Raw genomic sequence first — 115,343 nt, forward strand, 5'->3', positions numbered from 1 at the left:
TGGTTCCAATACGCTGTGCACGGCCACCGCCGTACTAGAGAGCGGCATTGTGCCTAAGCAAGAAGGTATTCAGCGCTTCAAACTAGAAGCGCCCGCGGGCCTGGTGCAAATTGAAGCGAAGGTGCATAACGGCGTTGTCGAATCGGTCACCTGCAGCGGGTTGCCCAGTTATATCGACACCTATCGCGCTACGATTCGCGTGCCGAGTATTGGCGATGTGACCTACTCAATCGCTTATAGCGGCGGCTTTTATGCGTTGGTGGATGCGACTGAGCTTGGCTTTAAGCTAGTGCGTGATGAGGAACGAGCACTTTCTGAGTGCGCTTATAAAATTGTTGAGGCAATTAAAGCGCAGCGTGGCTTCTCCCATTACACGCTGGGAGATGTGGGGCCATTGCCATTTTTGCACTTTATGGGCCCTGAGGAGAAGGTAGGGGAGGGGTATATACGCTCACGCTCCACCACGTATGTTCACCCTGGCGTTATCTGTCGCAGCACCACAGGCACCGGTACGTCGGCACGCTTAGCGCTAATGAACTATGAAGGGCGGCTGAACGTGGGGGATAAGCTAGAGACCGTTTCGTTGCGTGAGACGGGCTTTATCGGCACCTTCACGGGCACGCACCAAGAGGGCGATCATCACGTCGTCGAAAACACCATTACAGGTCGCAGCTATGTGCTGGCTCACTCTGATATCGTTATCAACTGTGACGACCCCATGGTGGGCTGTGGCGAGCTACATCATATATTGCGTGATCGTCATCAGCGTACAGAGTCTGAGACGTAGCCTTCTGCCTCTAGCCGTTCCCATACCGGGGCTTTTTCAGCCTCGGTCATAGCTCCCCAGCAGGCTATTTCATCTAATGTACGGCCGCAGCCTTCGCATACCGATGTTGACGATTCTATTTGGCAGATTTGTACGCAAGGCGAAATAGGCCGCACCTTAGCGGGTATATGGGCTTTAGTCATGATTGAAAGCTCTTTGGCATTAAGTATCGAGCGATGGCTTATGAGGCAGATACTTTGCCGCGCAGCGATTTGACTTTACCTTTGCGGGTTTTGTGGTCAACCCGACGGCGTTGTGAGCCTTTAGTGGGCTTAGTGGCACGGCGAATTTTTTGCGGTTTGGTGGCACTCCGTATCAGCTCTCTTAAACGTGCCAGTGCATCTTCTTTATTTAGCTCAAGCTTGCGATGGCTCTGGGCTTTAATAATCACCACGCCTTCTTTGCTAATGCGCTGGTCGGACAACGCCATTAACCTTTCTTTGTAGAGTGGTGGCAGCGTGGAGCTCAGAATGTCGAAGCGCAAGTGTACGGCTGAAGCGACCTTGTTGACGTTCTGGCCGCCAGCGCCTTGGGCACGAATCTGGCTAATACCAATCTCCCAATCAGCTAGGGTAACGTCGCTAGAAATGGTGAGCATTCATGTCCTCTGTGTTACTCATGAACCTATAAGGCTAGCACAATTGGCACAGAGGCGGGGCTTATTGGCTGAATGATACTAACCGACTCTAGCCAGCTAAATTATTGACTGACTGCCCATTGATATATGCCAGTAGGTTGCTAAACGCATCGCCAAAGTAGAGCTCATAGCTGTCTTTTTCGACGTAGCCTAGGTGCGGTGTGGCGACTAAGTTGGGCAATTCGAGCAGGGAGCTTGTGACGACAGGCTCCGTATCGAAGACGTCAACCGCGGCCTGGCCTGGGCGTCCGGCGCGCAGCGCCTGTTCAAGCGCCTGTGGTGCCAGTAGCTGAGAACGGCTGGTGTTCACCAGTAGGGACGTTGGCTTCATTTGGGCGAGTAATTCAGCGGTGACGATACCCCGAGTGTCATCGTTTAAACGAAGGTGAAGACTTAATACATCGGCGCGCTGGAAGAAATCCGCCTGGCTTTTGGCAACGTCAAGGCCAGCCTCAATAGCACGCTGGCGGGTGCTTTCTCGCCCCCATACCAGTACTTCCATGTCAAACGCCTGACCGTAGCGTGCGACTAAACTGCCAATTTTCCCATAGCCAAAAATACCTAGCGTGCGTCCCTTGAGGCCCGTGCCTAGCGTACGCTGCCAGCGGCCTGCTTTTAGGTTTTCAACCTCTGCGGGAATATTGCGCATCGCGGCTAGCACAAGTCCCCAGGTTAATTCCGCCGCGGCGTTAGGCGAGCCGGTGCCCGCCATCACGGTCACACCGTGGCGACGGCAGGCCGCCATATCAACATGCGCCGCGCCACCGCCCGTTTGGCTAATCACTTTGAGGTTGGGCAGGCGCTCAAGTAGGGCCGCCGTGATGGGCGTGCGTTCGCGAATAAGCACGAGTGCCTCTGCGGCCTTCAATCGCGTGCTTAGCGCATCCAGGTCGGTAAGGGTGTCATGATAAATCGCCACATCATGGTCTTCTAACTGCTTGAAGGCGTCTAAGCTGCGTACACAGTCCTGATAATCGTCTGGAATGACAATGTTCATTGCGAGAGCTCCTTGCTTGGCAGAGGGGCGCGGGCGTCATCAGTACTATTTTTATCAGTACTGTTTTTATCAGTACTATTTAATCGGTATTGCCACCCAAAAAGCCCGATAATCAGTGCAATGCCTGCTATATCGGTCATCACTTGACCATTAATCAGCATCAGTGCAGCGGTGAGTAATAATCCACGCTCGAGCCAACTGCATGGGCGTAAAAAGAAGCCAATCGTTGATGCCGCAAGCGCCACTATACCGATAATGCCAGAACCCACGGCAAGGGCAATCTCAAGCACGGTTCCATCGCCTAAAAGAGGTGGATGGTAGATAAACATAAAGGGAATTAAGAAGCCGCCGAGCGATATTTTGGTCGCCGTCAGGGCCGTTTTAAACCAGTGTGAACCCGCGATAGCGCCGCCAATATAGGCCGCTAGCGCAACGGGCGGTGTCACGCCGGAAAGGATTGCAAAGTAGAGAATGAATAGATGCGATGAAAGGCTGGGCAAGCCAGCCTCAATAAACGCAGCCGCTACAACAGACGCAGCCAGCATGTAGGCTGCCACGGTAGGGAGCCCCATGCCGAGAATGATCGCCACTACCATTGCCAACAGTAGTGTGATTAATACATCGCCGCCGCTGACGACGAGAATCACAGATGAGACTTTAAGCCCTAGGCCGGTAAGGCTGATGACGGATGCAATAATCGCAACGCTACCGATGATAACGGCGATCATTGCAGCGGTCATCGCACCCGCTTCTAAGGCAGCGGGAATCGACTTCAAGCGATCCGTAAAGCTGCCGGGGCTGCGCCAGGAGAATAGGTAAATTAGTAGTGCTGTGAAATAAGCGGCGACGGCGGCAGTCGTGGGGGTATAGCGCAGCACCAGCATGGCGATGAGTACAATGATCGGCAGCAGCAGTGTTTCAATGTTGAACAGTCCCTCGCGTAATGTAGGGCGCTGGTCTTTGGGTATAGGGTTTAGCCCAAGGCGCTTAGCTTCGAAGTGAACGCTCATCCAGATGGCTAGATAGAAAAGTAGGGCGGGGATAAGGGCAGCACCGATGATTTCTAGGTAGCTCACCGAAATAACATCAGCCATGACGAAGGCCGCGGCACCCATGATAGGGGGTAATATTTGTCCGCCGGTGGATGCAGAGGCCTCTGTGGCTGCTGCGAAGCGTGGGCTATAACCGCTTTTTTTCATCAGGGGGATGGTGAATACGCCGGTAGTCGCTACGTTGGCAGCGGTGCTGCCGCTGATACTACCAAATAGGGCACTGCATAGAGTGGCCGCTTTAGCGGGGCCTCCGGCCATGCCGCCAGTCAGCGAATTAGATAAACGCATAAATGTATCGCCACCGCCAGTGGTTACCAGCAGCGCGCCAAACATAATAAATACCACGATCACCGTTGAGGAAGTGCGCATCAAACTGCCGTAAATCCCGGTTGGGCTCATGTAAAAAGTGGCCACTAAGTCGGCCCAACCAAACCCTCCATGCCCCCATACACCGGGTAGGTAGTTGCCAAAATAGGCATAGGAAAGCGCAATAAGTACCAGGATTGGAAACGCAAGGCCGATGGCACGACGGCAGGCCTCAAGCAAAAGTAAAATGGCCAGAACCCCGAACACCAAATCATAGGTGGTCGGCATGAGGTAACCCAGCTCATAGATAATCCGATCAAACTGCATGATGTAGTAACCGCTAACCGCGATTGCCAGTATCACAGGGATGACATCAAACCAAGGCAGGCGGTGATTGTCTTTCGCACGGCAGGAGTAGCCCAAAAAGATTAGCGGCAGAGCGAACAAGAGGTGTATAGCATTTTGGGTATTAACGGCCCCCGTTATGGCGGCATAAAGGTGAAAAACTGCCATCGCCACTGCCATTGATCGCATCACCAAAAACCAGACACCCGTAAGCTGGCGCTTGCCCGAGTCTTCTGAGTACTTCTCAACGATCTTATTGCTTCCAGGGGTATCCATCGGATGACTCCCACGCTCACGTGTCTTTTAGCAACCACTGCAGGCGTGTATAAATATGAGGATGTTTAAACATCCGCAGGCTATTAATCGCCTGCGGGTGCCAGCAGAAATTAGCGTGCTTCGGGAGGAATAACGTCTTCTGGGATTTCAAGGCCCAGCTCTTGGTAATAGCGCAGCGCACCCGCATGGACCGGGAAGGTGGCATTATCAATGACGTCTTGCGGGGTCATTCCCTTGGCAGGAGCAAAAGAAGCCGCTACCTGTTCGTGGTTGTCCCAATAAGCTTTGGTGATGTTATAAACAATATCATCATCAAGAGAGCTATTGGCCGATACGCCCATATAGATTCCCAAGGATGTTGCCTCATCCATGCCGCGGTAGGTGTCTGCAGGGATAATTGATGGCGATAAGAAAGGAAGCTCGGTTGTGACAGTTTCAAGCTGCTCTTCTGACAGCGAAAGCAGCTGTAAGGGGCGCGAGGAGTGAACTTCTGTAAAAGCCGGTATGGGGGGAATGCCGTTATAACTAAAACCGACCAAGCGACCATCAATGACCCCTTCGGCTGCATCATCAATACGCATGCGCTGAAAGTCAGGCTCTACGCCTAAAATATCAAACACTAGCTCAGTGATGTACTCGCCGCCGCCGCCAATACTGCTGGGATTGAAGCGCTTGCCCGCGAGCTCTTCGAAACTCTTGATGTCGGCGTCTTGACGAACGGCCCAGTGCATTGTGGAGGGAGCAATCCAGTATACAAGGCGTACGTTTTCGTTGGGTGTGCTTTCGAACCGACCAATACCGTTGTACTGCTCGTAGCCTACCAAGGCTTCGGTGAAGGCAAGATCAAGCTCATTGCGCCCTAAGCGAATAGCATTTTCTCGCGTGCCGCCGGTTTCGCGCACGGTAATTTCATAAGGCGTGTTAGCACTGATAACCCGTGCGCCCTCTGAAATACCAAAGAACCAGCCAGTGCCAGTAGGAACCGCGCCCATATTTAAGGCATCTTGTGCTTGAGCAAGAGGGCTAGAAAGCGTGCCTAAGGCCAATATAGATGCAGGAAGGAGTAAGCGTGCTTTCAGCGTGAAAGGAATCATTGTTATTACCTCAAGCATTGAGATGCTTTTATTGTCTTGGAGTGTTCGATTCGGTGATGGCGCGTTAGCGTTCTGAGCTTCAGTCGCTTAGCTTAAGCGCTAAGTGCCACTTTTTAATTGTGCTTGCGAGACAGCCGGCCTTTATTATACATAACCATCCCAAGACTATAATTACCTTTTATCAGTGCGCTTGGATATTGGTGATTGATGAGCCTGCTTTCGTAAAGCGAGAAGGCTGGCGCTGTATGAGTGCTAAATGCCTGGCAGCATCGCATTGTTCTGTCTCTTTTATGCTTGATTTGATGGTTGTGAAAATTTAGCAGATTCAACAAGATGGTCGATAAATAGCCTGGCGGCCATGGATGTTCGTTCTATATTGTTGACATAGATACACAGTGGGCGTTTTGCCCAGTCATCTCGAATAGGCAGTACACGCACCTGTAGCCCGCCAACATATTGGCGAATAGCACCTCGGGGAACTACGCCAATACCTAACCCTGCCTGAACCATCAAACATAGCGCGTCGTAACTGGTAACCTGAATACGTAACCGTAATGGCCTATTAGCTAAACTGGCCGCTTTCAACAGCTGCAAATTGATGGCGCTTGATGAGTGCAGACCTACATAGGCATGCTCAAGGCTATCGCGAAAATCGATGACGTCGCGATCGGCAAGTGGGTGATTTAACGGCGTGACAAGCACTAGCTCATCCGTATGGTAAGGCAACTCTGCTAAGTCATAGCCATGAGGCAGCTTTGCGCATATGCCAATATCGGCGCCATTTGCCATAATTTCACGGGTAATAACCGGGCTAACTTTCTCTTCGAGCTGCACACCGATATCGGGATGCTTTTCAAAAAATGCCTGCGTCTCGCCAGGTAAGTACTGAGTGATGGCGGACATATTGGCAAAAATGCGAATAATACCCCGTTCACCGCTAGTGTAATCGCGCATCTGAAGCTCTAAGTCTTCAAGGTTATGCAGCACGCCTCGCGATAAATGCAGTAGTGCATTTCCCGCGGGCGTTAACTCTACGCCACGGTTGTTGCGGTGTAGTAGCGGCGTGCTGAAATGTGTCTCTAGTTCGCTTAGGCGTTTGCTTACCGCAGATGTCGCAATGAACTCTGCATCAGCAGCACCCGTAATAGTGCCCGTCTCTGCTACCCGGACAAACAGTCGCAAGGACATTGGGTCGAGTTTCATTTTGAGCTCCTACTTTTTGATATGGCTGCCAATGACCGTGAGCGATGCCGGGATTACTGTATGCAACGAGGCTCGATTTTTGACCAGCGTAGGCCTATATTGGCTTTCGGCTTATTAAATTACACACAAGATGATGAGAACTGCTGGGCAGCAGCTATTTTAGCGACTGAAGAGTGAGCCACAAATGAGCGACTACTTGCTAGATGAATCCCCATTAAGTCCAGGTGTTATATACCGCTTGCTGTCTGGCACTGTTTGCCCACGCCCTATTGCCTGGGTCGCGACTCAAGATAAACACGGCAATGCCAATTTGGCACCGTTTTCCTTTTTTAACGTAGCCAGCGTCAATCCACCTGTGCTGGCATTTTCACCTTTGTTAGACGGTAGTGGCGAACTTAAAGACACGGTTCGCAATTTAAACGACGTCGCGGAATGTGTCGTGCACGTGGGCAGTGAGGCGCTAGTCGAAGCACTCAACGTCACCAGTGCAAGCGTGCCACCAGACGAGGATGAGTTTGCGCTGGCCGGATTAGAAAAAGCTAGTATGCCCGGTGTGAGCGTGCCCCGGATTGCCAACGCCCCGGTTGCTTTTGGCTGCAAGCTGTTCGATATGATTCGATTTGGCGACCAGCCCTTAGCAGGCACCTTAGTGCTTGCCCAGGTGGTCTCGATTCATATTGATGATGCACTGTGGGACGGCCGTCATGTTGATATGGAGCAACTCAAGCCCGTGGGCCGATTAGCCGGCAGCGATTATCTTCGTATCAGCGATCGCTTTGCTATTGAGCGTCCTGCTTAGAAAAGACTTTCTATTGCTATTGGTTAAGTAACGGTAGCTGAAGAAGTTGCCCTGTAATAATGGATTGCCGTCGATATTCCTACACGGCATCAGGTACCCATCGCCACCTTAGACGCTGAACAAATTATAGCGTGTGAAGGTGGCCACCGGCTCAGCCCCAGTACAGTAAAAGCGTCAGTTAAGACGAGCTTTTAATTCATCCAAAAAGGCTTGGATTCGCGCAGCGTTGGTACCTACATCGCTGGCACCTATACGCGATGCCGAGCGCATATCTACCTGCACAGCGTTCTCGCGTTCCGTTAAGCGAATGACAACGTCATCCTCAAAACCAAACCAAGGTGTCGTTGCCGTGGCCTCTATGTGATCGTCGCTAATCCTGGCGATTCGCCAGCCAGCTTCTTCTGCCTCTGCTTGTGCCGCAGCCAGCACTGCCTGAGGCGTTGCTTTCAAAAGGAGAGGCTTGATCGCCGGATAAGCTGCTTGCTGTTGCCGAGCGGTTGCTTCGCCGGGATAAGCGAGTGCATTAGGCGCTGCTTGGCGAGCGCTTGCTAGTGCTTCAAAAGCAGGCGGATTTTGCATATCGGTGGTGATATCGTGAATGGCGGGTAGAGACTGGGCACGCTGCCAGTGCTGCCAAGGCACATAAAGTAGCGCTGCCGCACTAAAAATAACGAGTGTTGCTATCACGGCTGGCGTGGAGCGGCGTTTGATCGCGCTAACGAGAAGTGCCACAAGGCTTAATGCAACCGCCGCCCCAGCGGCATAAACGCCGTTGCGTAGTAAGATAAACGCCTCACTTAACGAGATATGTTCACCGCGGTATGCTGGGCCTGATCCGGCCATCATCATGGCTGCTACGACGAGCAGTACAATGCTTAACCCTGCTAGCACACCTGGCCAGCGGCTACGGTTGGGGTGAGAGGTTTTTTGGCGTGTTGTCACGTTTTCTCCTTATCACATCGTCTTCAGCTATTGTTAACGCAACTGCGCCATCAATGAGATTTTTATGACCGCTATAAAAACAGCGCTGCGCGAATTGCTCGTGAGCGCACCGCGTGAGGCACTGCCTATGACCTATCAGCAGGTCGCTTCAGCACTATCGCTAACACCGCCTCGCACCATTGGCCAGGTTACTCAGTCACTTGAGCAGCTAATGCGTGAAGACGCTACGCAAGATAAGCCGTTCATGGCCGCATTAGTGGTTAGCCGGCGAGGCGAGGGGTTGCCTGCAGCAGGCTTTTTTGAGCTAGCTGTTGCACTCGGGCGCTTTCCTGCTGATCGTGCGCTGCATGAGGTGGCGTATCACGCTGAGTTTCAGCGAGCGGCCAGCGAACGCAGCCAGCATCAATCTTGACGCTGCCTGGGTCTCTGGCGCAGTGGCTCTAACAGCTCACTAAGGCCATTATGGTCAATTTCCTGCATCAACTGTAGCAGTTGGCCGATCTCACCTGAAGGAAATCCCTCCCGAGCAAACCAGTTTAGGTAAGGGCCAGGTAGGTCGGCAATGAGCCATCCCGCGTGCTTTCCAAAAGGCATGGTGCGTGTCACTAGCTTTTCCAGGTCTTCTGGTTTCATACGCTGAATTCCATCCGTTTTCATTTAAGTGATGCCATATGTTTCTGATGTGGCATATTTTTGTTAGACTTTCGTCGACAAATGATACCTATCTCGATAAAGGGCGACTATCTTTTCGGCACGTTCTTTATGTACCGCCAGGGGCATGACATGCAAAAACGTTTTAACCTTTTACTCTGCTCGCCGCTTTTAGCGCTAGCGGCTATGCCCATTTCAGCCGATGAGCCTGTTGACGTCGTGTTGATTGGTGGCGGTATTATGAGCGCCACGCTCGGCACCTATCTACAAGAGTTAGAGCCTGAGTGGGATATCCAGCTTTTTGAGCGCCTTGATCAAGTGGGTCAAGAAAGCTCAAATGCTTGGAATAACGCCGGCAGCGGCCACTCCGCCTTTATGGAACTGAATTATACGCCGGGCGATGGCGATCACGTCGAAATTGAGCGTGCGATCAACGTAACCGAGCAGTTCGAGCTTTCTCGTCAATTCTGGGCGCATCAGGTAGACCAGGATGTTTTGAGTGATCCGACCGCTTTCATCAACACCGTTCCGCATCATGCACTTGTTTGGGGTGAAGATGATGTGGCGTTCCTACGCGAGCGTCATGCCAGCATGGTGCAAAATCCGCTTTATGCTGATATGGAATACTCTGAAGATCGTGACGAGATCGCTGGGTGGATGCCCCTCGTGATGGCAGGCCGTGATGACAACACTCCCGTTGCGGCAACGCGAATGCAGATGGGTACAGAAGTTAATTACGGCGCCCAAACAGAGCAGATGATTGAATCGCTGAGCGACAACGAGCATTTCACTTTGTCGTTGAACAGTGAAGTCCGTGGGCTTGAGCGCAATGACGACGATTCATGGCATGTAACAGTTAAAAACTTAGAAAGTGGCGATGAAACCAGCGTTGATGCTCGATTTGTCTTCATTGGTGCCGGTGGCGCCGCGCTGCCGCTTCTCCAAGCATCGGGTATCCCTGAAGCGAGTGCTTATGCAGGCTTCCCGGTAGGTGGTCAATTCCTTTACACCACGAATCCTGACGTTGTCGCTCAACATCAAATTAAAGTGTACGGAAAGGCCGGTGAGGGCTCGCCGCCCATGTCAGTGCCGCATTTAGACTACCGTAATCTTAACGGTGAACCGGCGTTGTTCTTTGGCCCGTTTGCGACGTTCTCAAGCAAGTTCCTCAAAGAGGGCTCCTGGACGGACCTGTTTGGCTCAATGACGTTCAACAATACTTGGCCAATGATGGAAGTCGGCCTGGATAACTTTAACTTGGTGCGCTACTTGGTTGGCCAGGTGCTGATGTCTGATGGCGACCGTATGGAAGCCTTGCAGGCCTTTTATCCAGAAGCCAACCCAGATGATTGGGAGCTGTGGACAGCGGGGCAGCGTGTCCAAATTATCAAGGATGATCCCGAAGACGGTGGCACCCTGCAGTTTGGTACAGAGGTTGTCATCTCTGCTGACGGCACCATGTCAGCCTTAATGGGAGCTTCGCCAGGCGCCTCGACGGCACCTTCTATTATGCTGAATTTGCTGGATACGGCCTTCCCAGCACAGATGGAAAGTAGCGAATGGCAAGATGCTCTGCGCCAGATTGTGCCTTCATACGGCCAGCATCTCGCAGAAAATCCTGACTTGTTGAGTGAGGTGCGTGCTTATACTGCGAGTACCCTAGAGCTGGACGAGCCAGCAAACTTGGCCGCTGCCAATGGCAGCGATGAAGCGTTGGAAGAAGAAGCAAACACCGACGCTGAGCCTCAACCCAACGGCGCCGGAGACGAGATTCAAGGTGACGTTGAAGAGGACGATGCTGAGATGAACGACGCACAGGACGCCGAGCAGCAAGACGTTACGACAGACGCGTAATGCGTGTGCTCTAACGCGTTTAACGTATAGATGCGCCAGCCCTTTTGGGCTGGCGTTTTTTTTAGGTTTTTTTAGCTTAGCCAATCACTGTTAAAGCGCTGTTTACGTCAGGCTTCAGCGCTAGAGAGAGGGCTGCTCGATGATGTGAGCGGTATCGTTAATTAAGTCGGCGAGCGCAGCCGCGGGCGGACTTAAATGCCCGCTAGCCCGGTGGATGAGCCCAATGTCGCGGTGAAACGTCCGCTCGGCTAAATCAATAGCCCGTACTTCTTTAGGCCAGCGTTTAAGTGCTCCCGACTGCGGGGCCAGCGCCACGCCCACCCCATTGGCCACTAATTGCACAATGGCATCTAACTCATCAACCTCGCATACCTCGCGGACATGGCAGTGGTTATCTCTTAAAAAGCGGTCCACCTGGCGGCCGCCAAAAGATGCGCGGTCATAGCGCACAAATGGGTGAGTAGCCAGCATCTGTTGCCAAGGCTCAATCGGTAGTCGGCGCGGGACTATTAAACGAAAAGGCTCATGGGCAAGCGGCGTCCAGCGTAAATCGCTATGCAGCGAAAATGGCGGGCGAATGATCACCGCCATATCTAGCTCACCGGCATCGACCTGGTTCATTAACGCCATGGAAAGACCGGGGACTACCCGAGTGCAGCATTCAGGAAATCGGCGATGAAAGTTCGCCAAAATGTCGGGTAAAAACGTACGCTGAATAGAGGCAATAGCGCCAATGTTCACGCGAGTGTTCAGCTCTTGACCGGAGGGCGAAACCCCTAAGGTGCCATAAAGCGCAAGCAGCGTGTGGGCCTGCTGCAACGTTTCTTGGCCGCGTTGAGTCAGTATCGCCACGCGGCCTTTGCGTTCGAATAAAGCCACGCCAAGGGCGCTTTCCAAGCGTTTCATCTGAGCGCTGATCGCGGCTTGCGTCAGGCCTATTTTATTACCTGCCGCTGCGAAGGTGCCTTCCTGGGCAACGGCAATCAACGTTTTGAGCTCACGAATCATTCATAAATACTTTTTGTGGGTTGGTTAAAAAACAATTGATTTTATTTTTGCATATCACGTCTTAGGATAATGACACCGTGGCCTTGCAAGACGCTAGCCATTTTACCTAACGTAAAAATTTAGGAGATGCTCATGAGCCTTTCACCTTTTCACCTGGCAATTCCCGTGTACGACGTAGCGCTTGCAAGAGCCTTTTATAATGACGTGTTTGGCTTGGAAGAAGGGCGCTCCAGCGAGCAGTGGGTCGACTTTAATTTCTTTGGCCACCAGCTGGTCATTCATGAGCAGCCCAAAACGGCGGGCCAAGAGAGCGCGCATACCAATCCCGTTGATGGCCACAACGTGCCAGTGCCGCACTTTGGTGTGATCTTAACGTGGAGCGAGTGGGAAACGCTGGCTGAGCGTTTAAAAGCACGCGATACACAGTTTGTAATCGAGCCTTACGTGCGCTTTAAGGGTGAAGTAGGCGAACAGGCCACCATGTTCCTACTCGACCCGTGCGGCAATGCGCTTGAGTTCAAAGCATTCAAAGATATGAGCCAGGTGTTCGCGAAGTAAGCTCCGAGCGGTATATCAACACTCTGTTCAGTTTTACGCCCGTAAGGCCTGCTCTTGGCGGCGATGCTGCAAGGGCGGTTCGCCAAAGTAGCGCTTATAATCACGGCTAAACTGAGAAACGCTGCGGTATCCAACGGCCGCAGCGGCTTGATTCACATTATGATTATCCTGCACGAGCAGTTGCTGCGCTTTGATCAAGCGAAGTCTTTTTAAGTACTGAGCGGGTGACGAGCGCGTCATCTGCTTGAAGTGCTGGTGAAACGTCGATGCGCTCATATTGGCCTGTTGGGCCAGCTGCTCCACGCTAAACTCACCGGCAACATTAGCATGCAGCTTCGAGAGCACCTGCACGATGCGTGAGTAATGGCCGTGCCCTAATACCAACGCCCTCAGTGCGGGTCCTTGCTCGCCCTTCAGTGCTTCAAACACTACATCGCGAATGCGGGCTTTGCCCATCGTGCTGCGCTCTACCTGTATTGGTAACGAGCGAGCTAAGCGAAGAACGGCATTTTGCATGCCCTCCGTCATGGCGACAGACGCCATTGGCAGCGGCGCCTGGGAATGATGACCAATATCGCCCATGGCAGTCACCATCTCGCTTAATAGTGCAGGATCAAGTCGAACGGATATGCCCAGCAAGGGAGATTGCGGTGAGCCGTAGGTTTCACATTCAAACGGCAGCGGCAGTGTTTGCACTAAGTAATGACCAGGATCGTAATGGATTTCTCGATCGCCCAGATAGCCCGTTTTACGTCCCTGCGCAATGATGATTAAGCTTGGCTCATAAAGCAGTGGCGTGCGCACTTGATGGCGGCTGAGGCAGAGTAACGACACGCCAGGAAGAGGTGTTGCGGCCATGCCATCGCCCTCAACGAGGGGCTGGATAACATCAGCCAGCGCATTGCCTGCCTTGGCGGTAGAGGGCATGATTACTTCTCTCTCTTTATGGTGGATTTTGTATAATAATAACGATTTCGGCGTTGTTTTTGTTATTTAATTACGCGCATGCGTAGGAATAGGCAAAAATGGCGTAGCTTTGTTTATCGCTATCCTCTCTGATTAGGCCAATAATAATGGCCGACTTTAAAGACCCTGTCTTGAAGGCCCGTTCTTGAAGGACAAGTTTTGACGATGAGGAATCCACCGATGAGCCAAGCGCTACCCCAAGTACTTTCCTATGCGGCGTTTGCTGCCGACAAGCCGCTAGCACCTTTCACTTTTGAACGTCGCCAGCCACGCTCAGACGATGTGTCGATTGAGATTCTTTACTGCGGCGTCTGCCACAGCGACCTGCACTCTGCGCGTAACGATTGGGGCATGAGTCAGTACCCCGTTGTTCCCGGCCACGAAATTGTCGGCCGTGTAACGTCCGTTGGCGACAGCGTCGTGCGCTTCAAAGCCGGCGATCTAGTCGGCGTAGGCTGCATGGTAGATTCATGCCGTACCTGTTCTGCCTGTAAAGATGGCGTAGAGCAGTACTGCCTGGAAGGCTTTACCATGACGTACGGCGGTGAAGATCGCCAAGACGGCACCATGACTCAGGGCGGCTATTCCGACGCTATCGTGGTAAGTGAGCACTTTGTACTGCAAATGCCTGATGGTATTGATCTGGCATCTGCGGCACCGATTCTATGTGCAGGCATCACTACCTATTCTCCGCTCAAGCACCACGGCGTAGGAAAGGGCCATAAAGTCGGCGTGATTGGCATGGGTGGCTTAGGCCATATGGGCGTTAAGCTGGCGAAAGCGCTGGGTGCTGAAGTGACGGTATTTACGCGCTCTGATGCAAAGGTTGAAGAAGCGAAGCGCAACGGTGCGGACCATGTCGTGGTTTCTAGCGATCAGGGGCAGATGGACGCCGTGGCTGAAAGCTTCGACTTCATGCTCGATACCATCCCGGTTCAGCACGATCTAAATCCTTACTTAACATCGCTGAAGTATGACGGCACGCACATTATCGTTGGTTTACTTGAGCCGATTGAGCCTGCTATTGAAGCGTTCAATCTGGTCTTTAAACGTCGCGTTGTGGCGGGTTCTTTGATTGGCGGTATCGCTGAAACTGAAGAGCTGCTAAAACTTTGCGCCGAGCAAGGCATTACCTGTGATATCGAAATGCTCGATATCCATAAGATTAATGAAGGCTTCGAGCGCATGGAAAAAGGCGATGTACGCTATCGTTTTGTGATCGACATGGCGACGCTGAAAAACAGCCCGGCTTAAATCACTTTCCACCTGCTCGCTAAGGGCAGGCGTAAACGACATGCCCCGAGTCCTTGAGAGGACTCGGGGCATTTTTTTAGTCAGCCTTATTCGGTGCGTTTCTTATCAGCGTGCTGCTCGGCGCGCGTTTCGTGCTGCAAATACACCCGCTAAGAGCATCACGCCGGCCAGCAGCCAAGCAGGCCAGCTTCCGGTACGCGTAAACGGCGTTAAGCCTTCCATAGCGTAGAACTCGCCCTTGAGTGTGGCTGTCTGAAACTGCGGAGCGCGTTCAACGATACGGCCAGTGGGATCGATAATCGCCGTAATGCCGTTGCTGGTCGCGCGAAGCACGTAGCGGCCATTTTCTAGCGCGCGTAGCCGTGCCATCTGCAGGTGCTGATTAGGGCCGATAGAGGCGCCAAACCAGGTGTCGTTGGAGACGGTTACGATGACGTCGCTACTTTGCGCGCGACGGGCTACTAGCCCTGGGTAAATGATTTCGTAGCAGATTGCGTTACCAATATAGGTTCCCGCTGCCTGCATGGGCGCTTGCTCCGTCGCTCCTTTGGTAAAGGATGACATGGGCAGGTCAAAAAAGTTAATCGCCCCGCGCAATAAGCTTTCCAGCGGCAAGTACTCACCGAAAGGCACTAAATGCTCTTTCTGATAGCGGCCTTCGACATTGCCAACGCCAATCACACCATTGAAGTAGCGTTCCTGCTCATCGCGTTGCACGACGCCGGTCAGCAGGGCAACGTTGGGCGGTAGGTTCGCTTGCACTCGTTCCAATACAGGTCGAGCCTGAGTTTCCGTCATCGGCAGGGCCGTTTCTGGCCAGATGATTAGGTCAACATCATCGGCAACGTCGCGGGTCAGCTGGCTATAGGTATTAGCCGCTACGCGCTGGCCTTCTGAGGTCCACTTTACAAGCTGGGGTAGATTGCCTTGCAGCAATGCTACCCGCGTTGGCTCGCTGGCTTGCGTGGTCCACAGCGTGGGAAGTGCTAAAGGAATTAACCAAATGGTGGCGAGTGGGGCAAGCGTCCACCACTGACGGCGCAGCAGTAGCTCCGCTGCGAGTGCGCCGCTGAGTGCAACCAACAGAGACAGTAAATAGACCCCGCCAACGGGCGCCCAGGAGGCTAGCGGCGAGTCAACGTAGCCAGAGCCCAGCAGTAGCCAAGGAAAGCCAGTAAACAGATAGGTGCGCAGTATCTCGCCCAGTACCCAGGCCCCAGCAAAGCTAATAAACGCGAGGCGAGCGGATGTAAATCGTCGGTAGAGCCAAAAAGTGCCGGCAAAAAATAGCGCCAGAACGGTAACAAACAGAGCAGTCAGAAATACTGCCAGTGGAACCCCGGTATAACCGTAGTCATGAATTGATACGTATACCCACGACGTACCGCTGGCGAACAGTGCAACGCCATATAGCCAACCTTTAAGGGCCGCTTGAGCAGGCGTTAGCGTGTGCAGCCCAGCGTATAGCAGTGCAATCGCAACAGGCCCTAGCCACCATAGTTCGAAAGGGGAGGCGGTTAGCGTAGTGAAGCCGCCTGCCACCAGCGCGGCAAGCAGCTGTAACAAAAACGCGGGGGGTAAGCCCATAGCGATGACCTATCGTCGGTAAAATTTGAGGGAGTGGATAGAGAGACAATGAAATGGCGTGGATTAGGCCTGCTTGTCTTCTTGATCGTCGTCTTCATCTTCATCACGACGGTGATCACGATACGCCTCAAGCAGGCGTATACGCCGAGTATCGGCGTTGAGAATGACAAACCGCCAGCCACCGAGGATGGTATGTTCGCCGCGCCGGGGCAGATGGCCGAACTGTTGCATGACCAGGCCGCCGACGGTATCAAATTCGTCATCGGAGAATTCAGTACCAAAGCGCTCGTTGAAGTCTTCGATGGGGGTCAGTGCGCGAATGGCGAAATGGTCATTTTCAATCTCGCGAATATCGTCTTCTTCATCGGTATCGTGCTCATCTTCGATATCGCCGACGATCTGCTCAAGAATATCTTCGATCGTAATGATGCCAGCAGTGCCGCCGTATTCGTCTACGACCACCGCCATATGGTTATGCGTATCCCGAAACTCTTTCAGCAAGCTGTTAAGACGCTTTGATTCTGGAATAAACATGGCAGGGCGCAAGATGTCGTCTAACTTGAAAGCGTCGCGCTGGGCCTGCGTCTGCGAAAGCAGCGGCAGTAAGTCTTTAACTAGCAGTATGCCCTTGATGTCATCCAAATTTTCGCCGATCACCGGGTAGCGTGAATGTCCGGTTTCTTGGATTAACGGCAAATAGCCGTCGCTTGCTTGATCTAGGGCTATTGCCGACACCTGCGAGCGCGGGATCAGCACTTCACGTACCTGCTGATCGCTAATATCAAGCGCGCCTTCAATGATCATGATGGCGTCTTGATCAAGCTTTAATTTGCCTGCGGTATGGCGTAAAAACGTCATCAGCTCATCTCGTGAGCTGGGTTCGTCATTGTCTCCGGAAAGGGCGCCAAAGAGTTTCTCGAGCCAGGATTTTTGACTAGGGGTGCTCGATCGGTCTTCGCTCATGCGTCAAATCTCTTGTTTGCGGACAGACAGTTGCAATGTCAGGTGGCTAATTTATCAATGAAGCTGTTGTATCAGCTGAGCAAGGATAGTACCAGATTCATTGCAGGGTGATTGGACACTCCAATAATTAGGGCAGCCGCTTGCTAACGCTCCGAGCGACTATCGTCATCGCCAGCACCGGTATCCGTCGCATAGGGGTCGGGAATATTCAGCTCAGCTAGTAGCTCACGCTCGAACTGCTCCATCTCCTCCGCTTCCTGGTCATCAATATGGTCATAGCCCATCAGGTGCAGGGTGCCATGCACAACCATGTGCGCGTAATGATGCTCCAAAAGTTTGCCTTGCTCGCTGGCTTCCTGCGCTACGACCGCGTGACAAATCACTAGGTCGCCTAGTAGGGGCAGCTCAATGCCTGGTGGGCTTTCAAAGGGAAACGACAGTACGTTAGTGGTTTTGTCTTTACCGCGATAGTCACGGTTAAGCGTCTGGCCTTCGAATTCATCCACAAAGCGAATAGTCAGCTCACGTCGCTGATCATCAGGGTGGTGCGCAAAAACGCAGCCCACCCATTGGGTGAGCTGTATCAGCGAAGGAAGCAGCGGTTCGTCGATAGCCGCCTGGCGATCAATCACTATCTCGCTTAGTGCGCCTTCGCTCATCGTGAGCGGTCCCATGAATCTTCTCGGGCATGTATACGCGCATCGCGTTCTTGCTGGCGTGCTTCTTGGCGAGCGCGCTCTTCGACTTCCTGCTGGGACTCAAACATATCGTAGGCTTCGATAATGCGTTGAACCAGCGGGTGGCGTACAACATCTTTGGCAGCAAAGTGAGTAACGCCGATACCCTGGGTGTCTTTTAACACGTCGAGTACTTGGATCAGACCGGAGCGCTGGCCTTTGGGCAGATCGACCTGGGTAACGTCGCCCGTTATCACCGCCGTGGAGCCAAAGCCAATCCGGGTTAGGAACATTTTCATCTGTTCCGGCGTGGTGTTCTGGCTCTCATCCAAAATAATATAGGAGTTATTGAGCGTGCGGCCGCGCATATAGGCCAGCGGTGCAATCTCAATCACCTGGCGCTCAATCAGCTTTGCGACCTGCTCAAAGCCGATCATTTCGTAGAGGGCATCGTAAAGCGGGCGCAGGTAAGGGTCGATTTTTTGAGCCAGATCGCCCGGTAGAAACCCTAGTTTTTCACCAGCTTCAACCGCTGGGCGTACCAGCAATATGCGTCGGACTTCTTGCTGGTTGAGTGCTTCGACCGCCGCGGCTACCGCTAAATATGTTTTACCCGTACCCGCGGGGCCGACGCCAAAATTAATGTCGTGCTCACGGATACTGCTAACGTAGCGCTGCTGATTAAGCCCGCGAGGTTTGATCATAGTGCGCGGTGTGCGCATGATCACTTCATCGCTACTGCCGGTGCTTTCCTCTTCGTCTTCCAGTGCTTCAAGCCCTGATTCCTGAAGGAAAAGATGCACGGTATCCGCGTCAAGATCATTGGCTGCTGTTTCGCGATAAAGATGTTCCAGCACGTTGGCCGCGGCCTTAATACGGTTGGCAGCGCCGGCCAGCTGAAACACATTGCCCCGGTTGCGCAGCGTCACGTCCAGGCGGCTTTCAATCAACTTCAAATGCTCGTCCTGCTGGCCGCAAAGGCTAGCAAGGCGCTGCGGATCATTGGGTTCAAGGCTTAAGGTGAGAATGCGATTGGCCTGAGGTGTTGGCTGGCTCAAGAGTGGGGAACCCCTCGTTAGTGTGTGTGGTGTTCAGCTTACTGCCCCGACCGGGATCGGGGCAATTACCTGTGTTAACGATTGTGCTAAGCAAACGCTCAATAGCGCTCGGGCGACGCTAGCTCACCGCGTAGCGAGTTGGGGAAGGCTTCAGTGATTTCAACATCAACAAAGTAGCCGATTAGCTCGGTAGGGTTGGCTGCCCGGAAGTTAACCACGCGGTTATTCTCGGTGCGTCCAGAAAGCTGGCCGGGGTCACGCGGCGAAAAACCATTCACCAGTACACGCTGGGTGGTTCCCATCATGCGGCGGCTGATCTGCGCCGTTTGCTGGAGGATCCGTTCTTGCAAGATGGCCAGGCGCTGCTTTTTAACACTCTCGGGTGTTTCATCGGGTAGGCCTGAGGCGGGCGTGCCTGGGCGTGCCGAATAAACAAAGCTAAACGAGTGATCGAAGCCGATTTGATGAATTAGATTCATCGTGGCTTCGAAATCTTCTTCGGTTTCGCCGGGAAAGCCAATAATGAAGTCAGAGGAGAAGCTAATATCCGGGCGGTTGGCGCGGATACGCTCCATCTTATCAATGTATTCCGCCGCCGTATGGCCACGCTTCATCGCCGTGAGAATACGGTCAGAGCCGGACTGAACCGGTAGGTGCAGGTGGCTCACAAGTTCAGGGATATCCGCGAAAGCATCGATGAGGCTTTCAGTGAATTCAACCGGATGTGAGGTCGTGAAGCGCACGCGGTCAATGCCGTCTACCGCCGCCACGCAGGCAATTAACTCGGCTAGGTCGATCTCATCGCCCAGCTGATTTTCACCGCGGTAGGCGTTAACGTTCTGCCCCAGCATATTGATTTCGCGCACGCCTTGATCGGACAGGTGTATGACTTCATCCATGACCGCTTCAAAGGGGCGAGAAACCTCCTCACCACGCGTGTACGGCACGACGCAGAAAGTGCAGTACTTTGAGCAGCCTTCCATAATCGATACAAACGCCGAGGCGCCATCAGAGCTTGGCTTAGGCAGGTGATCGAATTTTTCGATTTCTGGAAAGGTAACGTCGACTGCGGCAATTTGATTATTGCTACGAGCATCCAGCATTGAGGGTACGCGGTGCAGCGTTTGCGGCCCAAATACCATGTCTACATGCGGCGCACGTTTGCGAATCGCTTCGCCTTCCTGGCTTGCCACGCAGCCGCCAACGCCAATCACCAGGTCGGGATTCGCATCTTTGAGCTTTTTCCAGCGTCCCAACTGATGGAAAACCTTTTCCTGCGCTTTTTCGCGAATTGAGCAGGTGTTCAACAGAATAACATCCGCCTCGCGCTCATTGTCCGTGAGTTCGAGCTGGTGAGATTCACCGAGTAGATCCGCCATACGGGAGGAATCATACTCGTTCATTTGGCAGCCGTGCGTTTTGATGAAGAGCTTCTTCGCCATCGGTACCTGTCATCTATGAGTCGTCGGGGGACGAGGATGAATGGAAAGTGATCGTGCGGCCCATGTTTGTCATCACCAGGCCGCAATCTTTAATAGCGGCATTATACGGATACAAGAAAGCAGCGGCTAGCGTTCCTCAATAATCGATACTTGACCATCACATTTCTATGGGTATACTACGCACCGTGTTTGAGCAGTTCCTCGATAGCTCAGTTGGTAGAGCAAATGACTGTTAATCATTGGGTCACAGGTTCGAGTCCTGTTCGAGGAGCCAATATTTTGCGTAAAGTATTTGGCAAAAAAGTACTTGGCAAAATTTTTGAAAACGCTGTGTTAAACACGACAACTTATTATGTTCCTCGATAGCTCAGTTGGTAGAGCAAATGACTGTTAATCATTGGGTCACAGGTTCGAGTCCTGTTCGAGGAGCCAAGTTGTACTGCCTTATTTAACTATCGCTGACGGCTTACCGTTAAAGATAGCGCAAGATTCCTCGATAGCTCAGTTGGTAGAGCAAATGACTGTTAATCATTGGGTCACAGGTTCGAGTCCTGTTCGAGGAGCCATCTAGTACGCCTCGCATCATTTACGTCTTTGTAAGCTAGCAACCTTTCCGCTGTACTGTATTCTTACCCCTCATTAACTGCATCGCTATATCTTAGCCCGCTGCCGAATGGCACCAGGGTGTTTTATGCTGTTTAGCAAACGGGTATGTGACGATTGAGTGCTTTAAATAATGTTTTGATGTCGTCAATTTAGCCATTAAAAAACGCCGGCCCGTTGACGGTGCCGACGTTCGTTAGCCCTGATGAATTAGCGTTTAGCGGCTAATCTGCGGTTGTCTTGGAGCTTGGCGTAGTCAAGTAAGATTTCTGCAGATTCAAGCACATGAGCGCGATCGACGGACGTTTTTTCGTCTTCTTCGCCTTCGCTTTCAGCATCTGAGTCCTCTGTCGCACCTTCTGCGCTTTCTGCGCCGTCTACGCCTTCGCTGCGAGCATCCATCCACTCGTCTAGCTCATCAAGACCCAGTGCACGACGGCGCTGGTTTTCCAGAGAGAGTTGCTCGGCTTCTTGCGCTTCCATTTCGCGCTTACGCTGCTCGCGATTTAAGCTCACGCTGGTGTGCTGCTCGCGTAGTTGGCGGGCCAGCGTTGACTGGCGCTCCAGGTAGCGGAAATTCGGATTGTTCTGCGCCCGGGTGTCGTGCTGGGCAATGAGTTTTTCCAGCACGTTTTCTGGCTCACCATAGCGACGATACTGCACGTTTTGTACGGTATCCCACTCTAGCGCGTTATCTAGGCTGCTTTCGCCAATCCGCTCGGGATCAATCAAACTCGGAAAAATAATGTCCGGTTCAACGCCGCGATTTTGCGTGCTGTCGCCAGAAATGCGATAGAACTTGGCGCGCGTTAGCTTAATTTGCCCGTGGCTTAGATCATTAAGCGTTTGCACCGTCCCTTTACCAAACGTTGATGTACCCAGAATCAGGCCGCGGCCATAGTCCTGTATGGCGCCAGCAAAGATTTCAGACGCTGAAGCAGAGAGACGGTTGACGAGAACGCCTAGCGGGCCGTCGTAGTGAGTGCCGGCTTCAGTATCGCCATACAGCTGAATACGGCCTTGAGCATCACGTACTTGCACCGTTGGGCCGCGATCGATAAACAGGCCGATCAGCGAATTAGCCTCTTGCAGTGCACCGCCGCCGTTGTTGCGAAGATCCAGCACAATGCCTTCTATGCCTTCTTCTTTGAGGCGATCGATTTCTCGCGCTACGTCACGCGTAGTGCTGCGATATTCTTCTTCACCAGCTTGGAATGCGTCAAAATCAACGTAAAAGGTAGGTACGTTGATCACCCCAAGGCGATGGGGCTCACCGTCGCGTTCGACCTCAATCACTTCGCCGTGAGCGGCTTGATCTTCAAGGCTAACGGTGTCGCGAGTAATTTCAACGGTTTGTGAGCGCGTCATATCAACTGCCTGAGCCGGCACTACATCCAGGCGAACGACAGAGCCTTTAGGGCCGCGAATGAGATCAACGACGTTGTCCAGGCGCATACCGACGACGTTGACCATCTCACCGTCTTCTTGGCCAACAGCAATGATGCGATCTGCTGGCTCCAAGATGCCTGCGCGTTCTGCGGGACCGCCGGGCACCAGGCTTGCGACTTTGACGTATTCACCGTCAGATTGAAGCAGCGCGCCGATACCCTCCAGTGAAAGACTCATCTGAATATCGAATGACTCGCTTTGACGAGGAGAAAGATAGCCAGTGTGCGGCTCAATGCTGCCAGTGACTGCCGCCATGAGTACGCCGAAAACGTCTTCGGGTTCAGTCTGGTCTATGCGAGTGAGCTGACCTTCGTAGCGTTGACGCAGGTTGCTTTCAATCTGCTCGTTATCCTGATCGGTTAGTGCAAGCGTGAGGGCATCATTTTTGAGGCGTTTGCGCCACAGGTCGTCCAGCTCGCTTTGACGCGTAGCCCACGGAGCGTCTTCACGATCAATCTCTAGACGCTCATTGCTCTCAAAATTAAAGTCTAGCCCTTCATCAAGCTGTGCAAGCAGTGACTCCAAGCGCGAACGCTGCCGCTCACTGAATGCATCGTATAACGCGAAAGCCTCGTCCAAGTCGCCGTTGAAAATAGCGTCTGCCATGTCGGCTTCTAAGTGACGGTAGGGCTCAATATCACTACGTAACAGGTAAGCTCGCTGATTATCTAGAATGTCTAAATAGCGCTGGAAGACGTCTTCTGACCACGCTTCATCAAAGTTAATATCAGCATAGTGGCCATAGCGGAGTGAGTCCGCGATTTCCACAGCCGCCTGGCGTTGTTCGTCGGTCGGCTCAAGTTGCGCTAATGCTGCTGGGCTGGTAATAACCAGCATGACAGCTAGGGCGACCGAACGCGAAAGCGTTGCAAACAAGCTCATCAGTCAAGCTCTCCCGGATTTGTGTACACTCATTCTTCCCTAGACTCGCGTATGACCCATGAGTTGCGTAGGGCCGAGGGATATTGTAGCAGGTCGTTTGCACGATGAGACTCAATCATTACTGTTATGAGGATTTCCATGTCCGAGACTTTCAACGCTGATCGTTTAACGCGTCTATGCGATTTTCTGCGCCGATCGCCGACTCCATGGCATGCCGCAGGCAATATGGCGGCACGCTTGGAGCAAGCTGGGTTTCAGCGGCTGGAAGAGAAGGCAAATTGGCAGTTGACGCCGGGCGAGCGCTATTACGTCACCCGCAATGACTCGGCGATTATTGCTTTTCAGCTGCCAGTGTCTGAATTAACCAGCCTGCGCATGATCGGCGCACATACCGATAGCCCTGGGCTGCACTTAAAACCTAACGCGACACAGCGGTCTGCTGGCTGGCTACAGCTGGGCGTGCAGGTGTACGGCGGCGTGTTGTTAGCACCATGGTTTGACCGGGATTTGGGATTAGCGGGCAGGGTGCATGTACGTCATGCCGATGGGCGCTTAGAAAGCGTGCTGCTTAACGTTGATCAGCCGGTTGCTATGGTGCCGAGCCTAGCGATCCACCTTGATCGCGATGTGAACAGCGGACGCGCGTTGAATGCTCAAACGCAAATGGCGCCCGTGCTGATGCAGAGCGAGACGGCCACACTCAGCGAGCTGTTGGCGCAATGGGTAAGCGAGCAGCATGGCTTAAATGATATTGAGATCGTTGATTTTGAACTAAGTTTTTACGATGTACAGCCGCCGTCTTTGGTCGGCGTAAAGCAACAGCTGGTGGCAAGCGCACGCTTAGATAACCTGCTTTCTTGTTTTATTGGTTTGGAAGCGCTGTTGGCCTGCGATGGCGCTCAGGGCACGCTATTGGTCGCCAATGATCACGAAGAAGTTGGTAGCGCTAGCGCCTGCGGCGCCCAAGGCCCATTTTTAGCAGACGTGCTCAAGCGCATTAATGCTCAAGTGGGTGGCCGCGAGGGTGATAAAGGCAGTGAGGAATCGCTAATTCAGTTGATTCAGTCGTCTTACATGATTTCGTGTGATAACGCTCACGCACTGCATCCTAACTTCCGCGATAAGCACGATGAGCGTCACGGCCCTGCGATTAACGGTGGCCCGGTGATTAAGGTGAATGCTAGCCAGCGCTATGCCACCAATAGCGTGACAGGGGCGTTATTTAGAGATGTGTGCCGCGAGGCGGGCGTGCCGGTACAGTCGTTTGTAACGCGAGCGGATATGGGCTGTGGCAGCACGATTGGGCCAATTACCGCCACAGAGTTAGGTGTTCCCACCATTGACGTTGGCATCCCCCAATGGGCAATGCACTCCATCCGGGAAACGGCAGGTACTCACGACGTTGAGCACTTGACTCGCGCGCTGACGCTATTTCTAAATCGAGCGGTCTTGAGCTGACGTAGGTAGCCGAAGCAGGTAAGAACCTAAATAGATAATAGCAAAGCAAAAAGCCCGCTGATGTGATCAGCGGGCTTTTTTGTACTGCTTAAATGCGTTTGGTGGCTACGCCCTGATTTGAACAGGGGACCCCATCATTATGAGTGATGTGCTCTAACCAGCTGAGCTACGTAGCCTTTCAACGGGGGCGAATGATACCAGAGATATTTCGCTCGTCAACTGCTTCGTGCCAAGAATCATATCGGCAACCTGTCCAGCGTGGTCGATAGTGTTTTTTACTCACTCTTGTTTTGGCTCACTGCTCGAGTGTTTTTCTGGCGTTTCAGCAGTGTGTGAAATATGCGGGCGATCAAGGGCATTGCGCCAAGCGCGATGTAAGCCACGTTGAACATCGTCGAAGACCTGCTGAGAAATTAGCCGGTCTTGTACCATTTCTTCCATGCTCTCAGTACTTCGGCGGAGCGCAAAAAGTCGTAGCATGCGCTGTTCGAGACGATACGCATGGGGGCCAAACTGTGCTTCCGTTTGCTGGATCGCCTGGTCAACCGCGGTAATTCGGACGTCGAGTATCTCATCGAGCAAGGCGCACATGCGCTCACCGAAGAGTGGCGTTAGCCGCTGCGTATTGTAGTGGCGCAGCTCCTCAAGCGCGGCACGACGGCAAATCAGCAGCTCAAAACGGTTGGTCAGCAGCCACGACAGCGGCCAGCGTATGCGTAGGTGGCGGTTGAGCCAGATGCTTGGTTTTAGCCAGAGGCTGGTGGCCAGAATTTTACGTGCTTCTCGGTTGTATCCAATACGGCCGTCTGAGCGGACGGCATCAATAGTTCTGCCACTGTTATGCATCATGGCATCCAGGTTGTGAATGCTGGTGACGCCGCTGCCATAGCGAGGAATAAGGTCGCGTTCTCGAATTGCCAGCGTGACCAGGGCGATGGTCATTCGGTCACGCTCTGGAAGGGCTTGATCAAGATCTAGCGGTGCCGTTTCAATGGCCATGTCGCGGTGATAGCGCGCAATGACTTCCTCAGTGATTGACGGAGCAATATGAAGATTGTGCGCGGTGCGCTTGACAGCATTTTCGACATCCGTGGTCGATAGACGAATCGCTTGCTGCTGAAGAGCGCTGTCGTGGTGGCTTAACTTATTGAGCTTTAGGCAGCGAATAACGCCGCGCAGGCTGGCGCCGTTAACTAATAGGCTGAATAGCACGAAGCCGGTAGCCAAAATAGCCACGAAGTGGCGGATCTGTTCGGGGAGTGCCGTTTGCTCCGCTATGCCCAGGGCCAGCACGAGCGTCACCGCACCGCGTAATCCCCCCCAAGTAATGGCTAGCTTGTAGCTGGCACTGATAGGGGCAGAAAGTTTGAGCCGGCTGAGCAGTGGCAAAAAGCCGAATAAAGCCACTAGGCGGGCCAGTAGGGTCGCAACGATAACGACGGCGAGCATTGGTAGCCATGCAAGCGTAATGCCCTCCAGCATTTTCGGCACCTGCAGTGCGGCTAGCAGGAACACGGTGGCACCAGCGAGCGAGGCAATTTGCGCCCAAAGTAGCTGTAGATACGCCCAGTTGGCGGGTGAAGTGCGCGTTCGCCCTAGCCCGCTGAGCACTAGCCCCGTGGCCACCACCGCCACAACGCCCGATACCCCAATGCTTTCGCCAATAAGGTAGACGGGGTAGGGCAACGAAAGCGTTAGCGCCGTTTGTGCTTTGCCATCATTGCCAAAAAATGCCAGTACAGCAGCGCCAATTCTTCCGGCCGCGGCGCCAAACAGTAGGCCTCCACCGAAGTCGGCCGCGAGGGCCCAGGCGCCTGCTTGCCACGTCGCAGCGGCTGCATTGCCGGTGAGCGATGCCACCAGCACGCCAACGATAGCAATGGCGGCAGCATCATTAAGTAGGCTTTCTCCTTCAACTAAGCGTATCAGTCGTGCCGGGGCACCCACGCTGCGAAAAATCGCAATCACTGCCGATGGGTCGGTCGTCGCAATGACCGCTCCCAGCAACAGGCCGGTCGAGAGTGCCACGCCGCTCAATAGCCACACCGAGACGCCGACCATACCGGTGGCAATAAAAACAGCGACCACTGCCAGCAGCAAAATAGGTGCCGCATCCGGCATCATTTCGCGGACATCAACACTCAGTGCCGCTTGAAAAAGCAAGGGAGGCAGGAATATCCACAGGTAGATTTCGGCAGGTAGTGATGCGGTCAAAAGCGGGTCGAACTGATGGATCTCTGGCCACAGTGTTGACAGGGTGGCGTATGAGAAGCCGAGCGTCATGCCCACTAGCGCCAATAATGTCGCTTCAGGAAAGGCCGTGCGCGCAGAGAACCACTGCACAAACGCAATAATGGAGAGTAGTAAGCTACCCAGGATCAGTAAATTGAACAGTATTTCCATGGATAATACGTTCCAGCCAGATAAAGTCTGGGGCAAGTATCGATGGCTTGAGGCGATGCTTTCTTAAGCACATCGTTTATCAGGCGTGCCGCACGGCCCTGAGCGCATTGATGCGCCTAGGGCCTGCGGCGTCGTGACAATTAGACGTTGAAGCGGAAGTGAACTACGTCGCCATCTTTAACAATGTACTCTTTGCCTTCCAGACGCCATTTACCGGCATCTTTGGCGCCCTGCTCGCCGTTTAGCGAAACAAAGTCGTCGTACGCGACAACTTCGGCGCGGATAAAGCCTTTTTGGAAGTCGGTGTGAATCACGCCGGCGGCCTCAGGGGCGGTGGCGCCTTCTTTAACCGTCCATGCGCGGACTTCTTTTACGCCGGCGGTGAAGTAGGTTTGAAGGCCCAATAATGAGTAGCCTGCACGAATGACGCGATCCAGTCCTGGCTCTTCCATGCCCATTTCGCTTAAGAACATAGAGCGTTCTTCATCATCCAGCTCGGCGATTTCAGCTTCCAGCTGATTGCACACGGGTACCACGAGTGCGCCTTCCTCAGCGGCGATTTCATTAACAATGTCCAAATAGGGATTGTTCTCGAAGCCGTCTTCGTTGACGTTAGCGATGTACATGGTGGGTTTCAGCGTTAAGAAGCCAAAGCTCTTCACCTGGCGCTGTTCTTCTTCGCTCAAGCCAAAGCTGCGCAAAGGAAACCCTTCCGCTACGTGCGGCTGAATGCGGTCTAGGATTGCTTTAGTAGCAATTGCATCTTTGTCGCCGCCTTTCACCGAGCGAACGAGGCGCTGGCTGGCTTTTTCAACGGTATCGAGATCGGCAAGGGCGAGCTCGAGGTTAATCGTTTCGATATCGGCGCGTGGGTCGACGTGGTTGGCTACGTGAATGACGTTGTCATTATCGAAGCAACGCACAACATGAGCGATGGCTTGGGTTTCACGAATATTGGCCAGGAATTTATTGCCTAAACCTTCGCCCTTGGAGGCGCCCGCGACCAGGCCGGCAATGTCGACAAACTCCATCGTGGTCGGCAGTACTTTTTGCGGCTTGACGATCTCAGCAAGCTTGTCGAGACGCGGGTCCGGCATCGGAACGATACCCACGTTCGGCTCAATGGTGCAGAAGGGGAAGTTCTCTGCATCGATGCCTGACTTTGTCAGTGCATTAAACAGTGTGGACTTGCCGACGTTGGGCAGACCGACGATGCCGCAGTTGAAACCCATAAAATGTTCCTGAAAAGTGTTTGTGTAAATAAGGCGGTGAGGCGTGAAAGTAATCGCTATTCTACGAGATGCGCTAGCCGTCAGCCACCGACTTAACGATGGCCTTTCGAAAGCTTACTCTGGCTTAAGGCTATGTAACTTATTCATGGCTTTTGCCCAGTCGCCTGATAGTGCTAATGGCAGGGTGGCGATGCACTCATCTGTGGCGCGAACAATGGCTTCTTGTTCGGCCTTGCCGGGGCGCCCTAGAACATAATTGGTCACCTGGCGTGCTTCACCGGGATGGCCAATGCCAATCCGTACGCGATGAAACTGCTTCTGATCACCTAATGCGCTGATAATGTCGCGCAGCCCGTTATGTCCGCCGTGCCCACCACCGGTTTTATAGCGTGCCTGGCCGGGAGGCAGGTCGAGCTCATCATGAGCGACCAGTAAGTTTTCAGGCGTAAGCTTAAAAAACTGACACAGTGCTGCCACGGCGGCGCCACTGCGATTCATAAAGGTAGCGGGATTGAGTAGATGTAGCTCATGCTCGCCCATCCGCACTTTTGCATAGTGGCCGAAAAACTTTTTTTCCGGGCGCAGTTCACCGTGGGCAATTTGCGCAATGGCATCGACTAGCCAGAAGCCGGCGTTATGTCGCGTGGCTTCATATTCAGCACCTGGGTTGCCTAGCCCAATAATGGCCTTTACCTGGCTCATCTTCCCACCTCCAAAAAATTTCCAGAAGAAATTTTCGGCGTCGCGTAAGCGGCGGCCCGAAGGGCGGCTACCAGTGGTGGCTTGCCGCAAAAAAAATCAAGCGCCGAGGCGCTTGATTTTAACATCATGTCAGCATCACGAGGGCCATGCAGGCATGGCCCCAATAGAGTGCTTAACAGGGTACTTACTCGGCGCTGGAACCTGCTTCGCCTTCGCTTTCACCGGCTTCGTCTTCTTCTTCAGCACGCTCTTTTACTTTAGAGATGCTTAGTACGGCATTGTCGTGCTCTTCACCGTGAGACAGGTCAACAGAAGTGACGCCGGCCGGCATGGTGAGGTCTGACAAGTGTAGCGTCGTACCCAGCTCAACCGCTGCGATGTCGACTTCGATGAAGTCAGGCAGATCTTTCGGCAAGCAGCTGATCGCAATGTCGTTGGACAGTACGTGGAGTTCGCCGCCTTGATCTTTGATACCGACACATTTCTCTTCGCCCGTGACGTGCAGCGGCACGTTCATGGTGATTTCGTGAGTAGCATCAACGCGCAGGAAGTCAGCGTGGGTCAACAACGGCTTGAAAGGGTGGCGCTGCAGATCACGAACAACAACCTGCTCTTCTTTGCCGTCGATCATTAGCTTGATCACTGAAGAGAAGAAAGTCTCGTCTTCGATCGCTTTGTAGAAAGCTGTTTTTTCTACAGAGATAGACTGCGCGCCTTTCTCGCCACCGTATACAACGGCTGGCACTTGCTGGTTCGCACGACGCAGGCGGCGGCTCGCACCTTTCCCCAGGTCGTTACGAACGCTAGCTTTTAGGATGAAATCAGACATGGAATTGCCTCTTAGTTTAAGTAAGGAAGGCGCTGCCGACCGCGACCAGATGACAGCGTTTCCGTGGCCCCAAAAGGGGGCTATATCGTCAGACGATTAGTGGAACATCGCGCTGACGGATTCTTCGTTGCTGACGCGACGAATCGCTTCTGCGATCAGGCCGGCAACGCTCAACTGGCGAATTTTTCCGCTACGACGTGCAATGTCAGAAAGCGGGATAGTGTCGGTCACCACCACTTCATCCAGTACGGAGTTGGTAATGTTGTCGACCGCAGGGCCAGACAAAATTGGATGAGTTGCATAAGCCACAACGCGCTTGGCGCCATGCGCTTTAAGCGCTTCACCGGCTTTGCATAGCGTGCCTGCGGTGTCGATCATATCGTCGACAACGACGCAGGTGCGGCCTTCAATCTCACCAATGATATGCATCACCTGGGCTTGGTTAGCCTGAGGGCGACGCTTATCAATAATGGCAAGATCGGCATTTAGCTGTTTGGCGATGGCGCGAGCGCGAACAACGCCACCTACGTCTGGAGAAACAACGACTAAGTCACTGTAATTCTGACGCTCGATGTCATCGAGCAGGATGGGTGAGCCATACACGTTGTCGACCGGTACGTCGAAGAAGCCTTGGATCTGGTCAGCGTGCAGGTCCATGGTCATCACGCGGTCAACGCCTGCTTTAACCATCATGTCGGCAACGACTTTGGCAGAAATTGGCACGCGAGCGGAGCGTACGCGACGATCCTGGCGTGCATAGCCAAAGTAGGGGAGTACCGCAGTAATGCGGGCTGCTGAGGCGCGACGAAGAGCGTCGACCATCAGAATCAGCTCCATTAAATTATCGTTTGTCGGTGCACAGGTGGACTGCAGAATGAAAACGTCCTTGCCACGTACATTCTCATTGATCTCGACTGCGATTTCGCCGTCGCTAAATTGACCCACCGTGGCGTTACCCATCCGGCTGTCCAAGCTCTCGGCAATCTTTTGAGCGAGCTCGGGATTGGCGTTCCCAGTGAAAACCATCAATTTTGACACGCGCAGCCACCTTTGCAGTATTGGGGATCGGGGGAGAAAACGCTGACCAACCCTAGGTTGGCTGGAGCACCAGGATTCAAACCTGGGAATGCTGATACCCCAACAATAAACGATTGCGATGACCGGCCGCTTTCAGCGGCCCAGAGCTTTTGTGAAATAGCCCAAGTCATCATGTAGGGGGGAGGTGTTGAGTCCGTGCGCTACCCACGTAGGCCAGCGTTTAGCTGACAAATGAGCGATTGCCTGTGCGGCCTGTTGCGTCTGAAACGCAGCAAACAAACAGGCACCCGTGCCGGTTAGGCGACTAGGCGCATACTGTCCGAGCCAGTCGAGCGCTTCCGCAATCGGCGGATAACGCTTCTTTACGACGGCTTCACAGTCGTTGCGCCACTCCGGTGCTCCCCCCTGCAGTGCGCGCGCCATAGTAATGGGGCGGCTGTCACGTGTCAATTGCGGGTCTTGGAAGACGCTGGGAGTAGAGACGCTAATGCCCGGATGAATAATCACGAACCACGGAGCATCAAGCGTGACCGGAGTAAGTTGTTCACCAACGCCTTCTGCCCAAGCGGTGTGCCCATGCACAAAAACCGGTACGTCGGCTCCCAGCTGCAGTCCGAGCTCGGCTAACGCGTTAAGAGACAAGCCTAATTGCCAAATATGATTGAGCCCCACCAAAACAGTCGCTGCGTTGGAGCTGCCGCCGCCCAGCCCACCGCCCATCGGCAGGCGTTTTTCAACGTCTAGAGTAATACCCAGATGCGAGCCGCTATATTGCTGCAGTAGTCGCGCGGCGCGCACGATCAAGTTGTCATCGTGATCAACGCCGCTAACCTCACTGGTGAGGTGGATTTCACCATCATGCCGAGGCGTAAAGGTAATATGGTCGCAGAGGTCAATAATCTGGAATAGCGTTTGCAAGCTGTGATAGCCGTCTTCACGACGGCCCACAATATGCAGCATTCGATTAAGCTTTGCCGGTGCTGGTAGCGTTAGTGATGCGATCATTTAGGCTCTTTTGCATGCGCTTAATTACTCGCCGCTGGCTTGCCATTGATTCACCACTAGGGTGATGCGAACGTCGTCATAGTGCATGACTAGCCGGCGAGGCAGCCATAGTTCATCGACTCTTTCCCAGTCACGGTAATCGATTTCCCAGCCGTCTTGAGTCAGATGGCTTGGAAAGCCGAGTTCGTCGGTTTCGATTTGATAACTGCCATGTTCACCGGGTAGGCCGCGCACCCAGTCGGGCATGGCGCTGACCGGTAGTGCCCAGCCAAGCTGCTCTTCCATGAGCGCTTCGGGCGTTTCAGCTTCAAAACGTCCGTCGCTGTTGGAGAGTGAAAAACGTCCTTCACGGCCTTCAAGCACGTTGCGTCCGCCGCCAAAAGGGCCGCTGATCAGCATGCGGAAATAGTGAGGGTGCTGGTTCCAGTCAAGGTTGGCGCTTATGTTTTCTTCCGGTGTGCGCAGGCCTGCCTTGCCTACCAGTGTCCAAGTATCAAACGCTTCAACGTCGGCCTGTTGGCGCTCCCACTGGCCGGATTGGCGGCCACTTTCATCGATGGGGCCTTGGGATGCACAGCCAGCGAGTAACAGCAGTGCCATGCCCGTCAGCCAGAGGCGTGAAGAAGGAAGAGAAAGCGGGAGGCGGGATGAAAGGGACGTCATTGTCAGCATAAACAGGCTCCATGTTAAATAAGGGTAAGTGCAAGATGAATATTTTAGCGTAAGGAGTAGGGTACCATTATTGATCAATACCCTTCTCAGTCAGCACGTGGTTTTTAACGTGCCATTGATGATTTTTGTTAGGGCGTTAGCTCCGGGTGACGCTGCAGTAGCTCGTCAATTAGCGGATGCCGGTCGGTTCTCTGCATGACTTGCTGGAGAACTCGGCGCGCTTCTTCATCACGCCCTAGCGCCTGGAGTACTTCTGCTAAATGCGCCCCAACCTCTTGGTCCGGCAGTTGCGCGTAGGCGCTTTCTAACCAAGATAATGCTTCTTCTAAATTGCCAAGGCGGTAGTAGGCCCAGCCCATGCTGTCGAGTACGGCAGGATTGCTGGGCTCTGCCTCATAGGCTCGTTCAATAAACTCAAAGGCCTCTTCCAGGCGGTCAGGCAGATTTAACTCAATCAGGGTGTAGCCCAGTGCATTAAGCGCTTCGGCATTGTTTGGGTCAGTGACCAGCACTTGGCGTAAGTCGCTTTCCATGCCGGCAATGTCGCCCGTTCCCCAGCGGCGCATTGCTCGCATATAAAGTAGCGCTTCGTCGTCAGGCGTGCGTGTTATTTCTCGATCTAGCAGCGCTGCAGCATCTTCTCGCTGATTCGCTTCATCCAGCAGCTGCACTTCGAGCATTGCCAGCTCAGTGAAATAACGCTCCGAGCGCATTCGTTCAATGCGTAGAAAGGCGCGGGCATCAAGCAGGCGGTCTTCTTCAAGCAGCATTTGGGCCGCTGTCGCACGCGCGGGCATAAATTCATCGCCCTCGCTGACTTGACGGTAATACAACAGGGCGTTGTCGATATCGCCCTGCGCCTGGGTGATGGCGCCCAGCAGGTAATACGCTAAGTTGGGTACGTCGGGTTGGCCGATCAGCGGCTGGAGTAAGCGTTGGGCGGGGGCGGGGTGGCCCTCTTCAAAATAAAGCTGGGCGAGGGCTAAACGCAGCTCTTGATTGCCGCCATGGCTTTCTAGCAGCGCATCCGTTTGAACTTCGGCAGCGCTGATATTGCTAAGCCGAATTTCCGCCTGCGCTAATAGCAAAATAAAGCGGACATCGTCAGGGGCCAAGCTAAGGCCCTGCTCGGCAGCTTGCTGAGCCGCTTTAAGATTACCTGTCTCAAAGGCTAGCCGCGCTTTCGCGAGCCATAGCGCGGCGGACTCAGGTTCGAGTGCTTCTACTTGGTCAAGCCGCTGCTGAGCGCTGGCGGTGTCGCCAAGCGCCGCTTCAATCAATGCGGTCGCCAGCACTACATCGCTGTGATGCTCTAATTGCGCGGCATTGGGTTGGGCTAGGTGGTCGCGCAACTGCTGGGCGATTAACGTTAATGGCGCATTTTCAGCGACGGCAATCTCTGCAAAGGCGGTTAAATCGCCGTGGCCGCCTGCTTCAGCAATTGAAAGACGCTGGGCTAGGCTATCGAGCCAATCACCGCGCTGCAGTGAAAAAGCCGCCAGTAGGCGATTAGGTGTTTCTGCTTGAGGCGCCAGCTCGCGCCAGCGCAGTGCCGAGGCTTCTATTAAAGAGGTTTCATTGCCAAAGCGGGCGGCGAACGTCGCCCGCTCAGCGAGCGCAGGCTCTTGGTAGCGCTGCGCGGCATCCAGATAACCTTGGCTGGCGTAGCGGTAGTCGCCTCGCTGGCCAGCAAGCTCTGCACCTAGCAGTGCACTGAGCCCTGCCGCATCGAGCCCGCGCGTGATCGGCGGAGCGGTACGCATTGGATCGTCTGTCCACGGGCCTAGCGGTCCATCCTGCGAGCTGGGTGCCGATTGGCAGGCGCTTAGCAGCAGCGCAGCAGCGGTCATGGATAATAGGGTCGAACCCCTTAAAATAGAGCCCATCGATGTGGTGCCCAGTAATGTAGAGCGAAGTCGCATGCGTCTCTCAATTAAGTGGCCGAATGCTCAGCATAGCGGCTTGCCTGCCTGCGGCAAAGTGGTGTGAGCCAGATGATAGCCTGCTGTGATAGAATGTTCCTCCTTGAAAAAGTGATTAGCCATCTTTATGCATACTGAATGTGCCTCACTTAGACCATAGCTAAGACTTGTTTTAGCAAGCCCCAATTGACGTTACAGCTGCCTGCTTAGATCAGCGGCTGACGAAAAGTCCGACACACTAGCGAAGACGCATAACGCATGACGCTTCTTGCCCTGGGAATAAATCATCGTACCGCCACCGTGGCCGTGCGTGAGCAGGTCGCTTTTACGCCAACGCAGCTTGATGCCGCGCTGGCCGAATTGCGTGGCCTGCCGCAAATTAGTGAAGCGGTCGTGCTATCCACCTGTAATCGCACGGAGCTTTACTGTGTCACGGATGCGGCTGGTGAACAGGCAGTATTGAATTGGCTTGGGCGCTTTCATAATCTTCGCGTCGATGAGCTGACTCGCTGTGCCTATCATTATTTAGACAACGATGCGGCGCGCCATTTGATGCGCGTAGCCGTTGGCCTGGACTCTATGGTGCTGGGCGAGCCGCAGATCCTGGGGCAGTTAAAAGATGCCTATCAGCAGTCACGTCAGTCCAAAGGTTTGGGCGGCGAGCTTGAGCGACTCTTCCAGCATACTTTTGCCGTCGCTAAACAGGTACGCACCGAGACCGGTATTGGCAAAAACCCTGTTTCAGTGGCGTATGCCGCTGTCAGCATGGCCAGCCGTATTTTTGATGATTTCAGCCGTTCGCGGGCACTATTGATTGGCGCCGGTGAAACCATCGAGCTAGTGGCTCGGCATTTAAATGAGGCGGGCGTTCGTCAGCTGACCGTTGCGAATCGTACTCGTGAGCGCGCCGAGCGTTTGGCAGGGCCCTTGGGTGCGTCGGCGATTACCCTTCAAGAAATTCCTGAAGCGCTTGAACATGCCGATATCGTGATCTCCTCTACCGCATCGCCGCTACCTATTCTGGGCAAAGGTATGGTGGAGCGGGCGCTTAAAAAGCGTCGCCACCGGCCGATTTTTATGGTGGACATTGCTGTACCTAGGGATATCGAACCCGAAGTCGGCGAGCTGGCGGATGTATTTCTCTACACCGTTGATGACTTGGAAGAAGTGATCCAAGAGAATCGTCGTCATCGCCAGGTAGCCGCAGACCAAGCCGAATCATTAATTGAGCACGGCGTCGGGAGTTGGCAGCACGAGCGGCGTATTCGTAACGGCGGTGAGTTGATCCGCGACTATCGCCAGCAGGGGGAGGCGCTGCGTGATCTTACCCGCGACCAGGCCTTAGCGCGGCTGGCAAGTGGTGAAGACCCCGCTAAAGTCATTGAGCGCTTAGCGCACCAATTGACCAACCGCCTGCTTCATCAGCCGACACAGGCAATACGCGATGCTGCGTCTGAAGAGCGCCACGAGCTGCTGAATGCGGCGACGCGCCTACTTTTGCCCGCCAAACCTGCCTTTGAAACCACGCCTGTGCCTAACCGTCAGAAGGATGATACGCCCGCATGAAAGAGACTTTGCGCCAACGCTTAGACAGCTTTACGGAACGCTTTGAAGAGCTGGCGATGCTGCTGTCTGATCCAGAAGTGATCAATAACCAGCAGCGTTTTCGCGACTACTCGCGTGAGTATTCCGAGCTTGAAGAGCTGGTAGCTGCCTGGCAGCAGTATCGTGACGTTGAAGCCAATATGCAGGATGCCGAGCAGCTTAGCGGCGATAGTGATGCGGATATGCGTGAATTGGCCGAGATGGAGCTAAGCGAAGGGCGCGATCGGCTAGCTGAGCTGGACATTGAGTTAAAGCGTTTACTTGTGCCTAAAGATCCTGATGATGGGCGTGGGGTGTTTCTGGAAGTACGCGCGGGGACCGGCGGCGATGAGGCGGCGATTTTTGCCGGCGACCTATTTCGCATGTACTCACGCTATGCCGAAAAGCGCGGTTGGCGAGTGGAAGTGGTCAGCGCCAGTCACGGCGAGCAGGGTGGTTACAAAGAGATTATCTCCCGTGTTAAAGGCGATGGCGTATACGCACAGCTGAAGTTTGAATCCGGTGCTCACCGGGTGCAGCGCGTACCCGCAACCGAATCACAGGGGCGTATTCATACCTCTGCCTGCACGGTCGCGGTGATGCCAGAAGTCGATGAGGTCGGTGATATCACGATTAATCCCGCCGACCTGAGAGTGGATACCTACCGCTCCAGTGGCGCCGGTGGTCAGCACGTTAACACCACCGACTCAGCAATCCGCATTACCCATTTACCTACCGGCGTCGTGGTGGAGTGTCAGGAAGAACGTAGCCAACATAAAAACCGCGCCAAAGCGATGTCGCTGCTGGCGGCGAAATTGAAGCGCAATGCCGTCGATGCTCAGCATCAAACGCAGTCGGATGCGCGGCGTTCGCTGGTAGGCTCTGGGGATCGCAGTGAGCGGATCCGCACCTATAATTTTCCGCAAGGGCGGATTACCGATCACCGGATTAATTTGACGCTTTATAAGCTCAACGAAGTGGTGAGCGGCGAACAGCTTGACGATGTCATCAGCCCGCTGATTCATGAGTATCAGGCGGAACAGCTTTCTGCTCTTCAGGACGCCTAATGCTGTTTGATGCGCTGCTTAAACAGGCCGCTCTGCGCTTGCAGGCGGCGGGCTCGCTTTCACCGCGCGTCGATGCAGACGTGCTGTTAAGCCACGTTACAGGGCGTGATCGAACCTGGCTTTATACCTGGGGCGACCAGCGCTGCCCGGCTTGGGAGCATGCGCGTTTTGATGCCCTCGTGGCGGCACGCGCCCAAGGGACGCCTGTTGCTTACTTAATTGGCGAACGCGAGTTCTGGGGGCTGCGTTTAGCCACCTCGCCCGATACGTTAATTCCCCGGCCCGATACGGAAACCCTAGTAGCGCAGGCGCTTAGCCGAGCGACAGCATCGGCAGGCCGCCTGCTTGATCTTGGTACAGGCACTGGCGCTATCGCGTTAGCGTTTGCCAGTGAGCGGCCAAGTTGGGAAGTGCTCGGCATGGATGTGCGCGTCGAAGCGGTGGCATTGGCCGTCCGTAATGCACAGTCGCTTGCGATTACCAATGCCGCGTTTTGCCAAAGCGACTGGTTTAGTGCTTTAAGTACCGATGAGAAGAGCGTGGCGTCGTTCGATATGATCGTGAGTAACCCTCCTTATATTGCTGCCGATGATCCACATTTAGCGCAGGGCGATGTACGCTTTGAACCTCGCTCTGCACTAGTGGCGAAGGCCGATGGCATGGCCGATTTGCTGCATCTGGTAAATGCCGCTCAGCGCTATTTGGCGCCGTCCGGCTGGTTACTGCTTGAGCATGGCTACACCCAGGCGGATAAAGTACGCATGGCGCTCAGCAGCGCGGGCTATCAAAACGTTGAAAGTGTTTGTGACCTAGGCGGACATGAACGCGTTACTCTTGGGCGCTTAAAATAACGGCCTGATTATTAGCAATGGATTCTGGCATGAAACCTAAAAATAGAACGCTGGACCGTATCGATCTTAAAATTTTGCGCTCCCTGCAAGAGAATGCGCGCATTTCCTACGTTGATTTAGCCTCAGAGGTTGGGTTGTCCACAACGCCTTGTCTTGAACGCGTTAAGCGACTGGAGAAGGCCGGCATTATTCGTGGCTACCAAGCGATTCTTGATCCACGAGCCTTAAAGGCCAATTTATTAGTCTTTGTTGAGATCAGCTTAGAGACACAGTCGCCTGCCGTTTTTGATGAGTTTCGTCGCGCGGTCGAAAAACTCCCCCAGATCCAAGAGTGTCATCTTGTCTCAGGCCAGTTCGACTACATCTTAAAGTGCCGTATCCCCGAAATGGCCGCCTATCGGCAGCTATTGGGAGATGTCGTGTTAACGCTACCGGGTGTAAAAGAATCCAAAAGCTACGTGGTGATGGAAGAGGTAAAAGAAAGCTTTAATTTACACGTTCCCGCCTATGAGGAATTTGAGGATAAGTAAGCCCATGATGGATGACCAGGCGCTGCTGCGCTATAGCCGCCAGATCATGCTGCCCGAGGTTGATATAGAGGGCCAAGAACGCCTGCAGTCGGCCCACGCGCTGATTGTTGGCGCAGGCGGCCTTGGCTCACCGGTTGCGCTCTATTTGGCGGCTGCGGGCGTGGGGAGCATCACCATTGCCGATGCTGATCACGTTGAGCTTTCCAATCTTCAACGCCAAATCGCTCACCAGCAGGCTAGCATCGGTGGCAATAAAGCGCGCTCAGCTCAAGCCAGCATGCAGGCGCTTAATCCGCACTGTCGCGTTATCGCGTTAGATCAGCATATAGCAGGTGGCGCACTTGAACGCTTAGTCGCGTCTGTGGATGTCGTGCTGGACTGCACCGATCGTTTCTCAAGCCGCTATGCAATCAATGCAGCATCACAAATGACCGGTGTGCCGTTGGTTTCTGGCGCCGCCATACGATTTTCTGGGCAACTGGCGGTATTTGACCCCCGCCGAGCTGATTGCCCCTGCTACGCCTGCCTTTATCCGCCGGATGATAGCGGCGACGAAGCGCTCAGTTGCTCAGAAAGCGGCGTCATGGCGCCTCTTGTCGGCTTAATTGGCTGCTTTCAAGCGGTGGAAGCTTTCAAACTACTCAGCGGCGCCGGCACAGCCCATCAAGGGCTATCCACGTTTGATGGTTTGAGCGGCCAATGGCGCCATTTTCAGGTTCCAAGAGACCCTGCTTGCCCGGTATGTGCATCGCTTCGATAAGGACAGTTGTTGGGCTACTTTACGCGCGGGCTGAAACGCGCAGACGAACATAGTCGGCTGTCCAGTTTCCTTGCTCATCACGCAGGCTGTGCTCAAGAAGCATCAAGGTATCCTCTAGTACGGCTTCGCGTACGCTCTCATCCAAACCATGCATAAACGGGCTGGCAAATGTTTTTAACCATCCTGCCATGCCGGTCGGTAGCGGCGTTGGGCGAGGAATCAGAGCGATACTCTCAACCTCAAAGCCGGCACGTTCTAACTGCTTCGTATACTCGGTGGGGGTAGGGAAATACCATGGATGACGGCCTTCTATGCTAATGCCACGCAGGTGCAGCGCAGCGATCAGTGCCGTGCAGATCGCCGCTACATTACCGTGGCCGCCAAATTCGGCTACCAATCGACCGCCGGGTTTTAATGCCCGTTTAACGCCCACTAAAACCGGCTGCGGATCAAGCATCCAGTGCAGAGCCGCATTGCTGAACACTGCGTCAAACTCATGGTCAAAATCCAGCTGGTGGGCGTCAACGATTTGCGCGGAAATGCCACGCTGACGTGTTGCGTTTACCATGTCTTCTGACGCATCGACGCCTAGTACATTGGCGCCAAGCTGCACAAGGCGTTCGGTTAAGGCACCGTCACCGCAGCCAAGGTCCAAAATGCTTTCACCGGCTTGAGGCGACAAAAGCTTAAGTACGTCGCCGCCTAGCTTCGGTACAAAGTCAGCATTCTCGGCATAGCCACTGGCATTCCACTTTTGGCCAGGCGCATTTTGTTGAGGTGTATGGGTCATGTCTGCTTTCTAAGCCTCGTGATTATTTCATCAAGTGTCAGTCAGTATGCAGCATACGCTAGTCCTGCCAGGCTGTGAGATACTGTTAACCCATATCCAGTCGTTATATCGGTAAGTGTTAATCAGAAAAGTGCTATTCAGAGAAGCGAGGTTCCATGAACGACGTTATTGAACTGTTAAAATCCCACCGCTCGGTCCGTAAATTTAGCGATCAACCGATTCCGCGAGAGCTACTGTTAGAGCTGATTCAAGCGGGGCAGGGCGCAGCAACCTCCAGCCATGTTCAAGCCTATACCGTTATTCATGTGAAAAATGCGGCGAACCGCGAACAGATTGCGGAGTTGGCCGGTGGGCAAAGTTATATTACTACCTGCGCAGACTTTCTTGTGTTTTGTGCCGATATGAAGCGGCCCACTGAGGCATCTGAGCTCACGGGTGCCAACGTCATTCGCGGCATGACCGAGCAGCTGTTGGTAGCGACGGTAGATACGGCGCTAATGGCGCAAAACGTGGCAGTGGCGGCTGAGTCTGAAGGGCTGGGCATTTGCTATATTGGCGGCATCCGCAATAATCCCCAGGCGATTAGTGATTTGCTGCGACTGCCTGAGCACGTTTATCCCGTGTTCGGAATGTGCCTTGGCTATCCTGATCACGCCCCTGAAGTTAAGCCTCGTTTAGCGGTGGAGGCCATTCTGAAGGAAGACTACTACACTGAAGACAGCGAGCAGGTTCAAGCTTTTGACGCGACTATGCAGGCTTACTATCAAGCGCGTAGCAGCAGTAATAAAGACACTGACTGGTCGCATAATCTTAAGCCACTGTTCGATAACAAGCTGCGTCCTCATATGCGTGATTTCTTGATCAAGCGCGGCTTTGAGATGAAGTAAGCCGTAAGGATATGTGAGGTGCAGCATCCTGCTGGATAGGCTGTTCGGAAAAGAGAGCGATCAACTGCTTATTGGACGCTCTCTTTTCTCGTTTTTAGGAGCTCTACCGTATGCGTGTATTTTCCAATCCCGTCGGTGCAGGCTCTCTTTGGTTCGACAACCTCGCGACTGCTGATGGTACTCCTGTTGCTTATGATCCCCAGGCAAGGGCCTTTGTACCCATGCCGCCTTTCTGTATCAATCGGGAGATCATCGGCTGTAATTGGATTGCACCTAAAAAAGGTGCTTTTTGCCGCTCTTGTGCGATGACGGCGCTAGCACCAGACCCCAAGCTTCCCGATGCGATGGCTAACTGGGCGAAAACGGAAGCAGCAAAACGCTGGGTGCTGGATAACCTAGGTCGCTGGCACTGGTTTCGCCCTGAAGACGCAGGCGCACCGCCGGTTTTTCATTTGTTAGCCGAAGGGAAGACACCGGTGCCCATGGGGCACATAGAAGGGGTGGTGACCATCAGCGTGGCAGAGGTAGACCCTGTATTGGTCACAACGCGTCGTGAGGCATTAGACGAGCCGTATCGAACCATGATCGGCCACATGCGCCATGAAATATCGCACATGCTCTGGTGGCGGCTTAGTCTGCGAGAAGATTTTCTTGATGCCTTCCGCAAAACCTTCGGTGACGAGCGCCAAGACTATACGGCTGCGCTTCAGCGCCACTACAAGGAAGGCCCTCCCTCGAACTGGAAGGAGAGCTTCCTGACCACCTATGCTTCTGCGCACCCTCATGAAGACTGGGCTGAAACGGCTGCACATCTTCTGCATTTAACCGATATAGCCGATAGCTTTGCTGCATCCAATCTTTCTTCCCCGGAGCTCCCTAGCCATCAGTGGGAGCCATATGCAGAGCCGAATGCTGAGCGTTTGATTTACGTGGCAGCGGGGCTCACTGTCGGCGTTAATCATATAAATCGCTCTATGGGTTTGCCCGATCTTTATCCCTTTGTGCTTTCAGAAGCCGCCCGACATAAGCTTGCTTTCGTCCATGAGTGGCTGCGTCGAGGTGCGCAGGGGCTATAAGCGTATTTTTAGCAGCATTAGCTAGCTTGATTGAAACTGCTGAGCCTTACAGCCAGCAGTTCCTTAAGCTGTGGATCTAAGGCTTGCCTAATGTACGAATAAAATGGCATTAGATCTTTGTGCATTGTTTCTTCAGCTTTAGCGTGATCGATGTAGAAAGCATTGCGCTTACCATGCATTTCGATAGTTTCTCCCACTTTCGTAAACTTAAAGCCAGACATAGAAAGGAGCCGTGGAAGTCGTGGCTCCATCATGGCAAAGACATGTCGCTTGTTCATTAGACCTACAAGCGAGTATGTTGAAAGAAATAACGCAATGACGATTAAGCGAAATGTTTTTCTTTCTGCATTAGTAAATTGATAGTCGATATCATTGAGGTCCAGCGTCTCATATTTAATGGCTTTATGGCGAAACGCCCTGGCAATAGCAAAACGTGATATTTCACAAATACTGTTATAGGGCAGCTTTGCTGGATGTAACGTTTTATGGGGTAAGTGTTGCTCGCCAAAATCTTGTAGAGGGAGCCGTTTTATATTGTCGTCAGTACAGGGGGCGGGGAGCACTAGACGAAGACAGCCAGCCGCTAGCCCTGAACGACGATGCTCTATCAAACAGTGAATTGAATGAGCATCGTGAATGTCCAGCTCAAGGTTGTTACTCGATGATTCAGGTGCTTGATAGCCAATTTCCTGACAATAAACGTCATGACGAAGTTTGTATATTCGGCGCTTTTCAATGTCCGTAATGGCTATTTTGAAATTAAAATCATTTTTAAAAGAAGCGAAAAAATCATAAGCGGTAGTGCTGCTATTCTCCTTTTGTTGATTTTTTTCCATCAATGATTTTCCTTGGCTAATAGAGTTATTAATATAAATTAAGAAAAGCGCTGGTCTAATTTAAATATTTATCTGATGGTGGCAAGTCAGAGAAAGCATTGCCAATGGCGACTGGCTGACCAAGATAGAATCCCTGACCATAAGTGATGCCATAGGATTTTAATAACGGTAACAAAGCTTCTTGATCGACGAATTCAGCGATAGTTTGCTTTCCAAAACCTTTGGCTATGTCAGCAATAGCACGCACAATCACGCGGCTATCGGGGTTGGTCAGCAAGCTGTGAATAAAAGAGCCATCAATCTTGATGTAATCAATGGGCAACTGCCCTAAATAATGGAGGCTGCTGAAGCCGATGCCAAAGTCATCTAGCGCGATGCGACACCCCAGCTCACGTACGGATTGTAAAACGCCACGTGCCGTCGAGAAGTCGGTCACAGCCACTGTTTCAGTTACTTCCAAAATAAGATGATGAGGGTCTGCGCCGCTAGCCGCCAGCTCGTCTGAAAGATACTGCTTTAGTTCCTCGTCGTGTAGTGACTGGCCTGAAAGGTTAACCGCCAAGGTAATGCCGCGCTTCTGCAGTTGACTAAGGGCCTTCAAGCTTTGACGTAATACCCAGCGGTCAATGAGTACGATTTGACCGCTTTGTTCGGCAACGGGAATAAAATGTGCTGGTGAAATTAGACTGCCGTCGATATCACGCATACGTAGCAACACCTCATGGTGTTTCACGTCGCTATCTTCCAAGCGCATAATCGGCTGTACCATCAGCTCGAAGCTGTTTTCTTCAAGCGCGTTGCGTATGCGCTCAACCCAGTAGACCCGCTCCTTGAGCTCGTCTTTGGCATTCTCCGCTTGGGAAAGTAAGTGCCAATGCTGAAGGCCATTTTCCTTGGCTTTGTACATCGCGACATCTGCACTGGCCATCATGTCCGCGGGCGTATGGCCATGCATTGGGAAGAGGGCAATGCCGATACTGGCGGTAACACGATGACGCCGTTCTCCTGCGGTGAAACCGAGATTTTCAAGCAGTTGCACGATATATTGCGCGATCTTGACGCTTTGTTCTGCGTTGGTATCTTCTAGCAGCAGAGCAAACTCATCACCACCTAAGCGGGCAACAACGCCATGTCGACCAAGGTTATGAAAGAGAGTCTTGGCCACTTTGCGTAGCAGCTGGTCGCCCACATGGTGCCCACTAAGCTCGTTAATTTCTTTAAATTGATCTAAGTCCAACAGCAGCACAGCACCGTTAGCGTGCATAGTGCGTTCCATGGCAGCTTGCAGCGAATTTTGGAAATAACGACGATTATACAGCTCGGTGAGAGGATCTCGTTCGGCCAGCCAAGTTAAACGCGCCTCGGCAGCCTTGCGCTTCGTTATATCAAGCCCCACCGATATTCTTGACGGTTGCTCGTTGCTGCCAGCCTGCAATGGAGCGTGATACCACGCGATGGTATGCAGGCTCTGATCTGGCGTTAGCAGCGTTTTTTCATCCTGCTGGGAAACGTTTGGCGTGTGGAACAGTTTTGAACTGCCATTCTCAAAGATGTCGCCAAAATTGCGTCCAAGTAAGGACGATTCATCGAGTCCTAAAATCTCTTGAGAATATTCATTAACCAAGCTGATACGGCCCGTACTGTCCTGAGCAACGATAAATACCTGGGCCGTATTTAACAGGCTATTAACGAAGTCACGTTCCTTAGCTAGCTCTTCAATACGCTCGGCTAATTGTTCGCCGCGTTCCTGGACTTGCGTCTCTAGCATTTCGAGTTGATGGGAAAGTGCCAGTGTTGTGCTTTCTAGCACGTCAATTTCGTCAGGAAGACGCCGCTGTCTTTCGGGAATGGCGGAACGTATATCGCTGAACTTGCCTCGTGCCAGTGTCGGCAGAAGCCCTGCCACTCGACGTAGCCGAGCCATGGGGCCAAGGAGTATGAATAACAGCAACAACTCCGCTAAGATCCAGCCAATCACGCCGACGAACAGCAGTGTGCGCGTATCCTGATTGATAGTATCAATTTGTTCGGTAATATCAGATATCAATAAGAAGTAGCTGCTATGAATAAGGTCGGCGTCTTCTTCCATGTCTACGGCACTTAATTCTAAACTCCTACCCTCATTTTCAAAAATGGCCGGCGCTTCTAAAAGGCTAGGTAACGACAAAGTCTGTGCGGCCTGTTGTAAGAGTGCCAAGCTATATTCTTGACGCGTTAGCGCTGTGATACGACCATTCCAGCGTTCTAAATAGCGTTCATCGGCAATATCGCGCTGATCATCCGCCCCTGTGACGACCAGTGCCACTTCACTACCTGAAACCTCGTTGGCCTCCCTGGTCACATCGGCTAATGATCGGGTTAATACGAGCATGCCGACGCTTTCACCCTCGACTAATACAGGCACCGCAGCAAACTGCTGACAACTGGTTGAGCACCGCAATGTGGTGAGCGGTATCTCGGTATTGATCACACGCCTAACCCAACTCAATATGGGCAACTGGCTTTCGCTTGCCCCCATTCCCCAGCTGCCTAGAACTTGACCGTGGGTGTCCATCACCAGAACTTCATCAATGCCCGCTTCAAGTTGTAGCGCGGGCCATTGCGAATTTAATGCTTGCCCGACCGTTTCTGAATCCCCCGCTTGCAGTGGAGGCCCCAGGCTTGAAGAGGCCGCCGTTAACCCCGCTAATTGGCGAAGATTTTCTGATGAGTGCTGTAGGGCTAAACGAATTTCACGCTGTTGGCGTTCATGGTGTTGGTCTCGGCTCTCCTTAAACTGGCGAGTTAAATTGTCGTGGCCTAGGACGGTAAACAACGTCACTAGTGCCAGAAGCAGTAAGCTGCTTAGCGTAATGACACGCCAAGTTAGACTGAATCGATGAGATTTGTGAATAGGAACAGTGGTTTTGATCACATTCAGCTTCCTAACCTAGTGAGCATGACGTCAGAAACGAAGCGATAGTTGGAATAAGAGCATATTCCAACGACGGCTAGTCTGTGATGAGTCAGGGTTATCTCGGATAGGTAGCCAGCCAGTGCCATCGACATGGTGGTACTCGCCTGCCAGCATTATTCTTGGATGCGGGGTCCACTGAAGGCCAAACGTCAGGTCATCTGCAAATTGGGTGTGGGCTGGAATGGCACCACCGGTGCTTTCTTCAAACGACCGCCCTCTACGATCATCGCGATTATTGGTCAAGCTGTCATACCGAGCTAACCATTGCCAGTTACTGGCAAACCGACGCGTGTATTGGATATACCAGCTTTCTCCAATGACATCATTAACCCAGGGGTTTTCTACCCCGCCAAGTTTGGTTGGTCTAAGCGCGAACTCGCCGGTCAAACTCCAAAGCTCTTCGTTATATTGCAGGGACAAAACTACGGGACGAAATCGAAAAGCAACATCTGGTTGTTGAGGAGTGCCTGATTCAAAGCGCGCTTTTGCCTGTGCAGCACTCAACGCTGCAACAATACGGCCGCCGTCATGCTCATAACGAATCTGCCCAATAGCAGACTGTTTAGCGTCCAAACTACCTGGCACATTTTCTAGTCGCAGGGCGCTTTGTAAATCGTCACCCGCTTGAGCCTGGCCAATCCCTACTTGAGTACGTATCACGCCAGCAGATAATCGTGCCTCGTGATAAAGGCTTACCCCATCACCTGAAAGCCCAAGCGATCGCGTACGATCAAAATAAATAGATTGAGGCAGTAATATGCTTGGGCGAGTAAAGGCTACGTCGCGTGTCTGATTATAAAACCCTAACGGGTTTTTAAAACGCCCTATTTGAACACCCAGCGTGTGTTTTTGGTCGGAGATTAGCTGGTAATCAATGAGACCGTAATCGAGCACGGGGCTTGCATCGCCACTATCGCCACCTGCTCGTCGGCTGAGTACCTGGGCAGCCATCAGCACATTTTGATGCGGGCGTAATGATGCATTCAGGCCTACTTCAGTAAATTCCAGGCTGCCTTCATTATGGCTACTAGGGCCAAAGAAGTTGTTATCGTCAGTCACGATCAGCGCTTGGCTAAGAAAACCATGCACCTGGAAAGTATCCAGAATGTCCTCGTTGCTCTGGCTTGGAACGGGAAATACCAAGGCCAGTGCAGCGACTAGTGCCGCGATTGTGCGGTACTCATTCCATCGAAATGACTTGGACACTATCATCCAGATACTCCCTTTCAAGATAGCCAATGGCGCCGGGCGTCGTCGCAACGCGCTCGCGCATCTCCTCCTGATCGCGCACTAAGTTAGGGGCCTGCCCGGTGCCTGAAAACACCATTCTGTCCCAGGCCAGCTGTAGTTGATGTGGGTAAACGGCCAAATGTTCTTTAGCAAAGCGGGCATGCACAGAATCGTTATTATTCAACACAAAGACTCGGGCTGCTTGCCCGCTTGGCCATGTGCGTTGACGCATAGCGAAAATAGCGCGGGCGGTATCAGTATTGAGTCCGCGAGTAGCAACATCTGGGTGTGCAACCAGAAAAATAGGTGCTTCCCGCGCCATGGCAGTAGTGCTCATAAACGTGATGCACACCATTAAAACAGTGGTAATCACTGTTAATAACGCTATCCGCGCGATGAAGCGAGTCAAGAAAGATGATGGCATTGGTATACTGGCGGCTTGAGAAACGCCAGGATCATGCACCATACAGGTTCTGACTGCACTTTATATGAGTATGATTGTATGGCGATCTCCCTTTTTAGCTTTTTTTAAATATCGTTTTTTATGTCGCGCGCTTAGGGTATAACGAAATGATAAGCCTCAGAAAAACACCGCTGTGTCGTTGTTACGGAATATACGCAAACACTACATCAATTCAAGAAAAATAACAGGAAGTTATGTCAATGATAGACGATCAGGCATGGTGGAGGCTGTGGGGTTGACTCAACGGATAGCCAAAGCTCATTCACGCACATAACCGATTGAAATTTTTTAGAATTACACCTGTAGGCACTGCTCTGACCCGCTATTGCATTTTGCCTGCGGCAGTATCTACCTAAAATGCTTTTAGTTAGCGGTTAGCTGTCTATGTGACACTGCAATAAAGCCCCTCTAAATAGGACGATCCACCATGTTCACCGGCCTAAGTGCGTTTCCGCTAACCCCTATGAATGAAAAGGGTATCAAAGAGCGTGAGCTAATATGTTTAGTGGAGCACTTAGCCAACGCTGGGGTGGACTCCATTGGCGTGCTGGGATCGACCGGCAGCTACGTTTATTTAAGCCAAGAAGAGCGAGCGCGTGTGGCCCAGCTTAGCGTGGAAAGCGCAGCCAGTGTGCCTGTTGTGGTGGGTATTGGTGCACTACGTACCCGCGATGTGTTGGCCAATGCAGAAAACGCCCAGAAAGCAGGTGCCAGCGGGGTGCTGCTAGCTCCTGTTTCCTACCAAAAGCTTACCGATAATGAGGTGTTTGATCTTTATGAAACGGTTTGCCGTTCGCTGAGTGTGCCGCTTTGCGTTTATGACAACCCTGGCACTACCCATTTTGAATTTAGCGATGAACTGCATGGCCGTATTGCTCAGCTATCGCAGGTACATTCAATAAAAATTCCGCCCGTTGCGGATGAGGTAGAAGTAGCTCGCGCCCGCGTCGAGCGGCTGCGTAAGTTGATTCCTGACGGTGTCACCATAGGCATCAGCGGCGATGCGGTGGCAGGAGTAGGATTACGGGCAGGCTGTGATGCCTGGTACTCCGTTTTTGGCGGGCTGTTTCCCCGACAGGCGCTGGCCATTACAGGTGCCGCTCAAAAAGGGGACATGCAGCTTATTCAAACGCTTTCGGAAGCTCTTGAACCGCTATGGGCACTTTACCGCGACTATGGAGGCAGTTTGCGAGTGGCGGCGACCATTGCTGAAATAACCGGCAAAGCGAGCCAGCCCTGTTTGCCGCAGCCACTTAAAACGCTGCAAGGCGACGATCGGAAAAGAGTGGAGCACGTGTTGGAGCAGCTTGGCTTAGCATAAACCTGCGTAACAAAAACGCCCGGTCAATACCGGGCGTCATGACAACGAATGGAACGCTTAGTCCACAAGCTCAAGCAGGCGATCAGGATAGTTAGTGAACAGACCGTTCACGCCCATTTCCATTAAGCGCTCCATCTCATCGGTTTCATTGATGGTATAGACGTGCACCTGTAGATCGTTTTCATTGGCTTGACGAATAAAGTCAGCGTCAATGACTTGCTCACCTTCGTAAATGAAGTTAGTGCCAATACCCGCTGCGTAATCCGCGATATTCTGGAAATCTTCATCAGTGATTTCTTGTGGCCCCGGCGTTACGCCGGTCCATTCCACAAGGCGCGAATTATCGTCGTCGCTGGGGTAGTACCACACCAGTTGAATGAGCGGCACGTTCTCGTTTAATGCGTGTACTTTCAGCAAGCTATCTTGCTCGAAAGACTGTATCAACACGCGACCACTTTCAATCATGTCGTGCTCTTCGAGCGTGGCGACCAAGGCTTCTTCTAAGCCCGGATTCAACTGAGGCGACTTGGTTTCCAGGTAGTAGCGGGCATCGTGGCCAAAGCGTTCAAACACCTCATCAAGCGTGAGTATTTGAGTGCCTTCAAACGCTTCATCGGCTTGATCTGGATAGGCTTCGTTAAACCATGAGCCGGTGTCCAATGCCTTAAGTTCTGCCAGGGTGTGCTCGTTAATACCGCCTTCGCCGTTGCTGGCGCGGCTGATATCGTCATCGTGAAAGGCCACCAGCTCGCCATCGGATGTGATTTGGACATCGAGTTCTAAATAATCAACACCCCATCCGTGGGCGAGTTCCAGCGCCGCCATGCTGCTCTCCGGTACATGTCCGCTGGCGCCACGGTGAGCAATCACTTGAAACGATTCCAGCTCTTTAAGCTGCTGCTCCAGTGGCGCCATTTCTGCCAGTGCAGTTGTTGCCGCCGTACCCGCAAAAAGGGCCAGAGACATAGCGGCTACTAGTGGGTGACGTTGCATGGAAGCTCCTTAATTGAATGTTTGTTCAATAACTTTACAAGGGGGCCGCGATGAAAACCATGTGAGGGCAGTGCTATGCATGGTACTGAAAGTCGAACAAAGGGCTCTTTGGGTTCAATGATTAAAGTCCGTTTACGCACAAAGAACCGCTAGGCTTTATAGTCGCTACGCGTATTTAAAACCTAGCGCCGAGACGCAGTAATGATCACAACACCAGGATGGTTATCGACGAGCATCAGTTTTCTAATAGCACTGCTGGTAGGTGTATTACTGGGCAGCGTAGTCCAAACCCAGATCAACCTTGCCGCGCTTCAGGGCATGGGAGTACAGATACCTGCAATGCTTGACACCACCGTTAATGATTTACTCACCTTTGCCCCCCTCTACGCGCTGTTGTTCTCCGTAGGCTTTATATTTTCTCAAACAGCAGCAGTGCGGCTCTCACGCTGGTTAGGCGGCAGGTTCCAGGCGTACCCAGGCACCGTGTCACCTTGTCACCGGTGCTGGCGTGGACGGCTTCTATTGCCCCGTCCGGTATGGCGCTTTACACCGGCGAGCTGTTTCCCGAGTGGCAAGGTGATCTGTTAGTCGGTGCTCTTGTTAATCAAGAAGTACGCCGGGTGCGCCTATCTGATGACGGCTCACATGCGGACGATATAGAAGGCCTTTTTGGCGAACGGGAAGAACGCATTGGAGATGTGCGCGTTTGGCCCTGAAGGCGCAATTTATCTACTGACCGACAGCCCGGAAGGCCTGTTGTTACGCGTCACGCCAGTGGAGTAGAAGGCCGGCCAGCCGTCAGTTTCTAAGCGCTATGGTGTCTCTTATAACGTTGAATTACTGCGTCCAGAGGCATCAATCACCGCATAATGTACGCCTTGCTGTTGTTCGGTTGAGAGGTTCTGGTATGAACAGCTAAATAGTCGCCGTGCGTACTGCTCAAAAAGGTCGGCAATGCTCGGCGGTGTGCTTTTAATTTGCTTAGCCGTCGCCAATCCCGCCACGCTTGTTAAGTTTCTATACTTAGCCATAAGCTGGTTGCGCATTGCATAGCAGTGCTCAGCCGCTTCAAGAGAGTTGATTCGACCTACTGAAAGGTCCACTTTAGCGGCTGAGGAAACACGCTGAATATCGGCTATATAACATGCTCGGGTATGAGCATCGTTAATAGCTGCAACATTGGTATGGCGTTTTGCCTTAATCATCGTTGTCTCCAGGTGCTTGATCATTATGGCGTTACCATCTCAAGCTCTCGCTTAAGCCATGTCGCAAGTGATTCGCTGTGGCGATGGTGGATGTTGTGAGCATTGGTTGGCACAGGTAGCCATAGGCAGAGCCTGGCGGGAGTTTCGATACCTCCCCAGGGTGCCACAAGCCTGCCACTCCTCAAGTCATCCTCCACCAATAGCCGCGGCGCAATAGCAATACCCAATCCAGCCACTGCTGCTTCCATTAAGTAGTAAAGATGATCAAATCCTTGGCCTTTGCTTAGCGCCTGCTCAAGTTGCGCCAGCTCAAGCCCATGAGCGTTGGCCCATTGTGGCCAGGCTTGGGGTCGAGAAGCGGTGTACAGCAGCTTGGTTGAGAAGAGCGTCTCGGGCCGTTTTGCATCAAGCAGGGCTGCTAACTCTGGGCTTGCCACGGCGCAGATATGTTCCGCCATGAGTTCGATAATCTGAATATCTGCGGGCCAAGGCGGTGTGGAAAACGCCAGCGTGGCACTGGCGTTTGCCTGCTTGCCAGGCTGCTCGGTTTCACTCACAACCACTTGCAGCTTCAACTGAGGGAGTGCTTCGTGAAGCCGATCCAAGCGGGGTATAAGCCACCGCGCCAGCAAGCTGCCTGGGCAGGCGAGTGTGAAGGGCTGTTGTTCCACTTCATTCTTGAGCGCCGCACAACTATCGCGAAGGCGAGAAAATGCTTCACCAACGCCGCTTTGTAGCCGCTCGCCATGCTGAGTAAGCACAATGCCACGGCCTGCTTTGACGAAAAGCGAGACGCCAAAATGTTCATCTAAGCTTTTTAACTGGCGACTAACGGCGCCGTGGGTAACGCTTAGTTCCTCAGCAGCGGCCGTCACACTACCCAGCCGGGCCGTGGCTTCAAAGGCGCGCAGGGCGCTAAGCGGTGGCATGCTATGTTGCATGGTATGTCCTGCTGACAGTTGACCTGAGATCACGTATTGCTGATATCTTATCGATTTTTATCTCCCCCTGCCTGCGTTACTTTCACTGCACTGTTTTTACTGAACGGTTTTCACTGAACTGTTTTTACTGAACTGTTTGATAACGCATTCAGAGGTCGTGATGAATCAACCTGTAGACGTATCCAAGAGCCTGCCCGATGCCAACGGCCTGTTTGGCAGCTTCGGCGGCCGTTTTGTCGCCGAAACACTAATGCCGCTGATTTTAGAGCTGCAAGATGAATATTCCACCGCTAAAAAGGACCCTGAATTCCAGCGCCAGCTGGCCTATTTTCAGAGCGATTATGTAGGGCGGCCAAGCCCGCTCTACTTCGCTGAGCGGCTGACCGAGCACTTCGGCGGCGCCAGCATTTATCTTAAGCGTGAAGAGCTTAACCATACCGGCGCGCACAAGATCAACAACTGCATCGGTCAGGTGCTGCTTGCCAAGCAGATGGGCAAAAAACGCATTATTGCCGAAACCGGCGCTGGCATGCATGGCGTGGCCACGGCCACGGTGGCGGCGCGTTTTGGCCTTTCATGCGTGATTTACATGGGCACCACCGATATCGAACGCCAGCAGCCTAACGTTTTCCGCATGAAGCTATTGGGGGCCGAGGTCATCCCGGTAACTTCTGGCACCGGCACGTTAAAAGACGCCATGAACGAGGCACTGCGCGACTGGGTCACCAACGTTGACGATACCTTCTACATTATTGGTACCGTCGCTGGGCCCCATCCGTACCCTGCCATGGTGCGCGACTTCCAAGCCGTGATTGGCCACGAAACCCGCACGCAAATGCTCGAGAAGCAGGGGCGTCTACCCGATTCGCTGGTGGCCTGTATTGGCGGTGGTTCAAACGCGATGGGACTGTTTCACCCGTTCCTTGATGACCCTGGCGTAAAGATGATTGGTGTAGAAGCCGGTGGCAAGGGCGTTAAGAGCGGCCTGCATGCGGCTAGCCTCAACGGCGGCACTCCCGGCGTGCTTCACGGCAACCGTACCTATCTGCTGCAAAACGAAGATGGCCAGATTAGCGATGCCCACTCGATTTCCGCCGGGTTGGACTACCCCGGCATCGGGCCAGAGCACGCCTGGCTGCACGAGCAGGGGCGCGTAGAGTACGTTTCTGCCACCGATGATGAAGCGCTGGAAGCTTTTCAAGTGTGCTGCCGCCAAGAGGGCATCATTCCCGCCCTGGAAACCGCCCACGCCTTAGCAGAAGTGGCCAAGCGCGCTCCCACGCTGCCCCGTGACCACTTAATGGTGGTGAATTTAAGCGGCCGTGGCGACAAAGACATGATGAGCGTGGCCCACTATCTAGGAGATAAGTTCAAATGAGCGCAGCACAGAACAACGCGATGAGTGACACCACGCACAAGGTTTCACGTCTTGAAGGCTGCTTCGCTAAGCTCAAGCAAGCCAACCGTCCCGCGCTGGTGAGCTATCTTACAGCCGGTGATCCAGACGCCGACACCTCGCGCCGCCTGCTACACGGTTTGCCAGCCGCTGGGGTGGATGTAATCGAACTGGGGATGCCGTTCAGCGACCCCATGGCCGATGGCCCCGCGATTCAAAAAGCCGCGCTGCGTGCCCTGAATAACGGCCAAACCCAAGTCAAAACACTGGAAATGGTGCGCCGCTTTCGGGAAGAAAACAGCACCACACCGATTGTATTGATGGGCTACTACAACCCTATTTATTGCTACGGCGTTGAGCGCTTTCTTGCCGATGCCGTGCGCGCCGGGGTGGATGGCCTGATTGTGGTTGACCTGCCCCCAGAGCATGACGACGAGCTCTGCCAGCCAGCGGCAAAGCACGGCATTGATTTTATCCGCCTCGCTACGCCGACCACGGATGCTAAGCGGCTGCCCAACGTACTGGCCAATGCCTCCGGGTTTATTTACTACGTCTCGGTGGCGGGCGTGACCGGCGGCAGTGCACCCACGCCGGAGCGTTTAGAGCGCGCCGTTGCCGATCTGCGCGAACACACTGAGCTTCCTATTGCCGTTGGCTTCGGCATTCGCACGCCAGCGCAGGCCGCCGCCATTGGCCGCTACAGCGATGCGGTGGTGGTGGGCTCCGCGCTGGTCGACTGTATCGAACACGCTAATACGCCCGACGAAGCTGTTCAGCGGGTTCACGACCTAGTGAGTGAACTGGCCGCAAGCACCAGGGCGTGCCGGATGGTCAATGAGCTGCTGAGTGATTAAACGATGCCGCCATTAGCGCGCAGCGTTTGACCGTTGACCCAGCCACCCTCAGGAGAGGCAAGGAACGCCACCACATGGGCGATATCGTCAGGCGTGGCGAGGCGCTCAAGTGGTGGCATCTTGGACATACGCTCAATCAATTCGTCAGATTTTCCATCCAGGAATAAAGAGGTGGCGGTGGGGCCGGGGGCAACCGCATTAACGGTAATTGAACGGCCACGCAGCTCTTTGGCGAGAATCGCGGTCAATGTTTCGACAGCCGCTTTGGTCGCAGCGTAAATACCGTAAGTTTCAAGCTTTAAGCCCACCACGCTGGTCGAAAGGTTGATGATTCGCCCACTGTCTCTCAGGCGGTTAGCTGCTTCTCGCATGGTGTTGATCGAGCCTTTCAGGTTGGTATCGATCTGCTTATCAATCCAGCTATCGTCCGTCTGTGCCAACGGCGCAAGCTTCATGATACCGGCATTGTTCACCAGTACGTCGATATGGCCGAAATCAGCCTCTATGCGTTCAAACATCTGGCGTACCGCTTCGGAATCTGCAATGTCTGCTTGCAGCGCTAGTGCTTTGCCTCCCGTGGACTCGATATCATTCACCACACTTTCTGCTGCAGCGGTATTACCGGCATAGTTAACGATGACCGCGAAGCCATCTTGAGCCAGGCGTGTTGAAATGGCGGCACCAATGCCACGAGAGCCACCTGTTACCAGCGCTACTTTTGGGTCAGCCATTATTTTTCTCCATCTTTATTTAAGTAAAAATTAGTGCCTCGTGGATGACGCGCGGATAAGCACAGAAAGCTTGGTATGGCATGCGGTCATGCTAAATTAGTCGTCATTGCTCGCTGATAGATTAATAATAGAACGCCCATTAAAAGGATTCGGGCATTCGAATAAGATTAGCCAGGATTTAAATAGCCGATTTATCTCTAGCGGCTTAAGAGTCTGGTTTTCTAGTAGCGAGGTACAAACAAGTGGCTTTTTCAGATTTAGAAAGAGATGCTCTTTTGAGCGTGAAGGGTGTTGGCCCCACCGTCATTAAACGTTTTGAAGAGATTGGTATCGATTCATTCAGTGATCTTGCCGTCCACCGTGCCGACGAGATAGCCGAAATGGTTGCAGCCATGCTGCAAACAACTTGCTGGAAAAATAGCCCACAAGCAAAGTCAGCTATTGCCGCCGCCATTGCAAGAGCGCAGCAAGGGTTATAAGTCCAGCCATGTGAGGAGTGATTTCTGATTTACAGCGAGTCGCCTTGTCGGTGATAACTGAATGCTTTGTTGATGAATTGATCACATGCTTGCATGTGAGGCGTGTCGACATGAAGCCCCGAGGTGCCATTAATATCATTGCACCCTGAAGAATGACAAATCAAAGGAGCAGGCGATGAATCAGCATGAAAAGCTCAACTATGTCGAGTTCGCTGCGAAAGACTTGGCCGCGACAAAAGCTTTTTTCTCAGCGGCATTTGGTTGGACGTTTGTCGATTACGGCCCTGAGTACACCGCGTTTTCCAACCAAGGGCTCGATGGCGGTTTCTATCAAGCGCAGGCCTGTAACCAAACCTCAAGCGGCGGTGCACTGCTGGTTTTCTATAGCACGGATATTGACGCAACGCTCAACAACGTTGAGAAGAGCGGCGGTGAGATCACGCGGCCTGTTTTCGAGTTTCCCGGCGGCTGCCGTTTTCACTTTCAGGAACCCAGTGGCAACGAGTTTGCGGTTTGGTCAGAGGCACGCAACTAGCGCATAGCTAAAAGTTGATTGTTACGGGCCAATGGATATTGAACATGATGAACTCGAGAGCAACCAGCCAAGTTAGGTCGCCGTAAAAGTGATAGAGGTGATAGGGGTGAGAGGCGTCAACACATCTACCATGGCGCCGATCAAAAGATAACAGCGAGAAGCGCCCCAGCCAGGGCGCTTTTTTTATAGCTGTTTGGAACCTCGCGACAATACTTACCCAGCGATATTAATCCCATATATTCAAAATAAGAATATTAAATATTTTTTTTATTCTTTTTTGAAACTCCATATTGCACTAAAATGGTGCTCTTTCTGAGCCGGGCTGCTGGGCGCCTGCTGCCTCGTTAGGTTACCAATAGGAATGTCACTATGAGTGAGCAAGCAAGTGATCAAGAGGGCGTGCATTTCAAACGCAGCATGCAGACGCGCCATTTGGTGATGCTCTCTTTGGGGGGTGTGATTGGCACCGGGCTATTTTTAAGTTCTGGTTATACCGTGCAGCAGGCAGGGCCTATCGGTGCGGTATTGGCCTACTTGGTGGGCGGTATTATTGCGTGGCTGGTGATGATGTGCCTCGGCGAACTGGCCGTGCATATGCCGGAGTCGGGGGCTTTCAGCGCCCATGCCAGCCGTTATATCGGCCCCGGCACCGGCTATATGGTGGCTTGGATGTACTGGCTCACCTGGACGGTGGCGTTGGGGTCAGAGTTTACCGCCGCGGCGGTTTTTATGGGGCGCTGGTTTCCCGATATCCCCGGCTGGTACTGGAGTGGCCTATTTGCGGCGATAGTCTTTGGCGTCAATGCGTTTACCACTCGCTTCTTTGCCGAGTCTGAATTCTGGCTCTCATTGATCAAAGTGATTGCAGTAGTGGTATTTGTATTGGTGGGCGCGATAGCGATTATTGGCTGGGTGCCGCTGCATAATGAGGCGGGTGTTGAGGTTGCCTCGCCGGGTCTCTCTGCACTATGGGGAGAAGGCGCCATGCCGCCCAGCTTGCTGGCCATTGGCACCACCTTGCTAGCGGTGATGTTTGCCTTTTCCGGCACCGAACTAATTGGGATTGCCGCCGGGGAAACCGTCGACCCGGCTCGGAATGTGCCCAAAGCCATTCGCGCGACCCTATGGCGATTGATCCTGTTTTTCGTGGGCACCATCGTCGTGATTGCAGCGCTATTACCTCAGGATCAGGCTGGGCTCAGTCAAAGCCCTTTTGTGGCCGTCTTTCAGCGGCTCGGCGTGCCGGGCGCAGCCGATATTATGAATTTTGTGATCATTACCGCGCTGCTGTCAGCGGCCAATTCCGGGCTTTATGCCTCCTCACGCATGCTATGGACGCTCTCGGATCAAGGCACCTTGCCAAAATCGTTGAGCCGACTCAATAAGCGCGGTATTCCGATGAATGCCGTATTACTCAGCATGGTCGGTGGCCTGGGGGCGCTGTTTTCCAGCATTTATGCCGCTGAGAGCGTTTATCTGGTGTTAGTTTCGATTTCCGGTTTGGCCGTGGTGATAGTGTGGATGGCCATTGCCCTTAGCCAGTTTAATTTCCGCCGCCATTACCTGCGTGAAGGCGGGCGGCTGGAAGATTTGTTGTATCGCACGCCGTTCTACCCCTGGGTGCCGCTAATCGCATTTGCAGCCTGTTTGGCAGCATGTGTTGGCATCGCCTTTGACCCACAGCAGCGCGTGGCGCTCTATTTCGGTGTGCCCTTTATTGCCCTGTGCTATCTGGTGCATTTTGTGCGCCACCGTGGAGCTGCTGATCGTTCCGCAACGTCAAACAGCGCTGTGAAGTCACGCCCTTAAGGAAACGTCCCTATGAGTGAATTGAATCCGATCAACGCCCTGTTGGCAGAAGTGCCCTTTATGGTCATCGACGGTGCCTTGGCCACTGAGCTGGAAGCGCTAGGCTGTGATTTAAATGACACGCTCTGGTCAGCGCGCTTGCTGGCCCAGGCTCCGGAGAAAATCCGTCAGGTTCATCAGGCGTATTTTGAAGCCGGGGCCGACTGTGCCATCACTGCCAGCTATCAGGCCACAGTGCCTGGTTTTATGCAGGCGGGGATGACGGCAGAGGCGGCGCGGGCGTTGATTCAGCTATCGGTCACGCTGGCGCAAGAAGCGCGAGATGCGGTCTGGCAACCCGGTCAAACTGACCGGCCCAAGCCATTGGTAGCCGCATCCGTGGGCCCGTATGGCGCCTATCTAGCCGACGGCAGTGAATATCGAGGCGGCTATGACCTAAATCGCGCCGAGCTGGTTGCGTTTCACCGTGAGCGTTTTACGCTGCTGTTAGACGCGGGCGCTGATCTACTGGCTGCTGAAACCTTGCCTTCCCTGGAAGAGGCGCTGGCCATTACCGATTTGCTCGCCGAGCACCCCGGCGCGCAGGCCTGGATCACCTTCTCAGCGAAGGATGGCCACCACATCAGCGACGGAACGCCAATAGCCGAGTGTGCGGCCGCCCTGGCCAACTGCCCCGGCGTGGCGGCCATCGGTGTGAACTGCACTGCGCTGGCCCACATCGAATCGCTGATTCAAGAAATCCGCCGTGCGTGTGATCTGCCGATATTGGTGTATCCCAACTCGGGGGAAGCGTACGACGCGGTGACTAAAACCTGGCACGCCGCCGCCTGCGAGCATGCCTCAAGCGGGCCTTCTGGTTTGGCGCAAGGGATTGAGCAGTGGCTAGCCGCAGGCGCGTCAGCCATTGGCGGTTGCTGCCGAACAGCGCCAAGCGATATTCAAGCGCTGGCGCAGTGGCGACGGTTGCGCTAGCTTATTTCATGCTAGAAACCTAAGGAGCGGTATGCGCCACGCTGAGCTAAACGACCACGACACGTCAAACGACCACGATGTGCCACGCTTTACCACCCCCGCCGGTGAGATCATCGGCTGGCGGGACCGCGGCGTTATCCGCGCCTCGGGCATTCGCTATGCCCGTACCCAGCGCTTTTGTCCGCCGGTAGATGAGCCGTCATCAACTACGCCCATCCTGGCCACCGAGTGGTCGCCTTGCTCGCCGCAAAACATCATTCCCGAGCTAAACGCTGCGCTGGGGATTAGCGCCCAGGCGTTCTCCTCCTGCGAAGGCGAGCTGCATTTGTCGGTCACTTTGCCGGAAAACCCCTCGGCAACGCCGCGCCCCGTGATGGTCTGGATACACGGTGGTTCGTACGTGTTTGGCGCCGGGGATCTCTCAGTGTTCGACGTACGCCCACTGGCGCTTGAGCAGGACGTGATTGTGGTCGCGGTAACCTACCGGCTTGGCTTGTTAGGCTTTCTAGGTGGCTACGCCAATAGGCCCGCCAATTTAGGCCTGCTCGATATGATCTCGGCCCTGCGCTGGGTGAACACCAATATCGCGGCCATGGGGGGCGACCCCGCCAATGTCACCCTGTTTGGACAGTCCGCCGGGGGCGATGCGGCGGCGCATCTGATGATTGCCGAAGGCACCGAGGGGCTATTTCAGCGTGCCATTATTCAGAGTGCGCCGCTGGGCATTAGCCGTGGCCGGGCAAAAATGAATGCCAAGATGAGCCAAAAGGCGGCCGAGGTAAAAGATGATGCACCGCTTGAGGAGCTTTTGCGCGTGCAAACCCAAGTGGCGGAATCTGCCCGAGGCTTTGGGCTTAAAGCGGCCATGCCGTTTGGCACCCAGTACGGCCACTACCCGCTGCCTATTGAGGCCGAGGCTGATGCAGCCTGGCGTCGTGCGGCCGCAAAGATTGACCTGTTTATGGGCTATACCGCGGAAGAGAGCGCGCTGTTTTTAGTCATGTCGCCGGGCCTGACGCGGCTGCGTAATACGCCCTTGGTGGGGGAGGCGCTCTGCAAAGCGATGGTGGCCGTCACCACACGTCAGGTTTACATACGCGATGCGCACAAATTTGCCCGCCGCCATACGCAGGCGGGTGGGCACGCTTACCTGTATCGGCTGGACTGGTGCAAGGGCCGCTACCCGTTTGGCGCCGCCCACACGATCGACCTGCCGCTGCTACTGGGCGAGCCATCCAGCTGGCAACATGCCGATTTGGTAAAAGGCGTGGACGAGGCCACCTTGTTGGAACACGGCCAACGCATGCGCGCCCTATGGGCTGACTTCGCGCGTACCGGACAGCTGCCGGCCACCGGCCATATTGAGCCGCAGGTGCTTGAGTGGTGGAAGGTGAGCTAGCGCTAGCTCATCTTGGGAAGCTGCGAGCCGTTTACTGTGTCAACGTGCGGCCGTGAGAGCGCTGGCCCTCGCTTTCTTAAGAGAAGATGCGAAGCCAGAATGTTCTCCCGGTCAGCTTCCTCAAAGGGCTGGCTTTAATTCCCCTGACCCTCATTCGCCAAGGTCACACAGGCTCGGTATCATAAGGAGCCAACCAAGCCACAGCAGCCTTTGTTTATGTCATGCCCACCTTGCCCAAACTGCCAATCTCAATTTGTCTATCAAGATCAAAGCCTGTTCATCTGCCCGGAGTGTGCCCACGAATGGAACCCCTCTGAAGCTGAAGCGGAAGATGCCGTAACGGTAAAAGATGCCAACGGAACGCTGTTGGCGGAAGGTGATAAGGTAACGATGATTAAAGACCTCAAGGTTAAAGGCAGCTCGCTGGTACTCAAGGTAGGCACCAAAGCCGTTATCAAGCGGCTCAAAGAGGGCAAGGATCACCAGCTGGACTGCAAGGTCGATGGTGTGGGTGACATGATGGTGACCGCCCATTTTGTGAAAAAGGCCTGAACTGTTAGCCCAACGCGATAGCATCGTTCTTATACAGGCTAAAAAAAGGATTACCTACTCGATGAAAGCATTTCAAATTGGCGAACAACACAGCACCAACATCTTAAGTGCCACCACACGACCAGAACCTATCGCAGGTCCTGGAGAAGCCATCATTGCGCCACGATTAGTCAGCCTAATCAGCCGAGACATACAAATACTCACCGGCACATACGGCCCATTACAAGACCCTAAGCGTGTGCCTGGCACAGAAGGCGTGGGCGATGTGGTTGCCGTTGGCGAAGGCGTAACAGAGATCAGCGTGGGCGACCGCGTGGTGTGTGGTCACTTTGCTAACTGGCGCGAAGGCCCTTTCAGTGCCAATATTTTCTCCCACGACATTGGCATCACCCACGACGGCTGGCTAGCTGAAAAAATCCTGCTGCCTGCAGCGTCACTCATTCGCTTACCTGACAACATCCCAGATCAAGACGCAGCGGTTCTCGCATCCGCAGGGCTAACCGCTTGGAACGCACTGGTAGAAACCTCCAACATAAACGCGGGCGACCTCGTCCTTTGCCTTGGCACTGGCGGCGTGTCTTTAGCGGCGCTAAAAGTGGCGAAAATGCATGGTGCACGAGTAGCGATCACCTCATCAAGCGACGAGAAACTCAGCGTTGCTCGTGAACTGGGGGCCGACATCACCATCAACTACAAACAATACCCAGATTGGCCTGCCGAGCTAATGAAGCAAACCAACAACCAAGGCGCCGACATCATCGTCGAAACCGGCGGGCAAGACACCCTAGGCCATTCCGTTGCCGCGGCGGCCGTTAATGGTCGAATCGTTATCATCGGCGTTACCCCAGGACAGAACTCACCAATCCCCAACTACATCAGCTTCATCACCAAAAACATCACCATCAAAGGCATCGCCAACGGCAGTCGCGCCATGTTCGTCAGCTACATCAACGCACTGGCAGCAAACGACAGCACCGCCCTCATCAGCAAAACCTTTGACTTTGACGACGCCCCAGAAGCCTACCGCTTCCAAGCTGCCGCCAAACACATAGGCAAAGTACTGATCAAATTCTAATATTGCGCTAACAAGTTTCAACAACAACAAAAAGAAGCTGCTGCGGGATTTTTTCTATGGGTCATTGAGTTAGCTTTTTTATTTACGACATCAACCAGATCAAATTGACGTTCTCGCCGTCCTACACGCATCTATGAACCGACTGTAAAGCGAATAGGACAACGCTATAGCGTAGTGTCAGCACCCATCTCAAGACGCAGTCAGCTGAGGCTCATCTACTACCGCGTCACGCACCGTTTCAGCGAAGCTTGCCAGGGCGGGTGTCCAGGTCTCCGGGTCGGGGGCGACAAAATAGGTATCGATATTGGCGATGGACGCGGGCAGTTTCAGGGTGTGAATTGCGAACCGGTGTTGGTGGGCTTCAACCGTCCCACGGGGCAGCACCGTGTAACCCATTCCCGCCGCGACACAGCCAAGCATCGCGTCCAATGACCCGAACTCAAATATCCGCCCCGCATTAACGCCATGGGAGGCCAGCAATAGCTCGATACGCTGGCGGTAGCTACACCCCTGACGAAATGCCATAAAGGCAGAGGTCAGCAGCGCTTGTGAAGAGGGCATCGTCGACATCGGCGTTGAGCCGACCAGCACAAGCTGCTCGCTGAACGCTTTGAGTAAGTGATAGCGACTATGCTCAAGCCGCCCGGCCACGAACACACAGTCCACCTGCCCGTTTAGCAACAACTCGACCAATTCTGCCGTTGGCCCGGTCTTTAGCTGGATATCAACGTCAGGCTGCGCTGCGTGGTACGCCGCCAGTATCGGCGGCAGGCGCAGGGCGGTCGTGGTCTCCATGGCGCCTATCCGCAATCGGCCACAGGCTTTTTCCGGGCCCTTAAACAGCGAAACCGCGTCATCGTGGGCCGTCAGTATGCGCTCGGCGTACTCCACCAGCGCCAAGCCCGCATTCGTAGGCCGCACTCGCCCCGCACGCTGAATAAGCTGTACGCCTAACTCCTCCTCAAGTTTTTTGATGTGGGCTGTCACGTTAGATTGCACCGTGTGCAGCTGATTAGCCGCCGCCACGAAGCTGCCTGTTTCAGCCACTGCCATAAACAGCCGCAGCGATTTAAGTTGCATGGCCTACCTCCCCGTCGATAATCGTCAAGCTATGACTATCTCAAAATAAGATAGCAGTGATCAATTATAATCGTTTTTAGAAAACGCGCCTGCGCGGGTAGTCTGTACCTACACAACCGAGCTGACGACTTTGCCCGAATGGCGGCACGCGAAGGACACGACATGATCAACAGAAAAGACTGGCCCGCCCTGATGATCGGGGTAATGGCAACCTTGGCGGGAATTGGCATTGCGCGTTTTGCCTACACACCTTTATTGCCGGCGATTATTCAGGAAGGCTGGTTCACCGCCAGCCAAGGCGCCTACCTCGGGGCCGCTAACCTGCTGGGTTACTTTATCGGCGCGCTCTGCGCCCACGCCCTGAGCGAGCGTTTTTCTTCCCGCTTAGTCATCGGCGCAAGCTTCGCAGCTATCGCGCTCAGCTTTATGCTCTGCGCTGGGGCGGGTAGTTTCTTCTGGTTCTTCTTATGGCGATTAGTCTCCGGTATTGCCGGGGCCATCTTGATGGTAGTTGGCCCTTCGCTGGCGCTGGCGGCGACACCGCCTGAGAGGCGAGCCAGTGTGGGGGCAATGGTGTTTACCGGCATTGGCCTGGGCGCACTGCTTTCGGCCTCCATCGTACCCGTACTTCTTGAGTTAAGCCTAACGGCCACTTGGGCCACGCTGGGGCTACTGTGTATCGCAGCGGGCCTGGTAAGCGACGCTTTTTTACGACAAGGCGTGACGCCCTTAGCACCACCTTTGGCAGCTAGCCCAACGGCTAATAGCCAGAAGGGCTATGCGGGAATAAAACTAGTGGTGTTGCTGGTTATTGGCGCTTATGCCCTGGATGCGATTGGGTTTGTGCCCCATACAGTGTTTTGGGTGGATTATCTCGCCAGGGAAAACGCCCTGGGTAATCACGCCGCTTCATTGCAGTGGGGTATCTTCGGGTTGGGCGCCTTGTGTGGGCCGTTTATGGTAGGCGCGCTGGCGCAGCGGGTGGGCTGGCAGGGAGGCTTGATGATCGCCTTTGCGGCGAAGGCCGCCGCCGTCTCGCTGCCGGTATTCTCGCTCGCACTGCTCAGCCAGTCGGTTTCCTCGTTCATGGTGGGGGCGATGATCCCCGGTATTGTGGCGCTTACCTCTGGCCGCCTTGCCGAGTTAGTCGGCCCGACCGCGCACAAGAAGCTCTGGGGGCAGGCAACCGCTGCTTTTGCTGCGGCCCAAGCCGTGGCGGGCTATAGCATGTCAGCGCTTTATGACACCTGGGGCAGCTACGCGCCGCTATTTGCTATCAGCGGCCTTATGCTAGCGGCAGGCTTTTTGCTGGTGCTAATCAGCCGTGGCGTTCAGCAGCGCCAAGCCCACTTATCTGATCAGCATTCTACAAAGCACTCTTCAAACCAAGGGAGGCAATAATGGAGCTCTACCTAAACGCAACTTCGCCCTATGCGCGCCTAGTGCGCATCGTGTTAATGGAAAAAGGCTTAGCAGACGCCGTCACACTGAAGTGGTGCGACCCTTGGGCAGACGATGCTGATCTATTAAAAGCCAACCCCGCCGGGCGAATCCCCGCGCTGGTAACGGAGGAAGGCACCACGCTAAGTGAATCACTGCTGATTGCCGTTTACCTGGATAGCGTCAGCCCCGACAAGCCAATGATTCCCCAAGACAGTTTGGGCGATGTGCTGCACTTAGCCGGGCTGGGTCAAAACCTGATGGATGCCGCGTTCACCACCGTGATTGCCAGAAAGCATTATGGCAAGGAGATTGATGAGAGCGAGCTGGGGCAACGGCGTTCTCGGGCCATTCAGAGGTTGTTGAAACAACTGAGCAGTGAGTTTGGCGAAAAACAACAGCAGGCCTCAAATATTAATCTGGGTGAAATTGCTATTGCAGTAGCGCTGGATTATCTCGCCTTCAGGCTGCCGGAGGTGAGCTGGAAAGAGGAGTACCCGCAGCTACAGGCGTGGCATGAGGGTGTGATTGCAAGAGAGAGCTTTCAGGAGACGGCATTTGTTTAGAAAGAGCACATGCCAAAGTCTTCGCTGCCTTCATCGCCTCGCTACTGGGGGGATCGTTATGGCGTCTAGCCCATACGGATATTCCAAAAAGTACAGAACTCCGCTGGCATTTTTTGCGATTGACATAGGCTGTGGCATGATGATCGAAAGAAGTGTAAGCGGGAGAAAACGTTAAATATATAATTTCATCAGTCTAGATTTTATATAGCAGTAATGTAGGTTCAATAAGTGTAACTACTATGCTTGAATCGGTAATGAAAAATTGCTATATGAGGCTGTACAATAAAAATTACCTTTATGTAGGCTTCATTATTGCGTGTAATGCTTTGCATAGGGTGCGGCTAGATACATGGGGTTTTTCTGGTGTCAATGTTTTTTTATTTTCTTTTGGCTGACTAGTTCATTTTAGAGAAAAACTAAATTGTAAAAGTATGGATTAAAGCTAAACTTAGAAAATAATTACATGTTCTAGTGTGGTGTTGTTAGCGGTGGCTACGTGTATGGAAGAATTTTTTTATATAGCTATTTGAAAATAAAGAGTTCTAATTATAAATAATTTATAGGGTTAAGTGTTGAGATGAAGAAAAGAAATTTACACACAAAAAAATATCAAGATATTTCGTCACAAAGGGAAGAAATTAATAGGAAAAGATCTAAGCCATATATGCCGCATTTGCCAAATAAGAAAAAGATTTTCGGACGAATAGAAATTGTTGCTCCAAGGGTTTTTTCATTATTTGGTGATAATTATTCATTTTTTTTAGATTTTATAGAAGATGTAAAAGTCAATGTGCAAGAAAATAATAAAGTGTTAATAAATTTGTCCCAGGTTGAGGATGTGAAAGTTTCAGCTTTGTTGGTATTTTATGCAAATATAGAGCAATCGCAAAAGCAATATAATTCTAAGGCAATAATTAAAACTACAGTCTGTAAGACAAGATTTATATCAATGATATTTGAAAAGTTTGGGATATGGAAACTTACTAATGAAGATCGTCACAGGCCTGTATATCCAAAGCAACCAGGTTTGGAATTAGAGATATGTACTGCCTCAGTAGGTATGAATAGAAATAATGAAGACAGTAGACTACAGCTAAGAAAAGTTATTAATTATACAAAAAAATCATTAGAAAATACTACTCTAGATGATGATAATGACAGTGCTTTTGCAGCAATAACTGAATCAGTTAGTAATGTAGGACAGCACGCATATGACAACCAGTTCTTTAGTGAAGAATTTGAGGGTTACTTAAAGAATTGGTGGATTATTGTTCATAAAATAGGTGATCAGCTGTTTATTTCCGTGTATGATATGGGCGCCGGTATACCTGATACGATTAGTAATAAGCCCGGAATTCAAGCGCTTATTTCAAGTATTGCAAAGGCAGTGAATTTGCCTATCATTAGTCTAGGTGATGGATCGCGTATAAAAGCTGCAGTTGAGTATGGCACATCCCGGTTTAAAGTGGATAATAGAGGTAAAGGTTTAAGTGAAGCTAAAGAATTTGTAGCAAATAATCCAGAAGGTGAGCTTTTAATTTATAGTGGTTTCGGCTCTTATACATTTTGTTCAATAAACGCGGAAGAGGAAGTTGAAAATCTTCCTAAATGTTTTGCCGGGACATTAATTCAATGGAATTTGAAACTGGAAAACAGTTATGAGTGACTTTGTAATCATTGATATAGGTCTCGATTACACTGACTTACCGTACGGTCGTGATGAACGCGATGGTGATCTGAATGGTAAACATTTTAGGGAGACAGTCCTTCTGCCTGCTTTGAAAGAAAATAAAAAAGTTATTATCGAAATGTCTAATGCCTTAGGTTATGGTTCTTCTTTTCTTGATGAGGCTTTCGCAGGTCTCATTAAGCATGGGGGTTTTACTAAAGATGAGCTTTTTGAACGGCTCGAATTTAAATACAACAAAGAAAGTGTAAAGCGTAATATATACAAATATATGCAAGAAGCAGAAGAAGGTAAAAAGAAAAAATAGTTTCAAAAAATTTTATTAAATTGAGGAGCGGTTAATGCTAAGAGAGCTATCTGAGAGTGGAACACTAGTTCTTTTGCTAGCCGCTACTGGCTGGTATTTTATTTATAAAAACTCAAGAGCTCTCGCAAAAAAATCTGAATGTTATACTCTTGTAAGCGATATTGAAAAAATATTACAAAATATATCTGAAAGTAGTTACGAGTTTTGGAAAAACAAAAATCCAATTACTGAAAAAGATTTTGAAGTGCAATGCCGAATATTCCAAGTTAATATATCTTATAAATGCGATATTATTGAGGATAAAATCATCCTTTTATCTAAGAAGACAAGTTCAAATCAAGCTTACTTTGAAGAATGTGATAAGATAATTAATAAGTCGATCGATTTGTTAGCTGCTGTTCGAGAAAAGAGTACGCTGGATTCAGAAAGATTAATTGATTCTAATCACAATTTAAATGCTCATAGACGGATTGCGACTATCCACGCAGCAACAATTAATTTGCTTAAGGAAGTTTATATATTAGTTAATTATAGATATGAAAACGAAGACTCCAAGCATGCATCTATAATTGCAAAACATGGTATGTCAAAAGCTTTGATTCTATGCAAGAAAAATACTTCTTTACTGGCATTTAAAGCTGTTAAAATAAAAAATAAAATATTTGCAGATAAAGGGCTGTAGTTTGAATTTTTGGTTGTGAGTTTTCTATTTTTTATTAATAGTATTTGTTAATCCATGTTTTATTGTTTGGATTTAATTTTTTTAGATCGAATTTTTGTGATGTTGAGATGTGTTACTGCGCTAATTTTTAACGAAGATAAACTCAAAAATAAAAAGGTATTTTCTTTTTTTAAGAGTAGTGCATTATGGATTAGGATTAATCATGGAAATACATATTTATTATTAAGCTAATTTTTTTCCCTGTAAAGCATACTTTAGAGTTGTAGCCTATTTGCAGTAATTTTTTTTGGTGTGTCCAATGGTAAAAATTAATATGGAAGCTAAAGATAAATGACACGTTATGAAAAAATTAGTTGTACTATAGGAGTTTTAGCATGTGTAATGAGTTTTGTGTCGCTTTTCTTTACTTCAATTAATATTTATTGGACAAACAATTTGGCAAATAAATTACATGAAGATCGAATGAAATTTGATGAGAGGCTAAGAAGATCAAATGTAGTAGTGCAGCTAGGCAGAGACTATGAACAAGATTTAATTATTTTCACAGAGTTAACAGGTGTGCCGAGATACAGCGCTCTTTTTAAGCAAAAATATAATGTAACGCTTAACAATATTGGTTTTCAGACTGCATCAATAGTTGATTGGAGTGTGGTGGGTAGTTTTTTAATAGAGAATGATCTTCAAGAAAAGCGTGCTTATGGTGGATACAGTGGTATGGGACCTTGGTTTTACGAAATTAACGGGGTAGAGGCTGCTCTTCCTTTCAGCATTGAACCTAATAAGCCAAAAAGCTTCGTTCTTGAGATTGGTACGTTGATTCCTAGCGAAGCATGGAAGTCTCTTGCTGGTTACCTTCAATTCGATAAAGTATATGGCTATGATGAAGCTGAATCAGTTTTTTCTAAGCATGGTTATTCTTATTTTGGTCAGTACGCTATAACAGAAATATCTGATTATTCAAGTTTTGAAATTAGATCTTATGGTGCTGATGAGTACTTCCAAGATTTCATTTTTTATCTTCAAAAAGGAAATGGAGAACAAGTTGAAGCCGTATTTAATCCTGCTGTCAATGATGGTTTTTTACAAGGAGAAACGTTTGATAAAAATCAATAATATAAGAAATAGTGCATAGCTTATTATAAGTCGGTCTTGGGTTGTTTATTTAATTTTTAAAATAATTTTATGTATAAACTTAAATTCAAGATAAGGAGATGCTAATTTTCGTTAATATCCTCGACATAAGACCATTCAAAATTACATGTTTAGCATCGATCAGCGTAAGCCATTCGCGCGATGGGGTTATGCCGATGTAGCCTTATTGGGTAGAATGCTCACGGGTATAGTATGTTGAAACTCGACCTTGCTCTTGGCTTAGCATTATCGATAAAGGATCAGCGAGCTCACGAATAGGCTTATATTTGTTACCCAAGCAATGCTTAATTGTCCCCCAAATAGAGTGGCGCTTTTAGCAGATAGCCAGCTTGTTCCCATAGTGCACATCACTAAGTATGAAGGTTTTTGCAATTTCAGGCGATTGCTCGACTTTCTAATTATTTTAATTTTGATAAGATTCATTGACTGTAGTCGTGGAAAAGATCGTCAAACGGGTTAAAGTCAAGCTCAAATGAAATCTAGAAGTTAATTAAAACAGCAAAAAATAGTTGGTTTTGCTCCGACGTAACCAATTTTAACCAGCTATTTTTTCCTCTGATTGAGCGTTAATTTTCCTTTCCTGCCACACCACTCACCCTCATAACCTCCCTAGTCACCGCATCATTTAATATTCCGCGCTTAGCTTCGATCAGCGTAAGCCAATCGCGGGCGCGGGTGAGGCCGGTGTAGACCAGCTCGCGGGTGAGAATTGGGTTGGGCGTTTGCGGTAGCAGCAGGGCGGTGTGCTGAAACTCTGAGCCTTGGGATTTGTGTACCGTCATCGCGAACACGGTTTCTACCGCGTGCAGGCGGGAAGGCAGCACCCAGTGGATGGGGTTTTCTGGGTCACTGGTTGGAAAGGCGACTCTTAATAGCGATCTTCCGGGCGCTCCTGATGAAGAGCGGGGATCTGGCACCGCCATTGTGATGCCGATATCGCCGTTCATCAGCTTTAGGCCATAGTCGTTTTGGGTGACCAGTACCGGGCGGCCTTCGAACCAGCCTTTTTCTAACGTGTAGTCGTTGCCGAACAGCAGCTTTTCGCTACGTAGAGTTTTGGCGATGCGCAGGTTTAAGCCTTCTACCCCCCAGGGGCCTTTGCGTAGCGCGCACAGCAGCTGAAAGCGGCTGTAGGCGGTCAGTACTTGTTTTGCCCAGGCATTGTAAACTTCGCCGTTCTCTTCAAATGCTAGCGATGTATCAGGCCTTTCACTCGCTAGGGTATTCAGGTAGTACTGGTAGCCGGTTGGCGGTGCCATTGGCTCGCCCTTGAAATTGGTGCGGCCTTCGCCTGCGTGGGGAAAACGTTCCGGGCTGCCGTTGATCACTAGGCGCTCCAGGGCGCTGTCTTCGTTTTGCGCGTCTGGCTTTAATACCAAGTGATGCAGGTCGGCATAGCCATTATTCAGTACGCCATGCACGGCTTGGTGTTTATCCCGTTCCCGCAATGCCTCACTTAGCGGCTGGTTAATCGCCTGGGCGAGCTGGCCGATGCCGCTTGTTTCAGTAAAGCGGTGGCTTACCCGCAGCATGGTAATGGCTTGGTCCAGCGGCTGGCCGTCCGGGTCGATTAATGACTCTGGCAGCGGGTGGTCGGTGAGTTCGGCTAGCCACTGCGCTGTGGCGGGGGTGTAGTGGGCGGCGTCGGCGCGGCGGCATAGGTCGCCCAGCACGGCGCCTGCTTCAACGGATGCCAGTTGGTCTTTATCCCCCAGCAGGACCAGCTTGGCGCTGGCGGGCAGGGCGCTGAGTAGCGCCGTCATCATTTCGATATCTACCATTGAGGCTTCGTCTACCACCAGCACATCTAGCGCCAGCGGGTTGGCGGCGTTATGGCGGAAGTGGCGGGTGTCGGCGCGGGCGCCAAGTAGCCTGTGGATCGTGGTCACTTCCGTCGGAATGTCTATTGCGTTCGATGAGGCAGCAGCTGCGTGCTCGTCTAATAGCGATTCCAACCCGCTAAGGGGTAGGTCTTTCACCTGCCCGGCGATGGATTCATTTAGCCGTGCGGCGGCTTTGCCGGTGGGCGCGGCTAGGCGAATGCGCAGCGGGTGGGCGCTGGGTTCTGCTAGCTGCAAGGTTTGTAGCAGGGCTAGCAGGCGTACCACGGTGGTGGTTTTGCCGGTGCCGGGGCCGCCGGTGATGATCGCGAAAGGGCTGCTGGCGGCGAGGGCGCAAGCGTTCTTTTGCCAATCCAGGCTTTTGCTTGTGGGGAATAATATTTCTAACGCGCCTTTGAGTGGCGGGCTATTCGCTGCGTTGCCAGTACTAACCCGGTTGGCGATTTCCAGGTGCAGGGTTTGCTCGAACTGCCAGTATCGGCGCAGGTAGAGTTTGCTGGTGTTACTGCTGTGGCTCACCACCAGCGGCGTATTGCCGGGGCCGTCGCTGATCAGCGTGGGGTGGCTGAGCGCAGCCTGCCATTCGGGCAGCGTTAGCGTGGCCAGCAAATGGCTGGGCAGCGGCGGCGGGTCGTTGAGGTCGTCGCCTTCGGGTGGCAGCGAAAGGGCAAAATCCGGCGCTTCCAGCGTAGCGGCTAAATCCAGGCACACATGGCCGCGGCCAAGCTGATGGCTGGCCAGCGCTGCGCCCAGCAGTAGCAGTGGCGGGGCGTGTTGGCTTTCGCGCTCAAAAAAGCGCACCAGGGCCAGGTCTAAATCCCGCAGCCAGCCACGAGAAACCCAGCGCTCACACAGCTGTAGCAGCTCGGCGGTATCGCTTAGCGCGGGGTGGGGCTGGGTGGTGCTGGTAGCGGGTTGCGTCGGTGGTGCTGTCGATGCGGTTGAATCAGGCGCAGCGGGCGGTGCGTCATCGGCGAACAGGTCGAAGTTCATGGGCTCGTTCATGGAAGGCGTGTCTCGCTTGCTCATACCTCCACCTCTTTGTGGGCTGCATCTGCCGCTGTGCCTGCAAAGAGGGCATCCAGCGCTTCAATCAGCGCGACCGGGGCGGGCACGGCGTGTACCCCGCGAGTGGTGCGGCTGCCGCGCAGAAATACCGTCATCGAGCCGCCTAAGTGTTGGTGCGGGTCGTAGTCGGGCAGGCGCGCTTTGAGTAGCCGATGCAGCGCGAGCAGGTACAGCGCCGCTTGCAGGTCGTAGCGCTTTTCGATCATGGCGCTGCGCAGGGCATCAAAGGTGTAGGCGCTGTCGTCGCTGCCCAGGTAGTTGGACTTCCAGTCGAGCACGTAGAAGCGGCCTTCATGTTCAAACGCGAGGTCGATAAAGCCTTTGAGCATGCCGTTGAGGGTGTCGGCATCCAACGCGGGGCGCGACACCCCAGGCAGTAAATGATTGCTTACCAGTTCATCCAATTTGCGCGTTCCCACCTGATGGGCGGCAAACCAGAACTCCAGCTCTACCTGATAGCTGCCTAGTTCGCTTAGCGCTACTTGGTCGCCTTCGCCTTGCTTTGATGAAGGCAGGGGAAGAGGGACATTGAGCAGTTCTTCAAACCAGCCCGCCAGGGTGTCGTGCCATGCCTGCCAGCCACGTAGCTGAACGCGCCGCCGCAGCATATCTTCCCGCGCGGCGGGGTCTTCTAACGCTTTGTTAAAGCCTAGCTGACCCGCCCACTCTAAAAGCCCGTGCAGAAAGGTGCCGGGGCCGGGGCCTCGGGGAAAGCGGTGCAGGTGGAATGCTTCGGTGTTGATGGCGTTGTCGTGAGGTTCATCCAGCACTTCCAGGGTGGTGGCTTCCTGGGGCGTGGTGGGTTCGGGCGTCGGCATCAATGGTGTTATGGCCCCCGAGGTGCGCAGCGCCGAGTAGCTGGCGATCCACCACTGTTCCCGTGCGGGGCGCAGCGGGGTGCGGGCGTGGCCCAGCGCTTGCTGTTCCGGCGCGGGGGTAAAGCGTAATGCAGTGGGCTCCGGCGCGGCGCTCAGTTCGATATTGCTGCCTGCCACCAGTTCACCTAGCGCTTGAGTAAACGCGCTGGGGGCAATGGCTTTACCGCCGTTGATGAGATGGCCGATGGCGCTGTTCTCACTGCCTTTAAGCGGCGCCAGCCCCATCCAGGTGGCGTGACGGGCGCGGGTGAACGCGACGTAGAGCTTGCGCAGGTCTTCGCCGAGGCGTTCGCGGTCGGCGGTGGCAAGCGTCTCTTCATCGGCGCTTAGGCTGAGTTGCAGCCTGCCTTCGCTGTCGTGCCAGCGCAGTGGCAGGTCGCTGTCGCTGACCGGGCGGTGATTAGAAATGAACGGCAGAAACACCAGCGGATACTCAAGCCCCTTGGATTTGTGAATGGTCACGACCTTGACCAGATCGGCGTCGCTCTCCAGGCGCAGCTTGTGGCTGTCGCCGTGGCTATCCGGGTCGGCAATCGCCTCGGCGAGAAAACGAATCAGCGCGTGTTCGCCATCCAGCTCCTGGCTGGCGTGCTGCAGCATTTCGCCCAGGTGGAGCAGGTCGGTTAGCAAACGCTCACCCTCGGCAAACTCGCTCAACAGCCGTGCAGCGATATCAAAATCCACCATCAAGCGGCGTACCAGCGGCAGCACGCCCTGGCGCTGCCACAGGTGGTGGTAGCCGCTGAACTGCTCAACCTTTGCTTCCCAGGCCAGTTCGCTCTGGTTGAGATGGTCGAGTGCTTCAAGGCTGAGCCCGATCACCGGCGTTGCCAGGGCGGCGCGCAGTTTGGCCTCCGCTTGGCGGGAGTTGGCCTGGGGCTCGGCGCAGGCGCGTAGCCAAATGGCTAGCTGCGGGGCGATGGGGGAGCTAAACACCTTGTCGTGATCGGAAAGGTAAACACTCTTGATGCCCCGGCTGGCCATGGCCAAACGAATCGCCCGCGCTTCCTGCAGGCCGTTGACCAGCACGGCCATGTCCGAGGGGGCCAGCGGAGTGAGTGATTGCTCTCCGCTTCTCACACTGCTATCGCCCGTCGCACTGTTGTCGATCGCTTTCGCAAAGCCCGCCTGCTGTTGGCGGCCTGCTTCCAGTAGCGCGGCCATGTGCGAGGCGCAGCGCTCGGCCATCTCGGTTTGATAGGCGGTTTTGGAGAGCGGCTCGTCGCTTTCAAGGGGCCACAGGGTCATCGCGGGTAGCGGCTGGCCGTTGAGCACCAGCGTGTCCTTGGTACCTTTGGCGTTGACGGGGTTAAACGGCAGCGGGTTGTTGCCACCATCAGCGCGGAATAAAAAGGCCCCGGCGTGATGTTGATCAGCGTAACTAAAGCAGTGATTGACCGCAGCGACCATGGCCAGGCTGGAGCGAAAGTTGGTGCCCAGCGTGACGTGGCGGCCATCGGTGTCGTGGCGGGCCTGCAGGTAGGTGAAGATATCCGCGCCGCGAAAGGCGTAGATGGCCTGCTTGGGGTCGCCAATCAGCAGAATGGCGCTGTCACGGCGGGGCGTTGCGACGTCATATACGGCGTTGAAGATGCGGTACTGAATTGGGTCGGTGTCTTGGAACTCGTCGATCAACGCGACGGGGAACTGGCGCTTGATCTGGGCGGCTAACGCTTCTTTGTTGGGGCCTTGCAGGGCGCGGTCTAAATGGGTAAGCAGGTCGTTGGGGCCCATTTCGGCGCGGCGTTCCTGTTCGCGCTCCAGGCGGGCGCGGCACCACTGCACGGCGTGAATCAGCAGGTCGTTACGTGGCTCGGGAAGGGCATCTAACGCTTGCGGTAGCAGCGCCAGCGCGTCCCACACCTGGGGGCAAGGCGGTGCGCCCTCTTTCCAGATATCGGCCATGCCGTCGGGCGTCATGCGTTTCCAGGCGGCGTCGGTAAGCGCAGGGCGGTCCAGGTCGCTTTCGCTCCACTCGCGCAGTGCGCCTAGCCAGTTGGTGCGGCTTTTGGCGTTGAAGCTTTGGCCCTTGAACGCTTTGCGCGTGGCGGCGTCTTCCAGAGCGGGCACCAGTTCATCCAGCCAAGCAGGCCAGGGGGCTTTGAGTTCGTTGAGCTGGGCGGTGCGTTCGGCTTGGGTGGCGGCCAGCGTTTCGCGGGGCTGTGGCTTTGCGCCGCCCAGCGCTTCGCTTTCAGGCAATAGCCGCTGCAGTAGAGCATGCAGATCGTCGGGCGATTTCCAGTAGCGGGTGACAATGCCCAGTGCGTCGCTGTCCAGCGGGTAGTAGAAGCTGCGCCAGTAGTCGCGCACCACTTCTTGTTCCAGCTCGCGCTGGTCGTTCTCTAAATTGAGCGAGAATAGGCTGCCGCTGTCGAAGGCATGCTCGCGCAGCATGCGGTAGCACCAGCTGTGGATGGTGGAAACCGCGGCTTCGTCCATCCATTCGGCGGCCAGCGCCAGGCGCCGCGAACAGGCGGGCCAACTGGCGGGGTCGTATTGGTCGCGGAGTTCTAGCAGAAGCTCATCGCTTGCCTGCCCATCATCGCGAAACACTTCCGCCGCTTCTACCAGCCGGTTGCGGATACGTTCGCGTAGCTCTTGGGTGGCAGCGTTGGTGAAGGTGACTACCAGGATTTCCGGCGGGGTGAGCGGGCGGATAAAGGCGGTGTCGTCGTCAACGCTGTGGCCGCCGAGCACCAGCCGCACGTAAAGCAGCGCGATGGTGAACGTTTTGCCGGTGCCTGCGCTGGCTTCTATCAGCCGGCTGCCGTGAAGCGGGAGCGTAAGCGGGTTAAGCGGTGTAACGCTGTTGGTTGACGGCAGTTGGCTCATGCGGCACCTCCTTTAATGGATCGATGCAGTGGCGCATAAAGCATCTCAGTCAGTGTCGCGAAGCAGTGGCCGCTATTGTTCTCGTTAAACAGTCTTTCGAAGCTTGGCCATTGGTGGGCGAGGTAGGCGCTTTGGGCAACTTCGCCGGCCTGAAAACGTCCGCCTTCATAGGCCGTTTCAGCGGCGGCGTAGGCGTCGCTTGCGGGGTCAGATTCTGGCGTGCCCTGTTTGGCTAGCCAGGCAAACGCGGCCTGCGGGGCGAGCGGTAGCGGAGCCTGCATGCCATCGCGCCAGGCGTTGAGCATGTTGTGTAGTTGGTAGCGGGCATTCTCGGCCTCTAAAGGCTCCAGCCGCACATGGCCGGCTTTTGAGAGTAGCTGTGTGGTCATCGGGCGCTCGGCATTACCCGCTAGGTGGGCGACCCAGGGCCGTAGCAGGTGCTGCCAGCGGTACTGAGCACGCCCGCGCCCTTGGCTGACCAGGCTGCTGCTGAGCAGTAACAGGCGGCAGCGGTTGCCTTCGCTATCTTCTCGTAACTCGCCTAGCCAGTCTTCCAGCGTTACCTTGCCTTCAACGCTTTCAATAACTTGTTCTTCAACTGCTTGTTCTTCAACAACTCGTTCTTCAACAACCTGCACGGCCTGGGGCGCCGTCACTATGTGGGGCCACTCTTGTAGGGCTTCTTCGTAGGCGCCAAACAGTGCCTCCATTGGCTCCGCCAGCGCTTCGCGCATGCGTTCACCAAACGCACCCACCGCCAGTACGCCTTGGCCTTTAAAGCGTTCAAGCGTTGCGTGCAGTGCTTCGATGCGCGGCAGGCCGTTGTCGACTGCATGGCGCTGGGCGGCGATTAGCTGGTCCTGTAGCTGCCAGTTTTGTAGCCCGTCTAGGGTGAAGGGTTCCACATCGAGCTGGGCGAGCTCTTCCTGTTCGAAGTAAACACCTAGGCGGGTATTGAAAAAAGCTTTCGCCGGTTCACGTAGAAAGCTGCCTAGTTGGCCAAGGGTTAGCGTGCTTTGCTGTTCAAGGCCCCACTCAGATAGCGGCGCTGGGTTTTGCGGGCGAGAGTCGCTGTCGCTAGTCTGCGTATGCGGAGCGCGCCCTTCATGTACTTCGCGCCATTCATGTACATAGGTAAATAGCCGCGCCTGGGCAGGGGAGTCGTCAGTTTGTGCGGTGAAATAGCGACGGCTAAATGGCTGAAGCGGGTGCTCGGTGGTTAAGGCATCGAGCAGCGGTGTGCCTTTTTGCGTGTGCCAGCCTGCTGCAAGGTGGTCGCGCAGTTGGCCGACCAGCACCGAGGGTGGCATCGGGTTGTTATCGATCAGGCTGCGGCCTACCCAGCTAATGTAGAGCTGCTGGCGGGCAGAGAGCAGCGCTTCCAAAAACAGGTAGCGATCGTCTTCCCGGCGTGAGCGGTCGCCGGGGCGGTAGTCGCTGCCCATCAGGTCAAAATCCAGCGGTGGCTGCGAACGCGGGTATTCGCCGTCGTTCATGCCCAGTAAGCAGACGTGCTTGAACGGTATCGCGCGCATCGGCATTAGCGTTGCGAAGTTGACCGCCCCGGCTAAAAAGCGCTGAGACAGGCTATGTTCGTCGATTTGCCCCAGCCAGTGTTCGCGCACCATGGAAAGCGGCAGGGGGTCAAAAAGCTGGGCCTCGTCGGTACTGTCTAACAGCTGCTGAAGCGCGGTTTCCAGCTTGGTGAGCATCACGCTTTCTTGAGCGTCGTCGGTCACAAAGTAAGTTTCCAGCAGCTCGCGCAGCCGCGCCACCCAGGTGGCGGTATCGGTGGGCTGGCAGAACGTTTCCCAGGTGTTTTCCAGGCGCTCTAGCAGCGTGGCCAGCGGGCCCGCTAGCGACGCTTCTAGCCCGCCAATGTCGTCAAACGGCTCAATGCCTTGCCAGGCGTCGGCGTCACCAATGGCGTAGCCCAGCAGCAGGCGGCGCAGGCCAAATGCCCAGGTGTTCTGGGTCAGCCCTTCAGGTAAATCCAGCCGAGTGCGCTGCTCGGCATTGAGCCCCCAGCGAATGCCCGCGCCTTCAATCCAGCGGCTAAGTGTGGGTAGATCGTGTTCATCGATACCAAAGCGGGCGCGCAGCGCAGGGACTTCTAAAAGGTCTAAAAGATCGCTTACCGAGAGGCGCAGCTCGGGCAGGCGCAGCAGTTTTTCCAGCGCTATCATCAGTGGCAGCCGATGGCGGCTGGCCTGATCCGACAGCGTGTAGGGAATATAGCGCGGGTCGTCGCTTTGCAGCTGGCCAAACACGGCTGCAATGTGCGGCGCGTAGCGGTCGATATCCGGCACCATCACGATGATGTCGCGTGGGCGCAGATCCGGATCGGCGCTGAATGCGGCAAGCAGCTGGTCGTGGAGAATTTCCACTTCGCGCTGGGGGCCGTGGGCAATATGAAACACGATGGAATCGTCGCTGGCCGCATCTAATGCGGGCCAGTGGGTTTGGGTTTCGGCGACGGGGCGCAGCTCGCGGATGTCGTCCTGCAGTTGGCTGAGCAGGCAGTTGCGTTCTTCGCCGCTAAACGGCTCAAACATATCGATTCGTAGCGCCTGCTGCTCGAACAGCGTTTGGTAGTTGCCTGAATCGTCGTGCTCATCAAGCAGGCGTAAGTAGTCGCGGCCCTGTTTGCCCCAGGCGGCCAGCAGCGGTTGGGCGTGCAGATGCAGGGCATCAATGCCATCACCGGTACCCAGTACGTCCAGCGCGTCGGGCATGCCCGCCTTACGCTGCTGGCGATAGCGGCTGGCGCGCAGCAGGTCTTTGTGTTCGATGATATCCGCCCAGTAGTACTGGCAGGGGTTGTGAACGCAGAGCACAATTTGGCAGCAGCGTGACAGTGCCGCCAAGGCTTCCAGGGTCTGTTGTGGCAGCGATGAAATGCCAAAAATGATCAGCCGCCGGGGGAGGCCGGGCGGGCATGGCTGGCCTTCTAGCTGCTCAGCGGCGATTAAAAACCGGCTGTGAACCTGGGCGCGGCTGCTGTTAAGGCCCGCAGCACCTTGTGTGTGGGCCACATCGTCGCGTAGCGCTCGCCATAGTGCCGGCTGCCACTGCTGATGCGCTTCCAGCGGGCGCGCCTCACCGCGGGCGGTAATCAATACATCGTTGCCCTTCGCCCAGGCGTCCAGCCAATCTGCGCGGTAGACCTGATACTGATCAAATAGATCGGCCAGCCGCTCGGCCAGCTGGTAGTGCTTGCGCTGGTCGCGATCGACCTCTAAAAAACGTGCCAGCGGCGCAAAGGTTTCTTGCTCGGCAAGGCTGGGTAGCAGGCGCAGTAAGCGCCAAATCAAGCGCGACTTATCAAACGGCGATGTTTCGGGAACGGCCTGTTCGTCTTCGGTTAGATGCGTCAGCACCGTGCGGTAGGCTTGCCATAAAAAACGCGCGGGCAGGGTGACATTAAGCGCGGCGGCAATACCTGCGCCACCTTGCGCGGGGTCTTCAGCGAGCGCCAGTTTTAGCCATTGCCCGATACCGTTGCTCTGTACCAAGATGGTTTCATTTTCCAACGGCGCTAACGGGTGCCTGCGCATCCACTCCACCGCCAAGCCACGCAGGTCTTCAAGACGATTGGCATGCACCACCATAAAGCCTGGCGCTAACGGCGTTTGTGAGAGCAGAGGGTTTACAGGCATGCACGATAGTCCTTAATGAATGATTCCTTGACGGCAGTGGCGATGGGCATAGCGCTATGGTGCCATATGTTAATCATCTTGCGGGATACGAAATATATCGCCAAGCTATACGGATACCGTGAGCAAAGCTAAGAGAGATCAATAATGACTGAGTCATCCCAACATTCCCGTCGCCACTCTTCTCTAGTGGTCGATGGTCCAGGTAAAGCTGCTAGCCGCGCCATGCTGCGGGCGGTGGGCTTTAATGATGATGATTTTAAGAAACCCCAAGTAGGTATTGCCTCCACCTGGAGCATGGTGACCCCGTGTAACAGCCATATTGGTGAGTTGGCCGATTTCGCCCGTGATGGCGCTGATGCCGGCGGTGGTAAAGGCGTGATTTTCAATACCATCACTATCTCTGATGGCATTGCGAATGGCACCGAAGGTATGAAGTACTCGCTGGTATCCCGTGAAGTCATTGCGGATTCCATCGAAACGGTGGCTGGCTGTGAAGGCTTTGATGGCCTGGTGGCAATTGGCGGCTGCGATAAAAACATGCCGGGCTGCATGATGGGCTTGGCGCGTTTGAATCGCCCCAGCGTATTTGTTTACGGCGGCACCATCATGCCGGGCAAAGGCCACACCGATATCGTCTCAGTGTTCGAGGCTATGGGTGCGCACTCCCGTGGCGATATCGATCTGATCGAATTAAAGAATATCGAAGAAACCGCTATTCCTGGCCCCGGCTCCTGTGGCGGTATGTACACCGCTAACACCATGGCCTCCGCGATTGAAGCACTAGGCATGAGCCTGCCGGGCAGCTCAGCGCAGAACGCTATCTCTCAAGAGAAGCGTGATGACTGTAAAGCGGCGGGTGAAGCGGTGCTGGCGCTGCTAGAAGCCGATATTAAGCCTTCCGATATCATGACTCGCGAGGCGTTCGAGAACGCCATTACGGTCACTATCGCGTTGGGTGGTTCTACCAATGCGGTGCTGCACTTGATTGGTATGGCGCGCACCATTGGTGTTGAGCTGACGCTTTCTGACTTTACCGAGATTGGTAAGCGCGTGCCGGTACTGGCTGATCTGCGCCCTAGCGGCCATTACATGATGAGCGAGCTGGTGGCGATTGGTGGCATTCAGCCAATGATGAAAGTATTGCTGGACGCAGGCTTGCTGCACGGTAACTGCATGACCGTCACCGGCAAAACTCTGGCAGAGAACTTGGCAAATGTTGCGCCTTACCCCGCTGAGCCGCCGATCATCGCGTCGCTTGATAAGCCGGTTAAAGCAGAAAGCCATTTGCGTATGCTTTACGGCAACTTGGCGCCAGAAGGGGCCGTTGCGAAAATCACTGGTAAGGAAGGTACGCGCTTTTCTGGCTCCGCGCGGGTATTTGGCTCTGAGGAAGAAGCTCAGGCACGCATTAATGACGGCACCGTCGTGGCTGGCGACGTTGTGGTTATTCGCTACGAAGGCCCGAGAGGTGGCCCGGGTATGCGCGAAATGCTCACACCTACATCGGCCATTATGGGCCGCGGACTGGGTAACGACGTTGCGCTAATTACCGACGGACGTTTCTCGGGTGGCAGCCACGGCTTTGTGGTTGGGCATGTGTCGCCGGAAGCGTTCGACGGTGGCCCGCTGGCGCTGGTGGAAAATGGCGACACCATCACCATTGATGCCGAGGCGGACACGATTGAGGTTGATTTGTCAGACGAAGAGCTAGCTCGCCGTCGCACGGCGTGGCAGCAGCCTGAACCCCGCTATACCCGTGGCGTGCTGGCGAAATATGCGCGTTTGGTTAGCTCGGCCAGCACCGGTGCGGTAACCGACCAAGAGTAAATCGACGTAATAATCGCGTTGTCATGAAGCGGTAAAGCGCAAGGCTGAATATCAAAGCCTTGCGCTTTTTTATGGGTATAAAGTAGAAAGAATCATGGCAGGTATGCGAATCGGTGCAGCTATTGAGTTGGTTTTTAAATGCGAGAGGATAAATATTTGATCAGACCGCCGGGAGGCGGCCTGTGGAAGAAAGCGCGATGAGAAAGCAGAAGAATACTGCTAAGGCGCCTCCAGCTCTAAGGTGCGACGCAGGGCGAGGAGTTCATCCACGCACAGATGCTCAAGCCTTCCGGCGAGCAAGTCGCTAATTTTTTGAACGGGAAGTCCTGCCCGACGGGCAATGTCTCGACTTCCTAGGTCTGATACTGCGATCAGACGCGTGATAATACGCATTAAGCGCGTACGTTTTTCTAGTTCCCTGACATCGAGGTCAGGGCTGCTTCGCGGGGGATCAACCTGTTCCGCTGTGGCAGTTGCGCGTGCCGTGCTCATGTGGCTCCATTAGTCTGAAATGACAAACACACAATGCCGCCAACCGGTGCGCTTTTCAATGCCTTTTTTGATGAAAATTTCACGATGCAGGCAAAGCCCGCAAACGGGCTAGCTCTGGTAAACTATCCGCCTTCCTATTTTTCAGTGCGCCAAGCTTGGTGCGCGCCATTTTTCAATTTAGTTTTGCTTTTATAGGCCGTTGGGCCGAGGAGTTTTGCATGTCGTCGAACAGCACACCCAAGGTGGGCGTGATCATGGGGTCTAAGTCTGACTGGCCCGTCATGGAGCACGCAGTGGCGATGCTGGAACAGTTGGGCGTGGCGTATGAAACGCGCGTGGTATCGGCTCATCGCACGCCTGACCTGCTGTTCGACTATGCCAAGAGCGCGGCTGAGCGCGGCCTACAGGTGATTGTGGCTGGCGCGGGTGGCGCGGCCCACTTGCCAGGTATGGTTGCTTCACAAACGCCGCTGCCCGTGCTGGGCGTGCCGGTAGAGTCCAAAGCCTTGAAGGGCTTGGATTCACTGCTTTCGATTGCGCAGATGCCAGGTGGTATTGCGGTAGGAACACTCGCAATTGGTAAAGCGGGGGCGACCAACGCCGGGCTACTGGCGGCACAAATCGTCGGCCTGCAAGATGCTGCGGTGCGCAGTGCGGTAGAAGCCTTTCGCGCTGAGCAGACTCAGAAAGTACTCGACAACCCAGATCCGCGCCCCGAGCCGGACGTTGAATAAGGAAGCTCGGTTATGACGTCTGGTATTACCAAGCATTCAGGCATGACCCAACGTATTGGCATTTTAGGCGCCGGTCAGCTTGGCCGTATGTTAGCGCTGGCAGGATATCCGCTGGGCAATCGCTTCACCTTCCTGGATACCACGGGCAACCCCAGTGCAGGCATCGGTGAGGTGATCATCGACCCCGATAACCAGCGCTTGGCCGAGTTCCTGGCTAACGTCGATGTGGTGACCTACGAGTTTGAACACTTGCCCGTTCAATTGGTGCGCGACATTGAACAGCACAAGCCGGTATATCCCAGCAGCCGGGCAATTGAAGTGTGCCAGAACCGTGTCGAAGAAAAGACGCTGTTTGATCGCTTGGGCATCCCCACGCCCGCCTACCGGGTCGTTGAGAGTGCCGAGCAGCTTGAAGCTGCCGCTCGTGAGCTTGGCTGCCCCGTGGTGGCCAAATCAGTCACTGAGGGCTACGACGGCAAAGGCCAGGCGGTGCTGAAGCATCCTGAGCAGGCGCAGGACGCATGGGCGGCTATCGGCCACTCGCAGCTGGTGGTTGAGGCCTTCGTTGATTTCGTGCGCGAAGTGTCAATGATTGCTGTACGGGGTCGCGATGGCGAGGTGGTGTTCTATCCCATGGCGGAAAACCAGCACGTCGACGGCATTTTGCGCTACTCGGTCGCGCCGCTGCCTGACTTGGATGCCAGCGTTCAGCAAACCGCCGATAGCTATATTCGTGCGCTGTTAGATGAGCTGGATTATGTGGGTGTACTGGCGCTGGAGTTGTTTCAAACCCGTGACGGCAGCCTGCTAGCCAATGAAATGGCGCCTCGCGTGCATAATTCTGGCCATTGGACCATGGATGGGGCCGTCACCAGCCAGTTTGAAAACCATCTGCGTGCGATACAGGGGCTGCCGCTAGGCGATACGCAAGCGATTGCGCCCACCTGCATGATTAACGTCATTGGCCGCGAAGGCGATAACGCGGCCATGCTGGCGCTTGCTAACACGCATCTGCACCGCTATGACAAAGCTGAGCGCGCCGGTCGTAAGCTTGCCCACGTCAATATCCTAGCGGCCAACCACGCCGAACTGCTTGAAAAAGTGCGCACATGTAGCGCTTTGATGCCGGAGGCGCCGTCGCCAGCGCTTAGCTTTACTGACAAGCTCTGATAGCAAACTGTAATTGCAAAAAGCCGCCTGCTAGCAACAGGCGGCTTTTTAGTGCTGGCGATTGAGCACTACTGATTAAGCACTAATGATTGAGCGCTGCTGATCACTGACGCATTTAGCTCAACTGGCCACTCAGTAGTACCCACAGCGCAATTAATGCGAAGTGGCCGGGATACCAGGCTAGCCATAAACGGCGCGGCATCTCCACGATGACGGTGGGAATATAGCGGGCCGCACCGGCTGCTAAAATCAGCACGATGACGCAGGTGCCAACGGTGAATGATTTGGCCATATCCGAAGCATTCATTTGCCCTGCGATCCAGAGCACTGGAAAGGCCGCTAGCCCCGCCCATAGGCGCGCTTGGAAATGGTTGCCTGCTTGATGTAATGCGTGCATCGCAAACATTAATAGCGGAATCAGCAGCAGCCCGTTATGACCGTATTCCACCCAAAACCCGAGTAAATACCAAACCGTCACACCGACCGCTGAACCGGCTAACAGCCAAGGTAACCCTAGCGTTTGCTGCTGATAGTGCTGCCAGCCTTGGCGGACTAACGTACCCAGCACTAGGCCACTGGCCAGGGTAAAGCAGACGTTTAAGATAAACGCGTCGGATGCACGGGGCATGACCATATAGGGCAACTGAGCAACCAGGCCAATCACTAAAATGCGGCGTGAATAGCGCAGCGGGTTACGCGTATTAAACAGCCCGTGCCAGGCCACCATTGCAGCGAAAAGTGGGAAAGCAATGCGGCCAATGGATGAACCTGCCCAACCTAAATCCCAATCGCCCGGCAATACATAGCGCGTGAGATGATCGACGGTCATTGTGAACAGTGCTAACCATTGCCCCCAGCCAGTCCAATGGGATGACGGGCGCGAGTAAGTGTCTGGGTGAGTACCCGGTGAAAGAGCCATAAAACCTCCGTGTTGATCAACGGCAATGATACACAGACTCAGGCTGTTCTACCTAGTTCACTGAATTTGCTGCGTTTGAAAGGAGTGAGAATGGGCGGTATCTGAGCGAAAACGTGCCTGCATTGTGCTGCTTTAAAACGCGTCACCCCGGCATAGGCCGGGGTGACGATAGCACTTATTACTCGATAAGCGGGAGACCGCCCATTGAGTGCTACGATTACTCTTCGCCGAAGTAGCGAGTAAAGATTTCGTCGTAGGTGCCGTCTTCTTGTACTTCAGCCAGCGCTTCGTTGAATTTCTCGGCTAGCGCTTCATCGCGCTGACGGAAGGCGATACCAAAGCCATCGCCGAAGTATTCCTTGGGTTCGCTAATGCGCTCACCGATCACTACATAGTCAGCGTCGTCGCTTTCAAGCAGCGTTGTTTGGCCAATCGGGAAGTCGAGGAAAACGATGTCTAGACGCTCGGCTTCCATGTCCAGCACCATGTCGTCAGCCGTAGAGTAGCGGCTGATTTCGGCGACGCTGCTAAAGTTGTCTGTGACGTAGTTATCTTGCAAGGTGCCGCGCTGAACGCCGATAGTCATGCCTGCCAGCGTTTCTTCATTTGCTTCACTGATGTCCAGGTCGCTGGCGGCAAACCAGGCTGACGGCATAGTGATGTAGGGGTCAGAAAACAGCACCTGCTCACGACGCTCATCGTTGATGGTCATCGACGACATGATGGCGTCGTAGTTGCGTGACATCAGGCCGGGAACAATGCCATCCCACTCTTGCTCGACCCATTCACAGGTAACGCCCATGCGATCGCACAGCTCGTTGCCAAGGTCGATATCGAAGCCGGTAAGCTCGCCTTCAGCGGTACGAAATTCCATCGGCTCATAGGGAACATCTACGCCAATACGAACGTTGTCGTAATCACGCGCTTGAGCGGAGGAGGCTGCGGCGATGGCTACGCCCAGAAGAGAAACCGTTACTAGTTTTTTCATTTTTCTACTCCGTAGAGAACAGGTTTACTAATTATCATCCCCCTTAACGTACCCCAGCTGGTGGCAGACGAAAAGAGGCAATTACTGCTATAAACCAACGCTTGTTTGACGGTGGTAATTTAGGTTTGCTACTGCCACAAACTTATTAGGTCCAGGGGCTAGCATTGATTGATTACGGCGTTTGTGGCTGTAAGTGCGCCAATAGGCGTTTTTCCAAGAAACGGAAAAAGTACAAAATTGCGAACGTTAAGCACAGGTAGATAGCCGCGACAAACAGAAACGCATCGAACGGGGCGTAAAAACGTGCATATACAAAGCGTGCGGCACCGGTTAAATCCATCAGTGTGACTACGCTGGCAATCGCGCTTGCATGCAGCATAAAGATTACTTCGTTGCCGTAGGCGGGCAGGGCACGACGAAAAGCGCTGGGTAAAATAATCCGCCGCATCATTAGGCCTCGTGACATGCCGTAGGCACGGGCAGCTTCGATCTCACCTTGCGAAGTCGCTTTGATCGCACCGCGAAAAATCTCGGTGGTATAGGCGGCAGTGTTAAGCGTGAAGGCAATCAGCGCAGGATAAAAAGCGCCGCGCAGTATGGGCCATAAAAAAGACTCTTGGATGCCGTCGATAAACACCACGCCGTAATAGATGATGTAAAGCTGAATCAGCAGCGGCGTGCCGCGAAATACATAGGTAAACAGGTAAATCGGCAAACTAATCCATTTATGCTTTGAGCTGCGCATAATCGCAAGCGGCACGGCAATAATGAGCCCCGCAATCAGCGATAAAAAGACCAGTTGTGTGGTGGTGACAAACCCTTGGGCGTAGTACCCAAGCGTATCGGCGGTAAAAATGGTGTTGCCAGCGAGCGCGTCATTAAACCAAGTGGAAATATCAAGCATCTCACTGACCTCCAAAGCCGATGTCATAGCGTTTCTGCAAGCGCGCAAAAATCCATTCGGATACGCTGGCAATTAGCAGATAAACCACGGCGACGGGAATTAAAAAGGTGAACGGTTCGTGAGTGGCGCGGGAGGCTTCGGCGGCGACGCGAACCATATCGGTCAGGCCAATAACGGACACCAGCGCGGTGGTTTTCAGCAATACCATCCAGTTATTCGATAGCCCTGGCAGCGCATGGCGCATCATTTGTGGGAAACGAATGCGTCTAAATACCAAGCCGCTACTCATACCGTAGGCTTTACCCGCCTCAATCTGACCGTTGTCGACCGCCATAAAGGCACCGCGAAAGGTCTCGCCCATGTAGGCGCCAAAGATGAAGCCAATGGTCAGCACACCGGCGGCGAAGGCATTGAAGTTAATATAAAGATCGATCTCGTAGTTGTAATAAAGCATGTCGCTAATAGCGTTCACGCCAATTTGGCCGCCAAAAAAGAGCAGCATCATCAGCACGAGATCAGGCACGCCACGAATTAACGTGGTGTAAACAGTAGCGGTTCGCCTTAAAAACCAATTACGCGACATCTTTGCGGTGGCGGTTAGCAGCCCCAAAATAATCGCCAAAAGTAACGAAAGCACCGCCAACTGAATAGTGACGCCAGCCCCTTCGATCAGCCGGGGACCATAACCTTGTAAATCAAGCATGGTAAGCCTCGCAGATCAGTATTTGGGTGCTAAAAATTGCTTCAGACGCGGAGACTGCGGATTACCAAGCACCTGATCAGGCGGCCCCGCTTCTTCCACTAAGCCCTGATGAAGATAAATAACCTGACTGGATACATCGCGAGCAAAGCTCATCTCGTGCGTGACCACGACCATCGTTCGGCCTTCATCAGCCAAACCGTGCATGACTTTGAGTACGTCGCCGACAAGCTCAGGGTCAAGTGCAGAGGTGGGCTCGTCAAACAGCATGACCTCTGGGTCCATCGCCAGGGCGCGGGCAATCGCGCCACGCTGCTGCTGCCCACCTGACATTTGGGCGGGGTAGGCATTGGCACGAGCCGTTAAACCCACGCGATCAAGCAAGGCGTGGGCATGTTCTAAGGCTTCTTTTTTGGGTTTTTTCAGCACATTGATCGGCGCTTCTATAATATTTTCCAGCAGCGTCATGTGTGCCCACAGATTAAAGCTTTGGAACACCATCGAAAGCTTGGCGCGCATTTGCACCACCTGCTTCCAATCTTCCGGTTCGCGGCCGTGTTTAGTGGTCTTAAAGCGGATTGGCTCGCCGTGAACAATGAGTTCGCCATCGTCGGGCTGCTCAAGCAGGTTCATGCAGCGTAAAAAGGTACTTTTACCTGACCCAGAGGCGCCAATCAGCGTGATGACATCGCCCTTTTGGGCTTGCAATGAAAGGCCTTTCAGGACTTCCGTATCGCCAAAGCGCTTTTTAATATTACGCACTTCAAGGGGAGTAGGCGTAGCGGCCATAAGATTGGCTCCAGTACAGAGTTGCCGCAGCAACAGTAGGTTGTTTGGTGCGGCTGGCGCGAAAAAAGGGGCGATTCTATCAGGCCGGGCACACTGCGCGCGCCCTAATTATGAGATTAAGCATTCGACGTTCGTCGTGGTGCTTAAGGGCCTGTGATCATCTCGCCATTATTATTGTCAACATCGCTTACTTTTATACGGTTTAAAAGCGCATTTTTTCTCGACTCTTTCGTGATGCTCTTAGTGTTGTACTGATTTAAGATTGCGCTGAAATAGGCACTACTAATAGTGCTGCCCGAGCGCCCACTTCAACGTTGGCGTTAGGAAATACCACGCAAAGAGGCGTATCACCTACTCGAATATCACCCGCAGTGCCGTCTTGCGACAAAAGCGTGCCGGGCTCGAAGCGGCTGAAATTGAGCGTGTCGTCGGCAAAGCACAGTTGGAAATCGTCAGAGTGGCGCATGAGTTCGTGGTGCACTTGAAAAAACACCATCTGTGATGCTGGCTTACCTGCTGGCTGATGACCTTCACTTAGTGATGTCAGCAGCGCACGCATGGGTGCCAGCGATGCCATGTCATTTTGGCCAAAAGGTGCGACACGCCCCAGCTCAATAGTAAACGCCTGGGCTGCGTGATAATGCTTGCTGTAGTGGGAGAATGTCCAGCTGTGCTGATGTTGATGCAGCACTGCCTGCATGTCCGCCGCGGCGAACCAGCTCCACTGCGCAGGGTCGGTCGCTGATTGCGCAAAGGGTTGCACGACAAAGCGTGGGTAGCGGCTGCCTCGTATGGCGGTATGAAGGTCGTAATGTAGCTTGGGTTGGTGGGCATGTCGGGCGTAAAAATGATCGACCGCGGCCATTAGTTCACGGGCACGATCAGGCTCTGGGCCTTCAGCCGTTAGCTCGCGATTGAACAGGCGGTTTAAATTAGTGCTGAGAAAGCGCCGCTGAGCCTTAAGCGCAGGCAAATTGCCTAGAATGACTAACATGGGCGCGCCAAGAGTAACGGTGCCTGCTTCCAAAGCGCTTAGCCACTCACCGATCAGCTCAACCGGCGCCGTTTCGTTGCCGTGGATCGCTGCTGAAAAGATACAAGCGTGGGCATCAGCGCTTGGCTGATGAGGGGTGAGCTCCATAATGCCAGGCGCATGCAAAGAATACGTTCCGCTTTTAAAAGCGCCGCTGCGAGAGGCGGGGAGCTGCCCGTCAAGCGACCAATCTAGCCAGTGGCCTAGCATTGCTGGTTCCTTTATCCGTGTTGATGTCAGCATAACCGTGAGCCTAGGTTTAGCACGTTGAGCGGGAGTGACAAACCCATAGGTCGTTCGCGTGAAAAAGCCCAGTTTAATCATGAAACAATGAAAAAGCGCCCATGCTAAGCATGAGCGCTTTTGGCAGAAGAAATGTCAGATTAGGCTGAGCGCTGGCGCTTCATCTCTTGCTGATACTCGCTGGCGAGAGAGGTTTTTTGTTTGTCTTCAAGCCCACGCCCAGCCAGCTGGAAAACTTCTTGCTCTTCTTCATCCAGGTGGTGGGTCACTAAATGCTGCAGCTGTTTAGCATGGGTCAGCCAGTGAGTCGCGCTATATTCAGTCTCATCGAGCAGCTCTAATAGCTCGTCAATTTCATGGTGCTCAGCTACGCTGTGGCGCGCTTTTTCTTGGGTTAAATCAATGGCCATCATGGGGATATAAAGCGATCGCTCTTCCGCCGCCGCATGGTAGTGGAGTTCAGCCCGCACCTGCTGATAAAGACTATCACGCTCTTCACTGTCGCCGTGGGTCTCAACTAACTGTGCGAGCAGGTCGCGTTGAATATCATGATCCTTGCGCAGGGCTTCAAAAATCGTCATTCCTAGCTCCTTGGAAACGTTTCAGGGGTTAGCATGACAAAAGCTAACGGTGGATGGCGTAAAGTGCAAGGTGGCAAATATGTTCATTTTTAATGAGTATAGTGGTGGGCATGCTACCCCACCACTGAAAGCTCTCGGTATCAATTGGCCGTATGGCCCTGTTATGCCCCACGAGTTGCCGTATAAATGGTGTACACGGACTGGCTGGCCGTCATAAACAGTCGGTTGCGATCCTTGCCAGCGAAACACACGTTAGAACAGACTTCGGGTAGCAAGATACGCCCTAGCAGATCGCCTTGCGGTGAAAAAACCACTACACCATCGATCCCTTCACCACCGTTAGCACTCGACCAGATATTGCCATCCATGTCGCAGGTCATGCCATCAAAGATTGTATCTTCACTGGTCACGATAACCTGTCGATCGCTGACGCTTCGCCCATCTGCGCCAAGCGACCAGCGAATGATCTGAGCAGGTTCTTCAAAATGGGTGGAGGCACTGTCGCTGGCGTAGAATCCGTTGCCATCGGGTGTCAGTACAATACCGTTTGGTTTACGGATATCATCGGTCAGCATTATTGGTTCATCAAGGCTGTCATCAACATAATAGATGGCTGTCTCAAGTTCCAGATCGCGCTTCTTGCCCTCGTAATCGAAGTGGGCGCCATATCCCGGATCAGTGAAGATCACACCACCCGAAGGGAGAGCCACCAAGTCATTAGGTGCATTAAGTGGCTTGCCTTGATAGCGTTCAGCGAGAACGGTTGTACTGCCGTCCCATTCATAGCGCAAGACGCGGGCGGGGGAGTGCTCACAAGAAATCAATCGACCCTGGTGATCGAAGGTATTACCGTTAGAGTAACCAACATTATCTCGAAGGACGCTGACTTGCCCCGTCGATTCATCCCAGCGCATTTGCTTAGCACGAGGTATGTCGCTGAAAACGACGTAACGTCCTACTGCGTTCCAAGCAGGTCCTTCTGTCCATAGCCCACCGCTCCAATGTCGCTCCAATGGGCTATTGAAAATCATGTAGTCACTGAAGCGTGGATCTTCGACTTTCCAAGCATCAATGGGGTAGCGGTCGGGGATAGGGCCTAGTGAGATTTGAGAAGCAAATAGCTGAGGTGACGTACTAACGGCCGCTAGGGCGGCCGTTGCCGAAAGGAACTGACGGCGTCCAAGTTTCATAGCGTTATCCTGATTATTGTTTGATTGCATGGGTATGTGCAAAGTGGAAGTGACGGTATATTCGCCTCCTAGGAAATGTAGAACATAATCTATTAAAGGTCACACATTGGTTGTTTGATAAATTTTATTATTATTGAGCCCAATGCGTGGACGAAGACCCAATAGGAAATGGTGTGAAGCAACTAAAAAAAATTGGCAACCTGCAGGACTTTGAGCGCGTCGCGCATAAACACTTACCTAGACCGCTGTTTGGCTATGTGGCTAATAGTGCAGAAGAGGGTAAAACGCAGTTAGCCAATCGGCAGGCGTTTGATCGCTATGCCTTGCGGCCTAGAGCCCTAGTTGATGTTTCTGCCATCTCGATTGAAACTGAGCTTTTAGGCCAGCGCTATAGCGCGCCCTTTGGCATTGCTCCCATGGGGATTAGCGCCTTAACGGCTTACCGCGGTGATCTTGTGCAGGCGCGCGCGGCGGCTAAAGCCAAGCTTCCGATGATACTTAGCGGCAGCTCGCTTATCCCTCTTGAAACCGTTCAGAAGGATGGGCCCACCGACTGGTTCCAGGCTTATTTGCCTGGCACGCTTGCTGAGATTGAAGCATTGCTTGCTCGCGTCGAGCGGGCGGGCTACCGCAACTTAGTGATTACGGTGGATTATGCCGTGCCACCTAATGGCGACAATAATCGCCGCAGCGGTTTTTCATCGCCGCTTCGGCCGAGTTTGCGGCTGGCCTGGGATGGCATTATTCGACCACGCTGGCTCTTTGGTACTTTTCTACGCACGCTCTATCATCACGGCATACCGCATTTTGAGAATAACTATGCCCAGCGGGGCATTGCGGTTATCTCCAAGAATGTCACTCGCGATTTCTCTGGCCGCACTCATCTCGACTGGAGCTACCTTGAGCGAGTGAGGGCATTATGGCCAGGTAAGCTGATCGTCAAAGGGATCCTGCATCCTGAGGACGCGCGGCGGGTTGAAGCGCTGGGAGGCGACGCTGTCATTGTGTCCAATCACGGTGGTCGACAGCTCGATAGTGGTGTGGCGGCACTCGATGCGCTGCCTGATATTGTCCAGGCTGTGGAGCATATCCCGGTAATGGTCGATAGCGGTTTTCGACGTGGCACGGACGTTATTAAAGCGTTAGCGTTAGGTGCCAACTTTGTATTCATTGGCAGGCCGATTAACTACGCGGCCGCTTATGCAGGTGAGGCGGGCGTGACGCATGCATTGAATCTACTGCGTGAAGAGGTTGTCCGCGATTTGGCATTAATGGGGGTGACGGATATTGGCCAGCTTGCACCTGAGCATTTGGTGGCTCGCCCATAAAATAGCGCGTGGGCCTTTAGGCGCACGCGCTTAGCGTCATTGCTCAGTCGTTCAGGCTCAGATCTTAAATCTATGTATTTAAAGCAAAGTATTTAAAATATAAGTATTTAAAGCCTAAGCGCCGCGTTCAAATTTAGACCGCAAGCTTATCGGCAATTGCCCGGCCCAGGCTTGCGGTGGTGCCTTGCCCGCCCACGTCGCGAGTAAGTACTTGGCTATCGCCTTCGCTGAGAACTTCCTCAATCGCCGTTACTATCGCGTCGGCGGCTTCCTTGTAGCCTAAGTGTTCAAGCATCATGGCACCTGACCATATCTGGCCAATAGGATTGGCGACACCTTTGCCAGCGATATCAGGTGCGCTGCCATGAACTGGCTCGAACAGGCTCGGGAATTTGCCTTCCGGGTTAATGTTAGCCGACGGTGCAATGCCGATAGTGCCGGTACAGGCGGGACCTAAGTCAGAAAGGATATCGCCAAACAGGTTACTGCCCACCACTACGTCAAACCAGTCCGGATGAAGCACAAAGTTAGCGGTCAGAATATCGATATGAAATTTATCCACGGCAATCTCTGGGTAACCTTTCGACATTTCGACTACGCGCTCATCCCAATAAGGCATAGTGATTGAGATGCCGTTGGACTTGGTCGCCGAGGTGAGCTTTTTGCGTGGGCGTGTTTGCGCTAACTCAAACGCATATTTCAGCACGCGGTCAACGCCGGTGCGGGTCATGATGGTTTCTTGAATGACGACTTCACGGTCGGTGCCTTCAAACATCTTGCCGCCAACGCTTGAGTACTCGCCTTCGGTGTTCTCTCGAACCACATAAAAGTCGATATCACCCGCTTCGCGACCCGCTAGTGGGCTTTTAATGCCGGGCATTAATTTGCAAGGACGCAGGTTAATATATTGATCGAACTGGCGGCGGAATTGGAGCAATGAACCCCATAGTGATATATGGTCAGGCACTTTTTCAGGCCAGCCAACGGCGCCATAGAAGAGCGCATCGAAATCTTTTAGCTGCTCGAACCAGTCATCCGGCAGCATCTTGCCGTGTTCTAAATAGTAGTCGCAGCTACCAAATTCAAAGACGCTAAATTCAAGATCAATATTGAAACGCTTAGCCGCAGCTTCAAGCGCGCGAATGCCCTCAGGCATTACTTCGGTGCCAATGCCGTCGCCAGCGATGACCGCAATCGTATGAGCCATGGTAACTCCTTATATTGTTTGTTATTCAATATCAGTTCAGATGCATGAATACTGAAACATAAAGCACTATCAGAACTGAGTGTAGCGGCTATTTGTTAAGAGATAATCAGGCTATTATTCAAGTTATTGTTGCTTGAAAGTAGAGAATAGCCGAGGTGTTGGATGGCTCAGTTGGATGATTTGGCTTTTTTTCAGCATTTAGCGCGTGCCGGGAGTTTAACGGCGACGGCGCGCGAGCTTGGCCTTTCGCTGTCAGCGGTGAGCAAGCGATTAAAAATATTGGAAGGACGTTTAGGCATTGAGTTGGCCGCCCGTACCACAAGGCGATTAACGCTGACGGCCGAGGGCGAACGCTATTGTGCACGCGGGGCGCTGATTCTAGACGAGCTTGATGAACTGGAAAATTCATTGGGCGAGGGCATCAACCAGGCACTTAGCGGGAGGCTACGTATTAACGCCACCTTTGGCTTTGGCCGTCGCCACATTGCGCCTTTGCTGTCACGTTTCTGTGCCCAGCATCCAGACGTAGAAGGGTGGCTCGAACTTACCAACTTTCCGCTTAATTTGAGCGATCACGGTTTTGATATTGGCATTCGCATTGGCGAGCCTCCTGAGTCGCGCTTAGTTGCCCGGCGAATTTTAGCGAATCGGCGCGTGCTCTGCGCATCTCCGGCGTATATCGCTCAGGCGCCAACGCTTCAAGCGCCCGCAGATTTACAGCAGCATGCTTGCCTAGTGATCCGCGAGAACGACAGTGACTTTCCGGTGTGGCGCTTTGAGCGATGCGGTCAGCCTAGCAAGGTGCAGTCGGTTAAAGTCAGCGGTCGGTTGGCCAGCAATGATGCGGAGGTGATCACTCGGTTAGCGCTAGATGGCCACGGCGTGATGTTGCGCTCTTGGTGGGATGTTAATGAACACCTAGCGAGCGGCGATTTAGTGGCGTTACTGCCTAGCTGGCAAGGCGTACGAGCAGATTTTTACGCGGTATTTGAGCAGCGCCGTCACGTGCCCGCCAGGCTGCGCGCCTTTATTGATTTTGCGCAACGGGAAATGGTCGGGCGAGTGTCGGCACTGCCAGAAGAAACGCTTAACGGTCCGTGCAAGAATCGCCCTGAGTAACCTCGATGAACTCATCGGTCGGGAAATCGAGCTCTGCCGCACGCTGTTGTAGACGCGCTTCCGTCGCACTATCCATTTGCGATGTGCGTGACAAAATCCACGTCTAAGATGTTGTAACCGCCGTAAATTAGTCGCAGGTAACGGTCGAACGATCGCTATGGCGGGCGAGCACGCGAAGGCGTGAAGCCAGCATATCGCGGTCTAAGTAGGTACCCTGCAAATGACGTGCGCCGCTGTTGGGATCGAACTCGCGACGACCATGAAGCACACGGCGATTATCAAATGCCACCATCTGCCCCGGGCGAAGCGTGAACTCTAACTGATGTGCTTCGCTGTGAAACAGCTTCCACAGTAGAGCGTAAGCGCTGTACCAAGCTTCCATTTGCTCCACCGGTAAGTGCAGGGCGTCGCGAATCCAGTTGTTCAGGCGCATCTCAACAAGGTTACCGGCGACATCCAGTGTGACCACGGGTGCTCGCATAGAAATATCGTGGGTCTCATCCTGGAAGCGAAAATCAATCGGTGTCTCGCTGAGAATAGCTAACGCTGCCGGGTCTTTCTTGCGTAGGGCTTCAACGACGCGGGCACCATCTGCAAACAGTGATTCGCCACCGCTGGCGCCATTTTGCAGGCAGTAGAGCAGCTGAATATCCGGCGGTTGGCGCCAGTTAGGCAAATCGATATGCAGCGGTAACCCGACCGCAGTATAAGCCGCGTTGTTGGGGTTGGGTTTTGAGCGCACATCGAAGCGAGCGCCAAAGTTGGTGGCACGCAGCGGCCCAATGCGCTCAGCCAAACGGCTCACTTCCTCTTCTACCAAGGGGCCATCCGTCATTAGTGCCAGGCCATCGCGTAGCATGGCGGTGAGCCAGGCTTTCTCACCTTGAGGCGTTAAAAAATCACAGTGACTGATACGCTCAGGCGCAAAGCCATCATTCCACGCCATGCTGCTGGGTACCGCTGAACTCAGGCTTGCTTCTGGGCGGCGTTGATATAGCCAGCCGCAATGAAACGCGCTGACATGCCCATCCTGCCAGTTCAGGTGCAGGTGGCCATCCAGTAGCGCAACGCTTGGCGGCTCAGCAATCGCTTCAAGTGGCAGATAGAGCCTTTCGCGTGTCTGCGGATGGCGGCAGGCTTGGCAGGCGCAGTGGTCGCGTAACCAGAGCAAGGGCAGGGTGGTTTGCTGGCCATCTTGCCACTCGAGTGAGACGCCATATTGGGCGAGCATCGCCTGGGTAAGTGCAGGCCCGGCTTGATAGGGAGTTAATTCGCCCATGTCTGGGGCGTGAACATTGCTCGTTATTGTCGAAGGTATCGTTTGTATTGCGCTGTTCATTAAAACTCCAGATGACTCCCTTGACGGAAATGTCTAAGGGGCGGTGCATTACTGTTATTTAGGATGAAGGAGTAGCCGCGTCAGTGACAAACGATTAATCTGGCCCCTAAGACATCGTTTTACTTATAGGTTGCTTTTTCATGGGTCAATTACCGCCGTTGCTATGGCTGCAAGCCTTTGAATCTGCGGCACGTACATTGAGTTTTACCGCCGCAGGTAACGAGCTAGGCGTCACTCAGGCCGCCATCAGCCAGCGTGTTAGGCTGCTTGAGGATCGCGTAGGTCAAAAATTGTTTGTGCGCCATGCCCGTAGCTTGACGTTAACGCCCGCCGGTCAGGCATGGATGCCGAGTATTCATGATGCTTTCATGCGTATTAGTGAAGGCACGCTAGAAGTCTTTGGCAGCACCACTGAGCAGCCGGTCACGATACGCACGACACCGGTGATTCAGCAGTCCTGGCTGGCTCCGCGCTTAGTTGCTTTCCACCGTGCCTATCCGCAGGTGGCCGTGCGCTTGGTAAGTGCGATCTGGCCGGATGACTTCGGCCCCGAAGGCGCCGACATTGAAATTCGTTACGGCAAAGGGGGATGGGCCGGTGTTGATATGCAGTCGCTAGGTGAGGATCAACTGCAGCCGGTTTGTTCGCCCGCGCTGGCTAAAACACTGGCGTCACCAAGCGATTTGGCTGGGCATACATTGCTTCATGCAGCAGGGTTTGGCATTGGCTGGTCAGGTTGGCTGCAGGCCGCAAACGTGGCGGATATGGAAGCACGGTGTTGGTCAATAACCTGCGATAACCAGGTGATGACGCTGGTATTAGCTAGCCAGGGTGGAGGTGTCGCGCTTACCCATCGACGCTTAATGGAACGGCGCACGGACCTGGCCGCTCCCTTTGCGCTTAGCGTAGTGAGTGATGAGCGCTTTTGGTTAGTGCGCCCTAATCGTCGTCACGTAGATGAGGATGCTGCCTTGGTTTGGGCGTGGCTGGTTGAGTCACGTTAAGCTGCTGTTAAAACTGGATTGGTGCGCTGGTGGTCGGCATCATTTTTCCAATGCGCTTGCCATTTTGGTGCAACCGTGAAGAATGATGCGTTTTCAATGCTAAAAAAAGGCGTCTGATATATGGAATTTTCTCTTGCAGCGCTAGTGGATCGAGGCAATGGACTGCTTTGGGGCAGCGTGCTGGTTTACTTATTGATTGGTGCTGGTATCTACTTCACCGTTATGACCCGCGGTGTTCAGGTTCGTTATTTTGGCCATATGTTTAAGCTGCTGCGCAGCTCCCGCCAATCAAACGGCGGTATCTCTTCATTTCAAGCACTTTCAACCAGCTTAGCGGCGCGAGTCGGTACGGGTAACCTTGCTGGCGTGGCCGTCGCGATCTATTTTGGTGGCCCCGGCGCCATTTTCTGGATGTGGATGACCGCGATGGTCGGCATGGCAACCAGCTTTGTAGAGTCAACGCTGGCTCAGGCGTATAAAACCGACCATGGCGATAATACCTTTCGCGGTGGCCCGGCCCGCTATATTGAAAAAGGGCTTGGCTTACGCTGGCTGGCGATGCTGTTTTCGATTTGTTTGATTATTGCGTTTGGATTGGCGTTTAACAGTGTTCAGGCCAACTCCATCGCCCAGGCGATGGAACAGGCATTTGCCATTCCCACCTGGGCCATGGGGTTAGTCTTGATGGCGGTGGTCGCACCGATCATTTTTGGCGGTTTAAAGTCGATCGCCAAAGTAGCTGAGCTGGTTGTACCGCTAATGGCGCTGCTTTATCTGGTGCTGGCGCTGGTCGTGGTGGGGTTGAATATCAGCGAATTGCCCGCCGCGATCATGACGATTGTGCGCAGTGCTTTTGGTCTTGAACAGGCGGCCGGTGGTGCCGTTGGTTACGCCGTTTCTCAGGCGATAATGAACGGTATTCAGCGCGGACTCTTCTCTAACGAGGCGGGTATGGGCTCTGCACCCAACGCGGCGGCAACGGCCTCTACGCGCCCCGACCACCCTGCCGCGCAGGGTTTTATCCAAATGTTGGGGGTGTTTTTAGATACCCTGGTCATCTGTACGGCAACGGCGGCGATCATCATTATGGCCGGGCCAGAGCTAATGTCAGGTGATGAAAATAATGGCATTCAGCTAACCCAAATGGCGTTATCCAGCCACGTGGGCGACTGGGGCGGCATGTTTGTCGCGGTGGCGATTCTGCTGTTTGCGTTTACGTCTGTTATTGCCAACTACTCTTACGGTGAGTCTAATATTGAATATTTAGCCGGACGCCGTGCTCCCTTGGCCGTTATGTTTTATCGCTTCGCGGTGCTGGCGATGATTATGGTGGGCTCGGTGGCCAGCCTGGGAGCTATCTGGAACTTCGCTGATCTATCGATGGGGATGATGGCGATTATTAACTTGGTGGCTATTTTGATGTTATCGCCGGTGGCTTTCTCACTCTTTCGCGACTACGAAGTGCAGTTGAAAGCGGGCAAGGAGCCTACCTTCGATCCCAGCAAGTTCCCTAAGTTAGCCAATAAGGTTGACCCTAAGGCTTGGCCGAAAAAGTAAAAAGGAGGTTGTCGTCATGGCTCGGCCTGAACTACTCGAACAGATTTATACGATCGTTGATCAGATTCCGCCGGGCCGTGTTACCACCTATGGCCGCATTGCTAAAATGACGGAAGGCGCGACCCCGCGCATGGTGGGCTCGGCGATGCGGCATTTGCCGGATGGCCATCAGTTGCCTTGGCATCGCGTGATTGCGGCGTCGTTAAAGCTTGCTGATCATGGTGGGGCTGAGCGTCAGCATCAGAAACTACGCGATGAAGGTGTGTTATTTGCTGCTAAAGGGCGGGTGCCTGCCCATCTCGTTTGGCCTGATTGAGTAAAGCCATGATGCTCGCTAACAACAACGCCGCCCAAATGGGGCGGCGTTGTTGTATTAGGCTTAGCAATTAAGGCGTTATGCGGTCATTCACTCTTCTGACTTACCGCCGGACTTCCACGACCAGTCACGCCAGCGTAGATCGAACAAATCTTTACGACGGTCTTTCAAATTCGTCACTGAGCCTTCAGCGCGCACGACCGTGAGGCGTGTGAGATCCAAATCAGAGAAGAAGATCATCTCGGTATTGGGTGTCGTTTCCGCCAGCACCGCGTCGTGAGGGAAGGCAAAATCAGAAGGCGAGAAAACCGCTGACTGAGCGTATTGAATGTCGAGGTTTTCAATCGAAGGCAGGTTGCCAACGCTGCCGCAGAGCACCACGTAGCACTCGTTTTCAATCGCCCTTGCCTGGGCACAGTGACGCACGCGCAGATAGCCGTTTTTAGTGTCGGTCCAGAAGGGCACGAACAGGATGTCCATATCTTGATCGGCCAGCAGGCGACCCAACTCTGGGAACTCCACGTCATAGCAAATCAAGATGCCTACGCGGCCTGCGTCCGTATCAAACACCTGAAGCTCATCACCACCCTCTATCACCCAGTCGCGGCGCTCTTGAGGGGTAATATGCAGTTTGGCCTGGCGCTCAACGCTACCATCACGGTGGAAAAGGTAAGCGATGTTGTAGAGCCTGTCATCGTCACCGACTTCTATCATTGAGCCGCCAACAATGTTGATGTTATACGAGACCGCCATACGCGATAGTTCGAGCTTAAAGCGCTCGGTGAAACCGGCCAAAAAGCGAATAGCGCCCATTTGGTCCTTCTGGGCATCGCGGTCTTGAAGGCCCATCAGCGGTGCATAGAACAGCTCGGGGAAGACCGCAAAGTCACTCTGATAATCGGAGAGGGCATCCACGAAGTATTCGATCTGCTGAAGTGCGGCTTCTACCGAAGAGAACTCGCGCATCTGCCACTGCACGGCACCTACACGTACTTGAGTCGGCTTGTTGTCGAGCACGCTGTCGGCGGGCTCAAATAAGATATTATTCCACTCCAGCAGGGTGGCGTAGCCGCGAGACTGCTCATCTTCCGGCAGGTATTTACGCAGCAGGCGTTTTACCTGGAAATCATTCGCCTGTTGGAAAGACAAAATCGGATCGTAAATCTCTTTACGTGAGACTTTATCAATATATTGAGCAGGCGTAAGTTCATCGGCATGCTGGTGATAGCCTGGGATACGACCACCGGCAAGAATTGACCGCAGGTTCATCGAACGGCACAGCTCTTTACGTGCTTCGTAAAGGCGTCGTCCTAGGCGATAACCCCGGTAGTCGGGATGAATCAGCACGTCTAGCCCGTACATAGCATCGCCATCCTCGTCGTTGAGGATGATTTCGCGATGACCAATAAGATCGTCATACTTGTGCGGGTTAGAGAACTCGTCGTAATCGACCTGAACCGTTAGGGCTACGCCTACCAGAATGCCATCATCTTCAATGGCGATTTGGCCGTCAGGAAACTCCTGAATGAGCTTGTCGATCGTGCGCTTTGGCCAAGCACCGCCAATATCATGATAGACCGCGTCCATTAGGGTCTTGAGCTGATCGTAGTCATCGCTCATTAGGTTGCGCAGATTAAGATGCAGCTCTTCCAGGGACATATTAGGGCTTCCCAGCGTCAGAAATAAACGACCATTCTAGCATTATCGAGCGCGGCTCGACTTATCGGAGGTTAAATCACGTGTGAACGGCCGGGTCAGCGTTTGCGCCATGATCACGCCCGCCAGAATCAGCAGCCCTCCCGCCAGATGGAAACCGGCCACCTGCTCCCCTAAAAAAACCATCGCGATCAGAGCGCTAAATAGCGGCATTAAATTGATGAAAATACTTGATTGATTGGCGCCGATTTGACGCACCGCACGCATCCATAAAAAGGTGGTAATCACGGAAGCAGGAATGCCCGCATAGAGTATTAGCCCAATGTTTTGCCCGTCGATGGGCGTCATCGGACCCATCAAATACGGCGGTAGCAAGAACAAAACAGCAAAACAAACCTGCGCATAGAGCATTACCCAGGGTGGTAAATTCATCGACCAACGTTTGAGCATAACGCCATACAGCGCGTAGCAGGTGGCCGCCACGACCATCAGCGCATCGCCGAGCGCGACTTGTAAATGCAGCAGTGACAGCGGATTGCCGCGCCCCAGCAGCACCGTGACGCCGACAAACGCCAGCACGCCGCCGATGATGCCGCCAAGGGTGGGTGGCTCGCGCAGGATCAGTGCGCTTAGCAGCACCGTTAACAGCGGTACCATTGCCGCTAGAATGCCCATATTCGTCGCGGTAGTTGTTTCTGCCGCGACATAGGCCAGCCCTTGCCATAGCCCCATACCGAGCAGCCCTAGCAGTGCAAGCTTAGGCCATTGGCGGCTAATCTCCGCGCGGTGTCGTAGCACTGCCGGTAGTACAAAGGGCGTCATTACCGCCAGTGCTAATAACCAGCGTAAAAAAGCGATGCTGCTCGGTGCAATGGCACCTACGCTAAGCTGATTAATGGTCATGTTGCCCGACCAGATGAGTACGGTAGCGAGCGGCGGTAAAAAGTAAATCAAGGGCATAGCAACGTTTCCTTATCGTTAGCCGGGTAATGTGCCGTGAATTCATACGCTGGGCAAGCGATTGGCAGACGTTAGCGGGACTATACGTGATGGTCAGGATGTCATACGCTTGTTTGAATAATGCCGTCTAATAATATCTGGAGAAACCTGATGAGCCGTGAGCCCGCCTATCCACATCTTTTTCGCCCGCTAACCATTGGCCATTTAACGCTGCCCAATCGCGTATTAATGGGCTCAATGCATACCAATTTGGAAGAAGCGCCTGACGGCTTTTCACGCTTAGCGGCGTTTTATGCAGAGCGGGCGCGGGAAGGGGTTAGCCTCATTGTGACGGGAGGGATTGCTCCCAACGCTGAAGGCGCGGTATTTCAGGGTGCACACGCGCTGACCGATGACGCGCAGCTGTCGGAGCACCGTCAGGTAGTGGATGCGGTGCATGCCGAGGGCGGCCATTTATGCATGCAAATTCTTCACGCCGGGCGCTATGCCTATTCGCCGGATTTAGTCGCCCCTTCGGCTATTCAGGCGCCGATTAACCCCTTTATGCCCCGGGCGCTGAGCAGTGAAGATGTTGAGCAACAGATAGCCGATTACGTCCGCTGTGCCCAGCTTGCGCAACGGGCAGGCTACGATGGCGTTGAAGTGATGGGCTCGGAAGGCTACCTGATTAATCAATTTATCTGCCAGCGGACCAATCAGCGTGACGATGAATGGGGCGGGCCATTCGAGAACCGGATGCGCTTTGCGGTTGAAATTGTCCGCCGCGTACGCGCTGCGGTGGGAAAACGCTTTGTGATTATCTTCCGTCTCTCGATGATTGATTTGGTTGAAGACGGCAGTACCTGGGAAGAAATCGTCACGCTGGGGCAGGCGATTGAAGCTGCCGGGGCCGATGTGATCAATACCGGTATCGGCTGGCACGAAGCAAGGGTGCCAACCATTGTGACGAGCGTTCCGCGGGCGGCCTTTACCGAGGTGACCCGGCGCATTAAGTCGGCGCTAACGATTCCGCTCATTACCACTAACCGGATCAACATGCCGGACGTTGCCGAGCAGGTGCTGGCGCAAGGCCATGCCGACATGGTGTCTATGGCGCGGCCCTTTCTGGCGGATGCGGCCTGGGTGAGTAAGGCGCAGGCAGGCCAGGCCGAGCAGATCAATACCTGCATTGCCTGTAACCAGGCCTGTTTGGATCATACCTTTGCAGGAAAGCTGACATCTTGCTTGGTGAATCCTCGTGCCTGCCATGAAACGGAGCTAATCATTACACCGGCACAGGCGCCCAAGCACATCGCCGTTGTGGGGGGTGGGCCTGCAGGGCTAGCCACTGCGGTGACAGCGGCCAGTCGCGGGCATCACGTGGTGCTGTTTGAGCGGCGTAGTGAACTAGGCGGTCAGTTTAACTATGCGCGCAAAATTCCTGGTAAAGAGGAATTCAACGAAACGCTGCGCTATTACCGAGGCATGCTTACTAAATATGCAGTAGAGGTGCGCTTGAACACTACGGCCACGGCGCAGTCGCTAGCGGGCTTTGACGAGGTGGTGCTGGCTACGGGGGTTCAGCCTCGCGAGCTAAGCTTGCCAGGTTACGACCATGCCTCGGTGCTTAGCTACGCTGAGGCGATTGAGTCTCCTGATCGGGTAGGGCGTAGAGTGGCGGTGATTGGCGCAGGAGGCATTGGTTTTGATGTCGCTGAGCTATTAGCACACCAGGGCCACGCCGCGCTGGATATTGATGCCTGGTGCGACGAGTGGGGCGTTGATTTAGCCGTAGGCGAGCGAGGTGGGTTAAAGGTACCCAGGCCGCCAGAGGTTCCCCGTGACATTGTGATGTTGCAGCGTAAAAGGTCTAAACCGGGTAAGTACTTGGGTAAAACAACTGGCTGGGTGCACCGCGCTTCGCTTAAACAGCGTGGCGTCAAGATACTAACCGGCTGTGAGTATCTCAATATCGACGACGCTGGTTTGCATATCCGGCGAGACGGCGTTAATCAACTGCTAGCGGTGGATAGCGTGGTGGTGTGCGCCGGGCAGGAGTCCGTGCGTGATTTATTGACTCCCCTAGAGCAGGCAGGAGTGGCTGTGCATATTATCGGCGGTGCTGATGAAGCCAGCGAGCTGGACGCCAAGCGCGCAATTGAACAGGGCACTCGCTTAGCGGCGCTGTTATAGCAATACAAGTATGAGGGCGTATTTATAAGTAAGTGCTTAAAAAGCGCGGGTGACGTTAGCCTATAAATGGCGATAGACTAAATGATCCGTTAATAAGGGATTTCTTGGCCTATTTATTAAGCGTAACTAGGCATTAAAGGCGCTGGTGGCACCCAGCCTGCGCCGTAAGATCGCCAGATATAAGGACAAGCGTCATGACCTCGGAGTGTAGCCCGCGTTTTTTAGCCAGTGATAACACCTCAGGTATTTGCCCAGAGGCGATGGAATATTTGCTTGAAGCCAACCGTAGTGACGATCTGGCCTATGGTAACGATCTTTGGACGGCCCGTGCCGCAGACCGTTTCCGCGAGATGTTTGACTATGACTGCGACGTATTCTTTGTTTTCAACGGCACGGCCGCCAACTCGCTGGCGCTTTCGGCAATGGGGCGCAGCTATCACAGTGTTATTTGTCATGAGCTGGCGCATATCGAAACGGATGAGTGCGGCGGACCTGAATTTTTCTCCAACGGTGCGAAGCTGCTGACCTCCCCAGGTGCTAACGGTAAGCTTACGCCTGAAGGTATCGAGGCGCTGGTCACTAAGCGAAGCGATATTCACTATCCAAAGCCTAAAGTCGTATCGCTGACCCAAGCAACCGAGGTGGGAACGCTTTACTCCCGCGAAGAGCTCATGGCTATTCGTGCCGTTGCCGACAAACACGACCTGCGTCTGCATATGGATGGGGCACGCTTTGCCAATGCCTGTGCAAGCCTCAATGCCTCGCCAGCAGAGCTAACCTGGCAGGTTGGCGTAGACGCCCTGTGTTTCTCGGGGACCAAAAATGGCTTGGCATTTGGCGAAGCCATTTTGTTCTTTAATCGTGAGCTTGCCGAAGATTTTTCTTACCGCTGTAAGCAGGCTGGCCAATTGGCTTCTAAGATGCGCTTCGTATCGGCTCCGTGGCTAGGGCTGCTTGAAAGCGGCGCCTGGTTAACCAATGCCCAGCATGCGAATGCCATGGCGCGCTATTTATCGGAAGGACTGCAGGCGCTGCCAGGCGTATCGCTGATGTTCCCGACCGAGGCCAACAGCGTGTTCGTTGAGTTGCCACCCCCGGCGATTGAAGCGTTGAAAGCCAAGGGATGGACCTTCTATACCTTTATTGGCGCCGGCGGCGCCCGCTTTGTCTGTGCTTGGAACACCACCGTCGAACTACTTGACCAGCTGTTAGCCGACGTGAGAGAGGTGATCGCTTAGCTCGCGTCGGATTGGCTTAGCCGCCGGGCACCGAACCGACTAGGGAGAGATCTCTCGACTGGCGCTGGTAAAGCCCATCAGTGACATATCCATGTCAACACGCTGACCGTCCGGAGAGATGGCGCTTACGGTCGCGGTTGAGCCGCCGCGCAGTTGCTGCAACATGCTTGGTTCCAGCGGCAGATCGGCGCGACAGCCCTGCTCTTGGCAAAACTGGTAGGGGAAGCCGACCGGCTCGTTGTTATCCACTTGCAACTGCATGCCTGCCGCTAGGTTCACCCCTAGCGGCATCACAAAGGCCATCACTGGGCTATTTATCTGAGACGAGTTTCCAACGATAGCCCTCATCAAGGGTTCATTGCTGTTTGGGTTGTTAACGATCTGGCTCATGGTGCAACCCTGCTGCTGACCGGACGCGGAGGGGCAGCTCACTTCCCAGTCCTGAAAGCGCTGTGTGTCAACGTTCTGGGCGTTTTGCTGGGCCAGGGCCGTTGACGTGGCGGTAGCGGCGAACAGTGGTAATAAAGCGGTCATCAGCGCGCGACGAATTTGCATGAATTCATATCTCCTAGGGTTGGACGGGCTTTCAAAAAGGGCGGCTCAAAGTGGTTGCCGTCAAGTGATTAAAGGTTACCTGTATTCGAACATGTTACAAGCTCGGGGTTCCAGCGTCGCGTTCAGACGTTGGCCGCGACGTCTCGGGTGCTTTTAATCTTTCCGGCTCTCTAGCGTTGAAGGTTTTAGTCATCACTTTTTGCTAATACTGACTACGCTAAAAAAGCGACACCTCGTTTGGCACGCCGTTGCGAAACACATGGTTTGGCGGCGACTGTCCGGGGATGGGCCACAGGAGAGTGCCATGAGCATCTTTGATCACGTTCAAGACCGTTTTTCCCGCGTCCAGCAAGAAGACATGAGCCTGGAAGAGTATTTGGCGTTGTGTCGTCGTGAGCCAGCGGTGTATGCCAGTGCTGCAGAGCGCATGCTGGAAGCGATTGGCGAGCCTGGCGTAGTAGATACTGCCAAGGACGCGCGGCTATCGCGTATTTTTTCCAATAAAGTTATCCGCCGTTATCCTGCCTTTGCAGAGTTTCACGGTATGGAAGACGCCATTGAGCAAATTGTGGCGTACTTTCGTCATGCGGCTCAGGGGCTTGAAGAGCGTAAACAGATTCTCTATTTACTCGGCCCGGTGGGCGGCGGTAAGTCCTCGCTAGCGGAGCGCCTTAAGCTGCTCATGGAGCGCATTCCGTTTTATGCCATTAAAGGCTCACCGGTTTATGAGTCGCCGCTGGGACTGTTTTCCCCGGAAGAAGATGGCGAGCTATTAGAGCAAGAGTATGGGATTCCGCAGCGTTATTTACGCAGCGTGATGTCACCTTGGGCTGCAAAGCGCCTAAAAGAGTACGGCGGCGATATCTCTCAGTTTAGAGTCGTGCGCTTATATCCTTCGCGACTCCACCAGATCGCTATTTCTAAAACCGAGCCCGGTGATGAGAACAATCAGGATATCTCGTCGCTGGTGGGTAAGGTTGATATTCGTCAGTTAGAACTTTATTCCCAGGATGACCCCGATGCCTATAGCTTTTCCGGCGGCCTGTGCCGCGCTAATCAGGGGCTGATGGAGTTTGTTGAGATGTTTAAAGCACCTATCAAGGTGCTTCACCCCTTGCTCACCGCAACGCAGGAGGGCAATTACAATCCTACCGAAGGCATGGGTGCGATCCCGTTTGATGGCGTCATCTTAGCCCACTCTAACGAATCTGAGTGGCAGGCTTTTCGAAATAATCGCAACAATGAGGCGTTCCTCGATAGGGTCTATATCGTTAAGGTGCCGTACTGCTTGCGGGTGTCGGAAGAAATCAAAATCTATCAAAAGCTGCTTGAAGATTCTTCACTTAACGCCGCCCCTTGTGCGCCGGACACGCTGCGCATGCTGGCGCAGTTCTCTGTGCTTTCACGGCTTAAAGCACCGGAAAACTCCAATATCTATTCCAAAATGCGGGTCTATGATGGTGAAAACCTGAAAGACACCGACCCGCGCGCTAAATCGATTCAGGAGTACCGCGACGCGGCAGGCGTGGACGAGGGCATGCAGGGTCTTTCTACCCGCTTTGCGTTCAAAATTCTGTCTAAAGTGTTCAACTTTGACAGTGTCGAAGTGGCGGCTAATCCGGTGCATCTACTCTACGTACTGGAACAGGCGCTAGAGCGCGAACAGCTGCCATCGGAGGCATTTGAACGTTATTTAGGCTTCATAAAAGAGTTTATGGCGCCTCGCTATGTGGAGTTCATCGGTAAAGAAATTCAGACGGCCTATCTCGAATCCTATAGTGAATATGGCCAGAACATCTTTGATCGCTATGTCACCTATGCCGATTTTTGGATTCAGGATCAGGAGTATCGTGACCATGAAACCGGCGAGCAGCTCAATCGCCAATCGTTGAATGAAGAGCTAGAGAAAATTGAGAAACCTGCGGGGATTTCAAACCCGAAAGACTTTCGTCATGAGGTGGTTAACTTTGTGCTGCGGGCTCGGGCGCAAAATAACGGTATGAATCCAAGCTGGCAGTCTTACGAAAAATTGAAAGGCGTTATTGAGCACAAAATGTTCGCCAATACGGAAGAGCTGCTGCCGGTGATCTCGTTTAATGCCAAGGCTTCCCGGTCGGATCAGAAAAAGCACGAAGATTTTGTGGCAAGGATGGTCGAGCGCGGCTACACCGAGAAACAGGTTCGACTGTTATCCGAATGGTATTTGCGTGTACGCAAGTCTCAATAAGGGGCGGCGCTTAAGAACCGCGCTTACGTTGTACGCTTAAGGAGGTCGTATGACCTACTTTATTGACCGAAGACCAAACGCTAAACATAAAAGCGCGGTTAACCGGCAGCGCTTTTTAGAGCGCTATCGTAAGCATATCAAGCGATCGGTCGAGGAGGCCGTTAATCGCCGCTCAATTACCGACATGGAGCGTGGGGAGAGCATTTCTATTCCGACGAAGGATATTTCTGAACCGGTCTTCCAGCATGGCCCAGGCGGTGCGCGGCATATCGTTTCGCCCGGTAATAAGGAATATATCGCCGGCGATAAGATTAGCCGACCAAAGGGTAAGGGGGATGGCAACGGAAATGGTGAAGGAGGGGCATCGAACCAGGGCGAGGGCGTTGATGAGTTTGCTTTCACCCTTAGTCGTGAGGAGTTTCTAGAGTTTGTTTTCGATGGTCTGGAATTGCCCCACCTACAGCGCAAGCCGCTTAAGTCATTGGAAGAAGTCAAAATGGTGCGGGCGGGGCTTTCGCGCGACGGGGTTCCTTCGCGTATCAGCATTACCCGTTCGATGCGAGAGGCGTATGCCAGGCGTATTGCGATGCGAGCGCCCATTAAACGAGCGCTTAAGGATGCGGTTGAGGCACTGGATGCCGAAGAGCGTAAAGACTCGGTGCTGCGCAATCCTACCCGTATCACTGAGCTGAAAGCCGAGATCGAACGCTTGGAGAAGCGCATTGCTGGCGTGCCTTTTATTGACACTTATGACCTGCGCTATCATCAGCTCAGCGCACAGCCGCAGCCCTCTAACCAAGCGGTGATGTTTTGCGTCATGGACGTTTCCGGCTCAATGACTCAAAACCACAAGGATATCGCCAAGCGCTTTTTCCTACTGCTCTATCTGTTTTTGGAAAAACACTATGAGAAGGTCGAACTGGTGTTTGTACGCCATCACACGGCCGCCAGGGAAGTAAACGAAGAGGAATTTTTCTACTCACGTGAAACTGGTGGCACGATTGTTTCCAGCGCGCTAAACCTCGTCAATAAAATCATCGAGAAGCGTTATCCCACTAGCCAGTGGAATCTATATGTAGCGCAGGCCTCCGATGGCGATAATTGGGATGATGATTCGAATATCTGCCGCGATTTGCTGATTAAGCAGCTAATGCCACAGTTGCAATACTATGCCTACGTTGAAATCACCCCCCACGATCATCAATCGCTATGGCATGAGTATGAGAGCGTGGTCAATGAGTTTCCCGATCGGTTTGCGATGCGGCAAATTGTGGAAGCGGGCGATATTTATCCAGTCTTTCGCGAGCTGTTTAAGCGCCGCTTAAGTCAGTCCTAATGACCGCGTGTAAAGGAGTGGGCTATGAGTGCGACTCGCAAACGCAGGCCGATTGCCACCGGCTCCGATTGGAACTTTGCCGTGCTGGAGCGCTTTGATTCACAGCTGGCCAGGCTCGCTGACGAGTATCGGCTGGATACTTATCCCAACCAGATAGAAGTGATCACCACTGAACAAATGATGGATGCCTACGCAAGCGTAGGGATGCCGGTTGGCTACCATCACTGGTCGTTTGGTAAGCAGTTTTTGGCGGTTGATCAAGCTTATAAACGCGGCCAAATGGGCTTGGCCTATGAGCTGGTGATCAACTCTGACCCTTGCATTGCCTATTTGATGGAAGAAAATACGCTGATGATGCAGGTGCTGGTGATGGCGCATGCCTGCTACGGCCATAACTCTTTTTTTAAAGGCAATTACCTATTTCGAACCTGGACCGACGCCTCATCGATTGTCGATTACTTGGTGTTCGCTCGACGCTACATCAACCAGTGTGAAGAGCGTCACGGTGTGCAAGCCGTCGAGCAGTTGCTGGATGCCTGCCATGCACTCCAAAGCTACGGCGTGGATCGCTACAAGCGGCCTTCGCCTATCTCTGCTCAAGAAGAAGCTAAGCGTCAAGATGAGCGAGAGGCCTACCTACAGACCCAGGTAAACATGCTCTGGCGCACCATTCCGGGATTGCCGGAGGGTGGCTCGCCGCTACTGGCCAGCCTGAATAGCGATGATGATCCTTTAGGCCTACATAGTGGCGGTCATTATCCTTCGGAACCCCAAGAGAACCTGCTCTATTTTATTGAAAAAAACGCGCCGCTGCTTTCGCCATGGCAGCGTGAAATCGTGCGGATTGTACGCAAATTAGCACAGTACTTTTATCCTCAGCGGCAAACGCAGGTGATGAATGAGGGCTGGGCGTGTTTTTGGCACTACACGCTAATGAATCGGCTTTACGACGATGGCGATGTCGATGAAGGGCTGATGCTGGAATTTTTGCAGTCCCACGCGGCCGTTATTTATCAACCGCCCTTTGATAGCCCGCACTACAGCGGCATTAACCCCTACGCGTTAGGCTTTGCGATTTTTATGGATATTAAGCGGATCTGCGAAACGCCCAATGACGAGGATCAAGCGTGGTTTCCAGACATTGCCGGGACACCCTGGCGGGAGACGCTAGAGTTTGCGATGCGTAACTTCAAAGACGAATCTTTTATTCAGCAGTTTTTATCACCGAAGGTGATGCGCGATCATAAGCTGTTTCTTGTCGTGGATGATGATCAGGCTGAGACGCTTGAAGTGGCGGCTATTCACAACGAACAGGGCTACCGACGCGTGCGTGACGCGCTGGCTACCCAGTATGCGCTGTCTGTTCGCGAACCTAATATACAAGTCGCCGAAGCGGCGATTCGGGGAGATCGTTCATTGACGCTTCATCATGTTCAGGGCAGCCGTCGCCCTCTGGGGCGTAGCGTCTATCCCGTCATGCGCCATTTACAGCAGCTATGGGGGTTTCCCGTTCATTTGGTTTCGCTTGAGGAAGGCCGCGTAACGCGGTGCTATCACTGGCCGATAGAGGACGAAAACAGCACTGCCTAAAGCGAATTTTTGCAGGGTTTCTCAGCGCAGGCTCTTTAATCATCGTTGCCCCGCATGATCAGCGGGGCAGTGCTTTACAGGCACCTCGTTAGCGACAGATGCTTAGGACTGGGCAGTCCAGGACTGGCACCATCCGGCAGGTTCAACGCTATTCTCTGGAAACAGCTGGCAGCCTTCATTATTAGCACTATAAAACATGCAGTTGTCGCAGAGTTCACCCTCTTCAAAAGCTGGGTGATCACTCGCATCACTGGCAACTTCTACATAATTAAGTGCCTGCGCGTTAGGCGCTGAAGGGGCAAGACGCGGAAGGCCTTGAGCAAAAGCGGTTTTAGACAGAATGCCCACACCTAGTGGGAGGGCGGCAAGCCCCAGCAGACTGTTGCGCATGAAGTCACGACGATTCTGATTGGCCATGATTTCTCCTTATCGTCACGGTTTGACGTTTGACCACGATTGTCGGGTGGTTATCCACCTCTTAAGCCTTTTCGTTCTGTTAATTTACTTAAAGCGCATCATTCAGAGCCTCCAAGTGGCTCTCAGTCAGCTTGCGGGTCATTATCGGCTAGATGCTAGCGGATGACAAAGTCTGTGCTAATAAGTTTTTGCTAATAAGTCTGTGCAAATAAGGCTGTGCGTATAGGGATGAGATAAGCCATGCCAGCGGCAGGTGCTACGCCAGCCTCCACGTCGCTGGTATACTCTGCTCGACGCCGACATTCCATTGTGAGTCGTGATTTTTTCTGTTGAGAGGGCGCACCATGCAAAACGCAGTCATTTTAATCAATACTGATAAAGGGCAAGTTAAAGCTGTCGCTGAGCGGCTGGCCGATGTTGAAGGTATTAGTGAGGTGTATTCCACCTGCGGCCGTTACGACCTGGTAGCGATTGCCCGTACCCGTGATTTTGAAAGCTTAGCCGAGCTTGTTACCGAGCGCCTAAACGCCGTTGAAGGTATCAGTGATACAGAAACACTCAACGCCATGCAGGTGCATTCGCGGCACGATCTAGAAACCATGTTTTCCCTAGGCTGGTAGGTTTTCGAAATTCGTCATTAAAGCTTGAATAAAACGAGAGGCGTTTTTAAGCGCTAAGTAGGGAGTAAGTCTGTTGGGAAAATCGTTTTCGCGCTGGCGTAGTAACGGTCGACGCCTGGGCATCGTTGTGCTGTTTATTGTTGCGGGTACAGGGCTGTGGGAGTTTCAGGAACGCCAACATAAAGATGCCTATACCTGGATGGGCGTGCCGACATGGGAGGCGTTTAGCCCTACAACGATGCATCGAGTGCTGCGTAACGACGGCTATTTAGTGGGCTGGTCTGATGTGCGGGTTAATCCGCTGTGGGTGAGCTATCAGGTTGAAGCGGTTGGCGACGAGACGCGAATCGGTTCGCGACCTAATTTTCAGGCGGATTGGCGCACGCTCTGGCCGATCGGCACAGGCGACTATGCGGGCAGTGGCTATGACCGAGGGCATATGGCGCCTAACTATGCCATTGCTGCTGTGCATGGCCGCAGCGCTCAGGTCGATACCTTCTTAATGAGTAACATGACGCCTCAACGGCCACAGCTTAATCGTCAGCTATGGCAGCGTTTAGAAGAAGCGGTCATGGATCATTTTGCCCCGCGTTTTGATCATTTGCAGGTTATTACGGGGCCTGTTTTTCCCGCAAATTTTATGGATAACGTGTTTAATCGTGTGGGCTTTGTAGAAGTACCAGAGGCGTTCTACAAAATTATCGTCGCGCCGCATAGTGATGCGCCATTAGCGCTGGCATTTATCATGCCGCAAGACGTCCGAGGTAATGAACCGCTCGATGATTACTTAGTGACAATTGATGAAATTGAAGCGCTTACTGGCCTTAACTTCTTTCCAGACTTGAGCGCTGACGTAGAAGCTGTTTTGGAGGGAGAGCTGCGTACGCAAGGGTGGGCGCTTGAAGAAGTATCGCGTCGGCCTGGGCGTTTTCAGTAAGTTTTAAAAAAGGGAATCTATATAGGAGGGGATGATGCGTAGTTAGGGGGGGGTGCGTACGAGACCATGTTGTCATGGTGCCCAGGAGAGGACTTGAACCTCCACGTCCATACGGACACTAGCACCTGAAGCTAGCGCGTCTACCAATTCCGCCACCTGGGCGCATCATTTACAGCTTAGATTAACGAACTACTGTTTGTGTTCGTATGGTGCCCAGGAGAGGACTTGAACCTCCACGTCCATACAGACACTAGCACCTGAAGCTAGCGCGTCTACCAATTCCGCCACCTGGGCGAACACAAAACATTTACAACAGCAATACTGCCTAGTACCGACTTGCTTAACACCGCACTATTTATACCAATGAGTGGGTATAGAAACAGTATGGTGCCCAGAAGAGGACTTGAACCTCCACGTCCATACGGACACTAGCACCTGAAGCTAGCGCGTCTACCAATTCCGCCATCTGGGCAAGTGGCGCGTATAATACCGGGGTGATGGTTAAATGCAAGGCTTCGCGGGCGCTTTTTATAAAGCAAATTGTATAAACAACGCCTAAGACGGTTGGGTGATTGAACGCGCGGCGCTATACTGCGGCTATGACTAAACAAAACCCTATTCATTTTAGCCTCTCAAGCGCTGAAGTAGCCCGCCCGCAACGCATAGCGTCTGCGCTTTTTTTACGCCTCTCGCAAATGACGTCATTAAGGATGTTGATCGCATGAAGTATTGGACGTTAAGTGATGATCCGCACGCCGAGCGCGAGGCGCACAAATACGGCAACCCAGCACCAAGCCGGGAATATCTTCTAGCCGCATTAGAAAGCTACGGCAAGCCGATTAGCCACGAAAATATGAGCCGCATGCTGGGTCTTGAAGACGAAGATCTTATCGAAGCCGTCAGGCGCCGTTTGGCCGCAATGGAGCGCGATGGCCAGGTGCTGCGCGACCGTCGAGGCGCCTACGCGCTGATTGATAAGCTCGACTTAGTGAAAGGCAAAGTGCTTGGCCATCGCGATGGCTTTGGCTTTCTACTGCGCGATGACGGCAAAAAGCCTGATTTGGTGCTGCCGCCGCGTCAAATGCGGCGTGTTTTTCACGGCGATCACGTGCTGGCTCGCATTAGTGGTCGCGACCGCCGTGGCCGCGATGAAGCGACCATCGCCGACGTCATCGCCCGCAACACGCAAACGATTGTAGGCGTTTATCGCAGTAATACGCCTGAATTTGGCATCCTGATTCCGGAAAATCCGCGCATCACGCAGGAAGTAATTATTCCTCATAGCGCCTGCGGTGGGGCACAGGATGGACAGGTGATCTCTGCCAAAATCGTTCAGCAGCCCGCTACCCGCGTACAGCCGGTAGGTGAGGTGGTTGAAGTGCTGGGTGAACGCATGGACCCGGGCATGGAGATTGATATAGCGATTCGCAGCTATGACATTCCTGCTGAGTTTTCCCCTGAGGTCATGGATCAAATTGGCGGCATTTCAGCCGAAGTGCTGGAAGACGATAAGCAGCACCGCGTTGATTTGCGTGATGTGCCGCTGGTCACCATTGATGATGAGTCTGCCAAAGACTTCGATGATGCCGTGTGCGCGTGGAAAACAAAATCGGGTGGCTGGAAACTGTTGGTGGCGATCGCCGATGTTTCCCACTATGTACGTCCTGGTACGGCGCTGGATGATGAAGGCCGCACGCGGGGTACCTCGGTCTACTTCCCTGGTCAAGTCGTTCCTATGCTGCCGGAGCTGCTTTCAAACGGCCTTTGTTCACTGAATCCGAATGTGGATCGTTTAGTGCTGGTCTGTGAGATGAATATCTCTCAGACGGGGGCGATTAGTCGCTATCGCTTTTATGAGGCGGTAATGAACTCTCATGCGCGCCTTACTTATAACAAAGTGGCGGCGATTCTTGATGAGAAAAGCGAAGAGGGCGAAGCGCTTCGCTCAGAGTACAGCGAATTAGTGAAGCCGCTGAAAAGCCTAGAAGAGCTTTACTACTTGCTGCGTGAAGCGCGTGCAGAGCGCGGCGCTATCGACTTTGATACCACCGAAACGGCGATCATTTTTAACGATGAGCGGAAGATCGAAAAAATCGTTCCGCGTAGCCGTAATAATGCCCATAAGCTGATTGAAGAATGCATGTTGGCAGCCAACGTTGCTACCGCGCGCTTCTTAGATAAGCACGATTTGCCCGCGCTTTACCGCATCCACGAGCGTCCTACACCTGAACGCCTTGATAAGCTGCGCCTGTTCCTGAATGAACTCGGCTTGTCTGTTGGCGGTGGTGATATGCCGACGCCACAAGACTATCAGGCGCTGCGTGAGGTTATTGCCGATCGTCCCGATTTCGATATCATCCAGACCGTTATGCTGCGCTCGATGAATCAAGCGGTCTATTCGCCGCAAAATGAAGGCCATTTTGGCTTGGCTTATCAAGCCTATGCACACTTCACCTCGCCCATTCGCCGTTATCCTGACCTGTTGGTGCATCGCGCTATACGGTCGGTTATCCGCGGGCCGCGCCAGACCAACACGGTGTTACGCGTTGAGGGTGCACCGGTTGATCCGCCGAGCAAATGGTGCCCGTATACGTTTGAGCAAATGCTTGAGCTGGGCGAGCACTGCTCGATGACTGAGCGGCGCGCCGATGAGGCCACGCGTGATGTTGAGAGCTGGCTGAAGTGTGAGTTTATGTCCGACAAGCTTGGTGAGATGTTTGAGGGCACCATTGCATCGGTTACTCAGTTTGGTCTGTTTGTACGCTTAGATGCCTTTTATGTAGAAGGCTTGGTTCACGTAACCTCGCTGCCTTCCGACTACTATCATTACGAAGCTGAAAAACACCGCCTCAAGGGCGAACGGACGGGCACTACTTACCGGTTAGGCGATGGCCTTACTGTCCAAGTGGCCCGCGTCGATATGGACGACCGTAAAATCGACTTTGGCCTAGGTGATGAGAAGCCTCGCCCGCGCCGTCAGCCCCGCAAAAGTCGCGGCGGAGAAGAGGGCGCTGGCTCTAC

Annotated in this window: 99 protein-coding genes and 7 tRNA genes (2 of these 106 only partly in view); 50 read left to right on the plus strand and 56 right to left on the minus strand. The window is 53.4% G+C overall.

Annotated features, from left to right (window positions below; genetic code table 11):
- Positions 1-787, plus strand: partial view of a proline racemase family protein gene (locus CIK78_RS07675; protein WP_176483379.1) — the 3' portion only. It extends 272 nt beyond the left edge of the window; 787 of the gene's 1,059 nt are visible here — the last part of the coding sequence; its start codon lies off the left edge, out of view; the stop codon is at positions 785-787.
- Here CIK78_RS07675 and CIK78_RS07680 read toward each other — a convergent pair.
- The 6 genes from CIK78_RS07680 to CIK78_RS07705 form a co-directional block, all read right to left on the minus strand.
- Positions 763-969 carry a DUF1289 domain-containing protein gene (locus tag CIK78_RS07680; RefSeq protein WP_096278777.1) on the minus strand — a complete coding sequence of 69 codons (207 nt, stop codon included), beginning with the start codon at positions 967-969 and terminating at the stop codon, positions 763-765. The genes CIK78_RS07675 and CIK78_RS07680 overlap by 25 nt on opposite strands.
- A 38-nt stretch (positions 970-1,007) precedes the next feature.
- On the minus strand, positions 1,008-1,424 hold the full coding sequence (gene arfB / locus CIK78_RS07685; RefSeq protein WP_096278779.1) for an alternative ribosome rescue aminoacyl-tRNA hydrolase ArfB: 417 nt from the start codon (positions 1,422-1,424) through the stop codon (positions 1,008-1,010).
- An 88-nt stretch (positions 1,425-1,512) separates the two neighbouring features.
- Complete coding sequence (locus CIK78_RS07690; RefSeq protein WP_096278781.1) at positions 1,513-2,460, minus strand: D-2-hydroxyacid dehydrogenase family protein; 948 nt, start codon at positions 2,458-2,460, stop codon at positions 1,513-1,515.
- On the minus strand, positions 2,457-4,439 hold the full coding sequence (locus CIK78_RS07695) for a TRAP transporter fused permease subunit (protein ID WP_096278783.1): 1,983 nt from the start codon (positions 4,437-4,439) through the stop codon (positions 2,457-2,459). Before CIK78_RS07695 ends, CIK78_RS07690 begins: the two co-directional genes overlap by 4 nt.
- Positions 4,440-4,549: 110 nt before the next feature.
- Complete coding sequence (locus tag CIK78_RS07700) at positions 4,550-5,533, minus strand: TAXI family TRAP transporter solute-binding subunit (protein ID WP_096278785.1); 984 nt, start codon at positions 5,531-5,533, stop codon at positions 4,550-4,552.
- A gap of 288 nt (positions 5,534-5,821) precedes the next feature.
- Positions 5,822-6,736, minus strand: coding sequence for a LysR family transcriptional regulator (locus CIK78_RS07705; protein ID WP_096278787.1), 915 nt, complete (start codon positions 6,734-6,736; stop codon positions 5,822-5,824).
- A gap of 184 nt (positions 6,737-6,920) precedes the next feature.
- Between CIK78_RS07705 and CIK78_RS07710 the strand changes: the two genes are divergently transcribed.
- A complete protein-coding gene (locus tag CIK78_RS07710; protein ID WP_096278789.1) occupies positions 6,921-7,535 on the plus strand; it encodes a flavin reductase family protein in 615 nt (204 codons plus the stop codon).
- A 174-nt stretch (positions 7,536-7,709) separates the two neighbouring features.
- Here CIK78_RS07710 and CIK78_RS07715 read toward each other — a convergent pair whose 3' ends face one another.
- A complete protein-coding gene (locus CIK78_RS07715) occupies positions 7,710-8,477 on the minus strand; it encodes a DUF1499 domain-containing protein (RefSeq protein ID WP_255249095.1) in 768 nt (255 codons plus the stop codon).
- A gap of 64 nt (positions 8,478-8,541) precedes the next feature.
- Here CIK78_RS07715 and CIK78_RS07720 point away from each other — a divergent pair, with 64 nt between their 5' ends.
- Positions 8,542-8,889 carry a hypothetical protein gene (locus CIK78_RS07720; RefSeq protein WP_096278791.1) on the plus strand — a complete coding sequence of 116 codons (348 nt, stop codon included), beginning with the start codon at positions 8,542-8,544 and terminating at the stop codon, positions 8,887-8,889.
- On the opposite strand, the gene CIK78_RS07725 is transcribed toward CIK78_RS07720, so the two are convergent.
- Positions 8,880-9,110 carry a DUF3820 family protein gene (locus tag CIK78_RS07725; RefSeq protein WP_096282316.1) on the minus strand — a complete coding sequence of 77 codons (231 nt, stop codon included), beginning with the start codon at positions 9,108-9,110 and terminating at the stop codon, positions 8,880-8,882. The genes CIK78_RS07720 and CIK78_RS07725 overlap by 10 nt on opposite strands.
- A gap of 150 nt (positions 9,111-9,260) precedes the next feature.
- Between CIK78_RS07725 and mqo the strand changes: the two genes are divergently transcribed.
- Positions 9,261-10,982 (plus strand): malate dehydrogenase (quinone), encoded by a 1,722-nt coding sequence (mqo, locus tag CIK78_RS07730; RefSeq protein WP_096278793.1) that lies wholly within the window; start codon positions 9,261-9,263, stop codon positions 10,980-10,982.
- Between the two features lie 120 nt (positions 10,983-11,102).
- Here the strand turns inward: mqo and CIK78_RS07735 are convergent, their stop codons facing one another.
- Entirely contained in the window at positions 11,103-11,990 is an 888-nt protein-coding gene (locus CIK78_RS07735) for a LysR family transcriptional regulator (RefSeq protein WP_096278795.1), read from the minus strand.
- A 132-nt stretch (positions 11,991-12,122) separates the two neighbouring features.
- Here CIK78_RS07735 and CIK78_RS07740 point away from each other — a divergent pair, with 132 nt between their 5' ends.
- On the plus strand, positions 12,123-12,548 hold the full coding sequence (locus CIK78_RS07740; RefSeq protein ID WP_096278797.1) for a VOC family protein: 426 nt from the start codon (positions 12,123-12,125) through the stop codon (positions 12,546-12,548).
- A gap of 33 nt (positions 12,549-12,581) precedes the next feature.
- On the opposite strand, the gene CIK78_RS07745 is transcribed toward CIK78_RS07740, so the two are convergent.
- Positions 12,582-13,475 carry an AraC family transcriptional regulator gene (locus CIK78_RS07745; RefSeq protein WP_096278799.1) on the minus strand — a complete coding sequence of 298 codons (894 nt, stop codon included), beginning with the start codon at positions 13,473-13,475 and terminating at the stop codon, positions 12,582-12,584.
- Between the two features lie 219 nt (positions 13,476-13,694).
- On the opposite strand from CIK78_RS07745, the gene CIK78_RS07750 reads away from it, so the two are divergent.
- Positions 13,695-14,768: an NAD(P)-dependent alcohol dehydrogenase gene (locus CIK78_RS07750; protein WP_096278801.1), complete on the plus strand. Its 1,074-nt coding sequence runs from the start codon at positions 13,695-13,697 to the stop codon at positions 14,766-14,768.
- 105 nt (positions 14,769-14,873) lie between these two features.
- On the opposite strand, the gene lnt is transcribed toward CIK78_RS07750, so the two are convergent.
- From lnt to miaB, 5 genes are all read right to left on the minus strand, one after another.
- A complete protein-coding gene (gene lnt, locus CIK78_RS07755; RefSeq protein ID WP_096278803.1) occupies positions 14,874-16,355 on the minus strand; it encodes an apolipoprotein N-acyltransferase in 1,482 nt (493 codons plus the stop codon).
- Between the two features lie 63 nt (positions 16,356-16,418).
- Entirely contained in the window at positions 16,419-17,318 is a 900-nt protein-coding gene (locus CIK78_RS07760; protein ID WP_096278805.1) for a transporter associated domain-containing protein, read from the minus strand.
- Positions 17,319-17,461: 143 nt separating this feature from the next.
- A complete protein-coding gene (gene ybeY, locus CIK78_RS07765) occupies positions 17,462-17,977 on the minus strand; it encodes an rRNA maturation RNase YbeY (protein WP_096278807.1) in 516 nt (171 codons plus the stop codon).
- The gene (locus CIK78_RS07770; RefSeq protein ID WP_096278809.1) at positions 17,974-19,053 is read right to left on the minus strand and encodes a PhoH family protein; all 1,080 of its coding nucleotides are present in this window, start codon (positions 19,051-19,053) and stop codon (positions 17,974-17,976) included. The genes ybeY and CIK78_RS07770 overlap by 4 nt, the downstream gene beginning before the upstream one ends.
- Positions 19,054-19,151: 98 nt before the next feature.
- Entirely contained in the window at positions 19,152-20,495 is a 1,344-nt protein-coding gene (gene miaB / locus CIK78_RS07775; protein WP_096278811.1) for a tRNA (N6-isopentenyl adenosine(37)-C2)-methylthiotransferase MiaB, read from the minus strand.
- Between the two features lie 198 nt (positions 20,496-20,693).
- Here miaB and CIK78_RS07780 point away from each other — a divergent pair.
- The 3 genes from CIK78_RS07780 (at position 20,694) to CIK78_RS07790 (ending at position 21,061) form a co-directional block, all read left to right on the plus strand.
- Positions 20,694-20,769, plus strand: a tRNA-Asn gene (locus CIK78_RS07780).
- An 82-nt stretch (positions 20,770-20,851) separates the two neighbouring features.
- Positions 20,852-20,927: transfer RNA gene (locus CIK78_RS07785), tRNA-Asn, on the plus strand.
- 58 nt (positions 20,928-20,985) lie between these two features.
- Positions 20,986-21,061: transfer RNA gene (locus tag CIK78_RS07790), tRNA-Asn, on the plus strand.
- A gap of 247 nt (positions 21,062-21,308) precedes the next feature.
- Here CIK78_RS07790 and CIK78_RS07795 read toward each other — a convergent pair.
- Positions 21,309-23,429, minus strand: a complete 2,121-nt coding sequence (locus tag CIK78_RS07795) for a carboxy terminal-processing peptidase (protein ID WP_096278813.1) — start codon at positions 23,427-23,429, stop codon at positions 21,309-21,311.
- 138 nt (positions 23,430-23,567) lie between these two features.
- Between CIK78_RS07795 and CIK78_RS07800 the strand changes: the two genes are divergently transcribed.
- Complete coding sequence (locus tag CIK78_RS07800) at positions 23,568-24,887, plus strand: M18 family aminopeptidase (protein WP_096278815.1); 1,320 nt, start codon at positions 23,568-23,570, stop codon at positions 24,885-24,887.
- Between the two features lie 99 nt (positions 24,888-24,986).
- On the opposite strand, the gene CIK78_RS07805 is transcribed toward CIK78_RS07800, so the two are convergent.
- The 9 genes from CIK78_RS07805 to CIK78_RS07845 form a co-directional block, all read right to left on the minus strand.
- A tRNA-Met gene (locus tag CIK78_RS07805) sits at positions 24,987-25,063 on the minus strand.
- 103 nt (positions 25,064-25,166) lie between these two features.
- Complete coding sequence (locus CIK78_RS07810; protein ID WP_096278817.1) at positions 25,167-27,290, minus strand: sodium:proton antiporter; 2,124 nt, start codon at positions 27,288-27,290, stop codon at positions 25,167-25,169.
- A gap of 140 nt (positions 27,291-27,430) precedes the next feature.
- Positions 27,431-28,522, minus strand: coding sequence for a redox-regulated ATPase YchF (ychF, locus tag CIK78_RS07815; protein WP_096278819.1), 1,092 nt, complete (start codon positions 28,520-28,522; stop codon positions 27,431-27,433).
- Between the two features lie 114 nt (positions 28,523-28,636).
- Positions 28,637-29,224 (minus strand): aminoacyl-tRNA hydrolase, encoded by a 588-nt coding sequence (gene pth, locus CIK78_RS07820; protein WP_096278822.1) that lies wholly within the window; start codon positions 29,222-29,224, stop codon positions 28,637-28,639.
- 184 nt (positions 29,225-29,408) lie between these two features.
- Positions 29,409-30,053 carry a 50S ribosomal protein L25/general stress protein Ctc gene (locus CIK78_RS07825; RefSeq protein WP_096278824.1) on the minus strand — a complete coding sequence of 215 codons (645 nt, stop codon included), beginning with the start codon at positions 30,051-30,053 and terminating at the stop codon, positions 29,409-29,411.
- A 96-nt stretch (positions 30,054-30,149) separates the two neighbouring features.
- Positions 30,150-31,091, minus strand: coding sequence for a ribose-phosphate pyrophosphokinase (locus tag CIK78_RS07830; protein ID WP_176483380.1), 942 nt, complete (start codon positions 31,089-31,091; stop codon positions 30,150-30,152).
- Positions 31,092-31,223: 132 nt separating this feature from the next.
- Positions 31,224-32,096, minus strand: a complete 873-nt coding sequence (ispE, locus tag CIK78_RS07835; RefSeq protein ID WP_096278826.1) for a 4-(cytidine 5'-diphospho)-2-C-methyl-D-erythritol kinase — start codon at positions 32,094-32,096, stop codon at positions 31,224-31,226.
- A gap of 24 nt (positions 32,097-32,120) precedes the next feature.
- Complete coding sequence (gene lolB, locus CIK78_RS07840; protein WP_096278828.1) at positions 32,121-32,768, minus strand: lipoprotein insertase outer membrane protein LolB; 648 nt, start codon at positions 32,766-32,768, stop codon at positions 32,121-32,123.
- Positions 32,769-32,896: 128 nt separating this feature from the next.
- Positions 32,897-34,690: a tetratricopeptide repeat protein gene (locus CIK78_RS07845; protein ID WP_096278831.1), complete on the minus strand. Its 1,794-nt coding sequence runs from the start codon at positions 34,688-34,690 to the stop codon at positions 32,897-32,899.
- A 258-nt stretch (positions 34,691-34,948) separates the two neighbouring features.
- Between CIK78_RS07845 and hemA the strand changes: the two genes are divergently transcribed.
- From hemA to moeB, 5 genes are read left to right on the plus strand one after another with little or no spacing between them, the layout of a single operon-like run.
- Entirely contained in the window at positions 34,949-36,256 is a 1,308-nt protein-coding gene (hemA, locus tag CIK78_RS07850; RefSeq protein ID WP_096278833.1) for a glutamyl-tRNA reductase, read from the plus strand.
- Entirely contained in the window at positions 36,253-37,341 is a 1,089-nt protein-coding gene (gene prfA / locus CIK78_RS07855) for a peptide chain release factor 1 (protein ID WP_096278835.1), read from the plus strand. Before hemA ends, prfA begins: the two co-directional genes overlap by 4 nt.
- Positions 37,341-38,192, plus strand: coding sequence for a peptide chain release factor N(5)-glutamine methyltransferase (prmC, locus tag CIK78_RS07860; protein ID WP_096278837.1), 852 nt, complete (start codon positions 37,341-37,343; stop codon positions 38,190-38,192). Before prfA ends, prmC begins: the two co-directional genes overlap by 1 nt.
- A 29-nt stretch (positions 38,193-38,221) precedes the next feature.
- On the plus strand, positions 38,222-38,722 hold the full coding sequence (locus tag CIK78_RS07865) for an Lrp/AsnC ligand binding domain-containing protein (RefSeq protein ID WP_096278839.1): 501 nt from the start codon (positions 38,222-38,224) through the stop codon (positions 38,720-38,722).
- Between the two features lie 4 nt (positions 38,723-38,726).
- Entirely contained in the window at positions 38,727-39,482 is a 756-nt protein-coding gene (gene moeB / locus CIK78_RS07870) for a molybdopterin-synthase adenylyltransferase MoeB (protein WP_096278841.1), read from the plus strand.
- Positions 39,483-39,501: 19 nt separating this feature from the next.
- On the opposite strand, the gene CIK78_RS07875 is transcribed toward moeB, so the two are convergent.
- On the minus strand, positions 39,502-40,272 hold the full coding sequence (locus tag CIK78_RS07875; RefSeq protein ID WP_096278843.1) for a class I SAM-dependent methyltransferase: 771 nt from the start codon (positions 40,270-40,272) through the stop codon (positions 39,502-39,504).
- A 155-nt stretch (positions 40,273-40,427) separates the two neighbouring features.
- On the opposite strand from CIK78_RS07875, the gene nfsA reads away from it, so the two are divergent.
- Together nfsA and CIK78_RS07885 are read left to right on the plus strand one after the other, a co-directional pair.
- Positions 40,428-41,159, plus strand: a complete 732-nt coding sequence (gene nfsA / locus CIK78_RS07880) for an oxygen-insensitive NADPH nitroreductase (RefSeq protein ID WP_096278845.1) — start codon at positions 40,428-40,430, stop codon at positions 41,157-41,159.
- Between the two features lie 110 nt (positions 41,160-41,269).
- Positions 41,270-42,235 carry a putative zinc-binding metallopeptidase gene (locus CIK78_RS07885; RefSeq protein ID WP_096278847.1) on the plus strand — a complete coding sequence of 322 codons (966 nt, stop codon included), beginning with the start codon at positions 41,270-41,272 and terminating at the stop codon, positions 42,233-42,235.
- A gap of 17 nt (positions 42,236-42,252) precedes the next feature.
- Here the strand turns inward: CIK78_RS07885 and CIK78_RS07890 are convergent, their stop codons facing one another.
- The 4 genes from CIK78_RS07890 to CIK78_RS07905 are packed head-to-tail and all read right to left on the minus strand — an operon-like array spanning position 42,253 to position 47,594.
- On the minus strand, positions 42,253-43,071 hold the full coding sequence (locus CIK78_RS07890) for a PEP-CTERM/exosortase system-associated acyltransferase (RefSeq protein ID WP_096278849.1): 819 nt from the start codon (positions 43,069-43,071) through the stop codon (positions 42,253-42,255).
- A gap of 55 nt (positions 43,072-43,126) precedes the next feature.
- Entirely contained in the window at positions 43,127-45,985 is a 2,859-nt protein-coding gene (locus CIK78_RS07895; protein ID WP_255249096.1) for an EAL domain-containing protein, read from the minus strand.
- A 30-nt stretch (positions 45,986-46,015) separates the two neighbouring features.
- Entirely contained in the window at positions 46,016-47,239 is a 1,224-nt protein-coding gene (locus CIK78_RS07900) for a hypothetical protein (RefSeq protein WP_217990278.1), read from the minus strand.
- Positions 47,208-47,594 (minus strand): hypothetical protein, encoded by a 387-nt coding sequence (locus CIK78_RS07905; protein WP_225734470.1) that lies wholly within the window; start codon positions 47,592-47,594, stop codon positions 47,208-47,210. Before CIK78_RS07905 ends, CIK78_RS07900 begins: the two co-directional genes overlap by 32 nt.
- Positions 47,595-48,147: 553 nt before the next feature.
- Here CIK78_RS07905 and CIK78_RS07910 point away from each other — a divergent pair.
- A complete protein-coding gene (locus CIK78_RS07910) occupies positions 48,148-49,041 on the plus strand; it encodes a dihydrodipicolinate synthase family protein (protein WP_096278852.1) in 894 nt (297 codons plus the stop codon).
- A 57-nt stretch (positions 49,042-49,098) separates the two neighbouring features.
- On the opposite strand, the gene CIK78_RS07915 is transcribed toward CIK78_RS07910, so the two are convergent.
- Positions 49,099-50,034, minus strand: a complete 936-nt coding sequence (locus CIK78_RS07915) for a glycerophosphodiester phosphodiesterase family protein (RefSeq protein ID WP_096278854.1) — start codon at positions 50,032-50,034, stop codon at positions 49,099-49,101.
- A gap of 500 nt (positions 50,035-50,534) precedes the next feature.
- Here CIK78_RS07915 and CIK78_RS18070 point away from each other — a divergent pair, with 500 nt between their 5' ends.
- Complete coding sequence (locus CIK78_RS18070) at positions 50,535-50,750, plus strand: PQQ-dependent sugar dehydrogenase (protein ID WP_255249122.1); 216 nt, start codon at positions 50,535-50,537, stop codon at positions 50,748-50,750.
- 108 nt (positions 50,751-50,858) lie between these two features.
- Here the strand turns inward: CIK78_RS18070 and CIK78_RS07925 are convergent, their stop codons facing one another.
- Positions 50,859-51,239 (minus strand): hypothetical protein, encoded by a 381-nt coding sequence (locus tag CIK78_RS07925; protein ID WP_096278856.1) that lies wholly within the window; start codon positions 51,237-51,239, stop codon positions 50,859-50,861.
- Positions 51,240-51,262: 23 nt separating this feature from the next.
- Positions 51,263-52,180 carry a LysR family transcriptional regulator gene (locus CIK78_RS07930; protein WP_096278858.1) on the minus strand — a complete coding sequence of 306 codons (918 nt, stop codon included), beginning with the start codon at positions 52,178-52,180 and terminating at the stop codon, positions 51,263-51,265.
- Between the two features lie 160 nt (positions 52,181-52,340).
- Here CIK78_RS07930 and trpB point away from each other — a divergent pair, with 160 nt between their 5' ends.
- Both trpB and trpA read left to right on the plus strand, forming a co-directional pair.
- A complete protein-coding gene (gene trpB, locus CIK78_RS07935) occupies positions 52,341-53,558 on the plus strand; it encodes a tryptophan synthase subunit beta (protein ID WP_096278860.1) in 1,218 nt (405 codons plus the stop codon).
- Positions 53,555-54,430: a tryptophan synthase subunit alpha gene (gene trpA, locus CIK78_RS07940; RefSeq protein WP_096278862.1), complete on the plus strand. Its 876-nt coding sequence runs from the start codon at positions 53,555-53,557 to the stop codon at positions 54,428-54,430. Before trpB ends, trpA begins: the two co-directional genes overlap by 4 nt.
- Here the strand turns inward: trpA and CIK78_RS07945 are convergent.
- Entirely contained in the window at positions 54,427-55,161 is a 735-nt protein-coding gene (locus tag CIK78_RS07945; RefSeq protein ID WP_096278864.1) for an SDR family oxidoreductase, read from the minus strand. The two genes, trpA and CIK78_RS07945, sit on opposite strands and share 4 nt — an antisense overlap.
- Positions 55,162-55,403: 242 nt before the next feature.
- On the opposite strand from CIK78_RS07945, the gene CIK78_RS07950 reads away from it, so the two are divergent.
- The 7 genes from CIK78_RS07950 to CIK78_RS07985 all read left to right on the plus strand — a co-directional run bounded on the left by CIK78_RS07950 (position 55,404) and on the right by CIK78_RS07985 (position 61,982).
- On the plus strand, positions 55,404-55,640 hold the full coding sequence (locus CIK78_RS07950) for a hypothetical protein (RefSeq protein ID WP_096278866.1): 237 nt from the start codon (positions 55,404-55,406) through the stop codon (positions 55,638-55,640).
- Between the two features lie 175 nt (positions 55,641-55,815).
- Positions 55,816-56,175, plus strand: coding sequence for a VOC family protein (locus CIK78_RS07955; protein WP_096278869.1), 360 nt, complete (start codon positions 55,816-55,818; stop codon positions 56,173-56,175).
- Between the two features lie 369 nt (positions 56,176-56,544).
- Entirely contained in the window at positions 56,545-57,984 is a 1,440-nt protein-coding gene (locus CIK78_RS07960) for an amino acid permease (protein ID WP_096278871.1), read from the plus strand.
- 12 nt (positions 57,985-57,996) lie between these two features.
- Positions 57,997-58,956 carry a homocysteine S-methyltransferase gene (mmuM, locus tag CIK78_RS07965; RefSeq protein WP_096278873.1) on the plus strand — a complete coding sequence of 320 codons (960 nt, stop codon included), beginning with the start codon at positions 57,997-57,999 and terminating at the stop codon, positions 58,954-58,956.
- Between the two features lie 31 nt (positions 58,957-58,987).
- Complete coding sequence (locus CIK78_RS07970; RefSeq protein ID WP_096278875.1) at positions 58,988-60,355, plus strand: carboxylesterase family protein; 1,368 nt, start codon at positions 58,988-58,990, stop codon at positions 60,353-60,355.
- A 216-nt stretch (positions 60,356-60,571) separates the two neighbouring features.
- Positions 60,572-60,907: a zinc ribbon domain-containing protein YjdM gene (locus tag CIK78_RS07980; protein WP_096278877.1), complete on the plus strand. Its 336-nt coding sequence runs from the start codon at positions 60,572-60,574 to the stop codon at positions 60,905-60,907.
- Positions 60,908-60,968: 61 nt separating this feature from the next.
- Positions 60,969-61,982 (plus strand): NAD(P)-dependent alcohol dehydrogenase, encoded by a 1,014-nt coding sequence (locus CIK78_RS07985; RefSeq protein WP_096278879.1) that lies wholly within the window; start codon positions 60,969-60,971, stop codon positions 61,980-61,982.
- Positions 61,983-62,171: 189 nt separating this feature from the next.
- Here the strand turns inward: CIK78_RS07985 and CIK78_RS07990 are convergent, their stop codons facing one another.
- Positions 62,172-63,062 (minus strand): LysR family transcriptional regulator, encoded by an 891-nt coding sequence (locus tag CIK78_RS07990; protein WP_096278881.1) that lies wholly within the window; start codon positions 63,060-63,062, stop codon positions 62,172-62,174.
- Between the two features lie 162 nt (positions 63,063-63,224).
- Here CIK78_RS07990 and CIK78_RS07995 point away from each other — a divergent pair, with 162 nt between their 5' ends.
- The 6 genes from CIK78_RS07995 (at position 63,225) to CIK78_RS08020 (ending at position 68,857) form a co-directional block, all read left to right on the plus strand.
- Positions 63,225-64,463: a YbfB/YjiJ family MFS transporter gene (locus CIK78_RS07995; protein ID WP_096278883.1), complete on the plus strand. Its 1,239-nt coding sequence runs from the start codon at positions 63,225-63,227 to the stop codon at positions 64,461-64,463.
- Positions 64,463-65,068 (plus strand): glutathione S-transferase N-terminal domain-containing protein, encoded by a 606-nt coding sequence (locus tag CIK78_RS08000; RefSeq protein WP_096278885.1) that lies wholly within the window; start codon positions 64,463-64,465, stop codon positions 65,066-65,068. The genes CIK78_RS07995 and CIK78_RS08000 overlap by 1 nt, the downstream gene beginning before the upstream one ends.
- A 577-nt stretch (positions 65,069-65,645) precedes the next feature.
- The gene (locus CIK78_RS08005; RefSeq protein WP_096278887.1) at positions 65,646-66,734 is read left to right on the plus strand and encodes a hypothetical protein; all 1,089 of its coding nucleotides are present in this window, start codon (positions 65,646-65,648) and stop codon (positions 66,732-66,734) included.
- The gene (locus CIK78_RS08010; protein WP_096278889.1) at positions 66,727-67,062 is read left to right on the plus strand and encodes an STAS-like domain-containing protein; all 336 of its coding nucleotides are present in this window, start codon (positions 66,727-66,729) and stop codon (positions 67,060-67,062) included. The genes CIK78_RS08005 and CIK78_RS08010 overlap by 8 nt, the downstream gene beginning before the upstream one ends.
- A 34-nt stretch (positions 67,063-67,096) precedes the next feature.
- Positions 67,097-67,744, plus strand: a complete 648-nt coding sequence (locus CIK78_RS08015) for a hypothetical protein (RefSeq protein WP_096278891.1) — start codon at positions 67,097-67,099, stop codon at positions 67,742-67,744.
- 330 nt (positions 67,745-68,074) lie between these two features.
- Complete coding sequence (locus CIK78_RS08020) at positions 68,075-68,857, plus strand: hypothetical protein (protein ID WP_141393031.1); 783 nt, start codon at positions 68,075-68,077, stop codon at positions 68,855-68,857.
- A gap of 605 nt (positions 68,858-69,462) precedes the next feature.
- Here the strand turns inward: CIK78_RS08020 and recD are convergent.
- Genes recD through recC form a run of 3 tightly spaced genes read right to left on the minus strand, consistent with a single transcriptional unit; the run spans position 69,463 to position 79,174 of the window.
- Positions 69,463-71,730, minus strand: coding sequence for an exodeoxyribonuclease V subunit alpha (gene recD / locus CIK78_RS08025; protein WP_096282321.1), 2,268 nt, complete (start codon positions 71,728-71,730; stop codon positions 69,463-69,465).
- Positions 71,731-71,762: 32 nt separating this feature from the next.
- Positions 71,763-75,515, minus strand: coding sequence for an exodeoxyribonuclease V subunit beta (gene recB, locus CIK78_RS08030; protein ID WP_096278895.1), 3,753 nt, complete (start codon positions 75,513-75,515; stop codon positions 71,763-71,765).
- Complete coding sequence (gene recC, locus CIK78_RS08035; protein WP_096278897.1) at positions 75,512-79,174, minus strand: exodeoxyribonuclease V subunit gamma; 3,663 nt, start codon at positions 79,172-79,174, stop codon at positions 75,512-75,514. The genes recB and recC overlap by 4 nt, the downstream gene beginning before the upstream one ends.
- A gap of 144 nt (positions 79,175-79,318) precedes the next feature.
- On the opposite strand from recC, the gene ilvD reads away from it, so the two are divergent.
- Positions 79,319-81,001 carry a dihydroxy-acid dehydratase gene (gene ilvD, locus CIK78_RS08040; protein ID WP_096278899.1) on the plus strand — a complete coding sequence of 561 codons (1,683 nt, stop codon included), beginning with the start codon at positions 79,319-79,321 and terminating at the stop codon, positions 80,999-81,001.
- Between the two features lie 219 nt (positions 81,002-81,220).
- Here the strand turns inward: ilvD and CIK78_RS08045 are convergent, their stop codons facing one another.
- Entirely contained in the window at positions 81,221-81,493 is a 273-nt protein-coding gene (locus CIK78_RS08045) for an XRE family transcriptional regulator (protein WP_096278901.1), read from the minus strand.
- 218 nt (positions 81,494-81,711) lie between these two features.
- Here CIK78_RS08045 and purE point away from each other — a divergent pair, with 218 nt between their 5' ends.
- Both purE and CIK78_RS08055 read left to right on the plus strand, forming a co-directional pair.
- Positions 81,712-82,227 (plus strand): 5-(carboxyamino)imidazole ribonucleotide mutase, encoded by a 516-nt coding sequence (gene purE, locus CIK78_RS08050; protein WP_096278903.1) that lies wholly within the window; start codon positions 81,712-81,714, stop codon positions 82,225-82,227.
- A gap of 12 nt (positions 82,228-82,239) precedes the next feature.
- Positions 82,240-83,397, plus strand: a complete 1,158-nt coding sequence (locus CIK78_RS08055; protein WP_096278905.1) for a 5-(carboxyamino)imidazole ribonucleotide synthase — start codon at positions 82,240-82,242, stop codon at positions 83,395-83,397.
- A 115-nt stretch (positions 83,398-83,512) separates the two neighbouring features.
- On the opposite strand, the gene CIK78_RS08060 is transcribed toward CIK78_RS08055, so the two are convergent.
- The 8 genes from CIK78_RS08060 to CIK78_RS08095 form a co-directional block, all read right to left on the minus strand.
- Positions 83,513-84,316 carry a TraX family protein gene (locus CIK78_RS08060; protein WP_096278907.1) on the minus strand — a complete coding sequence of 268 codons (804 nt, stop codon included), beginning with the start codon at positions 84,314-84,316 and terminating at the stop codon, positions 83,513-83,515.
- A gap of 217 nt (positions 84,317-84,533) precedes the next feature.
- A complete protein-coding gene (locus tag CIK78_RS08065; RefSeq protein ID WP_096278909.1) occupies positions 84,534-85,304 on the minus strand; it encodes a transporter substrate-binding domain-containing protein in 771 nt (256 codons plus the stop codon).
- Between the two features lie 172 nt (positions 85,305-85,476).
- A complete protein-coding gene (locus CIK78_RS08070) occupies positions 85,477-86,208 on the minus strand; it encodes an ABC transporter permease (RefSeq protein WP_096278911.1) in 732 nt (243 codons plus the stop codon).
- 1 nt (position 86,209) lies between these two features.
- Positions 86,210-86,911, minus strand: coding sequence for an ABC transporter permease (locus tag CIK78_RS08075; RefSeq protein ID WP_096278913.1), 702 nt, complete (start codon positions 86,909-86,911; stop codon positions 86,210-86,212).
- Between the two features lie 15 nt (positions 86,912-86,926).
- Complete coding sequence (locus CIK78_RS08080) at positions 86,927-87,697, minus strand: ATP-binding cassette domain-containing protein (protein ID WP_096278915.1); 771 nt, start codon at positions 87,695-87,697, stop codon at positions 86,927-86,929.
- Positions 87,698-87,953: 256 nt separating this feature from the next.
- Positions 87,954-88,940 (minus strand): succinylglutamate desuccinylase, encoded by a 987-nt coding sequence (locus CIK78_RS08085; protein WP_096278917.1) that lies wholly within the window; start codon positions 88,938-88,940, stop codon positions 87,954-87,956.
- 173 nt (positions 88,941-89,113) lie between these two features.
- The gene (locus CIK78_RS08090; RefSeq protein ID WP_096278919.1) at positions 89,114-89,554 is read right to left on the minus strand and encodes a hemerythrin domain-containing protein; all 441 of its coding nucleotides are present in this window, start codon (positions 89,552-89,554) and stop codon (positions 89,114-89,116) included.
- Positions 89,555-89,715: 161 nt separating this feature from the next.
- Positions 89,716-90,744 (minus strand): SMP-30/gluconolactonase/LRE family protein, encoded by a 1,029-nt coding sequence (locus tag CIK78_RS08095; RefSeq protein WP_096278921.1) that lies wholly within the window; start codon positions 90,742-90,744, stop codon positions 89,716-89,718.
- Positions 90,745-90,917: 173 nt separating this feature from the next.
- Here CIK78_RS08095 and CIK78_RS08100 point away from each other — a divergent pair, with 173 nt between their 5' ends.
- Positions 90,918-92,072, plus strand: coding sequence for an alpha-hydroxy acid oxidase (locus CIK78_RS08100; RefSeq protein WP_255249097.1), 1,155 nt, complete (start codon positions 90,918-90,920; stop codon positions 92,070-92,072).
- Between the two features lie 133 nt (positions 92,073-92,205).
- Here CIK78_RS08100 and CIK78_RS08105 read toward each other — a convergent pair whose 3' ends face one another.
- Entirely contained in the window at positions 92,206-93,279 is a 1,074-nt protein-coding gene (locus CIK78_RS08105; protein ID WP_096278923.1) for a tartrate dehydrogenase, read from the minus strand.
- Positions 93,280-93,441: 162 nt separating this feature from the next.
- Between CIK78_RS08105 and CIK78_RS08110 the strand changes: the two genes are divergently transcribed.
- The gene (locus CIK78_RS08110) at positions 93,442-94,398 is read left to right on the plus strand and encodes a LysR family transcriptional regulator (RefSeq protein ID WP_096278925.1); all 957 of its coding nucleotides are present in this window, start codon (positions 93,442-93,444) and stop codon (positions 94,396-94,398) included.
- A 127-nt stretch (positions 94,399-94,525) separates the two neighbouring features.
- Here the strand turns inward: CIK78_RS08110 and CIK78_RS08120 are convergent, their stop codons facing one another.
- Positions 94,526-95,737: a TauD/TfdA family dioxygenase gene (locus tag CIK78_RS08120; RefSeq protein ID WP_096278927.1), complete on the minus strand. Its 1,212-nt coding sequence runs from the start codon at positions 95,735-95,737 to the stop codon at positions 94,526-94,528.
- Positions 95,738-95,877: 140 nt separating this feature from the next.
- Here CIK78_RS08120 and CIK78_RS08125 point away from each other — a divergent pair, with 140 nt between their 5' ends.
- The 3 genes from CIK78_RS08125 (at position 95,878) to CIK78_RS08135 (ending at position 98,614) form a co-directional block, all read left to right on the plus strand.
- Positions 95,878-96,741 carry a LysR substrate-binding domain-containing protein gene (locus tag CIK78_RS08125; protein ID WP_096278929.1) on the plus strand — a complete coding sequence of 288 codons (864 nt, stop codon included), beginning with the start codon at positions 95,878-95,880 and terminating at the stop codon, positions 96,739-96,741.
- A gap of 120 nt (positions 96,742-96,861) precedes the next feature.
- A complete protein-coding gene (locus tag CIK78_RS08130; RefSeq protein WP_096278930.1) occupies positions 96,862-98,298 on the plus strand; it encodes a sodium:alanine symporter family protein in 1,437 nt (478 codons plus the stop codon).
- Between the two features lie 16 nt (positions 98,299-98,314).
- Positions 98,315-98,614 carry an MGMT family protein gene (locus CIK78_RS08135; RefSeq protein WP_096278932.1) on the plus strand — a complete coding sequence of 100 codons (300 nt, stop codon included), beginning with the start codon at positions 98,315-98,317 and terminating at the stop codon, positions 98,612-98,614.
- 90 nt (positions 98,615-98,704) lie between these two features.
- Here the strand turns inward: CIK78_RS08135 and CIK78_RS08140 are convergent, their stop codons facing one another.
- Both CIK78_RS08140 and CIK78_RS08145 read right to left on the minus strand, forming a co-directional pair.
- The gene (locus CIK78_RS08140) at positions 98,705-100,273 is read right to left on the minus strand and encodes a bifunctional GNAT family N-acetyltransferase/carbon-nitrogen hydrolase family protein (RefSeq protein ID WP_096278934.1); all 1,569 of its coding nucleotides are present in this window, start codon (positions 100,271-100,273) and stop codon (positions 98,705-98,707) included.
- Positions 100,274-100,315: 42 nt separating this feature from the next.
- Entirely contained in the window at positions 100,316-101,230 is a 915-nt protein-coding gene (locus CIK78_RS08145) for a DMT family transporter (RefSeq protein ID WP_096278936.1), read from the minus strand.
- Positions 101,231-101,380: 150 nt separating this feature from the next.
- Here CIK78_RS08145 and CIK78_RS08150 point away from each other — a divergent pair, with 150 nt between their 5' ends.
- Positions 101,381-103,402: an NADPH-dependent 2,4-dienoyl-CoA reductase gene (locus CIK78_RS08150; RefSeq protein ID WP_096278938.1), complete on the plus strand. Its 2,022-nt coding sequence runs from the start codon at positions 101,381-101,383 to the stop codon at positions 103,400-103,402.
- A 194-nt stretch (positions 103,403-103,596) separates the two neighbouring features.
- Positions 103,597-104,640: a low specificity L-threonine aldolase gene (locus CIK78_RS08155; RefSeq protein WP_096278940.1), complete on the plus strand. Its 1,044-nt coding sequence runs from the start codon at positions 103,597-103,599 to the stop codon at positions 104,638-104,640.
- 39 nt (positions 104,641-104,679) lie between these two features.
- Here CIK78_RS08155 and CIK78_RS08160 read toward each other — a convergent pair whose 3' ends face one another.
- Positions 104,680-105,195 (minus strand): invasion associated locus B family protein, encoded by a 516-nt coding sequence (locus CIK78_RS08160; protein ID WP_096278942.1) that lies wholly within the window; start codon positions 105,193-105,195, stop codon positions 104,680-104,682.
- 304 nt (positions 105,196-105,499) lie between these two features.
- Here CIK78_RS08160 and CIK78_RS08165 point away from each other — a divergent pair, with 304 nt between their 5' ends.
- The 3 genes from CIK78_RS08165 to CIK78_RS08175 are packed head-to-tail and all read left to right on the plus strand — an operon-like array spanning position 105,500 to position 110,348.
- Positions 105,500-107,422: a PrkA family serine protein kinase gene (locus CIK78_RS08165; RefSeq protein WP_096278944.1), complete on the plus strand. Its 1,923-nt coding sequence runs from the start codon at positions 105,500-105,502 to the stop codon at positions 107,420-107,422.
- Positions 107,423-107,471: 49 nt separating this feature from the next.
- Positions 107,472-108,758, plus strand: a complete 1,287-nt coding sequence (locus tag CIK78_RS08170; protein ID WP_096278947.1) for a YeaH/YhbH family protein — start codon at positions 107,472-107,474, stop codon at positions 108,756-108,758.
- A 24-nt stretch (positions 108,759-108,782) separates the two neighbouring features.
- Positions 108,783-110,348, plus strand: coding sequence for a SpoVR family protein (locus CIK78_RS08175; protein ID WP_096278949.1), 1,566 nt, complete (start codon positions 108,783-108,785; stop codon positions 110,346-110,348).
- A gap of 102 nt (positions 110,349-110,450) precedes the next feature.
- Here the strand turns inward: CIK78_RS08175 and CIK78_RS08180 are convergent, their stop codons facing one another.
- A complete protein-coding gene (locus CIK78_RS08180) occupies positions 110,451-110,765 on the minus strand; it encodes a high-potential iron-sulfur protein (RefSeq protein WP_096278951.1) in 315 nt (104 codons plus the stop codon).
- Positions 110,766-111,109: 344 nt separating this feature from the next.
- On the opposite strand from CIK78_RS08180, the gene CIK78_RS08185 reads away from it, so the two are divergent.
- Both CIK78_RS08185 and CIK78_RS08190 read left to right on the plus strand, forming a co-directional pair.
- On the plus strand, positions 111,110-111,385 hold the full coding sequence (locus tag CIK78_RS08185) for an Lrp/AsnC ligand binding domain-containing protein (RefSeq protein ID WP_008958975.1): 276 nt from the start codon (positions 111,110-111,112) through the stop codon (positions 111,383-111,385).
- Between the two features lie 73 nt (positions 111,386-111,458).
- Positions 111,459-112,322 carry a DNA/RNA non-specific endonuclease gene (locus CIK78_RS08190; RefSeq protein ID WP_096278953.1) on the plus strand — a complete coding sequence of 288 codons (864 nt, stop codon included), beginning with the start codon at positions 111,459-111,461 and terminating at the stop codon, positions 112,320-112,322.
- Between the two features lie 75 nt (positions 112,323-112,397).
- Here CIK78_RS08190 and CIK78_RS08195 read toward each other — a convergent pair.
- The 3 genes from CIK78_RS08195 to CIK78_RS08205 all read right to left on the minus strand — a co-directional run bounded on the left by CIK78_RS08195 (position 112,398) and on the right by CIK78_RS08205 (position 112,794).
- A tRNA-Leu gene (locus CIK78_RS08195) sits at positions 112,398-112,484 on the minus strand.
- Between the two features lie 45 nt (positions 112,485-112,529).
- Positions 112,530-112,616 (minus strand) — tRNA-Leu (locus tag CIK78_RS08200).
- Positions 112,617-112,707: 91 nt separating this feature from the next.
- Positions 112,708-112,794 (minus strand) — tRNA-Leu (locus tag CIK78_RS08205).
- A 249-nt stretch (positions 112,795-113,043) separates the two neighbouring features.
- On the opposite strand from CIK78_RS08205, the gene rnr reads away from it, so the two are divergent.
- A protein-coding gene (gene rnr / locus CIK78_RS08210) for a ribonuclease R (protein ID WP_096278956.1) crosses the window boundary here: on the plus strand, positions 113,044-115,343 show its 5' portion. 118 nt of this gene lie beyond the right edge of the window; only the first 2,300 of its 2,418 coding nucleotides appear in the window; the start codon lies at positions 113,044-113,046; the stop codon falls past the right edge of the window.

It is taken from the genome of Halomonas sp. JB37 (assembly GCF_002332255.1).
GTDB classification, from domain to species: domain Bacteria; phylum Pseudomonadota; class Gammaproteobacteria; order Pseudomonadales; family Halomonadaceae; genus Vreelandella; species Vreelandella casei.

Excerpts from the sequence above, each read along its gene's own strand:
- CIK78_RS07690 (WP_096278781.1), bottom strand. The coding sequence starts at position 2,460 with ATGAACATTGTCATTCCAGACGATTATCAGGACTGTGTACGCAGCTTA.
- prmC (WP_096278837.1), top strand. The coding sequence starts at position 37,341 with ATGCTGTTTGATGCGCTGCTTAAACAGGCCGCTCTGCGCTTGCAGGCG.
- CIK78_RS08070 (WP_096278911.1), bottom strand. The coding sequence starts at position 86,208 with ATGCTTGATATTTCCACTTGGTTTAATGACGCGCTCGCTGGCAACACC.
- CIK78_RS08135 (WP_096278932.1), top strand. The coding sequence starts at position 98,315 with ATGGCTCGGCCTGAACTACTCGAACAGATTTATACGATCGTTGATCAG.
- CIK78_RS08165 (WP_096278944.1), top strand. The coding sequence starts at position 105,500 with ATGAGCATCTTTGATCACGTTCAAGACCGTTTTTCCCGCGTCCAGCAA.
- hemA (WP_096278833.1), top strand. The coding sequence starts at position 34,949 with ATGACGCTTCTTGCCCTGGGAATAAATCATCGTACCGCCACCGTGGCC.
- CIK78_RS07910 (WP_096278852.1), top strand. The coding sequence starts at position 48,148 with ATGTTCACCGGCCTAAGTGCGTTTCCGCTAACCCCTATGAATGAAAAG.
- CIK78_RS07980 (WP_096278877.1), top strand. The coding sequence starts at position 60,572 with ATGTCATGCCCACCTTGCCCAAACTGCCAATCTCAATTTGTCTATCAA.
- CIK78_RS07885 (WP_096278847.1), top strand. The coding sequence starts at position 41,270 with ATGCGTGTATTTTCCAATCCCGTCGGTGCAGGCTCTCTTTGGTTCGAC.
- CIK78_RS07825 (WP_096278824.1), bottom strand. The coding sequence starts at position 30,053 with ATGTCTGATTTCATCCTAAAAGCTAGCGTTCGTAACGACCTGGGGAAA.
- CIK78_RS08130 (WP_096278930.1), top strand. The coding sequence starts at position 96,862 with ATGGAATTTTCTCTTGCAGCGCTAGTGGATCGAGGCAATGGACTGCTT.
- CIK78_RS08020 (WP_141393031.1), top strand. The coding sequence starts at position 68,075 with ATGACACGTTATGAAAAAATTAGTTGTACTATAGGAGTTTTAGCATGT.
- purE (WP_096278903.1), top strand. The coding sequence starts at position 81,712 with ATGTCGTCGAACAGCACACCCAAGGTGGGCGTGATCATGGGGTCTAAG.
- CIK78_RS07970 (WP_096278875.1), top strand. The coding sequence starts at position 58,988 with ATGCGCCACGCTGAGCTAAACGACCACGACACGTCAAACGACCACGAT.
- ilvD (WP_096278899.1), top strand. The coding sequence starts at position 79,319 with ATGACTGAGTCATCCCAACATTCCCGTCGCCACTCTTCTCTAGTGGTC.
- CIK78_RS07700 (WP_096278785.1), bottom strand. The coding sequence starts at position 5,533 with ATGATTCCTTTCACGCTGAAAGCACGCTTACTCCTTCCTGCATCTATA.
- trpA (WP_096278862.1), top strand. The coding sequence starts at position 53,555 with ATGAGCGCAGCACAGAACAACGCGATGAGTGACACCACGCACAAGGTT.
- lolB (WP_096278828.1), bottom strand. The coding sequence starts at position 32,768 with ATGCTGACAATGACGTCCCTTTCATCCCGCCTCCCGCTTTCTCTTCCT.
- CIK78_RS08085 (WP_096278917.1), bottom strand. The coding sequence starts at position 88,940 with ATGCTAGGCCACTGGCTAGATTGGTCGCTTGACGGGCAGCTCCCCGCC.
- CIK78_RS08005 (WP_096278887.1), top strand. The coding sequence starts at position 65,646 with ATGAAGAAAAGAAATTTACACACAAAAAAATATCAAGATATTTCGTCA.
- CIK78_RS07930 (WP_096278858.1), bottom strand. The coding sequence starts at position 52,180 with ATGCAACATAGCATGCCACCGCTTAGCGCCCTGCGCGCCTTTGAAGCC.
- CIK78_RS07925 (WP_096278856.1), bottom strand. The coding sequence starts at position 51,239 with ATGATTAAGGCAAAACGCCATACCAATGTTGCAGCTATTAACGATGCT.
- CIK78_RS08000 (WP_096278885.1), top strand. The coding sequence starts at position 64,463 with ATGGAGCTCTACCTAAACGCAACTTCGCCCTATGCGCGCCTAGTGCGC.
- miaB (WP_096278811.1), bottom strand. The coding sequence starts at position 20,495 with ATGGCGAAGAAGCTCTTCATCAAAACGCACGGCTGCCAAATGAACGAG.
- CIK78_RS07810 (WP_096278817.1), bottom strand. The coding sequence starts at position 27,290 with ATGGAAATACTGTTCAATTTACTGATCCTGGGTAGCTTACTACTCTCC.
- CIK78_RS07760 (WP_096278805.1), bottom strand. The coding sequence starts at position 17,318 with ATGAGCGAAGACCGATCGAGCACCCCTAGTCAAAAATCCTGGCTCGAG.
- CIK78_RS08075 (WP_096278913.1), bottom strand. The coding sequence starts at position 86,911 with ATGCTTGATTTACAAGGTTATGGTCCCCGGCTGATCGAAGGGGCTGGC.
- CIK78_RS08140 (WP_096278934.1), bottom strand. The coding sequence starts at position 100,273 with ATGTCCCTGGAAGAGCTGCATCTTAATCTGCGCAACCTAATGAGCGAT.
- CIK78_RS07800 (WP_096278815.1), top strand. The coding sequence starts at position 23,568 with ATGTCCGAGACTTTCAACGCTGATCGTTTAACGCGTCTATGCGATTTT.
- moeB (WP_096278841.1), top strand. The coding sequence starts at position 38,727 with ATGATGGATGACCAGGCGCTGCTGCGCTATAGCCGCCAGATCATGCTG.
- CIK78_RS08060 (WP_096278907.1), bottom strand. The coding sequence starts at position 84,316 with ATGGCTCTTTCACCGGGTACTCACCCAGACACTTACTCGCGCCCGTCA.
- CIK78_RS08160 (WP_096278942.1), bottom strand. The coding sequence starts at position 105,195 with ATGCAAATTCGTCGCGCGCTGATGACCGCTTTATTACCACTGTTCGCC.
- CIK78_RS08095 (WP_096278921.1), bottom strand. The coding sequence starts at position 90,744 with ATGAAACTTGGACGCCGTCAGTTCCTTTCGGCAACGGCCGCCCTAGCG.
- CIK78_RS08015 (WP_096278891.1), top strand. The coding sequence starts at position 67,097 with ATGCTAAGAGAGCTATCTGAGAGTGGAACACTAGTTCTTTTGCTAGCC.
- CIK78_RS07995 (WP_096278883.1), top strand. The coding sequence starts at position 63,225 with ATGATCAACAGAAAAGACTGGCCCGCCCTGATGATCGGGGTAATGGCA.
- CIK78_RS07845 (WP_096278831.1), bottom strand. The coding sequence starts at position 34,690 with ATGCGACTTCGCTCTACATTACTGGGCACCACATCGATGGGCTCTATT.
- CIK78_RS07710 (WP_096278789.1), top strand. The coding sequence starts at position 6,921 with ATGAGCGACTACTTGCTAGATGAATCCCCATTAAGTCCAGGTGTTATA.
- CIK78_RS08065 (WP_096278909.1), bottom strand. The coding sequence starts at position 85,304 with ATGAAAAAACTAGTAACGGTTTCTCTTCTGGGCGTAGCCATCGCCGCA.
- CIK78_RS07890 (WP_096278849.1), bottom strand. The coding sequence starts at position 43,071 with ATGGAAAAAAATCAACAAAAGGAGAATAGCAGCACTACCGCTTATGAT.
- CIK78_RS07725 (WP_096282316.1), bottom strand. The coding sequence starts at position 9,110 with ATGAAACCAGAAGACCTGGAAAAGCTAGTGACACGCACCATGCCTTTT.
- CIK78_RS08090 (WP_096278919.1), bottom strand. The coding sequence starts at position 89,554 with ATGACGATTTTTGAAGCCCTGCGCAAGGATCATGATATTCAACGCGAC.
- CIK78_RS08110 (WP_096278925.1), top strand. The coding sequence starts at position 93,442 with ATGGCTCAGTTGGATGATTTGGCTTTTTTTCAGCATTTAGCGCGTGCC.
- CIK78_RS07865 (WP_096278839.1), top strand. The coding sequence starts at position 38,222 with ATGAAACCTAAAAATAGAACGCTGGACCGTATCGATCTTAAAATTTTG.
- CIK78_RS08105 (WP_096278923.1), bottom strand. The coding sequence starts at position 93,279 with ATGGCTCATACGATTGCGGTCATCGCTGGCGACGGCATTGGCACCGAA.
- CIK78_RS08080 (WP_096278915.1), bottom strand. The coding sequence starts at position 87,697 with ATGGCCGCTACGCCTACTCCCCTTGAAGTGCGTAATATTAAAAAGCGC.
- CIK78_RS07900 (WP_217990278.1), bottom strand. The coding sequence starts at position 47,239 with ATGATAGTGTCCAAGTCATTTCGATGGAATGAGTACCGCACAATCGCG.
- CIK78_RS07740 (WP_096278797.1), top strand. The coding sequence starts at position 12,123 with ATGAGCCTTTCACCTTTTCACCTGGCAATTCCCGTGTACGACGTAGCG.
- recD (WP_096282321.1), bottom strand. The coding sequence starts at position 71,730 with ATGAACTTCGACCTGTTCGCCGATGACGCACCGCCCGCTGCGCCTGAT.
- CIK78_RS07905 (WP_225734470.1), bottom strand. The coding sequence starts at position 47,594 with ATGAGCACTACTGCCATGGCGCGGGAAGCACCTATTTTTCTGGTTGCA.
- CIK78_RS08155 (WP_096278940.1), top strand. The coding sequence starts at position 103,597 with ATGACCTCGGAGTGTAGCCCGCGTTTTTTAGCCAGTGATAACACCTCA.
- CIK78_RS07745 (WP_096278799.1), bottom strand. The coding sequence starts at position 13,475 with ATGCCCTCTACCGCCAAGGCAGGCAATGCGCTGGCTGATGTTATCCAG.
- ispE (WP_096278826.1), bottom strand. The coding sequence starts at position 32,096 with ATGATCGCATCACTAACGCTACCAGCACCGGCAAAGCTTAATCGAATG.
- ychF (WP_096278819.1), bottom strand. The coding sequence starts at position 28,522 with ATGGGTTTCAACTGCGGCATCGTCGGTCTGCCCAACGTCGGCAAGTCC.
- CIK78_RS07720 (WP_096278791.1), top strand. The coding sequence starts at position 8,542 with ATGACCGCTATAAAAACAGCGCTGCGCGAATTGCTCGTGAGCGCACCG.
- arfB (WP_096278779.1), bottom strand. The coding sequence starts at position 1,424 with ATGCTCACCATTTCTAGCGACGTTACCCTAGCTGATTGGGAGATTGGT.
- CIK78_RS07795 (WP_096278813.1), bottom strand. The coding sequence starts at position 23,429 with ATGAGCTTGTTTGCAACGCTTTCGCGTTCGGTCGCCCTAGCTGTCATG.
- CIK78_RS07945 (WP_096278864.1), bottom strand. The coding sequence starts at position 55,161 with ATGGCTGACCCAAAAGTAGCGCTGGTAACAGGTGGCTCTCGTGGCATT.
- CIK78_RS07875 (WP_096278843.1), bottom strand. The coding sequence starts at position 40,272 with ATGACCCATACACCTCAACAAAATGCGCCTGGCCAAAAGTGGAATGCC.
- trpB (WP_096278860.1), top strand. The coding sequence starts at position 52,341 with ATGAATCAACCTGTAGACGTATCCAAGAGCCTGCCCGATGCCAACGGC.
- CIK78_RS07960 (WP_096278871.1), top strand. The coding sequence starts at position 56,545 with ATGAGTGAGCAAGCAAGTGATCAAGAGGGCGTGCATTTCAAACGCAGC.
- lnt (WP_096278803.1), bottom strand. The coding sequence starts at position 16,355 with ATGGGCTTACCCCCCGCGTTTTTGTTACAGCTGCTTGCCGCGCTGGTG.
- CIK78_RS08045 (WP_096278901.1), bottom strand. The coding sequence starts at position 81,493 with ATGAGCACGGCACGCGCAACTGCCACAGCGGAACAGGTTGATCCCCCG.
- prfA (WP_096278835.1), top strand. The coding sequence starts at position 36,253 with ATGAAAGAGACTTTGCGCCAACGCTTAGACAGCTTTACGGAACGCTTT.
- CIK78_RS07695 (WP_096278783.1), bottom strand. The coding sequence starts at position 4,439 with ATGGATACCCCTGGAAGCAATAAGATCGTTGAGAAGTACTCAGAAGAC.
- recC (WP_096278897.1), bottom strand. The coding sequence starts at position 79,174 with ATGCCTGTAAACCCTCTGCTCTCACAAACGCCGTTAGCGCCAGGCTTT.
- CIK78_RS08180 (WP_096278951.1), bottom strand. The coding sequence starts at position 110,765 with ATGGCCAATCAGAATCGTCGTGACTTCATGCGCAACAGTCTGCTGGGG.
- recB (WP_096278895.1), bottom strand. The coding sequence starts at position 75,515 with ATGAGCCAACTGCCGTCAACCAACAGCGTTACACCGCTTAACCCGCTT.
- CIK78_RS07985 (WP_096278879.1), top strand. The coding sequence starts at position 60,969 with ATGAAAGCATTTCAAATTGGCGAACAACACAGCACCAACATCTTAAGT.
- CIK78_RS08145 (WP_096278936.1), bottom strand. The coding sequence starts at position 101,230 with ATGCCCTTGATTTACTTTTTACCGCCGCTCGCTACCGTACTCATCTGG.
- CIK78_RS07680 (WP_096278777.1), bottom strand. The coding sequence starts at position 969 with ATGACTAAAGCCCATATACCCGCTAAGGTGCGGCCTATTTCGCCTTGC.
- mmuM (WP_096278873.1), top strand. The coding sequence starts at position 57,997 with ATGAGTGAATTGAATCCGATCAACGCCCTGTTGGCAGAAGTGCCCTTT.
- pth (WP_096278822.1), bottom strand. The coding sequence starts at position 29,224 with ATGAGCCAGGTAAAGGCCATTATTGGGCTAGGCAACCCAGGTGCTGAA.
- CIK78_RS07955 (WP_096278869.1), top strand. The coding sequence starts at position 55,816 with ATGAATCAGCATGAAAAGCTCAACTATGTCGAGTTCGCTGCGAAAGAC.
- CIK78_RS08055 (WP_096278905.1), top strand. The coding sequence starts at position 82,240 with ATGACGTCTGGTATTACCAAGCATTCAGGCATGACCCAACGTATTGGC.
- CIK78_RS07990 (WP_096278881.1), bottom strand. The coding sequence starts at position 63,062 with ATGCAACTTAAATCGCTGCGGCTGTTTATGGCAGTGGCTGAAACAGGC.
- CIK78_RS08125 (WP_096278929.1), top strand. The coding sequence starts at position 95,878 with ATGGGTCAATTACCGCCGTTGCTATGGCTGCAAGCCTTTGAATCTGCG.
- mqo (WP_096278793.1), top strand. The coding sequence starts at position 9,261 with ATGCAAAAACGTTTTAACCTTTTACTCTGCTCGCCGCTTTTAGCGCTA.
- CIK78_RS08120 (WP_096278927.1), bottom strand. The coding sequence starts at position 95,737 with ATGAACAGCGCAATACAAACGATACCTTCGACAATAACGAGCAATGTT.
- nfsA (WP_096278845.1), top strand. The coding sequence starts at position 40,428 with ATGAACGACGTTATTGAACTGTTAAAATCCCACCGCTCGGTCCGTAAA.
- CIK78_RS08010 (WP_096278889.1), top strand. The coding sequence starts at position 66,727 with ATGAGTGACTTTGTAATCATTGATATAGGTCTCGATTACACTGACTTA.
- CIK78_RS08175 (WP_096278949.1), top strand. The coding sequence starts at position 108,783 with ATGAGTGCGACTCGCAAACGCAGGCCGATTGCCACCGGCTCCGATTGG.
- CIK78_RS07705 (WP_096278787.1), bottom strand. The coding sequence starts at position 6,736 with ATGAAACTCGACCCAATGTCCTTGCGACTGTTTGTCCGGGTAGCAGAG.
- CIK78_RS08170 (WP_096278947.1), top strand. The coding sequence starts at position 107,472 with ATGACCTACTTTATTGACCGAAGACCAAACGCTAAACATAAAAGCGCG.
- CIK78_RS08185 (WP_008958975.1), top strand. The coding sequence starts at position 111,110 with ATGCAAAACGCAGTCATTTTAATCAATACTGATAAAGGGCAAGTTAAA.
- CIK78_RS07750 (WP_096278801.1), top strand. The coding sequence starts at position 13,695 with ATGAGCCAAGCGCTACCCCAAGTACTTTCCTATGCGGCGTTTGCTGCC.
- ybeY (WP_096278807.1), bottom strand. The coding sequence starts at position 17,977 with ATGAGCGAAGGCGCACTAAGCGAGATAGTGATTGATCGCCAGGCGGCT.
- CIK78_RS07735 (WP_096278795.1), bottom strand. The coding sequence starts at position 11,990 with ATGATTCGTGAGCTCAAAACGTTGATTGCCGTTGCCCAGGAAGGCACC.
- CIK78_RS07915 (WP_096278854.1), bottom strand. The coding sequence starts at position 50,034 with ATGCAACGTCACCCACTAGTAGCCGCTATGTCTCTGGCCCTTTTTGCG.
- CIK78_RS08150 (WP_096278938.1), top strand. The coding sequence starts at position 101,381 with ATGAGCCGTGAGCCCGCCTATCCACATCTTTTTCGCCCGCTAACCATT.